A 110,123-nucleotide genomic window follows, 5' to 3' on the forward strand; every position below is an offset into this window, starting at 1 on the left:
GGCTGGTTCCCCGAATTGGTAGCATAGCTATCGCCCATGTTCACCCACAGTGTTCCATTCGGATGCAGCACCCGCCGGACTTCACGGAATACAGCGACAAGCGCCTGCAGGTATTCCTCCACGCTGCCCTCGTTTCCGATCTGCCCCTCCACTCCGTAATCTCGCAAATTATAGTAGGGTGGGGAGGTCACGCAGGTATGTACGCTTTCTGGCGGCAGCGTCCGCAGCAGCTCCAGCGCGTCGCCTTGCAGAATAGTGCAGTTCATCACTCTGCCTCCTCGTTGAACAGCTCATGTGTTCCGTCCTGGAGCGCCTTTTCATCGTCGGACATCTCGTAGCCCAGCTTGACGAGCAGAGCATAGATGCGATCCAGCTTCTCATTCTCCTCGTGCTTCATGGTGTAGCTGTTCCAGTAGCTGCGGAAATAGCCCTCGGACTTTCCGTCGCCCAGGCGCGCATAGATCATTCGCAAGAGCGCCTTTTCAGGCGTCTTGCCGATCGCGTCGGTCACGGCCTGGAGCGTAAATGCGGCATCGTCCTCGCCGTCCTCGTCATCTTCGGCAAATGGTCCAACGCCAGTAGCCTGCATAATTTCCTCTTCGGTTAGCCAGCTGGTATCATCTCGGTATTCAGCGTAAGCCCACAGCGCCACGACATCCGCAAGGCGCTTTTTGATGGCGGCTGCGGAAACGGTAGCCACGAAGTCGGCGCGAAGCTCATAGGCGCGGGCGGTTGCTTCGGACAGCGCCTTTGCTGCGGCGTCCTTTCGCTCCTGTTTCATCTGCTCCTCGCGCCTCTTCGCCTCCTCTTCTGGCGTGGCAGCAGTAGGCTCGTCCTTGACCATCAGCGCGATATAGCCCCACTTTTCAATGCAGAAGAAGTATTCAACGGTATCAGCGTCATCGGGGCGTTCCATCTCAATCTTGCTGCTGACATAGTCACTTTTGACCGTCCTATATCCCGTGCGGCTCTCCACCTGCGTAGCAAAAGCACTCAACAGCTCCACCCATTTCGCCTTGCGCTCGGCTGTGGCCTCGGCATCGATAGCCTGTTTCAGCTTGTACTTGAAGTTCTCGGTGCCGATGTAATCAAGCATTTCATTCTTGCGCTCCGGGCTCTTCAGCTTGTCCAGCTCCATGTACTCGAAAAGGGTGACGCCGCGCTCCTCGGACTTCTTGAATTTGTCCTTATCCAGCTCCAGGAGCTTCACACGGCGCCGGACGGTGGTAGCGGAAAAGCCGGACTTTTCCGCGATGTCCTCGACGGTATCGCCCATGTCAAGCATCATCTGGAAGCCCTGCGCCTGCTCGTAAACGGTCAGATCCGACCGCTGCATATTTTCGGTGAGCATGGTACTCAGCTGCTCGCGCTCGGACATATTCACCACAACACAAGGAAGGGTTTCAAGCCCGGCCAACTTTGCCGCAGCAAGTCGGCGGTGTCCGATGATGACCTTATACCCACGCTGCCAGGTATCGCCGGTGATCTCACCGGTGACCATGTTCGGGACAACGGTCAGATTTTGGAGGACGCCGTTGACCTTGATGCTTTCGGCCAGCTCGGTCACATCGCCAACATCCTTTCGAGGATTGTCGGGATGAGGATGCAGCTCCTTGACGGAGATGTAAGTAATTACGCCTTTTGCGGGTTGAGCCGTAGGTTCGTCATCGTCCTCGACGCCAGCGAGGTCGGCTTCGTACTGCTCCTCATAGGCTTTCCGCTCGGCTTCGTCGCGCCTTTCCTCCTGGTCTGGGATGGTACGATCCTCGCCGACGCCGTTGTTGGCGTAATAGTCACACTCCAACTCGCGGAATTTGTATTCGCATTTGCGCTCGCATTCGTCCTGCAGCGGGCAGCGGTCATTCAAATTTTTCTTTGCCATGAATTGCTCCTTTCATGCGCCGAGCTTTTCCCCTCGGCTGGGACAGTTTATTATTTTCGGCTCATGCCGTTCACGCGGCACCAGTGCCGCTGGGCCTGCTTCTTCCTCGCGGTGCGGCAGGCCGCGCAGAAGCGGTTTTCCTTGCGCTCGTAGAAGGTGCCGCCGCACCGTGCGCAATACTGAGGCTGAATACGCCGGAATGCTGTGCAGCTGTCGCAATCCGTACACCCTGCGGAGCATCCGCCAATGTCGTCCCAATTCATGCACATAAACCGCTGCCAGTAAGGATCATAGCCGAGATCGTTCATGCGCTTACGAAGGACCGTTGCCAGCGCGGATAGGTCGCGCCTGACCTGATGGCGGGTGCGGGAGATATAGAAGCCATGACGGACGTCCATTTCCGGCGCACCGTGCCCCCACGCGCCATCACCAAGCATTTCCCGCACCTTGTCGGCGTTCTCGGTCAGATAATCGTTGTAGACCTTGGATCGGACGCACTTTTCGGAACGGCCGACCGCCTTGCCTATGGCAGCGTAGCTGTCGCCGTGGCGGATGCCGTCTGCCAGCATTTCAAAATCCTCGCTGGTCCATGTGCCACGCTTGCCGGTCAGCTCCATCGAAACGGGGCGCTCCTTGATGCCGAGGTCACGGCAACGGCGCGCGATCGCACCGTGAGAACGATGCATCATCTCGGAAATTTCCGCCCATGAGTACCTGTGCTTACTGAGCAGCATCTTCAGCCGAGAGTCCTCGTCCTCTCCCCACGGGTCTTTCCTCTGAATGGCGTATGCCTCAAAGTCTTTCTTGCGCTGCTCGGCTACCCAGCCCGGCTCCTCACCGAGCGCCAACGGCTCCATCTTGGAAAAGTCGATGAAGCTGCGGTATCGCTCGGCCCACTCCCAGAACTCCTCAATGTAGACCACACGAAAGCTGCAGCGGTTGACCTTTTTTGTGTGGACGGGCAATCCGCGATTTTCGACCCAGCTTTTCATCTTGTAGCCGTAGGAGCTGCTTCCTCCGTTCACCGCCAGCAGGAGTTGATTTAGAGTGACATACTCGCCAGCCATCAATACCGCGCCTAAACCCAGGCGCTGAGCTTTGACCTTGACGGCATTTGTTGTGCGGTTGAGCTTCTTTGCGATGGCCGGAACAGAAATCTGCCCCCACTTTTCCATCAAATAATCTTCTTCCTCGGGCTTCCATGTCCGGCTCCCGAGAGGCGGCGGCTGCCGCATTCCGTTCCCTCCCATCAAAATAGAGTGAGCTGGCCGGTTTTCGTTTCCGCCAGCGGTTGAGATTGTTCCGGCGGCGCGGCAGGCGCCGGCGGCTCTGCCGGTACCTGCTCTGCCGCGTTCCGAAACAGGATATCCATTTGCGCCCCGATACGGCGGTAGTGCCAGACATCGCGGAAGTACATCGGCGTGTACCAGACCTGCGGGCCGTCCTTTGGCAGCAGTCCGCGGGCGTCGTAGCTGGTGGACGGCCGCAGGAGCGAGTCGTCAATGACAACATAGCCGGGGCAGCCGAGCAAGCTCAGTTGGATGTAACACATACAACCGGCGAGGAAATCTATGTCCTGCGCCACGAACAACACTGAGGTCTGATAGTTGATATGCTGTCTCCGGCACTCATTGGCAAATGCAACCAGCAGCGCACCGGCTCCGCAGGCGGGGTCGTTCACAGATATCCAGCCCTGCTTTTCTATCCGCGCCGTCATATCAGGCGCATAGGTCATCGCGGACATCGCCCTGCAGACACTGTACGGAGTGAAGAACTGTCCTTTCCATTCGTTTCCGAGGCCGAGTGCCATAAAAAGCTCACCGAGGAAGTCCTGCTCGGGATCGCGCTCCAATTCGGCTACGACCTCAAGCAACATATCTGCAAAGACTTCCAGCTCCTTAGCGGAATACTTCTCTGCGCGGCTGCGGTACATTTCTTCCCTGGCCTTGGCCTGCGGGCCTCCCATCGTGTTGGCGATTGCGATGGCCGACATGATGATGAAGTCCTGCCAGATGTCCCAGCGGGAATACTTCCCACTCAGCCCTTCTATGAAGCGGACGATATTCTTCTGACTTTCCCCTCTGACGTGCCGCAGGGCGTTTCCCATGACTTAGCCCTCCTTGTTCGCTGCTTTCAGTTCTGCGGCTTCGCGCAGCTGCGGAGCGACTGACTTAACGGCGGCTTGATACCCGGCGTCATACCCGCGTTTCCACACGCGGCTGAGGTAGGCCGCAAGCGTCGCCTTGTCCATGTGCTTGATTGTCTTGTAATCCTCGCGGCGCATCTGACCGGCAAGCTGCAGATCGTGCGCGGTATGCTTATTGGCATTTACGGTCGGCATCAATCTTCACCGCCTTCCGTGTCGTCAGGCTCGTCGGTAGGGAGGACCTCGCGGCCATCGGAGCCGTTATACGGACCGACGACACCCAGCTCCTCCAGTGCGTCAATCAGGCGCGCAGCCTTTGCGTAGCCAACGCTCATACGGCGTTGCAACAGCCCCACAGTCGCTTTATTCTCTGCCCGAACAATGGAAATGGCCTGCTGAATGTCGGGGTCGTCCAGGTCAACCTCGGGGCCATCCTCGCCCTGCATATCCCCCTCGTCCTCCGGCTCCTCGTCGGTATCGCCAGCCTCGTCCTCGTCAATGACCGGCATGAGGCCGCTGCGCAATGCTTTCTTTTCCAGCACATCGCGGAAAAAATACTGCTGCCAGTAGGTAATCATCTTCACCAGAATGGACTCGATCTTGGTGCGGAGCGTCTTGCTGATGGTAAAGGTGCCGCCCGTTACCTTCGTGTCCAGACCGCCGTCCTCGAAGATCCAGGACATGGAGGCGTCGGGGCTGCGGTAGCCGACCTCCTCGACATTCTCCAGCATGGAAATCTGTGCGTCCATGCCCTGTACGGGCTTGATGGTAAAGATGATGGGGTATCTGTCTTTTTCAAAGCGATAGACGAGATCGTGCTCATCGCACAGGCCCTGCATCTTCTTCTTTTGGGCTTCATACATGGAAATTTCGCTCATGGTGGTAACTCCTTTCAATTCAGTTGAGCAGGAGCAGCGTGCCATTCCACGCCGTCTGCACTTGATATTTCTCCAAGTCGGCCTCCGTCACATACTTGCGGCCGAAGTGGTCTTTCATGGTCTTCCAGATGTCCCAGGGGACGCAATAGACCATGCCGGAGCTGAAACCGGCGATGACAAAGCAGCGAGCGCCGAGCGCCTGATGCCTGTCCATATAGTCCTGCTGGCTCTGGAGGACGCGGCTCTGCTCCATTCGGTCGGCGGCGGTGAATTTCGCCTCGAACATGACCGTCCTGCCGCCCTTGATGGTGCCTTTATAGTCCGGCTGTGCCTGCTTTTCGTAGTAGGCGATGAACTTGCCGTTGCCGAGATTTTTCGTGGGATGCATCGGCTCCGGCGTCTTTTCGATGATCGCAAAGCCTTTCTGTGCGTAGTAGGCAAAGGAATCGTCGATGCGGCTCTCAAACTGCTTACCGCGGGCTTTTGCGATCTTGCCGAGCAGCTGGCGCTTCGGGTCTTTCTTCACAGTCATGAGAGATACCCTCCCAGCCATAGCCCGCTGGCAAACATTCCCAGTCCGATGCAGCCTTGCCGGAGTATCTGGCTCATGGGGATAAGGTCGCAATCGCTGGCACCGGCAGTTCCGAGGACCAGAAGGAAGCCGAGCGCAGCGATGATGCCGCAGGCTTGCCGAAATCTCTTTCGCGTCATGCTCGTTACCTCCAGATGTATTCGCGGCAGAAGATGTGATCTCCGATCTGCCCCCATACGCGGTCGTTCTCTCCATTGCGGGAGAAGAAAACCACGTCGGCGTCAAGGATCGTATCTCCATACAGAGCGCCGTTGATGGCGTCATACTGCGCTTGCGTCGGCGTCGCGGTGCTGACCGCGTAGATGGTGGAGAACTGCGGAACATCGCCTCCCTCTCCTTGGTGCAGCACATCGTGTACTGTGCCCGGGAAAGCGGAGTGCAGCACGCGGTTGAAAACGACTTCGACAACGGCCTGCTGCCCCTCGGCGCTCTGATTGCCGGCTTCGAGGAATACGACCGCAGCCAGTTCTGCCAACTCCTCGTCAGTCATTTCGATGTTGACATACCGAGCTGCACGGGCGGGACGATCTTCGGCCCTGGTAACTTGCTCAGCCTCGGTCATTTCTGCTTCTAAAAGCCGGACAGGTGCTGTCGTTGCTGGGTTTTCTAACTTGCCGGTCATTTGTGCTGACGCTGCGGTTTCCTCGCTGACACTGATGCGGAGAGCCACGATGCAGGCTAAAACTGCGAGCAGGCAGATAAGCGGCGCCGGCGAAGCCCTCCTTTTTCTTCTTCGTTTCATGTTTTCCCTCCTATCTGCTTCATGCCCGGCCCGACCGCTTTGCGCGGCCCGCTGTTGAGCGCGCTTGTCTGCCGGATGATCGTTTCATATGCGGACTTGAAACCGTCGTAGTTGTAATACTCGTATGTCTTTACGGTGCCGTCGCCAAAGGTGCGCTCTCCTGTTGCAATCAACCGAGAGGGGCCACCCATAGCCTCAATGACGCGCCTGATATCCGTTCCCTCCGACAATCTTGCCACAGCCTCCTCTGGTGTTTTCCCAAAGTCCATATCGAGCTTGAGGTAATTCCACGCCTGGTCAATCCGCGCCCTCACTTCGGCCTGCACCTTTTCGGCTTTTTCCTTGAATTCTGCGATAGTCGGCGGGAATTTACACTCGCGCACCAACTTTACAACAGCCTGCTGCCCCGTCCAGAAGTCGATCTCCGGCAAGCAGGTCACCCACAGATTGATGGTAGGGCCGAGCTTTGCGATGCCGCCCTTGAAAACCTCTGCATTCGGATAGGCAAGGAGCATCACGGCGAATATCTCGCTCATTTCCTTGTGCGTCATAGGCTTTCCTCGCTGGCGTACATCTGGTGGAGCTGCTGCAGGTCGTCCATAGCGCTCCCGCTGGTGCTCGGTCGGTTGCCGTTGCCGGCACGGATGCCCCAGCGTTCACGGCTGCACTTCCGAATGACAAGATTCCAGTCGCGCCACTTGTTCTTGTTGCCGTGCATTTGAGCGGACTCGTCTATGTAGTCGATGCAGCGCGTCAACTCTTCTTCGCCGAGGTCGTCGATCAGCCGGGCGTATTCCTCTTCGGTGAGCCGCACCCATCCATGCGCGCCGTGCTTATGGCGGGGGACCTCGGGGCGGTCATCTTCTGCAGCGTTATACTGCGCCGTTACGGTAGAGCGTTCGTTGTAGCGCGCTGCCAGGTACTCGCGGAAACGATCGTTCTTGACCTTGCGAATCTCGCTCAGTAGCGGCTTATTGAGCTTTTCGGACGCCGACCAGTTGTATCGACACCAGTTGAGGATCAGCAGCTCCTTGGTCTGCGCGCTATACCGAATGACATTGTGCGCGCTATCCAGGCGTTTCAGCAGGCGCTCCACGGAATCGTTGTTGTACCCTGTCTCGTTGGCAATTTGCTTGATGCTGACCTCGTAACAGCCGCAGAGATTGGTGTGCGGATTGGTCATGCAGTAGAGATAGATGTACCGATCCTCGGGCGTAAAGTCATCGACGACCTTGCTGTCCGTCCAAAAGTCCATGCTGATATTCCGATAGCTCGCCATAGTGTTCACCTCCTTCGGTGGGCTGTCGCCCGGTTCCCCGGGCGACCGTTTCAGAATGGCAGCTCTCCATCATCCTCGCCGACTTCGCTAAAGTCACCGTAGTCAGAGGCGGGATATCCACCGGGAGCAGCGCCGCCATAAGAGCCGCCCGGCGCACCGTAGCCCTGACTCTGCTGAGGATATCCGCCCTGCGGCGCGTAACCGCCCTGCTGATAGCCGCCTCCGTCACCGTCGCGTTTGGAATCCCCAAAGTAAACATTGTCGGCTACAATCTCGGCGGATCGGCGCTTGTTGCCGTTGTTGTCCTGCCAGTCGCGGATCTGCAGTCGCCCCTCGACGATCGCCATGCGTCCCTTGCTGAAATATTTGCAGACGAATTCAGCAGTCTGGCGCCAGGCAACGATGTCGATGAAATCCGTTTCCTTTTCCCCGGACTGGCTTTTGAAATCGCGGTCGCAGGCGACGGAGAAGCTGGTCACAGAAAGGCCGGACTGCGTACGCCGCAATTCTGGGTCGCGGGTCAATCGACCCATGACGATGATCTTATTCAGCATCGGCCGTATCCTCTGGCTCGTCAGCGTTTCGCAGCACCAACATCTTCATGCGGTACAGCGCACTGCGCGCCTGCTGAATGGCATCGAGAACTCTTTCGACATTGTAGCTGTTCTCACCCTTGATGGTCGCTTCCAGCACATCGCGCTCAGTTTCAGCGCGGATCAGCTCCTCGTAGCGATCCTGCGGAACGAGGACAAAGCCGGGGTCAAGCATCAGGTCAGCGACCAGCTCAGCGGGGGTCTTTTTGGTATCTTCCATAACGGTCTCCTTTCGTTTCTTTCTCAATGATTTCGATGGCCTTGCGGCACTGTCCGACATCGAACATACCGATGTGGGTCTTTTCCACAGGCAGGCCCATCTTCTGAGCCAGCCACGCATAGGCCGCGTTGCGGTGGCCGCGAAAGCGGCCGTACTTCCACAGAGGGTCAAATACGGCGTGTGCAGCCTTTTTCCAATTCCGCAGTTCCGCATTGGCAAGGCGGCCAAGGGGCTTGTCCGTCCCCTTATGCACACCGACGTATGCCATGCAGTTCCGGCAGAGATAGATTTTGCCGTAGCTCTTGCCGTAGATGACCTTGCTGTCGACATACTCAGTCTCTCGACCGCAGTAGTCGCAATAAACTTTCCTCACGGATGCCATGCCTCCTTGTATCTGGCGATCTGCTCTGGGGTGTCGGTTTCGATGCCGACCTCCTGGCACTCGGAAATGATGCCGTCCAAAAAAACACTCATTTCCTTGGTGGAATACTCGCTGGTGCCTTTGATCGCCCGGTAATGAATGAACTTCTTCCCCTCGACATAACCGACGCCGGTTTCTGCGTAGTGCCGCGCCACCAGTGCAGGCGGTACGCCCTCCCGTAGGGAAAACAGTACCTTGCACTCGTTCCCGGCCTCGTCGGTGTATGTCTCGCCGGTGCCGTAGCGCCGGAGCATTTCCTCGTAAACAGAGTCCTTGTCCGACTTCACCGCGACGGCCAATTTCTCAATCAGCGACCACGCGTAGTTGTTCGCGTTGAGGCTTCGAGGGATGACGCGCCTTTTGATGGAGAATGTGATCTCCTGATCTCCGAGCGCGTCCCACAGCTTCTTGCAGCTCTCGCGGGTTGTGATAGTCAGGACGCTTTCGCCGGTGCGGGAGAACGACCAGTCTTTCAGCTTGCCGTTCATAATGCAGCCCACTTCTCCTGATAGACCTGCATCAGATCCACTGCCCGGAGCCAGTCGAAGAAGTCGGAAATGACAGGGAAGATGCTGGGAGCGTCCTCACGGAAGTATGTTTCCGGCCATACATCGCGCCCGTTGCTGGCGATGTAGGTAAACTGCCGCGCTTCGGGGATTAACTCGAAGTAGGTGGGGTGCTGGGTACTGCCGAAATATTTTCCAGCGTCATAGCTCTTGGTGAACTTGACGTCGATGATTTCCCCGGCTTTCAAGCAGTCCAGACGGCCGTACAGCAGCAGGCTCACGCCGCCGACTTCGACAACCTTCTTGGCCTTGTACTGGAGGATGCCCCCGGCGCACCGTCGAGCGACCTTTTCGGCAGCGGCATACCACTGATTGTTCGGATCGCCGCGGCCGTTGATAATGCTCGTCACCAAATCTTCAAAGTCGATGCCGTTCTGCATGGCCTCGGTGGTAGGCGTCGGCTCCCGGCGCAGCGTCAGCATAAACTCCGCCATCGGGTCGCGCTCCGTTGTCATATCCTCATAGGGGTTGCCTTTCATGGTGTAGAGCCAGGACGACAGCAGCGAATGGGTCATCAGGTAGCGTCCCATTTACTCAGCTCCCTTCTCCTCTCCGGGCGCTGCCGGCGCGGGCGTGTACTTTTTCAGCACCTTATCGTAGAACAGGCCGCACTCCTTAACCTTCTTGTTCCAGAGGACGCCCAGCTCCTTGTTGGAGGTCAGCGCGTGCTTAATGGCCTGATATTTCGGCATGGCGGCGTTGGCGGTGTCGGCATCGACAATGCCGGCGATGATGGCCGTGCCCTCAACCATCGCGGCCTCGTATGCCGCCTGATCAACAGCGTTCTGCTCGACCTCGGCAGTGGCCTTGGCGTTGTACTCGGCGAACAGCTTCGTCAGGAAGTCGTTAGGGCTGGTCGGGCCGAGTGCGGGGATCTTGCGAATGCCGGAGATGCCGCGCGTCCCCTTGGCGAAATACCTCTCGCAGTTGGAGAAGCCGATGGTGCGGTCATTGCCGTAAATCTCCACGAAGCCGCCCAAGTCCATAGGCTCCCAGACATTGTTTTTTGTCTGCCCCTCGACCTTGATGCGGAGGCGGGTGTTGTCGCCGTCCTTTTCCTCGGTGGCGTGGAACACAATGACGATGTTCTTCTGCAGCTCATAGAAGCAGTAGTCCATCAGCCGGACGAACTCCTTACCGACGAAGCCATAGCCCTTGAGAGAGAGGCTGCCGTCGCGCTGGCCATACTTCGGGTCTTTCTTGATGGCCCACAGGGACATCAGCGAGATCAGCTTGCCGCCGGTATCGAAAACCAGCGTGTCGAAGTCCTGAAGATTGATGGGGGTGAGATCGCCGAGGATCTCGTCGTAGCTCTGGGGCTGGATGTACGGCTTGCGGTAGCGCGGCTCGATGCGGTCGATACCGAAGTCAACGTCGATGTGCAGGGGATTGGGGGCGGACAGCGCCAGAGTGGATTTTCCGATGCCGGGATAACCGGCGATCAGCATGCGGATTTTCTTTGCGCCCTCCTGGATGTCGTTCGGGTTTCTAATCATGGTGATAGCTCCTTTCAGTTGGTAGCGGCTTCGCGCCGCAGAGTGATGATTTCGTGGCACCGGAAACCGAAATTGCTTTCCCGGTACATTCCGGTCAGCTTGAACTTCTCCTCGTCATAGATGCTGGAGCAATTCACTAAGCCCTCGGTCTTATCGGGGTGATAGGCGCGGAACGCGGCACAGGCCGCGTGAGCGTCCGGTGCTTCGACCTCAGTCCAGCCACCGAAAAACGGCTGGCCGTCCGTGCCGTAGGTAAAATAGAACTTTGCCATTATCGCGCCTCGCTTTCCCACTTGATGCCGCCGCCGCTCAGACTGACGGCCATTGCGCCGAGGAATTTGACGTCGTCCTCGTCCAGCCCGATAAAGTCTCTCTCGCCAGGCGTGGTGAAGCCTTCTTTGAGAATCACGATGTCTCCGACAATGGGATTTCCGTGGCGCACGGTATCGTAGAGAATACAGCCAAACAGGTTGAGCGGCAGACCATGCAGCAACCCCTCTTCGTTGACGACCATGCAGAACGGACCGGGCAGGCCCTTCGGGTGTACGACCTCGATCCATCCGCCGACAGCCTTTCCGATGGTCTCATAAGCAGGCTCGTCGAACTCCCTGACCTGCATCTTGTTTTCGGTGGTGATAACCAGTCCTTTCATCAATACTCCTTTCCGGGGAAGCACTCCGGCTCCTCCCATGCGTCGGACTGCTTGATACAGATATCGCAGCCGACAATATTCAAATCGTTGTCTCTGAAAATTTCCTCGCACTCTTCGCCGCAGACGGGGCAAATCGGGAAGGTCGGCTCCTTGCCGTCCGGGTAGCCGGTGCGCTCCATGTTTTGGATAACGGGGTGGTCTGGCAGATCGTAGTTCATTCGGTTTCACCTGCCTCTGCGATGTAGCGGCGGACGGTGGCGGTCAGCCAGTCCTGTGTGGTGGCGTAGCCCTCAGCCTCTATCAGCCGTTGCAACGCCTCGTAGTCGGCGGTTTCGAGCCTTGCCGAGATACGACAGGTCAGCCGGTGCGCGTCCTTTTTGACCGCTTTGCGGCCCTCTGCCAGCTCCGGTGCGAAGTGCGCGTAGAGCGCCGCCATCGCGTCTGGCCGCAGGCTCACGCCGTAGGCGTCTCCGTTCTCGCACTTGCTTTGAACGGTCTTGTCGTACTTGGGGTAGATGGCTTGTACCACCGCGACCATATCCTTGGCCGGTATCTGCTTGGAAAGCCGGAGCTCTCTCAGCTCTTCAGCCACGGTCGCACCTCCTTTGTTCTTGACGCGGCTCGACCCGGCTGGTAAACTGTGTACGGGTATCCATTTGCCTGAGTCCGTTCCCGTTGCGCCGGGGCGGACTCTTTTTTCGTTTCTGCGCGGCAATCACAGGCTTCACCCGGGTCATTATTGCTCCCGCAAAGCGGGCAAGTCCGGTAATATGCCATTCTTTCAACTCCCTTCATTTTGCGGATCTGCCTGCGCGTCTGGCTGCGGTTTTTGCGTCCAGCGCTTCGCGTCCACCTGGATGCCGAAGTATTCCGTGGATCAGATCCAGCGTCGCTGCGGCGAGGTTGTCCCGTACAAAATCAGGAATCTCCGCCGTGTTGATATGTACTTCGTTCACCAGCTCGCTTTCCTCGGTTGGCGTAAGCCTTGCGACCTGCATCGGAACCTCCTCTCTCCCATTAGTTCAAAGCTATTGAACTTCAATGGTAAAAAAATAAGCAGGAATGTCGGAATCGCCAATCTCCAGCAGAGAACAGGCCTTGGAAATCTCCGGCTGCTTAAACGGTACTTTGCTGTTGAGCTTCAGAGAAAGGCTGCGCTCAGACATTCCCATCGCGCCGGAAAAGCGAGCCTGCGTTCCAAACTTTTCGGTGATGCGACCCAAGAGCTTGCTGTAATCGTACGCCATTTTTATCCTCCTTTCAGCTTGTTCAAAAGTTCAATTTCCTTGAACCTGTCGTTAGAATACCATACGCCTTGATGATTTGCAACACATTTTTTCAAAAAAGTTGAACTTTTTTTCTTTTCGCTATTGAACTTTTGTTCAAAGCCCTTTATAATGATGTCATCTGCAAGGGGAGGATAGACCGATGAAAGAGTACAGCACTTCTCAGCGTTTGAAGCAAATCATGGACATCAAGAAGATGCGCCAGGTCGATATTCTTCACGCTGCAGAGCCTTATTGCAAACGGTTTGACGTAAAGCTCAACAAGAACGATTTGAGCCAGTATGTCTCAGGGAAGACCCTTCCCGGGCAGGACAAGCTTACAATCCTCGGCCTCGCACTCGGCGTTTCCGAAGCCTGGCTTATGGGGTATGATGTCAGCATGGAAAGAAGCGTAACGCCCACCGCTGAAACGAGCGATGGGCGCACAAAAGAGTATATTGAGCTATTCGAGCTGCTGACCCCGGAAAAGCAAGATATCATCATCAACGTGATAAAAGGGCTTTTAGCTGGCTGATTATCATATCCTGCTGGCTTTCGGAAAGCTTTGAAAACAGCTCGGCCGCGAGCAGCGTTTTCAATATACTCCTCGCTGCTGCTTCCGATTGATGATCGTGTCCCATGCCCGGACTCCTTTCTTTGCAAAATTGCCATCTACGGCATCGTTATTCTATCAAAATTTATGCAGTTTCGCTTTGAAAAGATATATTATCACTTTCGACTGACTTCGCATCGTGATATGGTGTAGGAGCGGGAGTTTGAGAAAAGGAGGCACACGCATGAATATCCCCGAAGTAACACTGCGATGTTCAAACGGTTTTACTCTGCATACCAGAGGACCAAATCTTGTTGTTGAGGCTAAAAGAACGGAAGAGTTTTTCCCTATTGCGAAAATTCAGTCTTTCGCTTTGAAAGAGCCTCGTGGCCTCGGCATGGGGAAAATTACTTTTCATACTGCTCAAGCCGCAAGTGCAGGTGTGGGGCTTGGCCTTGGGGTTAGTGCAGCAATCGGCGCTGAGAAAGTTTTCTTTTTCTCAAAAGCGGATTTGGCTATAGCTATCCAGATCCGGGACTATATTTCAAGCTACGATGTTGAGAAGGCTGCACCCGAAGGAAAAGTTGTTTCTGTCGTCGAGGAAATCCGCGGATTGAAAGAACTGCTTGACGATGGCATTTTGACTTCAGAAGAGTTTGACGCAAAGAAGCGCCAACTCCTCGGCCTCTGATACCCTATGGATATGGTATCTATACCGTATCTATAGGGTAGCGATACATCGCGTGCGCGCGTGCGTGTGCGCGCGATCGTGCGCGCACTGTCTCTGTACCTGTATCTGTATCTGAGACTGTATCTGTAATCTGTTTCTGATTCTGAATATCTACTACTGCAAATCTATCGTTAGAAGGGGGTGGCGCTGTTGCCGAGAAAACCCGCAAAGCACCCGGCGAAACCGAAGCGGGGCAAGAAGCTGGAAATCGAAGAGCCGGGCGTTCTCTATGGCCGGTACAGCAGCCACAACCAGAAGGACATTTCCGTAGAGCAGCAGTTTGAAAAGGGCTACGAGCTGGCGGCGGAGTATGGCATCAGGATCATTGACACCTATGCCGACCGCGCCGTTTCTGGCCGCACCGACAAGCGCCGTGACTTCCAGCGCATGATGACTGACGCTGCAAAAGGGAAGTTCCGCTATGTAATCGCGTGGAAGTCTAACCGCATGGGGCGCAATATGCTGGAGGCTCTGATCAACGAAGCTCGGCTTCAGGATCTTGGCGTTCGTGTTCTCTATGTGGAGGAGGATTTCGACGATACTGCGGCTGGACGCTTCGCCGCCCGCTCGATGATGAATGTCAACCAGTTCTATTCCGAGAACATGGCCGAGGACATCAAGCGCGGCCTATATGACAACGCCGCGAATTGCATGGTGGCGAACGGCCATCTGCCCTACGGCTATAAAGCGGACGAAACGCTACACTATGCCATCGACGAGCCGAAGGCTGCGGTTATCCGGGAGATATTCACTCGCGTTTCCTGCGGTGAGGCTTTCGTTGATATCATGGCCAGCCTGAATGCCCGTGGAATCAAGACCTCGTACGGTCGCCCGTGGGGGCGGTCGAGCTTTCAGAAGATCCTTTCCAACGAACGGTATCGCGGCATCTATATCTACGGCGATGTCCGCAAAGAGGGCGGCATCCCGAGGATTATCAGCGACGAGCTTTACTTCAAGGTCCAGGAGGTGATCACCACGAAGAAGAATCCGCAAGGGCGTCACCGCGTCAATGGTGACTATCTGCTTACCGGCAAGCTGTTCTGCGGGCATTGTAAAAGCCCCATGACTGGCGTCTCCGGCACCGGACGCTCCGGCAACCTGCATTACTACTACGTCTGCCAGAAGCGTCGAACGGAAAAGACCTGCGATAAAAAGAATGTGCGCCGAGATGAAATTGAGCTGCAGGTCGCCCAGGCCATCAAGGACTATGCTCTGAAGGACGATGTTATCGAGTGGATCGCCGACAGCACGGTCGCCTACAATGAGCGCAAGGAAGCCGAGAGCAAGGTCGGCATTTTGGAAGACCAACTCGCCGGCACGGAGCATGGCATAAAAAACATCATGTCCGCCATCGAGCAGGGCATCATCACCGAAACCACGAAAAGCAGGCTGGTCGAGCTGGAGTCTGAGCGCGCTACCATCAAAGCTAATATCGCAGCGGCTCGGGCAGACATCGTGGCTGTCAGCCGCGATGACATTATATCCGGCTTGGAGATGTTCCGAGATGGCGATGTTCACGATAAGAAGTACCAAGCGCGCCTATTTGACACATTCCTGGTCGCGGTGTATGCTTATGACGATGATCTGCGGCTGGTGTTCAGCTTCTCCGGCAATAAAAATACAATCCAGATCCCAATAGAATCCGCAGTTAACGCAGTAGAGAATAACGAGGCTGAGTGTTCGTTTAAGCTCTGCTCTGCTCCACCAAAAATCCCGGTGCCCTGCAATGCAGGGCACCGGGATTTTCTCTTGCTCTCGCAGCGGGTACCCGTTCCGTGTATCATATGTCACATTTCACATATAGGCTGTCACACTCCATAAACAGAGAAGGAAACTGCACACTATTTTACACAGGAAGAGAGGACTGCATGCCAGCAGTCCTCTCTTCCTATTCTTATCTTTCGTATCATTTATGGTATATCGAAAAAACGAATCTTCCAATTTGATTCTATACCATAAAACATGCCACAAAATGATTGGGCTCAATTTCTTTGAGCTTCGGCTCCTCTGCGTGGCACTGTTCGGTGGCATGGGGGCAACGATTTGCAAAGCGGCACGCTTTGGGGGGATCGATCGGAGAGGTAATTTCTCCTTGCAGGAGAATCCGCTCCCGGCTTCCCCCGATCTTGGGGATGGGAATGGCACTCAGCAGCGCTTTTGTATATGGATGTGTGGGGTGTGCAAACAGCGTCTCGGAAGGCGCTTTCTCCACCAACTGTCCCAAATACATCACGACAATATCATCGGAAAAATGATTCACCACCGACAGGTCATGGGTAATGAACATGTATGTGAGTCCAATTTTTTCCTGCAAATCCTTCATCAAATTGAGGATCTGGGCCTGAATGGAGACGTCAAGCGCGGAAACCGGCTCATCACACACAATAAACCGCGGATTTACCGCCAGCGCCCGGGCAATCCCGATTCGCTGCCGCCGGCCACCGTCCAGTTCATGGGGATAGGCATTGGCAAGCCGCTCTGCCAGGCCAACCGTCTTCATTAACTCCATCACGCGGTCCATGCACGCATCTTTTTCCTTGACCAGCTTATGCAGGCGCAGCGGCTCCATAATGGTCTGGCTGACGGACTTTCGCGGATCCAGAGAAGAGAACGGGTCCTGGAAAATCATCTGCATATTTGTCCGCATGGCTCGCATTTCCTGCTTTTTCAGCTTGCTGATGTCCTGTCCATCAAAGAGAACCTCGCCGGATGTGGGCTCCAGCAGGCGCAGGATGGTACGTCCCATTGTAGATTTGCCGCATCCGGACTCTCCCACCACTCCGAGCGTCTTTCCTTCCTCCAGGGTAAAGGTGACATCATCTACTGCATGGAGCACTCCTTTGGGCGTTTTAAAATACTTGCTCAGGTGATTGACCTGCAGCAAAGGGGCTGCTTTGCTCATGCTTCATTCACCAGCCTTTGCTCTTGAATGTTCTGCTCATTATAAAGATGACATTCCACATAGTGGTCCGCGGTTCGATAGGTTCGGCAGGGTTTTTCCTTCTGACACTGTTCCGTGGCATAGGCACAGCGCGGGGCAAATGGGCACCCCTCCGGCAAATGGGCGGGGTCTGGCATCAGCCCCGGGATGGGCTTGAGCCGCGCCTTTCGGTCTTCCAGATTCGGAAGTGAATCAAAAAGTCCCTTGGTATAGGGATGGCGGGTATGCAGGAAGATGTCTTCCAGCGTTCCGCGCTCCACTACCTGTCCGGCATAGATGATCGCAACTTCATCGCAGGTCTCCGCCACAATGCCAAGGTCATGCGTGATCATCAGCATGGACATATTATACTGCTTTTTGAGTCCGCGCATCATCTCCAGGACCTGGGCCTGGATGGTTACGTCCAATGCTGTGGTGGGCTCGTCCGCGATCAGCAGCTGCGGACTGCATGCCAGCGCCATGGCAATGACCACGCGCTGCTTCATCCCGCCGGAAAACTGGTGGGGATATTCCTCACCGCGTTCTCCCGGAATGCCCACGGTCTCCAGCATCTTACGCGCTTCTGCCAGGGAAGCCTTTTTATCCAGCTTTTTATGGTGCTGGATGACCTCCGCGATCTGCTCCTCAACGGTTCTGACCGGGTTGAGCGAAGTCATGGGGTCCTGAAAAATCATGGACACCTGCTGTCCTCGAATTTTTCCCATTTCCTGCTCGGTCTTGTTTAAAATATCCTCTCCATCCAGGAGGATGCTTCCGGATATAATCCGTCCGGCCGGTTTGGCCAGCAGGCGCAGCACCGAGAGCGCCGTTGTAGTCTTGCCTGCTCCGGTTTCACCCACCAGTCCCAACGTCTGACCTTTTTTGATGGATAGATCCAGTCCATTGACCGCATGCACCACATCATCCATGGTGTGAAATTCAACCGTCAAATTTTGAATATCCAATGCAAGGGATGTCTGTTCACTCATGCGTACCACTCCTTACTTCAGTCTGGGATCCAGAGCGTCCCGCAAACCGTCTCCCAGCAGGTTGAATGCCAGGATGGTCACCATAATGGCCAGACCGGGGAAGAGCGCCATATAGCTGTAATCCCGGATATAGGTCCGGCTGCTGGAGAGCATGGCGCCCCACTCAGGTCTGGGCTGTTCCACGCCCAGGCCCAGAAAACTCAGGCCGGAGATGGTCAAAATTGCAAAGGAGATGTTGAGTGTCATCTCTACCAGGATGGGAGCCATACAATTGGGAATCACATGGCTTAAAATAATGGTACGGTCCGTCGCGCCGATTGCCCGCGCCGCTTCGATGTACTCCACATCTTTGACGGTCAGTACGGCTCCACGTGTAATACGCGCAAATTTTGGAATGCTGGATATCACCATTGCCATAATGAGATTGGTGACCGATGTGCCAAGCACCGCCACAATGGCAATTGCCAGGAGTGTGCCGGGGATGGCCAGGAGCATGTCCATAATACGGGAAATAATCATATCGACCCGTTTGCCAAAATAGCCCGAAACTGCGCCAATGGTTCCGCCGATCAGCGATGCCAGCAATGTGGAGGTAAAGCCAATGGAGAGCGAGACCCTGGTGCCATGCACGACGCGGGCCAGAATATCTCGTCCCAGTTCATCCGTACCAAAGGGATGGGCCAGAGAGGGGGGCTGACGCATTTCCGCAATATTTTGTTTAATGACCACTTCATCATAGTCAAAGAGAACATCTGCAAAAAGAGCCAGCAAAATCAGCGAGATGATAATAATAAGTCCTAAGATTGCCGTCTTATTTTTCATCAGACGCCGCATAGCCAACGACATCTGGCTCCGATTCTTTTTCCTCAAATCCGGCTGCAAGGTCACCGGTTGGGCAGGATTCTTTTTTGCCATGTGTATCCCTCCTTATGCGTACTGCGACTTCATGCGTGGATCAACCAGTCCATAAAGCAGGTCCACAATCAAATTGACGATCGAGAAACAAATGGCAAAAATAATGATACATCCTACCACGGTAGGAATATCGCGCTGCTGAATCGAGGTGATCATCAGACGGCCAATGCCCGGCCAAGAAAATACGGTCTCGACCAAGACAGATCCCGAGAGCAGGATTCCGGTCTGAAGTCCAATGCTCGTCATCGTCGGAATCATGGCATTTCGCAGTGCGTGGCGCCGGATGACCGTTCCCTCTGACAGACCCTTGCTGCGCGCGGTGCGGATGTAATCCTGACGGATCACTTCCAGCATGGATGAGCGCATCGTTCTTGCCACAGATGCCATGGAGGCCACTGCAAGCGCAAAGGATGGCAGGATGATGCACTTCCACTGATCCGCGCCAAACGACGGCAGCCATTCCAGCCGCAGCGAAAACAGCAGGATCAGCAGCAGTCCGAGCCAGAAGGATGGCATGGAAACACCGATGAGTGACACAACCATACAGATCCCATCAAAAATGGAGTTCTGTTTGATTGCCGCGATAATGCCCAGTGGAATGGCCAAAACAATACTGACTACACTGGCCACCAGTGCAAGGCGGATCGTGTTGGGCAGCCGGGCGGCAATTTCCGTGACCACAGGCGCCCCCGTGCGGTAAGACACTCCCATGTCACCATGCAAGAGGTTCAGCATATACCGTCCATATTGCACCAAAACAGGGTCGTTCAATCCCATCTCTTCCCGCAGCTCAGCCACCCGTTCCGGTGTGGCGTCCTCTCCTAAAATAATGCGGGCCGGGTCGCCATCTGCCATACTCAGGATGACATAGACAATCAGTGTGGCACCAATAATGACCGGAATCAGTGATATAATCCGCTTTATCGTGTATTTAAGCATCCCAATATTCCCTCCTGTCCATGGAGTGACACGGGCCCTGCGGAGTTGCTCCCGCAGGGCCCGCTTATCATCGTGATTGCATCAGAGCATTACTTCCAACTCAGGAAATGATAATAGGCTGCTCCGGTTGCATTACAATTGGCACCTTCCAGGCCGCTGTCATATGCTTTTACATAGGTCTGGGCAAACAGAGGAACAACAGGGCACAGATCATTCAGGTGCGCCACACATTCACGCAGGATTTCGTTGTTCTCTTCTTCATCCAGCGTGATTGCGGCGAGATCCAGATATTCGTCTACCTTCGGATCATTTACCCGGGCGCCGTTTGTAGCGTTAATAAATTTGGAATGATAAATCGTCGTGAGCCACTGCTGCATGGTACGCTGTGCGAGCTGGGTCAGACCGGCGGTATAATCACCGCTGTTGTAGCTGGAAATCCAAGTGGCACCATCCATAGAAACCAGCTCCACATTGATACCCAGTTCTGCCAGGTTGGCCTGAATAATCGCACCGGTTCTCAGGTCCTCATCGGATGCACAGACCAGCGGCATCTCCACGGTGGAGGGATCTACTCCGGATTCCTCCAGATATTGCTTCGCCTTCTCCAGATCATAGCCTACGGCATTCTCATCCGTCGAGGACAGATAGCCCTGAGGCGCACAGGAGATGACGCTCTTTGCAAAGCCGTTCATGGTAACCTGGATAATGCTCTCTCGGTCGATAGCTGCGGAGATGGCCTTTCGGAACAGCTCATTGTTGAAGGGCTCCTTCTCGTTGTTCAGCAACAAATATTTCAGAGCCACGCTGTCCTGCTCCAGAACACTAACATTGGGGTTTGCCTTCAGCTTTTCCACATCGACCGTATCCAGGTCATAGAGGTAGTCCACTTCGCCCGCTTCAAAGGCAATGGTACGCGCGGAGCCTTCCGGAATGAAGCGCCAGACCATGTGCTCGATCGTGGCCTTTTCCTCCGCGTTGAAGTAGTTCTCGTTGGCCTTATATTCGAGCTTATCACCAGAGACATATTCCACAAATTCATATGGGCCGGTTCCGTTGATATGAGTATTAAAATCAACGCCCGCATCAATGTCATCCTTGCTCAGGATGGCAACCTGCTGGTTGGTCAGATCCATGAGCAGGCTGGAGCAGGGACCATCCGTGGTGATCTTCACCGTATAATCGTCCACGGCCTCCACATTTGTAATCTTTTCAACATACTGCTGGGCCTGGGGAACGGTTGCCGCCAGCTGCAAGGTGGCAACCACATCATCGGCGGTCATGTCGCTCCCATCATGGAACTTGACGCCCTCATTCAGGTGGAAGATCCACTCCGTGTCGCTGACCGTCTCCCAGCTTTTTGCCAGGTCCGGTTCGGGTGTCAGATCGTCGCTGACTCTGACCAGACAGTTGTGGGTGAGAAGTGTGGAAACACAGGTCATCATATAGTTCTGATTCATTGTATCAAGGGTCGGGGGCTCTGCTCTGCAAGCGAAAACAATGGTACTCTTATCCTGTTCCCCGCCGCCGGCTGCCGGCTGATTCTCAGAAGAAGGGTTACCGCCACAAGCACTTAACGAACCAAGCATTGAAAGGGCAATGAACGCGGAAGCGATGCGCCGAGTGTTTCTTTTCATTATTTAACACCTCAATCTCTTTCATATCTTCGGTTGCCTACGCTACGATGTATACCCCGAGAGAACTGCTACCTGCTCTTATCTCCCTCCCCGATATTGTATATTTATAGAATGCGTTTGCTGGATGTCACTCCGCAAGCTGCATGGAACCAATAGTAAAAAATATTTTATTGACTTTTATTATAAATAAAAATATTTTTACTGTCAATATATTTTTGTAAAAAATATCACTTACTCCTTTTTCTCATCCCTTCTTTTTGTCTGTATGCAACAATATTTTTTTAAATTTTTGCGGCCACTTATTGACAGGCGTTCGCATTGCACTTATAATACCGTTGTGATGTAAATATTTTTTTACCTGTGTCAAAAAAAATGACCTACAGTTTTATGAATTGTTCGGAGTATATTTATGACTATTTCAAGTCTTTTAAAAGAAAAATATCCAGAACTGAGTCCCGGAAAGCGCTTGGTGGCCGATTATATCAATGAGAACATGGATATCGTCGCCTACTGCACCGCCTCCAGCATTGCAGAGCAGCTGGGTGTAAGCAATGCACAGATCGTAAAATTCATTAAATCGCTTGGTTTTTCCTCCTACAAAGACATGCAAAATGCGATTCGGAAAGAGGTCGAAGAGCGGGTCAGCTTGTCCGGAAGTCTCCAGAAGTGGCGGCAGGATGAATTGGGCGATATGAAAGAAAACGCCTGGAAAATCATAAAGCAGGACATGGAAAACATCCAGGCCACCTTCCAAAATACTTCTTTCTCCGCTTTGGAAGAAGTTGCCGACCACATCGTCAAAGCCAAACACGTCGGCTTTGTTGCATCCAGAACCGGAATCGGCTGCAATATGATCCCCTCTATTTTCTTTAACGAAATGCGCGACAACGTCGTTCTTCTTACTCCCGGTGTAAATAATTCGCATGATATTTTGAAGTGGTGGGGCAGTGATGACATTTTACTTGGCGTAAGCGCATTCAGCTACGGCAAGGGTTTTGCGGTAGAAATGCTGGAGTACGCACGCAAGCGCGGATGCAAAACAGTCTGGTTCACCGATTCCGAATCTTTTATGCAAACTCCGCTAAAAGAGTTTGATTACGTATTTCAATATCAGACGAGAAGTGCCATGTTATCCCTCACTTCTCTGATCGCCCTATACAATGTACTGAATTACCTGGTGGCCAATCGGCTGACCCATTCGCTGGAGGATATTACGAAATCCGAAGAAATGCTCTTTCACCCCTGGCTGAATCATCCGATTGGTTCTGATCGAGAGCCGTAAAAGATATTTTCCTCGCTCCAGGATGTTGCTATATGCTGCATGGAACACAGTATATCCACATCTTTTCAGCAAGGAGCGATACTATGCAGAAAATCGATTTGATGGTCCGTTCTGCCAAGATTCTGGAACCGGGCCATTCCGATCTCCCTGAGCGGCCAAAAGGCATTGCCATCGACCGCGGGGTCATATTGGCAGTGGGTGAGGAACAGGACCTGCTTGCGCAATATGATCCGGCACGTATCCTGGATGCCTCCGGTATGTACGTGTGTCCCGGCTTCGTCAACACGCATGACCATCTGTTCCAAGTTCTGACCAAAGGGCTCGGAAAAGAACGGCTGCTCTGGGACTGGCTGGAGAATACCATTCGGCAGATGACTCCGTATATCGATGAGGAGGCCATCTACTATGCTGCCCTGGCAGGCTGTATGGAGAGCATCCACAGCGGAATTACCACTACGTTAGACTTCCAATACTGCCATTCCCACATCGGTCAGTTTGATGCGGTCTGTCAGGCATTCCGGGATTGTGGGATCCGGGGCTATGTCGGCCGCATCCAGTACAAGGGAGATTATCTGGGTCTGTCCAAGGTCCCGCCGGAAACGCCAAAGGAGTATTTCCGGAACGTCTCCAACATTCACAGTCAAATGGAAGATCCCGCGCTGTTGGATGTGGCGTTGATTGCGCCCGGTATTCCCGGCATTCTGGATGAACCGGATTACCAGAATGGTTATTTGCGCGAGATCCGCGAGTGCGCCGAGACTCTGAACGTCCCATATACCCAGCATCTGGTGGAAACCGTGGATGACGATGAATACCTGGTGGCAAAATGCGGCGAAAGAAGCGTTCCCTATCTGGAAAAGCAGTCGTTCTTCGGACCTCGCTGTGTTCTGGCACACTGCGTAAAAATGCATCCAGAGGACTTTGCTATCTTCCAGCGCTATGACGTGAAGGTATCCCACAACCCGGTGTCCAACATGATTTTGGCCTCCGGCATTTCTCCGGTGCGCACATTCCTGGACCACGGAATCTGCGTCAGCCTTGGCGTAGACGGCGCCGGCAGCAACGACTCCCAGGATATGCTGGAAACCATCAAAATTGCAAGCCTGCTCCAGAAAGTAAACGCGCTGGACGCCCGCGTTCTGACTGCATCCGAGACGCTGGAAATTGCATGCAAGGGCGGTGCCCGTGCCCTCTGCCGGGATGATATCGGTGAGCTTGTCCCCGGGAAACGCGCCGACTTCTTCTTCTACAATCCTCGCACACTGAAGTCTGCCCCTGTGGCAGATCCCATCTCCAGCCTGGTCTACGCCAGTGGAGAAGAGAACATCCACACCGTGGTGATCAATGGCAAAATCGTTCTTGAGAACGGTCGTTTTACCACAGCTAACGAGGGACATGTGATCGAAATGCTGGAGCGCTGCGCGTATCACATTCGCAAGTGTTCCAACCTTCCGGATCGGGTGTAGGGCCTATGCGTACCGTTCGTATTTTGGGCGTGAGCGCCAGCCCCAGAAAGGGCGCCACACTTCAAGCACTTCAGCACTGTCTGGATGCTGCCAAAAGCATCCCCGGTGTTGAGACCGAACTCATCGATCTATCCGGGAAAAAAATTCATTGCTGTATCAACTGCAATGCCTGTCGGAAGCAAAAGCTCTCCTACTGTCCGGTGTTCCAGGATGATTTCCAGCCCTCCTATTTGGAGCGCTATCGCAATTGCGACGGCATCATTCTGGCCTCTCCGCTCTATATGATGAATCCAACCGGTCTTCTCTCCAACTTTATTGCCCGAATGCGGCCGGGCGGAGGCGGTCCGGAAGAAAAAGCCGCCGCCGGGCTGCGGATCGGCGGTACCATTGCCGTCGGCGGCCGCCGAAACGGCGGACAGGACACAGCGCTTGCCGCTATGAACGCCTTGCTGCAAAGCGGGGGAACGAATGTGGTCGGCGGAGGTGTGCTCTTTTACAACGGAGCCTCCGTATGGTCTAAAAACCAAAAGGTCCTGGACGATCCAACCGGACAGATTGAGTTGGAGGTACTGGGACGCAAAGTAGCCGCACTGGCATCCATTGTTGTCCGCGGAATGGAACACTGTCCGGAGGATTGGAATCCCTTTTATGGGGCAGGCTGCCTTTCCAAGGAACAGATGCTTCAGGCGTATGCCGCAATTGGTCTGTAATATATGTTTTTCATGATAAAAAAGGAGGATATTTACTATGGATAACCACAGCTATCAGAAGCCGAAGAAGGTCCGCATCGTCGTAGATCAGTGCCGCCCCCATCCCGAGAGCGGTAAAACCTGCCGCTGCCATAAGGTAGGAGATACCTTTGAATTTGACTTCGAGCGCTGCCCTCAGAATTTCTGTGCTGCTGCGTTCCATAGCCTCTGGCCCGCCCTGCGCGTTCTGGAGCTGGGCGGCCGGCACCCCTGGGATGCCAAAGAGGGAACCACCCTGGTCGCCTGTCCCGATCCGGTTGTCACCGTGAATTTCAGAATCGAGGCCATTGAAGAAGGCGAGTCCTTTGAGGAGAAATAAAAAATTCCATATTCTCGGGAAGGACGGTGCCATATGCAAAAGCAGCAGATGAAAGAGGCCGCAGTCCAATATATTGACGCCCATAAGGAGGAGTATATTGCGCTGGGCCGGACCTTTTATCACCATCCAGAGCTGGCATTTCAGGAGGATTTTACGGCACAGCACCTGTTTGACTCGCTCCATGCCCTGCATCCCACCCAGCTCAATCGCGTAGCCCACACCGGTGTGGCCGCAACCTTTCAGCTCGGGCAAACCGGCCCCCATGTTGGTGTCATCGCCGAGATTGACGCCACCTATATCCCCAACCACCCGGACGCAAATCCCTCTACCGGGGCAGCTCACACCTGCGGCCACCACATCCAGACGACCGCATTGGTGGGCGTGGCCCGTGCACTGACCGGCTCCGGCATTGCAGAACATCTCCAAGGAAGCGTCAGCTTCTTTGGCTGCCCCGCCGAAGAGGGCGGTGTTTCCGATGCGCTGTTTGAAAAGCTCCACGATACCGAGGGGCTGGAATCCCGCAGCGGCAAACAGGAGATGATCCGTTTGGGATGCTTTGACGGCCTGACCGCCCTGTTGAGTACGCATGCGCTCATCAACGATGAGAAAGTAACGGAGCCCGCTCTCCTGTCCGCAGGGTGCAATGGATTCAACCGCTGGATCTTCCACCTGTACGGGAAGAACGCCCATGCAGCGATGGATCCCAGCAAGGGTATCAATGCATTTAACGGCGCCATGCTCGCCATGTACGCTCTGAAGTGTGTGCGCGAATCGCTTCCTCTGGATGATTATTCCTACATTTCAGACTCCCTGGATCCCGTGGAGCACACGAGCGGAATCCCCGATCATGTTGTTCTGCGGGTGACGACGAAGAGCAAGACTCCGGAAATTTTGGAAGAAATCGACCGAAAAGTCGTCTGCGCAGTGGAAGGCGCGGCCATGAGCCTGGGCTGTAAACTGGAGTACGAGAAAATACCGGGTTATCAGTCTTTCATTGCCGATATGCCCCTCAGCCAGATCTACATGAAAAACTGTGAGGAATTGACTCATCGTCCGGTCCCGATTCGTCCTCACGGCTATTACAGCAACGATTTGGGAAACGTGTCCAAACTGGTACCCACCTCTCAAATTGTGGTAGGCGGATGTTCCGGTGCTCTGCATTCAGACCGCTTCCGCATTGACAATGAAGAGATGCTCTATCTCCTCCCCAGCAAAATGATGATTTGCACCATCATCGATCTGTTAAGTTAAGCGAATCCCCCCTTCTTTTCCATTGAGGAAAGGTCTCCATTGGCGATCTATTGGTCGGATCGCGTGGAGACCTTTCCTCGTTCTTGCAATATTACAAATTTGTTCTCTCATTGAAAGGTACGGATCATCCGCGCGGTCGCTCTGCTCAGCATGCGTATGTCTTCACGGCAGGTTTTCTGAACCCCGGAAAAATCCGTACAAGTGGATACCGCGCTAAAGATCGCGCTCACTCCGATTTGGTAAAGCTCTTCCGCCCCTTCACCCACACTTCCGCACAGCGCGATACATGGCACCCCGTATTTCTGGCACCGCTTCGCCACACCAGACGGGACTTTTCCATACAGACTCTGCCGATCGATTTTTCCCTCTCCTGTGATGACGCAATCTGCCCCTTGCACAATACGGTCAAAGTCCGCCATATCCAGAAGCAGCTCGATTCCCGGCTTTAGATTGCCGTTGAGAAAGGCCAACACACCCGCTCCCATGCCTCCTGCGGCTCCGCTGCCTTCTATGGTCCCGATCTCCCGGTGCAGCATTTGCTCCAGTATGGCGGAAAGATGACGCAGGCCTCCATCCAGAATCGGCACCTGTTCCGGTGTTACGCCCTTCTGGGGTCCATAGACCGCGGTCGCACCCATGGGCCCACACAGCGGATTTTTGACATCACACGCGGCCGTCACCGGCACCGGAAGGGGGTGCTCCGGCGGAAGGATATGGTGGATCCGGTTCAGATAGCATGCTTTCGCGGGAACTTCTTCCCTCTTTTCATCAAAAAACTTCCATCCAAGTGCCTGTGCCATGCCAATTCCGGCATCATTGGTCGCGCTTCCACCGAGCCCTAAGAGAATCTGGCGCACCCCCGGCTGTCCGCAGGCATGCAGCAGCAGTTCTCCTACGCCATATGTCGTCGCCGTCAGGGGGTCCCGATGGTCCCCCACCAGCGGCAATCCGGCTGCGGCGGCCATCTCAATGACCGCCGTCCCGTCTTCTAAAATGGCATACCCGCTCTCCACCGGCACCCAGTTTGGTCCCGTCACCGTACAGGTAATTCGCTGTCCCGGGCGGAGAGATAGGCAGGCCTCTACCAAGCCCTCCCCGCCATCCGCCATAGGCAGCATGACCATTTCACACTGGGGGAACTGCATCTGGAATTCTTCCTTCTGAATGGAGCAGACCTCCTGTGCAGACAGGGTCCCTTTAAAGGAATCTGACGCAAATAGGATTCGTTTCACGGCAGTATCCTCCCCCCTCTTCATTCCGCGCAAAATATGGTACTGACGCCATCCGGGATCACCGTGATCTCTCCCGTGGTCCCAACCTTTCTATCTGCCATTTCGATGGCACTCTCCAGATCCGGTGCATACTCCATATGCATCTCACATACCATTTTCTCAAGTTCCGGTCGGGTTACCATAATTACAGAGTGCTGTTTCAATATGCGTGCCAGAATTTGATATTGCCACTGATCCGCCGTCGTCTGCTCCGGCGGAGTCTTTTGAATCTTGTCCAGCAGTTCCGGAATGGATGCCGCCTCCTTAAGCGCCTGGTAAAAATGGGCCCCTCCATGTCCATCTTCACAGGCTGCGCACAGGATAATGACCCCACCCGGCGTACACGCTTCGGCCGCCGTCGCCATTCCTTTTACACACTGGTATAGATTTTGATCCAGAGGATATCCCCCGTTTGTGGTAATGACAATGGGGGTCCGTTTTCCTTTCACCTGCGTCATCTGTCGGGATATCTCACATCCCGCTCGATGGGTCTGCTGCGGAGAACCCGCCACAGCCGCCACCAGCCGTTTCTCCTTGTCCAGGATCACATTGCAGACAAACGCCAGACCAGCCATGTCGGCAGCCGCTTCCATATCTGCGTGGATCGGATTGTGCTCCAGCACTCCGGCGCGCGCACAGGGATTTGCAATCATACCGGCACTGTGATTCCAAAAAATACTCTCGCGGGCCGAAATCCCTGGCAGCACACTTTTTCTGCCGCCGGAAAATCCGGCGAAGAAGTGTGGTTCAATAAATCCCTCTGCCAGCAGCAGATCCGCCTTGGCCGCGACCTGGTTGATTTTCAGCGTCCCTCCGGAGGGAAGTGTCCCAATCTCGACAAAATCCTCTTCCCTCCGGCAGTCATGCTGGACAATCGAAACGCTTTTCAGAACTTCCGCTCCGAATTTTGTCTCCAGCTCATGGGGAGTCATCTCCCGGTGACATCCACAGGCAATCAGGATAGTGACCGCAATCTGTGGATTTCCCTGCCGCAGCTCTTGTAAGAGCTGCGGCAGGATCCATCTGCTTGGAACCGGTCTGGTATGGTCGCTCGCAATGATCACTGCACTTTTTTTGCCACTCGCCAATGTGGAGAGCCGTTCTCCAAACGGATGCGTCATGGCTTCCCTTATGATCTCTTCTGGCGGTCTCTCCGCAAAATGCTCCTGGTTCTGCAACAGCCGAACCGGATGGGCCGGTCCGATCTCAGCAGTCAGATGCCCTCTGCCGTAGGGCAATGTAATATCCATAGCGCCTACCTCACTCAGTCCTCCTCATAGGTCTCGATGCGGAAAATCGTAGGTTTTCCCGGATCCGGACAGGCCACACGGGTGACCCCCTCCTGGCTGTCCCACGGATGGCGGCCGCCCAGCTCCAGGACGCGCAGCTGCGGCCAGAGGCTGTGGAAGGCCGCAGCACAGAAGTCCTGCGGGCATCGCTCAAAATCAAAGGTAAAAACCTGCCCGACCTCATGGCAGTGACATGCCCGCCCTGCCTCGTTTTTCGGACACTTTTCGACAACAATCCGTACTTTCTTCGGCTTCTGAAACGTTCCGTATTCACGATCCATAACATTTATGCTCCTTTTTCCGTTTTATTCAATCGATGGGCAGCCTTACAGTCCCCGTATGCGGGACCCCTGCGCCAATTCTGCTTGGTCTCTGTACCCCAAAAAGTTTGCGCTGTTTAGGGATCCCTCCAGATGATAACAACCTTCTTTTACCACTTTGCACATATACGCAAGTTTTCTCCCCAGCGCCTGTGCCTCCAGCATACCGATCTGATCCCGTGGCGCGATCTCATTTTGGGACCATACCGCAGCTCCATTATAGAACTGAACGCCTCCGCCGACAATGTTGGTGCCGGTGGCCTGCAGCATATTGTTCAGCACGGAGAGGCAGAAGTCCTGTCCGCCATTTCTCATCCCGCCGACTACAATTCCTCCTCCCATGCGGGTCCCAAACACACCGCTGCGCGCATAGGCACTTAAGGGTTTCATCCGGCTCATAAAATTTTGGATCAGTCCGGTGGCCGTCATGTAGTAAATCGGAGTTGCCAGGATGATTCCGTCACAGCGCAAATAGAGATCGTAAAATCTCTCTTCCATGTCGTCTTCAATGACCGGGCAATAATGCGTCTCTTTTTTTACACAGACATTGCAATTCTTACAGCATCGGATGTCCTTCCCATAGAGCGCGATTTTTTCAGTATAGACTCCCTCAATGTTTTCCGCTGCATCCAACGCCAAATCCAGTGCACGGTCCGTTGCTCCCCGTCTTGGACTTCCGCAAATTCCTAAAATCAACACATCTTTCTCATTCATACTCTGTCCCCTTGCACTTTATTGCTGCGCCAACCGTATCGGGTTATCCTAACTGCGCCCCTTTTTTGAAAAAGACTCCATGTCCTTCCGGCTTATTTCCGCTGCCTGTGAGGAACATCACGATCAGGGTAAAGATGTAGGGGAGCATCAGCATAAACTGATACGGAATATTGATGCCAAAGGCCTGCAAATTAAGCTGAAGCGCATCTGCAAAACCATAGAGAAGGCATCCCAAAAATGCGCCTATCGGGTGGTATTTTCCCAATATGATAATCGCGAAGGCCGCGTATCCTTTTTCTGCGGAGATTCCCTCCACAAAGCTGCTTGCTGTGGCAATGGACAGATAGGCCCCTGCGATTCCCGCAATCGCACCTGTGATCAAAACATTGGTGAAGCGATAGCAGCGCACCCGCAAGCCGAGCGTATCGGCTGCATAGGGATTTTCTCCCATCGCTCTGCACTGCAGGCCCAGCGCAGTGCGGCTGTAAAAGAACCAGCTTCCGATCACCAGCAAATAGGACAAATAGACCAGAATGTTTTGCTCAAAGAAAATCGTTCCAATGACCGGGATTTTATGGAGCACTGGAAGTGCAATATCCTGGAACGGGTCCACCGACGGGAATTCCACGGATACACCAAAAATACTTCTGTAAAAAAGCTGGTCACACCTGTGGCAAGCAGTACAATTGCCGTACCTACCAGGGCGGGCTTGCTTCCCAGGTACACAACCATATACCCATAAATCGCCGCGAGCAGCACTCCGGAGATCATTGCAGCCGCCAACCCAATCCAGAGCTGATTGGTCATATAGGCAGCTGTAAATCCAGAAAACGCGCCCATCAAAAGAATACCTTCCAGCTCAATACTGCTTACACCGGCCTTATCCGAGTATAAGCCTCCCATTGCCGCCAGCGTATAGGGCGTTGCCATTCGCACCGTGGACTGCAATAGCACAAGTCACACGGAACCGCTCAAGAAGCCATTCATTTTACGGTCTCCTTTCTCTTGAAGATAAACTGCTTCTGCTCCAGGATGGAGAATCCGACCACAAAGAGCAGGACCAGCGCCTGCAAAATGGATGCGAGTGTACTCGGGATTCCGATGCTGCGTGCCATCTGATTGGAACCGGTATTCAGCATTCCAAACAGCAGCGCACTAAAAATAATTCCAATTGGATGGAGCCGTCCCAACAGGGCCACCGCGATGGCATTGTATCCATACCCGGGAGACAGGCCTGCATACAGTTTCCAGGATGTACCCAGCACTTCGATTCCTCCGGCCAGACCGGCGATGGCTCCACTGAAAGCCATCGTGGAGAGCGTAACCATACCGACCCGGATTCCTGCATACTCTGCCGCATTGCTATTTAGGCCAGTTGCCTTGATTTTATAGCCCAGCGTAGTCTTTTCCAGCAAGAAATAGACCAGTCCCGCAATCAACAGCGCAAGGAAAAATCCCAGGTGCAGTCTGGTTCCGGGAATCACATACGGAAGCTTTGCCGCATCCATGATCTCCTGGGTCTCCGGATAAATCCCCCGCGGTTCCGCGATCGGACCTCCCTGGCCCACCAAAAACTTCACCAGAAGCACCATAATGGAGGAGAGCATCACGGATGTAACGACCTCAGAGGATCCCCGTACCGCTTTCAAATACCCCGGGATGCCTTCCCACAGCGCCCCAAAGAGGAATGCCCCCAGGAGGCAGAAGGGAATGACGACGATTCCCGGAAGACCGCTATTATGTACCAGCATCTCGCACAGGACGCATCCAAGTGCTCCGGCATAAAACTGTCCTTCACCGCCAATGTTGAACGCAGAGCCTTTGAAGGCCACCGCCACAGCAATTCCGATCAACAGAAGAGGGGTCGCCTTGCACAGTGTCTGTGTCAGTGCGGTCTTACTTCCAAATGCGCCTCGGACAATGTTTATATACGCCTCAAGGGGCTGATATCCGGCCGCAAGCAAAAAGAACGACCCTACTACCAGGGAACAGAGCAGCGCCAGCAGAATGAGGCAAATAGACCGCAGCATTCTCTGAAAAGATTCCGTCATTTTCACATTATCTCTCCTTCTCTCGGTACCTCAGCCCAATCCTCTGTTTTTTGTCCAGCCATCATCAAACCCAGTTTTTCTGCATCGACCTCATCCGGGTAGACAATTCCAGTAATCTCTCCGCCGTGCATGACCATAATGCGGTCACTCAATGTCATGAGCTCTTCCAGCTCGGACGAGATCAGCAATACCGCCTTCCCGCGATTGCGGTGCGCGAGCAGACAGGAATGGATGTACTCTACCGCACCAACGTCTAGGCCGCGAGTGGGCTTTACTGTGATCAGCAATTCGGGGTCTGTGGCCAGCTCCCGTGCAATGATCACTTTCTGCTGATTTCCGCCGGACAAGCTTGCGGCCGTGTCCCGCTCGGACTGGGATTTGATGCGATAGTCCTGAATGTTCTTCTTTGTAAATGCCACGGCCTCTTTTTGATCCAGAAGGATACCATGGGAAAATGGCGGGCTATCATGTTTGACCAGGATGCTGTTTTCTACCAGAGTAAACGGAAGAATCAGGCCGCGTTTTCTTCGATCCTCGGGTACATGCGCCACTCCGCTGTTGCGGATTTCCCGCACGCTTTTCCCGGGCAGCTCTACTCCATTGACCTGAATGCTGCCCGACTCCATGTGGCACAGTCCCGTAATGGCCTCTGCCAGCTCCTTCTGTCCATTTCCATCCACGCCTGCAACACCCAGTATTTCGTTGGAAAATACATCAAACGAAATGCCTTTGACGCAATATTTCTTATCCGACTTCACTGTGCAGTTTTTTACCTGCAAAATCCGCCGGCGCTTCAAGTCTTGAGGCAGCGGCTCTTTTTTCAGTACCGCCAATTCACGCCCAATCATCATGCGTGCCATCTGCCCCGGGTCTGCATCCTTTGTCTCCACAATACCCGTCACTTTTCCAAGGCGGAGTACCATGATCCTCTGACTGATTTCCTTTACCTCGTCCAACTTATGGCTGATGAAGAGGACGGATTTTCCCTCTGCCTGTAACTGGCGGATGATATGAAAGAGCTCCTGAATTTCCTGGGGCGTAAGAACGGCTGTCGGCTCATCCAGCACCAATATATCGGCACCCCGGAAGAGAACTTTCATAATCTCCACTCGCTGCTGGAGTCCAACCGGCAAATCCTTCACCAATGCGTCCGCCGGAACATCAAAATGATACTGAGAAAAAAATTCGTTGATTTTCTGATTGATTTTTTTGCGGTCCAAAATCGGACCGGTTACCTCGCTCAACCCAAGAATCAGGTTTTCCGCCACCGTAAATTGGTTCATTAACATGAAGTGCTGATGAACCATGCCAATGCCAAGCCGGATTGCATCTTTGGGCGAAAGAATCTGTTCCTGCTTGCCATTGATCCATATCTCTCCCTGGTCCGGTACATCCATTCCGTAAATCCCGCGCATCAATGTGGTCTTTCCGGCTCCGTTCTCTCCCAGAATGGCCATCACTTCTCCACTGTCCAGGGAAAAAGAAATGTCATCATTTGCCACAAGATTTCCAAATCGCTTTGTAAATCCCTTTACCTCTAATTTGTGCATAGATGCCTCCCTTTTGTTATGGGGCCCCTTCTCAAAACAACTTTGAGAGGGGCCCCAACAGCAAGCGACTCATTCACCTATTTTTAATATTCGCCAATATCGATCTCGATTTCGCCATTCCGGAATTGTTCGACCGCCGCATTATAGGCATCCATTGCCTCATCCTCTACCGGAAGCTCATCATTAAAGTAAATCACCGCGCCTCCGTTGAAAATGTCTGCAAAATACTGCTCACCCGGCTTAAAGGTGCCGTCTTTGATCTCGCCGGCCATCTTCACAAACACGGGCTCATATTCGGACACCATGTCTGCGATGAAGCAGTCCGGATACGTCTCTGTAATGCGGGCATAGCTTCCGAAGCCCAGCACGCCTTTATCCTTGTTTTCATCGACGGCCTGGAATACGCCCTGTGCCGCAGCATTTGCATTTCCAAAAATGATGTCACATCCGCTGTTGATCAGCGCTACGGTCGCTTCTCTCGCCTTTCCGACATCGGTGGCGCTTCCCAAATAAGTGGTGGTCACCTCTACACTGCTGTCCGTATCCATGACGCCCTGTTCAAAGCCCACCATGGTCTTTGTGATAGAGGGAAGCTCTTCGCTTCCAATCAGACCAACTTTTCCGGTTTTCGTGATCTTGGCCGCCAAAACGCCCAGCAGATAGGACGCCTGCTCCGACTGTACATAGATGGGGGTTATATTCTCCGTCATAACCGTGCCGCCCGAAGTAATGAACTGCGTATCCGAATAGTCTGGCGCAACTCTGGCACAGGAATCCTGATAGTCATAGCTGTGGCAAAACACAATATCAAATCCTCGCTCGCCATAATCGGTGAGCGCCTCAATGGCATCTTGCGGAGATTTCGTCTCTGTATAGCTAAACTCAGCGCCAATGGATTCTGCGGCTTTTTTCGCTCCCTCATAGCCAGTCGTTCCCCAACCGCCATCGTTAATGGACCCTGGAATCAAAATCGCCACTTGATATGTGTGCTCTTCTCCTCCGGGATCACTTCCAGTTGTGGATTCTGTCTCTGTGCTACACGAAGTGGTTCCAATCAACATCGCTGTGGTAAGGACACACGCAAACCATCTTTTTGCTTTCATGAATACTCAACCTCCGATGCAGTAGCCTGTCGGCTTTGATGGCTCCATTATATTATTTGATTATTTTTATTTCAATGATAAAATCATATATGAAATATTTTTTTCATATATGAGCAAAAACACCGTCTTGTTTTTGTATGATATGACATAAAATTATTTTATTATTAATTATTTTTTGTGTTTTTTGTTTCCTGTCTTCACTTTTATTTCCGGCACAAAAAATATTATAGCTTCCTTTTTTTATAAAATATGTTATACTTATAATGATATTTGCACCGCATTTAAAACAATTTTTTGAAAATACCAGCATTTTCCCCCGCACTCTTTATTTTGACTACAAAAGGGGATGCGTTATATGATTTTAAATAAAATCCAAAAAAGCTACGCCGCGATGTCTGAACGTCAAAAAAAGCTTGCAGATTTTATTACAGCGCATACAGACGAAGCGGTCTATATGAATGTGAAACAGATGGCGCAGCAAGCAGGCGTGAGTGAAGCAAGTGTCGTCCGTTTCGCTACCTTTCTTGGGTATGGCGGCTTTCGAGAGATGCAGCGCGACATCCGTGGTGAAGTGGAGTCCGGCAAGTCGATTGTAGAACGCTTTATGAAAGCGCTGGCCTCAGACAATCAGGATCTGACCGATACCGACCAAATCTACAATCAAACACTCTACAATTTGAATGAAACCATTCGCCAAATTCCGGATTCCCTCTATGATGAAGCGATTTCTCTCATTTCCTCCTCCAGGCGAATTGGAATCGCCGCCACCCGTGTGGCGATTGGCCCCGCAATTACCCTGCAAATTTTGTTAAATCAGTTAATCCCAAACTGTCAATTGCTGATCCCCGGGCTGGATACGTCCTTTGACATAATCAGTACCTGGGCCAAAGAGGATCTTATCATCGCCTTTTCTTTCATGAAGAAAAAAAATTTCACCTATGATCTGCTCTCATACGGAAAAGAAAAAGGCTGCCGTATCATCTCCATCTGTGACGGGTACCGCAATTGTGTTGCCAGCCTCAGTGATCTCATCTTCCCCGTGCAGAGCGAAGCGGCCTTTCTCTCCTTTGTCCCAACCATGCACATTATTGATACGCTGCTATATAAGCTTTCAAAGCAAGAGGGCCTATATAATACCGACAAGATCCGAGAAATTGATGAAATTATTGAGCGTTTTTCAAACCATTCTTAGTGTTGTATACGACAGCAGGGCGGCTTTGACATTCTTGTCAAAGCCGCCCTGCCCTGTTATGCGGTACTCCATATGACTGAAAAAGTTACTTCTCTCTGCTCAAAGGTGAGACCCCCGGAAGATTTCTTCCGGGGGTCTCATATCATAGGCCTTGAAGAGCATCCGGAAGGCCTCCAGCCCTTCCTCCCCGGCCGAACCGATGAGGTCCAGGCACTCGGCAAAAATGGTCGTGGTCCCGTTGGGCACCATGGCCTCGCCCAGGGCGGTTGGATGGGCCAGCTGGGACTCAAAGCGGTAGATCAGGAGGGATCCGCCATATACCGTCTCCCCGTGGACCACATCAAAGATGTCGTGGACCTGCTGAAGCTGCGGTACTCCGTTTCCATACATAAAATCTACCTCTTCTCTTTTATTCGCATTTAATTATACGTTTAACCTTTATAACAAAAGACGAACTTTAGTCCGTCTTTTGTGCTGCTACGTTGATTTGCGCTGTACGATAGAAGGTTCCAGCATGGTGACCGGCTCGATGGGAAGCCCCTGGATCTGCCGGAGGATTAGCCGGGCGCCATGGACGCCCAATTCATAGTTTTGCAGGTCCACACAGGAGAGCTCCGGCGCTGTAATCTCTCCAACAAGAGAATTACCAAATCCCAGGACTGCAATGTCCTCCGGAATCCGTATCCCCTGCTGGGTGAGACATTTGATGAGGCCGGCCGCCATCAGCTCGTTGAGGACAAAGACCCCGTCGATCTCTCCCCCGGTCAGGCGGGCCAGACACTCCGGCGAGGTGACCAGGCCGGGGGCCGTCTCCAAAATGGCAGGAGGCTCCAGGCCATGGGCCTGCACAGCTTTCCGGAAGGTCTCGGCATGGTGTACCACCAGGTCCTCCCCCGAGGGCTTTTGCAAAAGGGCCAGGCGGCGCTTACCCCGCTCGATCAGGTGGTTGGCGGCCAGCTCCCCCACCCGCATGAAATCGGGATAGAGCAGCGGGTACCCCTGGTACGGGATCAGGCGGTTTACATACACCACAGGGATTCCCCACTCCACCAAATACACTAGGGAATCCCGGAACATCATGTCATCGGACATCCCAATGGAGATGACCCCTGCCACCATGTTCTCCCGCATCATCTGGAGGACTTCCAGCTCCGGCTTGTGCAGGTTCTCCATCTCATAGATGAAGAGATGGTAGCCGTGCTTGGCAAGCTCCCAGCTGATACCGCTGGTCATGTCGGAATAGTAGGAGGTATTGATCCGCGGTAAAATCACCGCAATATTGTCGGTACTGCTCCGTTTGAGGGACTGCGCCACCACATTGGGCACATAGCCAAGTTCCTGAATGGCCCGCTCCAGCCGCTCCTGGGTCTCCGGCCGGACATTGATCTTGTTGTTCAGATAGCGGGATACGGTACAGACGCTTACCCCCGCATGGAGCGCAATATCTTTGATGGTTGCTATTTGGCTCCCCTCCCGCCTTCATAACGGTATCGTTTCGGTGGTCTTGTTTAGTTATACGTTTCACTTGATGAACACAGTATATCTCTTTTTGTCAAATTGCGCAAGTACTCTTTTTTTAATTTCAACTTTAGTTGTAATTGCACAAAAACAATGTCTAATTTTTGTAATATAGAGTTTCCGTTTTCTTTCTCCTCCATTTCACCATTTTCGCGCTCTTCTTCTGCCGATTTGTCCCCAATCTTTCCGTCTCTACACACACCGCTCCCTCTGCGGCCCTTCTTTCCATTTGAAAAAAGTATGTCTTTTTTTACAACAATAATTGACACAGCGCTTTTTTCTCTATATAATCTGATTGATAAAACGCTTTATCAGTTAAATTTCACAACTCTAAATTGTGATTTCTCTGATTTTCTCCCCTATCTGTACAGCCGACAAGGAGGATGAACATGCTCGAGCAGGACCTGTGGCTGCGTGCCGCAGATGATATCGCCTGGGAGCTGCGCCAGGCTCAGCAGGAAGGACGGACCATTCCGCAGGAACTGCAACAGCAGATCCAGAACCTTCCCTCCGGGGGCAGCCGGGAACAAGCTGCCTGGAAACTGTATGATGCAATTGCTCAGCTGCCGGTCGATCCCGCCCAGGCCGCCCGGGAGCCGGATGATCTGGATGCCATCCGGGCGCTGCGTCCCCAGAGCCCCCCTCTGACCCTCTCCGGGGATGTGGAGGACCGGGTGCTGGGCGGATGGCTGGGCCGCTGTGCCGGCTGTCTGCTGGGCCAGCCGGTGGAGAGCTGGACCCGCGCCCGGATCCAGGGTCTGCTGAAGGAGACAAACAATTATCCCATTGCCCGCTATCTCTCCTCCGATCTGCCGGAGGAGGTGCGCAAGCGCTGGGATGTGACCGACGGCCCCGGTCCCTATGACGCCCTCCACAAAAACTGGATCAATCTGATCGACTGTATGCGGGAGGACGATGACACCAACTACACCGTCTTTTCCCTGAAAATCCTGGAGCGGGTAGGCCGGGACTTCACCTCAGAGGATGTGGCGGTGGGCTGGCTGACCAGCCTTCCCTTCCTGCTTACCTGCTCTGCCGAGCGGGTGGCCTACCGCAATCTGGCCAATCTGGTCCCCCCGCCCGCCTCTGCTTCCCTCCGCAACCCCTACCGGGAGTGGATTGGCGCACAGATCCGCACCGATCTGTATGGCTGGGTCAATCCCTGTGATCCCGAGACCGCCGCAGATATGGCCTGGCGGGATGCTCGTATTTCCCACACCAAAAACGGTATCTATGGCGCCATGTTTGCCGCCGCCATGTCGGCCGCTGCCTTTGGAGGCGGCACCCCCGCCGCTATCCTCCGGCAGGGCCTGGGCCAGATCCCCGCGCACTCCCGCCTGACCGCCGCCGTGGAGGAGGTTCTCCAGTGGCACGCCGACGGCCTGTCCGCCGAAGAGGCTGTGGAGCGGGTCCATCAGGCCTGGGATGAGACCGATTCCTTTGACTGGTGCCACGTGATCCCCAACGCCATGCTGGTCGCCATGGCCCTGCTCTGGGGCGAGTGTGACTTCACCCGCACCATTGGCCTGGCGGTGGAGTGCGGTTTTGACACCGACTGCAACGCCGCTACGGCCGGTTCCGTCCTGGGCGTTCTGCTGGGCGCCAAGGCGCTCCCCGCCCAGTGGATCGAGCCGCTGGCGGACCGGCTCCAGACCGGTGTGCATGGGTATCCTGAGGCGTCCATCTCGGACCTGGCCCGGCGTACTGTCGCGCTGATGAAGCGCTGAGCTTCTCTCATATGCCGCAGCGGCTTACCGCCGCTGTTCATAAAAACAAAGGAAGAATCTGGAGGTACATCATGAAAGTATGGAAGTCTCTCATCGCCCTCACTCTGGCTGTCACCATGGGTCTGGGCCTGGCTGCGTGCAGCACCCGCGATCCCGCTCAGACCGGCGGCACCAGCTCCGCTACCCCCGCTCCCACCGCTCAGACCGGCTCCTACACCCCCAAGAACGGTGAGTCTCTGAACCTCGTTCTGCTGGTCCCCGGCCTGCTAGGCGACAAGTCCTTCTTTGACGCCACCAACTCCGCCATGGACCTGATCCAGAGCGAGCTGGGCGCCCAGGTCAAGACCGTGGAGATGGGCACCGACCAGACCAAGTGGTACCCCACCTTCGTGGACTACTGTGAAGATGGCTCCTACGACCTGATCCTCACCGTGTCCGACTCTGTCAACGACACTCTGATCCAGGTGGCCGAGGAGTTCCCCGAGCAGCTCTTCATCAACGTGGACGCCACGATGACCGATGTGCCCGACAACGTGTATGCCATGCTGGCCAAGATGGGCGAGATGAGCTTCCTCTCCGGCATGGTCGCCGCCAAGAAGGCCGAGGAGCTGGGCGTCAACCAGATCGGCTTTGTGGGCGGTCTGGACATCCCCGGCATCAACGAGTTCCTCATCGGCTACATCGATGGTGCCCAGCACGTCAACCCCGACATCAAGGTGGCCTATTCCTACGTCGGCAGCTTTACTGATCCCAGCAAGGCCAAGGAAAATGCCCTGATCATGTACCAGGATACCCAGATCATCTACACCGCCGCCGGCGCCTCCGGCCTGGGCGTGTTTGACGCCGCCAAGGAGTTCACTGCCAAGGGCGAGCCCCGCTTTGCCATCGGCGTGGATACCGACCAGGCTATGAGCCTCAAGGACAGCGATCCCGAGGCCGCCAGCCTCATCATCACCTCCTCCATCAAGAACATCCCCCAGTACACCTGCGACGCGGTGGAGCGTTTCCTGAATGGTGAGATTCCCTGGGGCACCAACGAGATGCTGGGCCTGAAGGAGAACGGCGTGACCATCGCCAAGAACGAATTCTATGAGAAGCTCCTCTCCCAGGAGAGCCGCGACTATGTGGACGCCGAGTGGCAGAAGGTCATCTCCGGCGAGGTGACCCCGCTGGATACCGTGGGCATGTCCACCGAGGAAGTGGAGCAGATCCGTCAGGCTGCCAAGCCCTGATCCTCCCCATTCCAGACCGGATCCTTTTCCCGCCGCCTGTTCCCGCCGGAGCAGGCGGCGGCCTTACCAAACAGGAGGTGTTCCCGTGCAGGAAGAGTATGTATTGAACATGGAGCATATATCCAAGATCTACGGCAACGGCATTGTCGCCAACGAGGATGTAAACTTTAACCTCAAGCGCGGTGAGATCCATGCGCTGGTGGGCGAAAACGGCGCTGGTAAAACCACGCTGATGAAGATCCTCTTCGGGATGGAGAAGCCCTCCTCCGGCACCATCACCCTGGAGGGAGCCCCTCTGGAGATGAACTCCTCGGAGGATGCCATTTCTCATGGCATCGGCATGGTCCATCAGCATTTCATGCTGGTCAACTCCTTCACCGTGGCCCAGAACATCGCTCTCGGCATCGAGCCCAAAAAGGGGCTCTTTGTGGACTCGGCTAAGGTCAACGACTTTGCCCGGGAGCTGGGTGAAAAATATCACTTTGATATCGACCCCACCGCCGTGGTGGGCACTCTCCCGGTGGGCATCAAGCAGAAGGTGGAGATCCTCAAGGCGCTGGCCCGCGGCGCCCGTATCCTGATTCTGGACGAGCCCACCGCCGTGCTTACCCCCCAGGAGACCGACCAGCTCTTTGCCGAGCTCAACGTGCTCAAGGACCTGGGACACACCATCATCTTCATCTCCCACAAGCTGCGGGAGGTCAAGGCCATCTCCAACCGGGTCACAGTCATGCGCAACGGCCGCAGCGTGGGCGTCTATGACACCGATGAGCTGACCGAGGAAGAGCTCTCCGCCAAGATCGTGGGCTGGGAGGGCGGCGGGGAGCTGGAAAAGGCCCCTTGTACTCCCGGCGAGGTCCTGATCCGGGCCGAGCACCTCTCCTACTACGGCGGCGCCCAGGTCCCCGTTCTGGACGACGTCAGCTTTGCCGTCCATGCGGGCACGGTGCTGGGTGTGGCCGGCGTCCAGGGCAACGGCCAGGTGGAGCTGGTGGAGCTGCTCACCCGCGCCCGGGAGCTGGAGCAGGGCCGTGTGGAGATCAACGGCATGGACATCTCCCGCCAGAAGGTGCGTGCCCTGCGGGAGGGCGGCCTCGGCTACATTCCCGAGGACCGGCTGCGCCAGGGTGCGGCGGCCGGAGCCTCCATCCGGGAGAATCTGATCTCCTGTTCCTATTACCGCGCCCCGGTCTCCGGCCCTGCGGGCCTGCTCTCCAATGAGCAGATCGACGCCTTTACCCGTCAGAGCATTGCCGACTACGAGATCAAGTGCGGCAGCGGTGCCTCCAAGATCTCCATGCTCTCCGGGGGCAATATGCAGAAGGTGGTCGTGGCCCGGGAGTGCAGCGGTCAGCCCAGCGTGCTCATCGCCGAACAGCCCACCCGCGGCGTGGACATCGGCGCGGCCCGTATCATCCACCAGAAGATCCTCTCCCTCCGGGACAGCGGAAGCGCCGTCCTGCTCATCTCGGCGGACCTGGCCGAAGTCATGAAGCTCTCTGACGCGGTGGTGGTCCTGTATGACGGACGGATCGTGGCCTATTTCCCCGATGTCTCCGCCGTGACCGAAGAAGAATTGGGCCTGTGCATGCTGGGGCTCCAGCGGCACGCCCCGGAACGCATCCAGGAGGTGACAAAATGAACCGGGAACGAAGCTTCCAACTGCTCCGCACCGCCGTCTCCCTGCTCATCGCGCTGGCGGCGGCCTATGTGATCATTTTCCTCATCAGCGATACCCCTCTGGAGGCTATCCGGATCTTCACCGTGGGACCCTTTGACTCCAAGCGTCACCTGGGCAACATCGTAGAGGCCGCCATCCCCCTCATCTTCTCGGGCCTTGCCATGGCGGTGGTGTTCCAGGCCAGCCTCTTCAACCTGGGCGCCGAGGGCATCTACTACATCTCGGGCGCCGTGGTCTCCCTGGTGGCCATTTTCTACTCCATGCCCGCCGGGATCCATCCTCTGGTCATCGTGATTCTGGGCGGCGTGATCGGCGCGGCCGTAATGGCCATTCCCGGCGTACTCCGGGCCAAATTCAATGCCAGCGAGCTGGTGACCTCCCTCATGCTCAACAACATTCTGTTGGGCGTCGGACTGTGGATCCTCACCAACTTCATGCGGGACCCGGAGACCGGCAACCAGATCTCCTATAAGTTTGCCGAGACCGCCCTTCTTCCCAAGATCGTCCCCGGCACCCGGATCCATTTTGGCCTGATCATCGCCCTGGCCTGCGTGCTCCTCACCTATCTCTTCCTCTACCGCACCAAGTGGGGCTATGAGATCCGTATGACCGGTATCAACCGGGACTTTGCCCGCTATTCGGGCATCAACACCGCCAAAGTGATCATCATGGCCCACCTGGTCTCGGGCGTGCTGGCCGGCATGGGCGGCGCAGTGGAGACCATCGGCCTGCACCAGCGCTTTGAGTGGACCGCTCTGCCCGGCTACGGATTTGACGGAGCCATGATCGCCATGATGGGCGGAAACCACCCCCTGGGCGTGGTGCTCTCGGCCCTGTTCGTGGCCTATCTCCGGGTGGGCGCCGACATGGTGGCCCGACTCTCCGACGTGCCCACTGAGATGGTCTCCATCCTTCAGGCGCTGATCATTCTCCTGGTCTCCGCCGAGCGGTTCCTCCATACCTATCGTCAGAAGTGGATTGAAAAGGGGGTCAAGCATGGACGCGCTGCTTAATGTGATTCTCACACCCAGTTTCTTCTATTCCATCCTGCGTGTGACCACGCCCATCGTCTTTGCGGCCATGGGCATGGTGGTGGCCAACACCGCAGGCATTCCCAACATTGCCCTGGAAGGCATTATGCTCATCGCCGCCTTTGTGGGTATGATGACCTCCGCGCTCTCCTCCAGCGCGTGGATTGGCCTGCTGTGTGCCATTCTCTCCGGTCTGCTGTGCGCCGGTATTCTGGCCTTTTTCACCCTGTACTACCGCACCAATGTGATTCTGGGCGGCATTGCCATCAACTCCCTTGCCTCCGGCGGCACCGTGTTCGCCCTGTATCTCTTCTGCCATGACAAGGGCACCTCCGCCTCGGTACCCAGCGGCGTTCTGCCCCAGGTAAAGATCCCGCTCCTGGACCAGATCCCGGTGGTGGGTGAGATCCTCTCCGGACACAATATCCTGACCTATCTGGCCTTTCTCTCGGTCATCGCCGTGTACATCCTGCTCAAGCGCACCCCTCTGGGCTTCCACCTCCGCGCGGTGGGTGAGGATGCCCATGCCGCCGAGTCGGTGGGTATCCATGTCATGCGGGTGCAGGCCGTTGCCCTGCTCATCTCCGGTTTCCTGGCCAGCCTGGGCGGCGCCTTCATGTCCATGGGCTATGTCTCCTGGTTCTCCCGGGACATGGTGGCCGGCCGTGGATGGATTGCCATCGCCGCCGAGGCCATGGGCTGCTCCCACCCCATCGGTACCGCCCTTACCTCGCTCCTCTTCGGCGCGGCCGATGCCTTCTCCAACGCCGCCGGCGTGCTGGGCTGGCCGGCCGATTTGGTACGCACCATCCCCTACTGTGTCACCCTGGTGGGCCTGATCCTCTTCTCGGTACGGCAGTACCGCAGAAGCAATCATAAACGTCGGAAAGCACAGAACCAGCCTGCGGCCAAGCCGGTCGGATGACCACAGAAAAAACGGGCATCCGTCCCTGAGACGGATGCCCGTTTATGTTTCCTGACAGACGGCTCCGGCCGCCGGCGGCGCAGTGCTCTCCCGGATTTGGAGCTGCGGCTCCAGCAGAGTACACTTCCCCGCCTCTTCCGGACACTCCAGTTCCCGGAAGGCCTGCCGGGCGGCCTCCACACCCAGCTGACGGGCAGGCTGCCACACCGTGCTGAGGGGTTTCTCCAGATAGTCGGAGAAAAGCACTCCGTCGAAGCCCATGACAGACAGATCGTGAGGGATGGAGATTCCCCGCTCCCGACACCGCTTGTAAAATCCATAGGCCATCATATCGTTGAAACAGAATACCGCCGTGTAGTCCCCCTCCAAAATGGCGTCGGCCACGGCATACCCGCTCTCCATCGTATAGGCCCCCGGGTAGAGATCTCGCTCCCGCAGAGCGATCCCCCGCTGGGCGCAGGCCTCCTGCACCCCGCTCAGCCGGGGCGCACAGGTATTGGTGGGGCCCAATACGCAGGCCACCCGGCGGTGTCCCAGATCCAGCAGGTGCTCCATGGCCAGTTTGGCCCCCCGCCTCTGGTGGATGGCGGTCAGACTCACGCCAAGATCCGGGATGATCCGGTCCACCTGGACCACAGGGCGGCCATAATCCCGGATGGCCTGACGGTACTCCATGGCCAGCGTCTCATCCGCATCGCTGGCCGGGACCAGAAGAATCGCCCCTACATCCCGGGCCGCCAGCGTCCGGAAATTGGCCAGGGCCAGCGCACTTTTGTCGCTGGACGAGGTGATGACAATATTCCACCCCGCCTCCAGCGCCACTGCTTCCACGCCGCTGACCAGCTCGGCAAAAAAGAGGTTCCGGATGTCCGGAATCACCACGCCCATTGCCTGGCTCTGCCCGGTCACCAGAGTCACTGCATTCTGGTTGGGGACATAGCGCAGCTGTGCCGCGGCCTGCCGGATCTGCTCGCAGGTCTCGGGAGAGATCCGGTGGGGTTTTCCGTTGAGCACCTGAGACACCGCCCCGGGGGAAACCCCCGCAAGCCGCGCCACATCCCGCAGCGTCACCGCCATTTCTCTCACTTCCTCCCGCATCTTTGTTTAGTAGTACATATTTTACCACAGCCCTGTTGAAAGGACAAGACAACTCCCTTGATCCGCAACGCATGGAGGTTCATCTGCATGAAGGTACTTAATTTCGGTTCTCTCAACATCGACCGCTCCTACATCGTGCCCCATTTTGTCCGTGCGGGCGAGACGCTGGCGTCCCTGGAGATGAAGACCGCCGGAGGCGGAAAGGGACTCAACCAGAGCATTGCCCTGGCCCGGGCCGGTCTGCCCGTGTGGCACGCGGGAAAGATCGGCAGCGACGGCGCCTTTCTCCTGCGGGAGCTCTCTGAGAGCGGGGTAGATGTCTCTCTCGTCCACCAGGACTCCATCCTGCCCACCGGGCACGCCATCATACAGGTGGACCCGCTGGGACAGAACTGCATCCTGCTCTACGGCGGCGCCAACCAGTCCATCTCCCGGGAGGAAGTGGACGCAGTTCTGGCGCATTTTGCCCCCGGAGACTGGCTCTTTCTGCAAAATGAGATCTCCTGCCTCCCCTATCTGATCGCCCAGGGCCGGGAGCGGGGTATGCAGGTGGTCCTCAATCCCTCCCCGCTGGATGATGCCCTCTTGCATACCGATCTCAGCGGTGTCTCCTGGCTCATTCTCAATGAGATCGAGGGCGCCGGACTCACCGGTGAGCAGGAGCCGCAGGACATTTGCCAGGTTCTGCGCCGCCGCTGGCCGGGTATGCAGGTCGTTCTTACCCTGGGTGACAATGGCTCTCTCTGTGCCAGTGAGCAGGGTCTCCTCCGTCAGGCCGTCTTCCCCGTGGAAGCCGTGGACAGCACGGCGGCCGGCGATACCTTCACCGGCTATTTCTTTGCGTCGGTCTGCATGGGACTCAGTCATGCTCAGGCCCTGACCCGGGCCAGCATGGCAGCCGCTCTGGCCGTCGCCCGGCCGGGCGCCGCCCCCTCCATCCCCCATGCACAGCAGGTAGACGACGCACTCACGGCACTGGTTCCGTCGAAATCCTCCGCCATCTGAAAAGGAGCATATGGTATGTATCAGCCGCTGACACAAGAAGAAATCCGATCCAGACTGACCATTCCCACTGGGAAGCTGCGTCTGGTCATTGACACTGACGCCAAAAATGAGGTAGATGACCAGTTCGCCATTGCCTGGGCGCTGCGCTCCAAGGAGCGCTTTTCGGTGGAGGCAGTCTATGCCGCGCCCTTCTCCCACGGTCCCTCTCCCCTGGGCGAAAGTGAGGAGAGCAAGCTGGCCAGCGCCCTGCACGGCGCCGCAGACGGACCGGCTCACGGTATGGAGCAGAGCTATCAGGAGATTCTCAAGCTCTTTTCGCTGCTGAAGGAAGACTCCTCCGGGCGGGTCTTCCGGGGCTCCCCCGGCTATCTCCCTGCGGAGGGCGCCATCGAGAGCGACGCCGCCCGGGATTTGATCCGCCGTGCTACGGAAAGCGAGGAGCCGCTCTATGTGGCCGCCATTGCCGCCCTGACCAACGTGGCCTCCGCCCTCCTGATGGCCCCCGAGATCGCCCGCAAGCTGGTGGTGGTCTGGCTGGGAGGACAGCCGCTCTCCTTTGGACACGGCTTTGAGTATAACCTCTATCAGGATGTCCGGGCCGTTCAGGTGGTCCTGGACAGCGGCGTTCCCCTGGTCCACATTCCCTGCATGGGCGTGGCCTCTCTCCTCACCACCACAGAGGACGAGCTGCGCTGCCGCCTCTGGGAGCGCAGCGAGATCGGCCGCTATCTGGCTCAGAACTGTCTGGACGCCTTCCAGAAGCCGGAGGCCTCCATTGCGCTCATGGATCTCAACCGTCAGGGCTATCTCAAGGGACAGTCCGATCAGAGCGACGCATATCTCTCCCAGTTCCCCACCCAGTATGTGGCCTGGAGCCGGGTCATCTGGGATATCTCCACCATCGCCTTCCTGAAAAATCCCAACTGGGTCCTCACGCTGGAGACCGAGGCCCCCACGCTGAACAACGACCTGACCTGGGACCATACGCCCCGGGGACGCCATCGGATGCGCACCGCCACTTACTGTCACCGGGACATGATCTTCGGGGATCTCTTCCACGCATTGGGATAAAAAATTGCCCCCGTATCACAGAGGCTCTCCTCTGCGGTACGGAGGTTTATACAAAGCGCCCTTTTACAGCCACTGTTTCAAACCGTTTCTCTTTCGAACGCATTGAACTATTTTGTATCGTATTGTTTCATTGCGTTTCGGTTTCATTCCAAACAAAGAGCCGCAAAACATCGGTATGAATCGATACCGATGTTTTGCGGCTTGAATCTATCGGATGGCCTTCTGCTCATCCTGTCTATGCCTTCTGTTCTCCACCGAGACGGTACTGGAGCTGATCCAGCTTCCGGTTCTTTCGGTTGTTTTGTGCGATGAGATCGGCAATCTGTCCCTCCGCCTGTTCGATCTCCATGCGGAACATCCGGGCTGAGACACGCAGGGCTCCGTGTCCCAGGATGATGAGCTGTTCCACACCGTCGGAGGTGGCCACCCGGACCCGGTATTTCCGCCCCAGCTCATAGGTGACCTTTTCGATATAGTTGTCCGCCGTCTCCGCCTCTTTCGTGTACACCACATGAATGTTGTGATACTTGGACACACTGCCGGGATTCCCCTTGACCTTGTAGGCGTCAAAGACCACGATGACCTCACACTTTCGGAAGCCCTGGTAGTTGCTCAGAATATCCATCAGCGCTTTCCGGGCGGCAGACAGGTCCGCCCGGGCCAGCTCCTTGAGCTCGTCCCAGGCGTGGATGATGTTGTACCCGTCCACCAGCAGATACTCCGGTCCCCGGTTCTGAGTGCGGACATTATACCGGCTCTCATCCAGGCTGGTGCGGGCAGGGGCCTTGGGCTGGGGCCGGAAGGCATCCCGCTCCACCTTTCCGTAGGTCCGCTCATAGATGGCCTGGAGCTCCGCATCCTCCGCAAGAGAGCCGGTATACCGCGCCTCCCGCCGGGGCTGGCTCTCGGATATCTCCGGCTCCTCCTCTCTCCGCATGAGTCCGCTCTCCACATGCATCTGGGCCTTTACTTGATCCCATTTTACCACATATCCCGCACCATGCGTACAGAAAACAGAGTCCGGGGTGTGTTCCACATCCCGCTCCGGGTCATAGCCCATCTCCTCCACTACCTGCTGGGCGTTGTGGCAGGGCTCATAGCCGCTCAGGGTGCAGAAGAGACGGCCCTGGCCCCTGGTATAGGCGGCCACCTCGGCGGCATAGTCCCGCATTCCGGCCACCGGCGCCCGCCCGGTCAGGACGGCATACTCTCCCACGGTCTCCGGGGGCTCCATGGTTCCCCCTCTCCGCTGGAGGTCTGACATGGCCCGTCCCACCTGGGCCGCCGGCACTTCCAGGCGCACGTCGTACCAGGGCTCCAGCAGAATGCTCTCGGCCTCCATGAGACCCTGGCGCACCGCCCGGTAGGTGGCCTGGCGGAAGTCGCCTCCCTCGGTGTGCTTGGCATGGGACCGGCCCGCCACCAGGGTGATCTTCATATCGGTGATCGGAGAGCCGGTCAAAACCCCCAGATGGACCCGCTCGGCCAGATGGGTGAGCACCAGACGCTGCCAGTTGCGGTCCAGCATGTCCTCGCTGCACGCAGTGGCAAAGCACATGCCGCTCCCCCGGGGGCCGGGCTCCAGCAGCAGATGGACTTCGGCGTAATGGCGCAGGGGCTCAAAGTGCCCCACTCCCTCCACCGGGGCGGCAATGGTCTCTTTGTAGAGGATGCTCCCCGTGTCAAAGGTCACCGAGAGCCCAAACCGCTCCTCGATGATGGCGCGCAGGATCTCCAGCTGGACCTCTCCCATGAGCTGAAGGTGGATCTCCCGCAGGGATTCGTTCCAGAGGATGTGGAGCTGGGGGTCCTCCTCCTCCAGCTCCCGCAGCCGCCGCAGGGCGGTGTGGGGATCGGCACCCTCGGGCAGGTTGAGCCGGTAGGTGAGTACCGGCTCCAGCATGGGAAGCTGCATGGGCCGGGCGCTCCCCAGACTCTCCCCCGCCCGGGTATGGGTGAGCCCGGTGACGGCGCACACCGTCCCCGCCTCGGCCCGGTCGGTCGTCTGAAAGCGCTCTCCAGAGTAGATGCGGATCTGGTCCGCCTTCTCCTCCCACGGGGCCTCTCCTCCGGCGTCGCCCGTTCCGCCCGAGAGCAGATCCTTGACCTTCAGGCTGCCTCCCGTGACCTTCAGATAGGTGAGACGCCCCCCCTGGGCATCCCGGCCGATCTTATAGACCTGGGCTCCAAAGTCCGCCGGATAGTCGGGGATGGGCGCATAGCGCTCCAGGCCCTCCAGGAAGGCCTCCACCCCTTCCAGCCGGAGGGCCGAGCCAAACCAGCAGGGAAAGAGCCTGCGCTCCCGGATCAGGTGACGGATGTCCCCGTCCTCCACGGTTCCGGTCTCCAGATAGCGCTCCAGGGTGGCCTCCTCGCACATGGCGACCTGCTCCTGGAGGGTCTCCCCCTCCCGCTCCTGGGTAAAGTCCACACAGCCGTCGTGCAGCCGCTCCCGGAGCTGGGCCAGGCAGCCCGCCCGGTCGGCTCCGTCCAGGTCCATCTTGTTGACAAAGAGCAGGGTGGGGATATGGTAGCGCTCCAGCAGCTTCCACAGGGTCTGGGTATGGCCCTGTACCCCGTCGGTTCCGCTGATGACCAGAATGGCACAGTCCAGCACCTGGAGGGTGCGCTCCATCTCGCTGGAAAAATCCACATGGCCCGGGGTGTCCAGCAGGGTCACCTCCACGGTAGGCAGGGTGAAGACCGCCTGCTTGGAGAAGATGGTAATGCCCCGCTGCCGCTCCAGGGCGTCGGTATCCAGAAAAGCGTTCTGATGGTCTACCCGGCCCAGTTTGCGTACCGCTCCACTGACGTAGAGCATCCCCTCCGAGAGGGTGGTCTTGCCCGCGTCCACGTGGGCCAATATGCCAACCACAAGTTTCTTCATATCTGTCATCCTCTGCGCTCGCCTGTATATGAATACAAAACATAAAAATCATAGACAAAAATACCGGCCGGACTTGAACGACAAGGCTCAAGTCCGGCCGGCACGCTCTGTACCTCATAGTCTATCACAAAATAGGCCCCACGCAAAGGGTCCTCAGGGATCGGGACAGTATTCCCGTTTCAGTACGGCCAATACCTCCCGCAGGCGGGGGTCGGCCAGGGAATAGGTCACAAACTGTCCCCGCTTCTCATCCCGCAGCAGTCCCGCCCCCCGCAGGGCGTGAAGGTGCTGGGAGAGGGCCGGCCGGGTGATCCCCGGCACCACCGCAGCCAGCTCCCCCACCCCCTTGGGTCCCTCCAGCAGGGCACAGACCAGGAGAAGACGGTTTTCATTGGCCAGCAGCCGCAGCAGATCGGCTACCTGGCGGGCGTGTTCCTCCAGTCCCATCATTCTCCCTCCTGTTCCGTTCCACGGGAGAGAGTGCAGGCCGTGCAGGAGGCACAGCTTCCGCCGCAGCCAGCCTCTGCCAGACGACCCGCCCGCAGGCGGGAGATGAGCTGGGTCATGGTCCCCATAGGACAGAAGACGCACCACCCTCTGGGCTTATAGAGGGCCATCACCACCAGGCCGATCAGCGTGGAGGTGAGCATGAGGCTGTAAAATCCGAAGGCAAATTGGGCCACCCAGGGGGTCACCTCCACCGGATAGGCCCAGGCCCAGGGCACCCGGAAGGTCCACAGCAGCTTGATGCTGGTTCCCAGCGCCCGGTTTCCCGCCCATACCAGCCAGGTCACATAGAGCATGTTGGCGAACATCGCCAGGAAAAACACCAAAAATCCATAGCGGAAGGCCGGATGCTTCATCCACCGGGGCAGAGGCCGGTTGCGGGAGAGCTTGAGCCGGCTGCCCAGCAGGCTGAGGAACTGCCCCCGGTCACAGAAGCGGTTGCAGTAGAGCTTTCCCCCGCCAAAGATGGAGATGAGCAGGGGCAGGCTGAAAGAGATCATGCCCAGCCAGGCAAAGAGGATGTTGAACATGCCCAGCCCCAGATAGATGGGGGTCACGATCCAGAGGTAGTCGTACCAGTGCCGCTTCTGTCTCATGCCAGTTCCTCCCGCGCCTTCACGTCGATGACCACCGCGGGACACTCCCCGGCACAGCGGGCACAGCCCACGCAGCGGTTTCCGTCCACCCGGGCCTCCACACCCTTCCATACCTGGATAGCCCCCACTGGGCAGACCTTCACACAGCTTCCGCAGGCCACACAGCCACGGCCCACCCGGGCCACTCGCTTCGACGGCATTTCCCCATCTCCTTTTATTAAGTATTTTCTTAATTACTTAATAAAGTTACCACACCCGTCCCTTCCCTGTCAAGTGGGATTTTCTGTGGGCACACTACTCCGTCCGCCGCTCCAGACGCAGGAGGATGGCGGTGCGGTCATCTCCGCTCCCCACCCGCCGCTGTCCCTCCTCGATCAGGATGCGGGCCAGCTCCTTGGGGCTCTCCCCCTGGAAGGAGCGCAGCCGCTCCCGGAGCCACACATCCCCCTCCCCGCCGGCCACGCCGTCAGAGACCATCAGCACGCAGTCCCCTGGCTCCAGGGAGAAGCGGCTCACATCGGGGGCCGCTCCCTGGACCGGGGAGAGCCCGGCGGGCAGCGTACTGCCTGTAATGCGCTGCACGGTATTTCCCTTTTTCACATAGGTGGGGGCCGCACCGTATTTGTAGACTGCCGCCGCACCGGTAAAGAGGTCTACCCGCATCAGGTCAATGGTGGTAAAGCCCCCCGTCTCCTCTCCCTGGAGGGCCAGTGCCCCCGATAGGGTGCGCAGGGCCTCCTCCGGCGGCACCCCAGCCCGCAGGAACTGCTCCAGCAGGCGCACGGCCTCACTGCTCTCCCGGTGGGCGGAGGGTCCCGAGCCCATGCCATCGCACAGGAGCACAAAGAGGCTCCCGTCCTCCTGCTTGAACCAGGCGCCCGTGTCTCCCGACACGGTCTCCCCGTCTTTTTTTCGGGCCGCCACGCCCGCCATGGCCATAAAGGGCTCCCGCTCGGCCAGCACCACCCGGTCATGGCGGGGCGGGCACTCCTCCACCAGACGCAGGGGCTTATCCATCAGCTGAGCCAGGCGCTTGACGGCCTCCCCCCGCCGGAGGGATTGAAGCCCTACCCCCTCGATCTCGATCCGGAGCCGTCCGGACTCGTCATAGTAGACCGCAGGCTCGGCCTCCAGTCCCATTGCCGTAAAATGCTGGCGCAGCCGTCTCTCCCGGAGGGGATCGGGGGAGAGCTCCGCCGAGAGCTCGCTGGCCGCCGCGCCCAGGGCGGCCGAGAGCTCGGCATACTGGCGGCACACCTCCCCCCGGCTCTCCCGCAGGCGGTTTTGGTACTGCCGGCGGTAAAAGAGAGCGGAAAGCTCCTCATTGGCCGCGGAGAGAAACTGTGCAAACCGCTGGCACCGGCTGGAAAAGTGCAGGGGAAAGTCGCTTCCCTCCCCCCTTCCCCGCTCCAGCATGGCGGGCAGGGCGTCGTTGAGGGCGTTATAGGTGTCCACATAGGACCGCTGCCAGCACATGATCTGCTGGGGACAGGTCTTGCACACCCGGTTAGCGGCCCGGTCAAAGATAATGGCCGTATCTCCGTCGTTTCCGCCGGAGTGGTCAAAGCGGCTGCGCAGAGAATCGTGGAGCTCCCGAAAGGCCCGGGCTGTCCCCTCCAGGCGCTTTCTGGCATACTCCCGGGCCTTGTCCACCGTATCCCGGCGGGGCTCCCGGACCAGCAGAGCCCGGACCTGGCGCAGGCTCCGCTCCGGCAGGAGGAAAAAGAGCACCGACGCGGCAAAGACCTCGTAGAGTACCGACAGGCGCGCTCCATTCCCCCAGGTCCAGAGCACGGCCACGGCGTTGGAGAGGACATAGGCCAGGGCGGTACACAGCCGCCCCTGGCGGTGAAAGACCCCTGCCATGACCCCGGAGAGCGCATAGGCCATGGAGTAAAAGGGCGACCCTCCTGCCGCCAAATCCATCCCGATCCCGGTACTGACCCCCACGGTGGCCCCGGCGCCGATGCCGCCCTCATAGGCGCACACCATCACAGCCAGAGCGGCCGCCAGCCGTCCAATGGAGAGATCTCCCCCCAGTGTGATCTTGGACAGGGTGAGCAGCACCGTTCCCGCCAGAATGAGCAGGCTCACCGTCTGCCGGATGGTGAGGGCGTCCTCCTCCCGGTTCTCCGTCCAGGGGGAGAAGGCGATGCGGTAGAAGTAGGCTGACGCGCCCGCCAGCAGTACCTCGGTCCCAAAAAAGATAAAGTGCTCGGCCGTCCAGCCCCGGTCTGAGAGGTAGATAAACCCGGTGATCCCATTCATCAGCGCGGCGGCGGCCGGCATAAACCACACCTTGCGGTACGCACCGATGTCATAGAAGGCAAAGGCCACCGAGAAGATCAGTATGGCCGCCGCCGCATAGCGCAGCCCCTCCACAAAGCCCTGGAAGAGCAGATACCCCATGCAGGCGCCCAGCAAGGCGCAGAATCCATCCAGTCCCGAGCCCGACGCGGCCACCATGCCCAGCCCAAAGGGCGCATAGTTTCCAAAGATCCCCGCCCCCGCCAAAATGCTTCCCAGGAGGAAGCGCATGGCGCACTCTGCGCCCCGCACCAGAATGGGCGCACGGAGCACCAGGCGTCCGGTCTCCCGCATCTCCTCACTGACCCGGGCTGCCCGGGTTCGGATCGTCTCCTTTGCTGCCATTTCGGTTTCCTCCCTGTCCACAGCGGTCCTGCCGCCATCTTTCGTGTGTCCGTCATTATATCCCAGCTTTTGGAAAAACGCCGTCGGAATGGGGAAGAGAAGTTTGCCCGCTCCACTTTTCCTGTGCTATTTCAGGTCATTTCCCAGTCTCTTTTTCGCTTATCGGTAAAAATCCGCACAAAAAGGACGGCATTCCTCCTGATCGGAACGCCGTCCAAAGGGCTGAATCTCTTATGTCTCCATCGGTGCGAACAATTCTTTCCCCTGGTGGCACCGGGGGCAGGCCCACTCCTCCGGCAAATCGCGAAACCCGGTCCCCGGGGGTACACCCCGGGCGGCGTCTCCCGCCATGGCCTGGTAGACATATCCGCATACCGAGCAGAGATAGGGCCGCATATCGCTGTCCATCCGCATCACCTCCTGGGAGGAGTATGCCCCCCGCGCCCGGGATTCATCCCTTGCCCCCCTTTTCTCCTTATGTTATGATAGTAAGGATTGAGTCGGCCGCCCCTGTGACGCGGCTGACACCAAAGACCTATCGTTTTGATTGAGAGAGGGATCCTTTTGAACATTGGCAGCGTCACCATACCTTCCAAACTGGTCCTGGCCCCCATGGCCGGCGTCACCGATCTGGGCTTCCGCACGGTTTGCCGGGAGCTGAGCGGCTGCTACACCGTCACCGAGATGGTCAGCTCCAAGGCGCTCTGCTACCAGGACAAAAAATCCATCCCCCTGCTCAAGCTGGGGGAGATCGAGCATCCCGCCGCCGCCCAGATCTTCGGCAGCGACCCGGCCTGCATGGAACAGGCCGCCGGACTGGCCGCCGAGATCTCGGGCGCCCAGATCATCGACATCAACATGGGCTGTCCGGTCCCCAAGGTGGCCCAGAGCGGGGACGGCTCAGGGCTCATGCGCACCCCGGAGCTGGCCGCCCGGGTGCTGGAGGCTGTGGTCCGCGGCGCGGGCGGACGGCCCGTCACCGTCAAATTCCGTCTGGGCTGGGACAAGGGCTCCATCAACTGTGTGGAGTTTGCCCGCATGATGGAACAGGCCGGCGCGGCGGCGGTGGCCGTCCACGGGCGCACCCGCAAGCAGATGTACGCCGGGGAGGCCAACTGGGACTATATCCGGGCGGTCAAGGAGGCGGTCAGCGTCCCTGTCATCGCCAACGGAGACGTCTTTACGCCGGAGGCCGCCGTGCGCATCCTGCGCTACACCGGCGCGGACATGGCCATGGTGGGCCGGGGTGTGTTTGGTAACCCCTGGCTCCTCCAGCAGTGCGCCGCCGCGCTCGCCGGGGAGGAGATCCCCCCGCTCCCCCCGCTGGCCCAGCGGTGCGATACCGCGGTCCGTCAGTTTGAGATCAATGCCGCCCACAAGGGGGAGAAGGTGGCCTGTCTGGAGGCCCGGCGGCACTATGCCTGGTATCTCAAGGGCGTGCCCTATGCGGGCTATTATAAGGAACAGATCTCCAAAATCTCCACCATGGAGGATATCTACAAGGTCACGGAAGGCATCAAGCGGGACCTGCGCTGACGCGTGTTCCTTCCGTCCGGGAAAGGAGGGGAGCGTGTGTCCATGCAATCGGAAGCGGAACTGGTCAGACTGGCCCGGCAGGGCGACGAGTCTGCCTTCGCCCTTCTGGTGGAACAGAATCAGAGCCGCATCTATAACCTGGCCCTGCGCATGACCCGCAACCCGGACGACGCGGCCGAGCTCACCCAGGAGGCCTTCCTCAACGCCTGGCGGGGCCTCAGTAAATTCCAGGGTGAGAGCTCCTTTTCCACCTGGCTCTACCGTCTGACCTCCAATCTGTGCATCGACTTTCTCCGCCGGGAGAAGCGGCGCAGCGGCCTCTCCATGACAGTCTCTCTGGATGACGAAGAGGAGGGCCGCCAGGCCGATGTGCCCGACGAGCGCTTCTCTCCGGAGCAGAGCGCCGAGCGCCGGGAGGTCCAGGAGCTCATCCGCGCGGGGCTGCGTTCCCTCTCCGAGGAGCACCGCCGGGTGTTGGTCCTGCGGGAGCTGGACGGGCTCTCCTATGCTGAGATCGCCCAGCTTCTTGGGTTGGAGGAGGGGACCGTCAAATCCCGCATCGCCCGGGCCCGTCTGGCCCTGCGAAAATATCTCATTGCCACCGGGAACTTTTCCTCCGCTTCTTCGTCTACTCCTTAAGAACACAATCCCCATCACCCTGTACTCTATTCCGAAAGGAGGGACCCCTATGCTCACCTGTGACGAGGCTCTGGAGCTCATCAGCGCCTCTCTGGACGGCCCCCTTGCGCCCGATGAGGCGGTGCGTCTGGAGGAGCACCTGAAGATCTGCGCCCCCTGTCGGGCCCTCCGTGCGGATCTGGAGTCCCTCCACGATCAGCTCCCGCTGCTGAATGCCCCGGTACCCGAGGGACTCTCCCAGCGCATCCTGGATCAAATCCACGCCGAGCCCAAGGTGGTCCCGCTGCCCCGGCGGCACGGTCTGCCCCGGCACTGGCGGCAGTGGGCCGCCTCGGCGGCGGTCTTTGCTCTGGTACTCCTGGGGGCCGGCGGAATTGGCCTGGCCCAGATCACCGCGCTGCCCGGAGAGAGCACCCTCTCCTCCCCTTCGCCCACGCCCCAGACGGAGCGTTCCACAATCGGCACCTCTTTGCCCGATGGGTCCGGCTTCCCCTCTGTTTCTGCCCCTGTTTCCACCCCTCCGGCAACGGAGGATACGTCGGAAGATCTGCCCTCGGTATACGCGGCGATCCCGGACGGAAGCGCTTCTTCCGCTCCCCCTTCGGCAGAGCCCTCCCCCACATCCGTTCCCGCCTCTACTCCTGCCCCCGCGCCTGCCCTTTACGGGAGCGAAGAACTTGATTCTTTGCCGGCTGCTCCCAAGTCACAGCCTCAGGCAGATGGGCCGGTCCAGGACGCTCCCGCCCCCTATGGAGCCCAGACCAACTCGGGTACCTCGGACGGGCTGCAGGAGACCATTCAGGAGGCCCTTGTGCTCCTCTATGAAGAGGAATTGGGGGGGCAGGCCGCCTTTACCCGAAGTGTCCTGCCTGAGGCGGAAACAACCGCCCTTCTGCTCCAGCCCATTCCTGTGACCGAGGAACCCGCTCCGCGGTGCGCCGTACTGATCTACGTAGGTATGACCGCAGAGAAGGAGCTGAAATTTCATCTCCACAGCTATGAGAGCGCAGAACCCCTTCTCTCCGCCCGGGATACTTCCTATCTGTGCTACTATGTCCTCCCGGCAACCGAGACCGTGCGCGTTGAGACGATATCGGAGGCCCAGGCCCAGCAGGAAGATTCTGCGGTCCACACCCTCTGTGACAAAATCGACAATTGAATTTCTCTCAAAAGCAGGTCTGTGCACGTATCGCACAGACCTGCTTTTGCTTGTCTCCCATGGCTTTGCGGCGTTTTGCATTATTTTGATAAAATTCCAGTTGCCAGTATGCTGTTTTTGAGTTATAATGACTAATGTCAGTTGTGACGCTCCATCGGACGCACGGCTGCTCCGATTTTGAACGCAAGGAGAGGAAACCATATGAGCTATTCCGCGCAAAACATCCGCAACATCTGCCTGCTGGGCCATGGCGCCAGCGGCAAGACCACCCTCGCCGAGAACATGCTGTTTTTGACCGGTGGCACCATCCGGATGGGCTCCCCCGCCGATGGCAACACCGTTTGTGATTTTGATCCCGAAGAGATCCGCCGTCAGGTTTCCATCTCCACGGCGGTGGCCCCCGTCGACTATAAGGGCTGTAAGATCAACGTACTGGACACCCCCGGTTATTTTGATTTCTCCGGCGAGGTCATGGAGGCCCTGAGCGTCTCCGGCGCCGCCGTGATCGTCACTCCCTCCAAGGCCGGCCCCCTGAGCGTGGGTACTGAGAAGGCCTGGAACTACTGCGAGGAGCGCCATATGCCCCGCATCCTCTACATCTCCAAGACCGACGAGGAAAACGCGGACTACAACGCCGCCTTCGCTACCCTGCGGGAGCGGTTCGGCAAGAACGTGGCCCCCGTCGTCGCCCCCATCTGGGACGAGAACAAGAAGGTCATCGGCATCATCGACGTCCTCCACAAGCGCGCCTATGAGATGCAGGGCGACAAGCGCGTGGAGATCGAGGTCCCCGAGGATAAGCTCCCCGTGCTGGATGAGCTCTATGACGCTCTGAAGGAGTCGGTGGCTGAGACCAGCGAGGAGTTCATGGACAAGTATTTCTCCGGCGAGGACTTCACCTATGCCGAGATGCTCCAGGGCCTGCGCCAGGGCGTGCGGGACCTGTCCCTCTTCCCGGTGGTCTGCGGCTCTGCCGTGCAGGGCCTGGGCACGCTGATGCTGCTGGATACCGTGGTGGATCTGATCCCCAATCCCCTGGAGGGCTCCGCTGAGCTGGTGGAGAACGCCGACGGCGAGCTGGAGGAGTATGTCCTCTCCGACCGCGCTTATCCCTGCGCCTTTGTCTTCAAGACCACCTCTGACCAGTACGGCAAGTACTCCTATGTCAAGGTGATGTCCGGCAACCTGACCCCCGATATGACTCTGGTGAACGCCCGTACCGGCGAAAACGTCAAGCTGGGCCGCCTGTATATCATGAAGGGCAAGAAGGCCGAAGAGGTCAAGGAGCTGGTCTGCGGCGACATCGGCGCCATCTCCAAGATGGAGGCACTCAAGACCGGCGATACCATCTGTGATGCCCGCAAGGTGGTCAAATTCCCCGCCCTGCCCTTCCCCGAGCCCTGCTACTCGGTGGCCATCGCCCCCAAGACCCGCGGCCAGGAGGACAAGATCGCCGCCGGCCTCACCCGTCTGAACGATGAGGACCTGACCTTCAACTGGTCCAACAACGCCGAGACCCGCCAGATGGTGGTCTCCGGCACCGGCGATATGCAGATGGACGTACTCCTCTCCAAGCTGAAGAACCGCTTCAGCGTCGAGGCTGAGCTCTCCATTCCCCGTGTGGCCTACCGGGAGAAGATCCGCAAGAAGGTGGAGGTCCAGGGCCGCCACAAGAAGCAGTCCGGCGGTCACGGCCAGTTCGGCGACGTCAAGATCCGCTTCGAGCCCGGCGAGCAGGAAGAGCTGGAGTTCTGCGAGGAGGTCTTCGGCGGCGCGGTGCCCAAGAACTACTTCCCCGCCGTGGAGAAGGGCCTGCGCGAGGCCGTCCAGCACGGTGTTCTGGCTGGCTATCCCGTAGTCAACCTGAAGGCCACCCTGTACGATGGATCCTACCACCCGGTGGACTCCTCCGAAATGGCCTTTAAGACGGCGGCCCAGCTGGCCTACAAGGCCGGTCTCCCCGATGCCAATCCCACCATTCTGGAGCCCATCGGCGAGCTGAAGGTTACCATTCCCGACAGCTACATGGGCGACATCATTGGCGACCTGAACAAGCGCCGCGGACGTGTTATGGGCATGAATCCCGACGGCAAGGGCAATCAGGTGGTGGAGGCCGAGGTCCCCATGGCCGAGATGATGACTTATGCCATCGATCTGCGCTCTCTCACCCAGAGCCGCGGCTCCTTCACCTTCCACTTTGTCCGCTACGAGGAGGCGCCCCCTGTGGCCCAGCAGAAGGCCATTGAGGCGGCTAAGGCTATCCAGGAGCTGGACAGCTGATCCATAAAAGCACTGACCCCCCGGCGAAAGCCGGGGGGTCTTTCTTTGGATAAAACTTCTGACTTTCTCCCCTTCTTCTACTTGTATCTTTGTCGGAAAGGTGCTATAATAGTACCACTAGATTGTTAAAATTCTAACAATATAAATTTTACAATACGAGGTGTCAGACGATGAATTATCGGGAGCAGTATCAGAGCAAGCTGACCACGCCGGAAGAGGCGGTCAAGGTCGTGCAGTCGGGCGACTGGATCGATTACGGCTGGTGTGCCATTACCCCCGAGGCTCTGGATCAGGCGCTGGCAGCCCGCTATCAGGAGCTCTATGATGTCAAGGTGCGCGGCGGCGTCCTGTTCCACAAGCCCGCTATCATGTCGGTTCCCGACGTGGCGGAGCATTTTACCTGGAATTCCTGGCATATGTCCGGTGTGGAACGCAAGATGATCGCCGAGGGCGCCACCTTCTATGCTCCCATGCGCTATTCCGAGCTGCCCCGCTTCTACCGGGAAAATGTGGCTCCCATCCATGTGGCCATGTTCCAGGTCTCTCCCATGGACAGCCAGGGCTACTTTACCTTCGGCCCCAGCACCTCCCATCTCCAGGCCGTCTGTGAGCGCTCGGAGATCATCATTGTGGAGGTCAACCCCAACATCCCCCGCTGCCTGGGCGGTATGGAGAACAGCATCCACGTAGACCAGGTCTCCATGATCGTGGAGCATGAATCCCCCATTGGCCAGCTGCCCGCCGGCGGCCCGGCCACCCCGGTGGATGAGGCGGTCGCCCGTCTCATCGTGGAGGAGATCCCCAATGGCGCCTGCCTCCAGCTGGGCATCGGCGGCATGCCCAATGCGGTGGGCTCCCTCATCGCTCAGTCCGATCTGAAGGATCTGGGCGTCCACACTGAGATGTACGTGGACGGCTTTGTAGACATGGCCATGGCCGGCAAGCTGACCGGTGCCAAAAAGCCCATTGACCGCTTCCGTCAGGCCTATGCCTTTGCCGCCGGCAGCCAGAAGCTGTATGACTACCTCAACGACAACCCCGTCTGCATGGCCGCTCCGGTCAGCTACACCAACGACGTGCGGGTGGTAGCCCAGCTGGACAACTTCATGTCCATCAACAACGCGGTGGATGTGGACCTCTTCGGCCAGGTCAATGCCGAGAGCGCCGGGACCAAGCACATCAGCGGCGCCGGCGGTCAGCTGGACTTTGTGATGGGCGCCTACCTCTCCAAGGGCGGTAAGAGCTTCATCTGCTGCTCCTCCACTTTCATGAACAAAAAGACCGGTCAGCTGGAGAGCCGCATCAAGCCCACGCTGGATAACGGCTCCATCGTCACCGATACCCGTGCCAACACCCACTTCCTGGTCACCGAGTACGGCAAGGTGAATCTGAAGGGCACCTCCACCTGGGAGCGCGCCGAGAAGATCATCTCCATCGCTCACCCGGATTTCCGGGATCAGCTCATCTCCGATGCCGCCAAGATGGGCATTTGGAGACGCTCCAACAAGCGCTGATTCAACCCTTGGAACAGACGCCGCAGCCAGCAGGCTGCGGCGTCTGTTTTTACGTTCCCCTTGACAAACGGCATATCTGCATCCTATACTTTAATATTAGAATTCTAACTATTATAATTCTAATATTAGAGGAGGAGATTTTTCCTTGCAGCCTTCCTTTCACTATCTTCTCATGGCCAACCAGGCTATCTTTCACAAAAAACTGCTGGCAGGCCTGCGGGACACCGGGCTCACCCTGGGTCAGCCCAAGGTGTTGGACTACCTGGGGGACCATGACGGTGCCAGTCAAAAAGAGATCGCCACTGCCTGCCACATTGAACCCGCCTCTCTGACCTCGATTCTGAATCGCATGGAAGAGCGTGGAATGGTGGAACGGAGAATGCTCCACGGAAACCGGAGGAGCTTCTATATTTTTCTCACCGAACGGGGGCGCGCGCTCCAGGGCAGTGTACAGGAGATGTTTGACTCCCTGGAAGAGGACACCTTTCACGGCATTTCGCCGGAGGACCGCAGTGCGTTTCTCCGCGTTTTTTACGCCATTTATCAAAATCTGAGCGAAGAGAAGGAATGACTCACATGGAAAAACTAAAGCGCTATCTGATTTTTCTTCTGGGGCTGTTTCTCAGCTCCCTGGGCGTGAGCCTGATTACCAGAGCTGATCTGGGTACCTCTCCTATCTCCTCCATTCCCTATGTCCTCAGCCTGTCTCTCCCCTGGACACTGGGCACCTTTACGGTGGTATTCAGCCTCCTGCTTATTCTGCTCCAGCTGCTCATCCTGCGCCGGAACTTCCAGCTGGAACACCTGCTCCAAATCCCCATTTCCATGGCATTCGGCGCCTTTATTGACCTGACCATGGCCCTGCTGGACCTCTCCCTTCCGGCCTGGTATCCCATTCACGCGGCTCTTCTCCTGGTCGGGTGCGTGGTGCTCGGCTTCGGCGTCTATCTGGAGGTCCTGGCCAACGTGGCCATGTTGCCCGGTGAGTCCTTTGTCCGGGCGGTGAGCACCACCTGGAACACCAATTTTGGCAATACAAAGGTAGCCTTTGATGTCTCTATGACTGTTATTGCGGCGCTTCTCTCCCTGCTACTCAGCCGTCGGCTGGACGGCGTGCGGGAGGGCACCATTCTGGCCGCTCTTCTGGTCGGCCTGATCGCCCGCTTCTTTGGACGCCTTCTCTCCTTTTTGCCCGAACGGCTCTTCCCCTGCACCGCTCCGGAGCAGGCTTCCGTCTGAGTCCCGGAAATAAAAAATGACCGGCCGGCCCTGAAATAGGGCCGGCCGGTCTCTGTCTCTACGTCTATGTGAGGTGAACTGGGTCAGGAGCCCTCCCGCTCCTCGCTCAGCTCCCCGTGCTTGGGCGCAGGCAGCTGCGGTTCATCGTGCTCAAAGGTATCGAAGTAGTCCTCCTCCTGAATGACCGCCTTGCGGTGGCGGGCAATGGCAATGATGGTGGGGTAGAGGACAATGGCAATCAGCCCGGCGGAGAACCCATTGTTATAGAGGTTCATACCAGCCACCGGACTGCCCGTGCTCAGTACCACCACCGAGTGGAGGAATCCGGCCAGGACGCCGTACTGCCAGCCGAAATACCCGGCAATGGGGGCCATAGCCGTGCAGAAGAGCACCGCCAGTTGGAGAGACCCGCTCTCCATCCCGCCCTGGAAGAAAAATCCCCCGGCCGTCACACCGGCCATAACCGGAATAATATTGCCCGCATGCTTACCAAAGGCAGAGAAGCCCATGATGGTAAAGAGGCCGCCCAGCGTGGGCCCATTGAGATCGCCGCCCAGCAGGAGCAGAAAGGCCAGTCCAATAAGTCCATTGATGCCCATGTTGATGAGGACAGGGCCCATGCCGAACATGCGCAGGTAGTCACTGGGCGCTCGCCCGCTGGTCTTGAGCAGCCGGCGGTATCCGGCCCAGGCCGCCCAGAGGGGACGGTGGCACAGGAAGAGTCCGGCCAGAACAAAGCCCACACATGCCGCTCCCAGCAGGCCGCCGAAGAGAACATTATATCCCTCGGCCCAGTGGTAGTTCAGGGTGGGATCGGCGCCCAGCGCCGTCATCACCGGCACAAAGAGCATGGCCAGCAGGCCACAGGCGAACCCCACGTTGTAGAGGTTCATCCCGTTCTGGATCCGGAAAGTATAGGCGCACAGGGGCGGCATAATGAACCCGATCACGATTCCCACCACGATCCCGCTGAAGAGATTGCCAAAACCGTTATCCAGTGCAATATAGCTGACCATGGGGGCCAGAGCGGTGGCCAGCAGTGAGACCGAGATATATTTCGCAAAGGGCTCCTTCCGGCTCCTGGCATAGAGCCAGGTCCCCAGAAGGATGGGCCAGATGTTCAGAAAGTTCTTTCCAAAGAGGGAAAAGCCCGCCATCAGGCCCAGTCCCACCAGGGAAGAGCCATTGAGGGGGTCCCCCGACAGCCGGTAGAGCGCCGCGGTGATGAGTATCACAATCGCTGCGTTGGCAAAGGCCGCACCCGGTCCGGCCAGCTGGATATAGTCTGTGATGAGGGCGTTTTCCGTCGTCACGATCTTTCCAAGTCCGGTCCAGATGGCCAGCGGACCGTCCATGACCAGGCCGATCAGCAGCAGTACCGCCGCCAGGCCCAGCGCTCCGTAGTAGATCTTTCCATAGCGCATTTACGATCCCCCGCTCCCGCGTTCCAGACTTGCAAAATAGGCACGGGTCTCCTCCGCGTTGCGCATGACTTCCTCCCGCAGCGCCTCCAGAGAGGGGAATTTCCGCTCCCCCCGCAGGCGCTTATAAAACTCCATGCGAATGGTCTTTCCGTACAGGTCTCCGCTGAAATCCAGCAGGAATCCCTCCACGTTGACCCGGTCCCCGTCATCTACCGTTGGCCGGGTCCCCACATTGGTCACCGCCAGACGGCTGCTCCCGTCGGAAAAGCAGGCCCGGCAGGCATATACCCCGTGGGCGGGAATCAGCACCCCTTTGGGTATGGACAGGTTCACGGTGGGAAAGCCCAGCGTGCTTCCCAGCCGCTTTCCGTGGGCTACCGTATTGCTCAGGGTGTGGGGATGGCCCAAAAATTCATTGGCCCGTTCCATCTCGCCCTGGGCCACCAGGGTACGGATGTAGGTGGAGGAGATCGTAATGCCGTCCTGCTCCACTTTGGGGATAATGTCGCAGCCGATCCCCAACTCCTCACAGGTCTCCCGCAGGCGCTGAGGATTTCCCTCCCCTTTATAACCGAAGTGGAAGTCATGGCCCGCCACCAGATGGACGGCTCCGTGCTCCTTTACCAGGTAGTCGGTAATGAATTCCCGCCAGGGCATATGCATCATCCGCTCATCAAAGCGGGCAATGATAACGTCCCGTATTCCATAGTACCGCTGCATCAGGTCGGCCCGGTCATGGGGGGAGCTGAGCAGGGGCAGGGGACTGCGGAGGATCAGGTTCTCCGGATGGGTGTCAAAGGTGACAGCCGCCGGCACTGCGTCCAGCTCAGCCGCCTTCTCCCCTACCCGGCGCAGCAGTGCGCCATGCCCACGGTGGACCCCGTCAAAAAAGCCCAGTGCGATCACACGTCTTGTCTCTTCCATTCCTCTCACACCTCAAAAAAGCTCTTGATCGTGGTCATACAGCCATCCTGCAGCCGGCCCAGCAGCAGAAAGTCTCCCTCCGGCCCATAGACCCGGTAGGTTCCGTCCGCTCCCTGCTGCGGAAAGGCCGCGCCGTTCCGGGCGGCCTTTTCCCGCCGCGCATCCACCGTGAGGGCCGGATAGGTGGAAAAGTAGGAGTCCACCGGGCGCAGAAGGGACTCGGCCTCTCCCCGCTCGGCAGCCTGGGCCAGCTCCTCCAGCGAGACCGCACTCTCCAGGCCAAACCCGGCAGCCCAGGTGCGGCGCAGGGAGCACATGGCCCCGCCGCAGCCCAGCTTCTGTCCCAGGTCATGGCAGAGGGTGCGGACATAGGTGCCCTTGGAGCAGGCTACCCGCAGAAGATAGGTGTCCGCTCCGGTCTGCTCCAGCACCTCCAGGGCATGGATGGTGACCGGACGGGGCTTGCGCTCCACCTCCACTCCCTTCCGGGCCAGCTCATAGAGCTTCTGCCCCTTCACTTTCAGGGCGGAGTACATGGGAGGGATCTGGAGGATCTCGCCCCGGAACGCCTCCAGGGCCTCCTCCAGCTGCTCCCGGCCAGTCTGGACGGGCCGCTGCTCCAGCACAGTCCCGGTGGTATCCTGGGCATCGGTGATAATACCCAGTTTTAATCCGGCGATATATTCCTTTCCGGATTCAGAGGCAAACTCCACCGCCCGGGTGGCACGCCCCACAAAGACAGGGAGCACGCCGGTGGCCATGGGGTCCAGAGTGCCCGCGTGGCCCACCCGCCGCTCGTGGAAGAGGCGGCGGCACCGCCCCACCACATCGTGGCTGGTCCAGTCCTGGGGCTTATCGATGACAATGATCCCGTTAGCCATGGCTTGCCACCTGCCCGATGGCATCCAGGATGGCCTTCTCTGCTTCCTCCAGCGTACCGGAGACGGTGCAGCCCGCGGCGGCGGCGTGTCCGCCGCCCCCCAGGAGCGCGCACACCTTGGTGGCGTTCAGCCCGCCGCTGGTGCGCACGGAGAGCTTGCAGGTACCGCCCTCCTGCTCCCGGATGGTGACTGAGGTCTCCACACCCTCGATCTGGCCCAGGAAGGCGGCGATGTCTTCCAGGTCCTCCTCGGTGGCCCCCGCCTCGTCCAGCAGGGAGCGGGAGATGAGCGCCACGGCGATGCGCCCCTCCTTGTACCGGTGCATCCGCTCCACGATGAGCCGCTCCACCTGGAGCCGAGCCCAGCTCTTGGTGCGGAAATGGCGCTTGTTGAGGGCAAAGACGTCAATCCCAGTCTCCATCAGGGCGGCCGCCACCCGGTGGGTGTCAGCGGTGGTGTTGCCGTACTGGAAGCAGCCGGTGTCGGTGGAAACCGCCACATAGAGGGGGACCGCCATCTCCGGCGTGATCTCGCCCAGTTCCCGCAGGATGTCGTAGATGAGCTCGCCGCAGGCGGCCCGCCCGGCGTCCAGGCAGGTCTCCCGGGCGAAGTACTCCTGGGAGGGGTGGTGGTCGATGGCCAGGTCGATCCCCCGCTCCAGCCACCGCTCCCCTTCCCTGGTGAAGAGGCTGCGGGCGGCAATGTCGGTGGAGACCACGGTCTCCGGCTCATAGCCCTCCGGGGCCAGGTATCCCTCCAGATAGGGGGTGAAGAGGTGCGTCTCCCCGGTACCGGGGCAGATGTGTGCGGTCTTTCCCAGACGGCGCAGCCCCGCGCACAGGGCGGCGGCACAGCCGATGGTATCCCCGTCCGGCCGCTTGTGGGTGAGGATGAGATAGCGGTCATGCTGCCGCAGCCAGGCAGCCGCTTCCTGATAGGTCATGGCGCTCACTCCTCATCCTCGGCATCCAGGTCAATGTGGGCATTGGCCGGATTGGCCGGCTTGACCACCTCCGGATTGCGCAGCATGCTCAGGATATGGGCGCCCTGGCCGATGGAGTCGTCCTCCACGAACTGGAGCTCCGGGGTATAGCGCAGCTTGAGGGCGGAGCCCAGCTCCCGCCGCAGGTACCCGGCCGCCGACTTGAGGCCCTTGACGACCTCCTTCACGTCGCTCTTGTCCAGCACGCTCACGTAGATCTTGGAAAAGCGCAGGTCGGGGGTGGTCTCCACCGCAGTGATGGACACCAGCCCGTGGACCCGGGGGTCCTTGACCGTGCGGATGAGGGTCGCCAGCTCCCGCTGGATCTCCTCGTTGATGCGTCCGATGCGATTACTTGCCATATGATTCTCCTATCACGTAATACAGACCCGCCCCTCCTCAAATGACTTGGGGATGGAACGGGTCTGTTTGATTTGGTTCCGAATGGGACAGCGCCTTAGCTCTATCTGGATCTTATACCTCGATCTGCTCCATCAGGAAGCACTCGATGATGTCGCCCTGCTTGATGTCCTGGTACTTCTCGATGGTAATACCACACTCGTAGCCCTGGGCCACTTCCTTGGCGTCGTCCTTGAAGCGCTTGAGGGAGGCAATGGCGCCCTCGTGGACCACGATGCCGTCGCGGACCAGACGGATCTGGGCCTTGCGCTCCACCTTGCCCTCGGTGACATAGCAGCCGGCCACGATGCCCGCGCCGGTGATCTTGTAGACCTCGCGGACCTCGGCCTGGCCCAGCGCCACTTCCTTGAACTTGGGCGCCAGCATGCCCTTCATGGCGGCCTCGATCTCGTCGATGGCGTCGTAGATCACGCGGTACATCCGCATATCCACGCCGTTGCGGCCGGCGGTATCCTTGGCGTTGGCATCGGGGCGGACGTTGAAGCCCACGATGATGGCCCCGGAAGTGGTGGCCAGCATGACGTCGCTCTCGTTGATGGCGCCCACCGCGCAGTGGATGACCCGGACGCGGACCTCGTCGTTGGAGATCTTCTCCAGGCTGGCCTTGACGGCCTCGGCAGAGCCCTGCACGTCGGCCTTGACGATGATGGGCAGCTCCTTCATCTCGCCCTGCTTGATCTGGCTGAACAGATCCTCCAGGGAGACCTTGTGGCCCACCGGGCCAGAGGCGGCCATCTTCTGCTCATGCTTGCGCTGCTCCACCAGCTCGCGGGCCATGCGCTCGTCGGCCACGGCGTGGAAGTCGTCGCCGGCGCCGGGCACTTCGCCCATACCGATGATCTCCACAGGCACGGAGGGGCCGGCCTCGGTCAGCTTCTGGCCGCGGGCGTTGGTCATGGCGCGGACACGGCCCACCGCGGTGCCGGCGATGATGACGTCACCCTGCTTCAGGGTACCGTTCTGGACCAGCAGCGTGGCCACAGGGCCGCGGCCCTTGTCCAGACGGGCCTCGATGACGGCGCCGTGGGCGGAACGGTTGGGGTTGGCCTTGAGCTCCTGCATCTCGGCGGTCAGGTTGACCATCTCCAGCAGGTTGTCGATGCCCTCGCCGGTCTTGGCGGAGATGGGGCAGATGATGGTGTCGCCGCCCCACTCCTCGGGCACCAGCTCATACTCGGTGAGCTGCTGCTTGATGCGGTCGGGGTTGGCCTCGGGCTTATCCATCTTGTTGATGGCCACGATGATGGGAATCTTGGCGGCCTTGGCGTGGTTGATGGACTCCACGGTCTGAGGCATGATACCGTCGTCGGCGGCCACCACCAGGATGGCGATGTCCGTGACCATGGCGCCGCGGGCACGCATGGCGGTAAAGGCCTCGTGGCCAGGGGTATCCAGGAAGGTGATGGTCTGGCCGTTCACCTGGACCTGGTAAGCGCCGATGTGCTGGGTGATGCCGCCGGCCTCGCCGGAGGCCACATTGGCGTTGCGGATATAGTCCAGCAGGGAGGTCTTGCCGTGGTCGACGTGACCCATGACCACCACCACGGGAGCGCGGGGGAGCAGATCCTCTTCCTTGTCCTCAGCGGTGTCGATGAGGCGCTCCTCGATGGTGACGATGACCTCCTTCTCCACCTTGCAGCCCATCTCCTCGGCGATGATGGCGGCGGTATCGAAGTCGATGACGTCGCTCAGGGAGGCCATGACGCCGTTCTTCATCAGGGTCTTGACCACCTCGGCGCCGGTCTTCTTCATGCGGGAAGCCAACTCGCCCACGCCGATCTCATCGGGGATTTTGACGGTGAGGGGGGTCTTCTTGGCGATCTCCAGCTGGAGCCGGCGCATCTTCTCCTGCTCCTCCTGGCGGCGCTTGTTGCCGCCCTGGAAGCCGCCCTTGCGCTGGTTGCGGCCCTGGAACTTCTGCTTGCCGGCCTGCATCTGCTTGGTCTTACCGGCGGCCAGGTCCTCCAGACGCTCGTCGTACTTATCCAGGTTCACATCGCCGCCCTTGCGGGTGTCCACTATCTTCTTCTCGGGGACGCGGCTGGCGGGACGGGCGGCGGGCTGCTGGGTCTGGCCGCTCTTCTGGGCAGGCTGCTGCTGGGCAGGACGGGCCTGCTGCTGGCTGCCGGCATTCTGGGGCTTCTGGTTGTTCTGGGGCCGGGGAGCGCTCTGCGCGCTCTTCTGACCACCCTGGGGAGCCGCCTGGGCCGGCTTGGCGGCCGCCTTGGGCTCATGGTAGACGTCGGCGTAGATGGACTCCACGCTCTCCACCTGGTTGTGCTGGGTCAGATAGTCGAAAATAACGGACAGCTCACCGTCCTCCAGAACCTGCATATGGTTCTTGGGGGCGGTGGCGTAATCGGTGAGGATATCAGCGATCTCTTTGGAATTCTTGCCAAAATCCTTGGCCACCTCATGGACACGATACTTGTTGTTCAGCAAATAAAGCCACCTCCACTGTGGGACTTGTACCAACGAGAAAACACAGCGCACACCGCTATGCTTTCTGATTGGAACAAGTCCGGTTGTTGTTTGATACGTTCTCATGCCGCGCTTATGTCTCATGGCGGCGCGGGGCCCCCTTGGGGCCGGATCTCTTGCGGGACTTCTTCCCGGCGGCCGATCCTTCTTTCTTTCTGGGCGGCGCGGCCCAGGGCTTGCTGCGGGCCGCCTGGCGTTCCTTTTCCCGGGTACGCCGCTCCTTCTGCCGCTCCAGCGCCCGGCGGGCCCGGGTACGCAGCAGCTCGGCCGCGGCGCCATATTGCTCCGGGTCCTCTGCGGCCAGTTTCTCCGCCGCGGCACAGGCCAGCCCCACATCCGTGAAGGCCAGCAGCGCGCAGCTGGAGCGCCCCACGGTATGCCCCAGCTCCGCCTTGGTGAAGGGGACGGTGAGGCAGGGCGCGGTGCCGCTCTCGGCCATGTGTCCGGCCCGGCGTATGGTATTCTCCGCCGCGTCGCAGGCCACCAGCAGGAGCTTGCCCTCCCGGCTCTTGACCGCCTCGCCCACCGGGTCCTCCCCCACGGCCAGGCGGCCCGCCTTCCGGGCCAGTCCGATCAGGTGCAGTACGCTATTCATCCTTTGCCCCTTCCTGCATCTGCTCCTCCAGGCCGGCATAGACCTCATCCGGGATCTGGGTGGAAAAGGCCCGCTCCAGCGCCCTGGACTTGCGGGCCCGGGCCAGACAGGCGCTGTCCGGACAGAGATAGGCCCCCCGTCCGGGTTTCTTCCCCTTAAAATCCAGGGAGATCTCATTCTCCGGGGATTTGACCACCCGGATCAGCTCCCGCTTGGGTTTCATCTCCCGGCAGCCCAGACACTGGCGCATGGGGATCTTCTTCGGCATAGGGATTGCCCCCTTTCTCTGGGCGTGGGCGGGGAGAGCTCTCCCCGCCCGCCGCGCTTATTCCTCGCTGTCGCTCTCGGCGCTCTCGTTCTCCAGCACTTCCTCGTCGGCCAGGAAGTCCTCCTCATCCTGAGGCAGTTCCTCCTCCACGGGGGCGCTCTGGGGCTTGATGTCGATCTTATAGCCGGTCAGCTTGGCAGCCAGACGGGCGTTCTGACCCTCCTTGCCGATGGCCAGGGAGAGCTGATCGTCAGGCACAACCACCCGGCAGCTCTTCCCCTCCTCCAGCGTGGTGACGCTGATGACGTCGGCGGGGGAGAGGGCCGCGGCGATGTACTCGGCGGGATCCTCGCTGTACTTGATGATGTCCACCTTTTCGCCGCCCAGCTCTTCCACGATGTTGTTTACGCGCTGACCGCGGGGACCCACGCAGGCGCCGATGGCGTCCACGTTGGGGTCGGCGGACCAGACCGCCAGCTTCGTGCGGGAGCCAGCCTCACGGGCGATGGACTTGACCTCCACCGTGCCGTCATAGATCTCGGGCACTTCCATCTCAAAGAGGCGCTTGACCAGACCGGGATGGGTGCGGGAGAGGAGGACCTGGGGTCCCTTGGTGGAGCGGCGCACTTCCACCACATAGACGCGCAGGCGCATGCCCTCGGTGAGGGGCTCGCCCTTGACCTGCTCACTGACCGCCAGATAGGCCTCGGTGCTCTCGTTGCCGGAGCCGATGCGCAGGCTGGCCGCGCCGGAGCGGGGATCGATGCGGGTGACGAGACCGGTGAGGATCTCATGCTCCTTGGAGTTGAACTCGTCATAGATCATGCCGCGCTCGGCCTCACGCATGCCCTGGATGATGACCTGACGGGCGGTCTGGGCGGCGATCCGGCCAAAGTTGCGGGGCTTGATCTCAATGCGCAGCACGTCGCCCAGCTGCGCCCGGGGCAGCGCGGCCCGGGCCTCCTCCAGGCTCATCTCGGTGCAGGGGTTATCCACCTCTTCCACCACGTCCTTCTTGACGAACATGCGCACGGTGCCCAGCTCTTCGTTGGCGTCCACGGTCACATTATCGCCCACGCCCTCGTGGTCCCGCTTATAGGCCGAGACCAGAGCCTGGGTGATCTTCTCGATCATATAGGCCTTGGGGATGCCCTTCTCCTCTTCGATCATACGGATCGCGGCGAAAAATTCCGTCGCGTCCAGCTCGTTGCTCTTCTGTGCTTTTGCGTTCTTTCTCGTCGCCATTGTTCTTTACTCCTTTAAAAACGCACATACAGGCGGACCTGTGCGATGTCTTTCTTTTCAAATGTGACGGTGCCGTCGCCCTCCTCCAGGGTGACATTGCCGTCGGCATACCCCCGGAGCAGGCCCACATATTCCTTTTTCCCCTCCCAGGCCCGGTAGAGCTTGACCTCTACCTCGCTGCCCAGATAGGCCGCAAAGTGCTCGCTCTTGCGCAGCACCCGGTCGATGCCGGCCGAGCCCACCTCCAGGGTATAGCTCCCCTCGATGGGGTCGGCCTCGTCCAGCGCGTCGGAGAGGGGCCGGGACACGGCCTCACAGTCGTCAATGGAGACGCCGCCTTCCTTATCAATATACACCCGGAGGTACCAGGAACCGGCCTCCTTCACATATTCCACATCCCACAGGGTACACCCCTGCGCCCGGGCGATGGGGGCGGCCAGTTCGGCCACCAGATCCGTTACCTTTGCCATGCGCGCACCTCCAGTTCAATGCCCTCAACAGTAGGTTCCAGAATTTTACATGCCGAATTTTTCTCAAAAAGAAGAGCGGGGCGGACCCCACTCTAACCATAACCTACTCTTACTATCATAGCGATTATACCACAGCGGGGGCGGCGGTGCAAGTGCTTTGCCTCATCTTTTGCCGCTTCTTTTGGCGCAGAACCGCCGTTTTTAGGCTCTGGCGGGGTGGAAAACAAACTTTTTTCGCCTTCGGACATCCTCTTGCCTCTTTGTAACCTTTTTTTGTTGACATAATGAGGATGTTTGATAGAATGGGGTAGAATGGGAAGTTTATCCCCTTGGGATTTGATCTGAATTTTTGATTGGAGGAGGCGCACCTATGACCGAACGCAAGCTGGCCGCGGACGTGATCCTGGAGGTCCGCAAGGCCGTGGTTGGAAAGGACGCGGTGCTTTCCAAAGCCCTGCTGGCCATCCTGGCCCGGGGCCATATTCTGCTGGAGGACATCCCCGGTGTGGGCAAGACCACCATGGCCCTGGCGTTTTCCCGGGCTCTTTCCCTCCGGTATCACCGGGTCCAGTTTACCCCGGACGTCATGCCCTCGGACCTGACGGGCTTTACCATGTTCAACAAGGCCACCGGGCAGATGGAGTACCAGCCGGGGGCGGTGCTGTGCAATCTCTTTCTGGCCGACGAGCTCAACCGGGCCACCAGCCGCACCCAGTCGGCCCTGCTGGAGGCCATGGAGGAGGGGCAGGTCACCGTGGATGGCGTGACCCATCCGGTCCCCCAGCCCTTTCTGGTCATCGCCACCCAGAACCCGGCGGGGGCCTCCGGGACCCAGCTGCTCCCCGACTCCCAGCTGGACCGCTTCATGGTCAAGCTCTCCCTGGGTTATCCCTCTGCGGCCGATGAGACCGAGCTCCTGCGGCGCAAGCAGAACGGAAATCCCCTCTCCCAAGTGGGGCGGGTGGCCACTCTGGAAGAGCTGGAGGCCATGCGCGCCGCTGTAGACCGGGTCTATCTGAGCGACGCGGTGTGCGAGTACATCGTCCGTCTCATCGGCGCGACCCGGGAGCACCCGCTCATCGTTCAGGGGGCCAGCCCCCGGGCCACTCTGGCGGTGGCCGCCATGAGCCGGGCCGCCGCCTTCGTCCGGGGCCGGGACTATGTGACGCCCGACGACGTGCGCCTGGTCTTTGCCGACACCATTTCTCACCGGCTTCTCCTCTCCCCCCGGGGCGAGTCCGGCGAGGTCGGCAGCCCCGTGGAGGCCATCCTCAAAGGGGTCCAGCCCCCTGCCATCCAGTGAGGCCGCCCCCATGCTGCACCGACGAATCGCCTATGGGGCCGCCCTGCTTCTGGCACTGCTGTTCCTGCTGTGCTCCACCGGGTATGCCGCTCTCTTCTTCCTGCTGTTTCTCCTCATCCTCCCGCTCCTCTCCCTGGCGCTGAGTCTGCCCGCCGCTCTGGGCGGTACCCTGGTTCTGACCTGCGCGTCCCCTTCGCTCACCCGCGGCGAGTCGGCCGGATGGATCCTCTCCTGTTCCAGCCACTCCCCCTTCCCGCTCACCCGCTTTCGGGCCCGGGTGGTGCTGGAGGACCCCTTTTCCGCCCAGCGCCTCATCCGGCAGGTGGACATCCGGGAGGGCGCCGGAACCTGGGAACAGGATATCCCCGCCGAACACTGCGGTGCCTGGACCTGCACGGTGTACCGGCCCCGCCTGTGTGACTTTTTGGGGCTCTTCTCCCTGCCCCTCTCCGTGCCCAAGCCGGATACCCGGTATGTGCTCCCCGCACCCATGGAGGCAGGCCCTGTCCCCCAGCTCATCGGGGAGGGCGGACACTCCGTCCAATGGAAGGTCCGCCCCGGTGGCGGGAATACCGAGGACTATGATCTGCGGGAGTACCGCCCCGGGGACCCCATGCGCCTGGTCCACTGGAAGCTCTCCTCCAAGCGGGAGGAGTTGGTGGTCAAGGAGATGCTGGAGCCCTGCCGCCCCACGCTGCTGCTCACCTTTGACCACTTCGGCACACCAGAGGATCTGGACGCCGTTCTGGATCGCCTGCTGGCCATCTCCCGCCTGCTGCTGGAGCAAAATACCCCGCACGTCATCCAGTGGGCCCATCCGGTGAGCGGCGCGGTGGAGAGCTGCCCGGTCACCGATGCCGCCGCCCTCATGGACGCCGTCCAGCGCATCCTGATTCAGCCCGCCCCCCTCCAGGGGCACTCCATTCTGGACGCGGCGGCCCCGCCGCCCGCCGGAGATGGGCCGCCCCGCCGGCTCCATGTGACCCCGACGCTCTGGCAGGAAGGGGGATGGCTGTGAATCGTTCTTCTGCCCCTCGCCCCTCTGCTCTGCGCCTGCTGGCCGATGGGCTGCTGCTGGGTCTGCTTTTGTGGGCGCCGGTGGGCTGGTTCTGCACCGCCTTTTCCTTGCCGGTGGACCCGCTCCTCCTGTACGGGGGCCTGACCCTGCTGACCTTACTCTCTCTCACTATATTCTCCCTCCCCCTGCGCTTTGGGATGCCCCTTTTGTTTCTCTCCTCCCTGCTCTGGGGACAGCTGGTCTGGCGGATCTGGGAGGACCTCTTCGCCGGACAGGCGGCCATCCAGTGCGCCGTGGTCAATACCTATTCCGAGCACTTCCCCGGTCTCTCCCGCCTGGTCCCGGTGATGGAGCGCACCCCCGAGCAGTGGAGCTGGGCGGTGACCCTCACCGTACTCGCCGCTGCCGCGGTCTATGCCGTCTTGCTGGGCCTTCTGGTGGTGCGTCTGCGCTCCTGTTGGGTCAGCGGACTGGCGGTTCTGGTCCCGGTGATCCCCGCCCTTCCGCTGGGCACCCCGCCCATCTTGTGGCTGGTGCTCCTGCTGACCGGCTGGGGCGGACTGCTCCTCAGCGCACGCAGCGCCCGGGAGGACCCCCGAAGGGCGGCGCGCCTCACACTGGCCGCGCTGCCTCTGGTGGGTATCACCCTGAGTCTTCTGACCCTGCTTGTTCCTGCGGCGGACTATCAGCCCCCGGCCTGGGTGGAGGACGGTCGGGACACTCTTTTTCAGACCGTGGGGGACCTGAGCCTCTCCCTCAACTGGACCGGCCCCTTTGGCCGCTCTCTGTTCTCTTCCGCCGGTTCCACCGCCACGGTGGACCTCTCCGCCGCCGGAACCCAGAGCTACGACGGCCATACTGTCCTGCGCATCCGCACCGACTATACCGGAAAGCTCTACCTGCGGGGATACAGTGCGGCCCTCTATCAGGACAACCGCTGGACCCCCCTGGAGGAGGATGCCTATGCCTCCCTCCTCTCGGATGGGGCTGTGGTGGACTCCACCGGGACCTCCTCTGGACTCAATCCTCTCAATTTCCCCGCCCGGGCGGAGGCCGATCTTCCCTATTATGCCTTTGAAGTGGAGCAGGTATCCGCCCCCGGCGGCTGTGTCTACTTCCCCTATCAGATCCTCTCCCGGCCGGAGGAACTGCGGGGGGCCTCCTTTCAGGATGATTCCGGCATAATACGAAGCCCTCTGGTGGGGAAGCACACGGTCTATTTCCGGCCCGGCGCGCTGGAACCGGACGCCGCACCCCCGCTGGAGTGGCAGGATGCCCTGGCCGAACAGGAATACCAGGCATTTGTGCAGCAGCACTACCTCCAGGTCCCCGACGACCTCTTCTATGCCCTCTCCCCCCACGTCTATGCGCTCTCGGACCGGCTCTTCCAGGCTCAGATGTCCTCCTCCCGCTACGCCTTTTACTCTGCTTATGACCCGACCCGCGCCCCTCAGCTGGCGGCTGAACTGGTGGCGGAATACCTGGCTGAACTGGCCGAATACGACCTGGAGACCCCGCCCGTCCCGGACGGCGAGGATTTTACCCTCTATTTTCTCAACGAGAGCCATCGGGGATATTGTATGCACTTCGCCTCTGCCGGCACCCTTCTGCTGCGCTCCCTGGGAATCCCGGCCCGGTATGTAAGCGGCTATGTGACCAACGTCAAAACCCCCGGCTCCCACTCCGTACCCGACCGCGCCGCCCACGCCTGGGTGGAGATCTATCTCTCCGGCTACGGCTGGTATCCGGTGGAGATGACCCCCGGCTATCAGGGCGACGCCCTCCCCTGGAGTCAGGGCGAGAGCGAGGAGCCGGTCTCTACCCCCAGCGCCACGCCCAAGCCCACACCCACACCCAAGCCAAGCGCCGCGCCGGTGCAGACTCCCCGGCCCACCGCTTCCACCCCGCCCGCACAGACACAGGACGACGGTGGGACAGGATCTCTTCCCGGCTGGCTGCTCCCGGTTGGAATCCTTCTGGCGGTGTGTTTCCTCCCCATCCTGATCCGCTATATTACAGGGACCCTCCGGCGGCGCAGACTCCGGCAGGAGGACCCCCACCGGGCCATGGTATCCATTTACCGCTATGCCCGCAGACTCTCCCGCCACGGCGGAACGCTGCCTCCTCTGGTGGAGGAACTGGCCCAAAAGGCGGCCTTCAGCCGGGACGGGGTGACGTTGGAGGAGTGCCGCCTGGCCCGGAAGGCGGCAAGCGCCGAAGCGGAGCGGCTCTACCGCTCCCGCCCCTGGTGGAAACGGCTTCTGCTGCGCTGGTTCTGGTTCCTCTGCTGACGGGATCTTTTCCACCCTTTCACCCCTTTGTGTGCAAAATCGCCGGGCGATCCCAATGGATCGCCCGGCGGCTCCGTTTTCCGCTGCTTCCGTACAGCAGATATTTCTTCTTTTATTCCACATCCTCCGGCAGATAGGCCTCACAGGGCAGGACATCGGACAGCTCCACCAGCACCTGGGAAAAGCCGCCGGTAGGATCGTAGCCCATTCGGGGCGTGTGCAGCCCCGTGGCCTCTGTGTCGTTGGCCACCGGCAGAGAGATGACTGCCCGCAGTCCACGGCGCTCCCCCTGCTCAAAGACCAGAGTCCCTTGATGGCACTCCACCACTTCCCGGGCCAGCTCCACCCCCATCCGGGTCTGGACACCGGAATCTTTCTTCCAGCTGCTCTCCGACTCTATAGATTCGGATCCGGGCAGCGGAGTTTCTCCCCCGCTGTTCCACACGGTCAGACGCACGCTTCGCCCCTCGGTACAAAGCCGCAGCCCGGCCTGGCCGCCGCTGCTGGCGGCATGCAGGGCGTTAGCAATCAGATTCAGAAGCATCCGGCGCAGCAGCAGCGGATCCCCCAGTACGGCGGCCTCCCGGCCGTCCCACTCCCATTGAAAGTCCACGCGGAGCGGGGCAGCAGCCCCCGTTACCTTCTGGCACAGCTCTCGGCAGAGGGGCTCCAGCTCCAGCAGGACCGGATGAAACTCCAGCTTGTCGCCCCGCCGCTCCCGCTGGGCCAGGTCTACATGCTCGGCCAGGCGCAGCAGTCGATAAAGGCTCTGATTCAAAATGGCCATATATTGGTCATAGTGCCGATTTTCCTGCTCCCGGATCACCGGGGCCAGGAGTTGGGAGGCTGCCATCAGGTTCCCCACCTGTTCCCGGAGCTGTTCTGCCAGGAAGCGCTCCAGCTCATCCGCATCCTTACTCAATTTAAAACCTCCCTCGGCCAACGCCTGAAAGTGCTTTCGAACACGCTACTAGGATTACAGGGCAGCATAAGCCTCATACACACGGCCAGTATAGCAAATACTGGCTTCTACAACAAGCTTAAAAGTCGACTTGTGTCGAATTTCGCCCACTTTTGGTCAAACCGCCACGGCTTTTTATGGACAATGACCAGTTTTTTACGTTTGGCCCTTTTCATTTCCCCCCGTGTGGGATATAATAAGGATGCGCGAAGGTACAACAACTACACTTTGTGAAGGAGAGATTCCCATGAGCATCAAAGTTGGCATTAATGGTTTCGGCCGCATCGGCCGTCTCGTGTTCCGCGCCGGCCTCGAGCGTTCTGACATCGAATTCGTTGGCATCAACGATCCTTTTATGAGCCCTGACTACATGGCTTATATGCTGCGTTACGACACCATGCACGGCAAGTTTGAGGGCACCATCGAGTATGATGAGACCTCCATCACCGTCAACGGCAAGAAGGTCAACTTCTACGCCTGCATGGATCCCAAGGACATTCCCTGGGGTGAGATCGGCGCGGAGTACGTGGTGGAGTCCACCGGCCTGTTCCTGACCAAGGAGAAGGCCCAGGCTCACATCGACGCCGGCGCCAAGCACGTCGTTATGTCCGCCCCCTCCAAGGACGACACCCCCATGTTCGTCATGGGCGTCAACCAGGACAAGTACGACTCCAGCATGACCTTTGTCTCCAATGCCTCCTGCACCACCAACTGCCTGGCTCCCATCGCCAAGGTGCTGCATGACAACTGGGGCATCACCGATGGCCTGATGACCACCGTTCACTCCGTGACCGCCACTCAGAAGACCGTGGACGGCCCCTCCAAGAAGGATTGGCGCGGCGGCCGTGCTGCTTCCGGCAACATCATCCCCTCCTCCACCGGCGCTGCCAAGGCCGTGGGCAAGGTTATCCCCGAGCTCAACGGCAAGCTGACCGGTATGTCCATGCGTGTTCCCACTCTGGACGTGTCCGTGGTCGACCTGACCGTCAACCTGGCTAAGCCCGCCAAGTACGAGGAGATCTGCGCCGCCATGAAGAAGGCTTCCGAGGGCGAGCTGAAGGGTGTTCTGGGTTACACCGAGGACGCCGTCGTTTCCTCCGACTTCCTGGGCGACACCCACACCTCCATCTTCGACGCCACCGCCGGCATCGCCCTGACCGATACCTTCGTGAAGGTCGTGTCCTGGTACGACAACGAGATCGGCTACTCCAACAAGGTTCTGGATCTGATCGCTCATATGTACAGCGTGGACCACAAGTAAGCAATTCCTTACGTGTCCTGAAGTCATATGTAAAAATGCCTCCGCTCAGTATGAGCGGAGGCATTTTTTTGCCCTCTTGCGTAAACTCAGCGGACATCCACCCGGTCTACCGCCGTGCAGCGCCCGGTGGCGGTGTCCACGGAAAAGCGGACCGCGTCAATCTTACAGGGCCCTTCCGCCGACTCAAACCGCTGGGGCAGCCCGCCCAAAAAGCGGTTGATGGCCTGATTGGGCCGGATCCCCAGCACGCTGTGGATGGGCCCCGCCATACCCAGGTCGGTGACAAAGCCCGTTCCCTTGGGCAGGATCTGTGTGTCGGCGGTGGGTACGTGGGTGTGAGTCCCCCAGACTGCCTGGACCTGTCCGTCCAGATACCATGCCATGGCCCCCTTCTCACTGGTGGCCTCCGCATGGAAGTCCACCAGAATGATGTCGGCCTCGCCCCGCTTCACCCACCGTTCCGCCACGGTAAAGGGATTGTCAAAGTTGCAGTCCATCTCACACCGCCCGATGAGGTTGAGCACCCCGATCCGCAGGCCTCTGGGGCCCTCATACACGCCCCACCCCCGGCCGGGCACCCGGTTGGTGTAGTTGGCCGGGCGGAGGATGTAGGGATTCTCCTCCAGATAGTCGGCGATCTGGAGCCGGTTCCAGGTGTGGTTGCCCAGGGTGATCACATCGGCTCCCGCGTCAAAGATAGCCTGGGCCTGCCGGGGCAGGATCCCCACGCCCGAGGCATTTTCTCCGTTGACCACCGTGAAGTGGATCTCATGGTCTTTTTTCATGCCGCGCAGACGGCGGGACAGGTATTCCACCCCCGCTTCCCCCACCACGTCGCCAACAGCCAAGATATTCAGGATCATTTCGGTTCCTCCCCATGTGAGATGACCAGCTCGTCATAACCGGTCTCGGGGTCATAGTCCGCCCCAAAGGCCACGCCGGACAGTTCCAGCAGCACCACCTCTGCGGTGGTATTGACGATGCACCCGTCCTTCAGGTGCCCGCCCACGGTGGAGAGGTCCTCCCGGGACAGGGCAATATGCAGATGGGTCCGCTCCTCCGAGAGGGTCCCCATCAGGGAGACGATCTCCAGATGCTCCTCCAGGGTGTGCACGGTTACGCCGGAGGCATCCCGGATCACCGCCCGGCTCACACATCCCACGGCGGAGAGCACCACCGCCGCCCGGATATGCTGTTCTCTGACATAGCGCTCCAACGACTGCCGCAGGTCATCCCCCCGGCGCATCCGAAAGCAGTGGGTTCGCATATGACTCATCCCTTTCCCCCGTTATTTTCCCCATTATACGGGATTTTTGCCCAAGATGCAAAGGCTTTTCCCGGACGCAAAGAGGCGGACGCAGCTGCGTCCGCCTCGGTCTTTTGTTACTGGAACCGGGCCGCCAGGGCAACCCAGCCCTTTTTCTCCCACCGGTCCACGATGGTCAGGCCATTGCGCTCCAGCGCCTCCACTACCTCGTGGGCACGGACGTCGATGATGCCGGAGCACAGGAAGGTCCCGCCCTCCGCCAGAAAACGGTCCACCTTGGCAGAGAGGGGAATGATGACGTCGGCCACGATGTTGGCCAGCACCACCTGATACTTCTTCTCCGCCAGCTCGTTCACCAGTCCCTCGTCGGTGAGCACATCTCCCGCCAGCACATGGTAGCGGTCCTTTCCAATGTCGTTCATGGCCGCATTCTCATAGGCCACGTCCACCGCCTTGGGGTCGATGTCCACCGCCACCGCGTGCTCCGCACCCAGGCGAAGGGCCGCGATGGACAGGATGCCGCTTCCGCAGCCCAGGTCCAGCACCTTGCACCCATCGGTCACATACCGCTCCACGCCCCCCAGGCAGAGCTGGGTGGAGGCGTGAGAGCCGGTGCCGAAGGTGAGGCCGGGGTTCAGATAGAGGGCGGTCTTCCCCGCCGGGACGGGCTCCTCCCGCTCCCACTCGGGGACGATGTAGAGCCGCTCCCCCACCTCCATGGGCTTATAGTACTTCTGCCAGCTGTGGGCCCAGTCATTCTCTCCCAGCGCCGCGGTGGTATAGGGCTTATCGATGCCCTCCATCCACTTCTGGAGCTGCTTGCGCCCATCGGCATCATCCGAGACATAGAACTTGATGCGGCACACGCCCCGCATCTTCTCCTGGAGCTCCTCGTCCACATAGTCCCAGTACTGGCGATTATTCTCCAAAAACTGCTGGAAATCGGCCTCGTCCTCGATGACCAGCCCGGTCACGCCGTTCATGGTCAGCCGGGCGGAGAGATCCTCCAGCTCCTGTGTGGTTGTGTCAATGGCCACTTCCAGCCACTTGATGTCTTCCATATTACCGCTCCGTTCCCATAAAGAAGAGTGCCACCGTACCCGGTCCGGTGTGGGCGCCGATGACGGGGCCGATGTGATTGTAGACCACGTCCTTCACGCCAAAGCGGCGCTTGGCCTCCTCGCCCACCACTTTGGCGTCCTCCAGACAGTCGCTGTGGCTGATAAAGATGACCTGCTCCTGGGGATCGGTGATCCGCTTTCCCATCTCATCCACCAGGTACTTGAGAGAAGCGCTGCGGCCGCGTACCTTCCCCACGTTGATGAGGTGGCCCTCGTTGTCCACATGGATGATGGGCTTGATGTTCAGCATTCCGCCCACAAAGGCTGTGGTGGCGGAAATCCGGCCACCCCGCTTCAGGTGGGCCAGATCGTCCACCGCCACCCAGTGGCAGAGCTTGAGCTTGTTGGCCTCGGCCCAGTCCCGGACCTCCTCCAGGCTCTTGCCCGCCTTCTGAAGGGCAACGGCCTGCCACACCAGAAGTCCCTGTCCCAGGGAGGCACACAGGGTGTCCACGGTGAAGATCTTCCGCTCGGGGTACTTCTCCCGCAGCTCGGCCACCGCAATGGCGGAGGAGTTATAGGTGGTGGAAAGCCCCGAGGAGAAGGCCAGCACCAGCACATCCTCCCCAGCCTGCAGCATGGGTTCCAGCACATCGATGTACTGGGCGACGTTCACGGCAGAGGTGGTGGCCATCTTTCCCTCCCGCAGGCGGCGGTAGAACTCCTCAATGGGCATGGCCCGGCGGTCCGGATGATCCTCATAGGTTTTTTCTTCCATGGTAAAACACAGGGGCAGAACGGTAACACCCAGTTCCTCCACCATGGCCGCGCTCATATCGGCGGCAGAGTCGGTGACAATGCGATAGTTGCTCATGGGAAAACCCTCCTTATCATGGGCCATATATGGCCCTCTTCGCCGGGCAGGCTCACTTCCCGGCGCGTTCCTTCTTCCGGCTGCTCCGCTCCGGCTCCGGCGTATGCTGGGCCAGGATGTCCAGCACCCGCTGACAGGCCAGACGATCCGCATAGCTGCGCAGGGCCAGATCCAGGGCCAGGCGGGGCAGGTCTTCCTCCTCCCCCTCTTCGGGCAGGCTCTGGGCGGTCTCACTCAGCGCAGCGTCCAGCTGCCGGCAGAAGTAGGCATAGAGCTCCTCTGTGGTGCGTTTGCGCTCGGTACCCGCGGCGATGAGACGGTTGGTCTCCTTCACGGAGAGCACCTGCTTGAGCACACAGATAGCAGTCAGATACCCCAGATGGGTGCGGGAATAGCGCTTTCCCTCCGCCCTTGGAAGCAGGCCGTCCTTGATGTAGTTGTTTACCATGGCGGAGGTCAGCAGTTCCCCATCCCCGTAGTGGATGAGCTGCCGTGGCAGATAGGAGACCACCTGATCCATATACAGTCCGATGTCGGGAAAGCTCTCCCAGTCCACCGGCCGCTGCTCCTGCATCCGCGCTTTGAGTTCCTTGAGTTCCTCCATCGAGTATCCTCCTTGCCCGCTTTCTTCCGGAGTATTGTCTTTTATTTTATCACATTTTCCACAGGAAAGCAAAGGGCGCTTTCCCCGCATATTATGCCGCTTTCCGTCACATAACACGACTCACTTTACCTGGAGAAAAAGCCCGGCCCATCTCTCCGGAAGGGCCGGGCGCTGTGTCCTTATCCGTTGGAGCTTACGCTCTCCAGATACTCGTCATAGGTCATCTTCCGGTCGATGAGCTTGCCCTCGGCCGTGAAGTCAAAGATCCGGTTGGCCACGGTCTGCACCAACTGGTGGTCGTGGGAGGAGAAGAGCACATTGCACTTCACCGCCTCCAGACCGTTGTTGACCGCGGTGATGGACTCCAGGTCCAGGTGGTTGGTGGGCTGGTCCAGCAGCAGCACATTGGCCCCAGAGAGCATCATCTTGGAGAGCATGCACCGCACCTTCTCGCCGCCCGAGAGGACCTTCACGCTCTTATACACGTCGTCGCCCGAGAAGAGCATCCGGCCCAGGAAGCCGCGCAGATAGCTCTCGTGGGGGTCGGGGGAGAACTCCCGCAGCCACTCCACCAGGTTCTCGTCGTGCCCCTCGAAGAAGGCGGTGTTGTCCTTGGGGAAGTAGGAGAAGGTGGCGGTCTGGCCCCACTTCACGGTGCCCTCGTCGGGCTCCATCTCGCCAGTGAGGATCTTGAAGAGGGCGGTGTGGGCGTTCTCATTGTCGCCCACGAATGCGATCTTGTCATCGTGCCCCACGATGAAGGAGACCTTGTCCAGCACCTTCACTCCGTCGATGGTCTTGCTCACATCGGTGACAAAGAGGATGTCCTTGCCCACCTCCCGCTCGGGAGAGAAGGCCACCCAGGGATAGCGGCGGGAAGAGGCAGGCATCTCCTCCACGGTGAGCTTGTCCAGGAGCTTGCGCCGGGCCGTGGCCTGCTTGGACTTGGACTTGTTGGCGGAGAAGCGGGCGATAAAGTCCTGCAGTTCCTTGATCTTCTCCTCGTTGCGCTTGTTCTGGTTCTTGATGAGGGCCTGCACCAGCTGGGAGGACTCATACCAGAAGTCGTAGTTGCCCACGTAGAGCTTGATCTTGTTGTAATCGATGTCCACGATGTGGGTACAGATGGTATTGAGGAAGTGGCGGTCATGGGAGACCACGATGACGGTCCCCTCGAAGTCCAGCAGGAAGTCCTCCAGCCAGTTGACCGCGTTGATGTCCAGGTTGTTGGTGGGCTCGTCCAGCAGCAGGATGTCGGGGTTGCCGAAGAGCGCCTGGGCCAGCAGGACCTTCACCTTGAGGCGGGCGTCCAGGGTGGCCATGTCGTTGTAGTGGAGCTCGGTGCCGATGCCCAGTCCCTGGAGGATGCGGGAGGCGTCGCTCTCGGCCTCCCAGCCGCCCAGCTCGGCATACTCCTCCTCCAGCTCACAGGCGCGGATGCCGTCCTCCTCGGTCATCTCCTCCTTGGCATAGAGGGCTTCCTTCTCCTTGCCGATGTCATAGAGGCGCTGGTTGCCCATGATGACGGTGTCCATAACATTGTAGGCGTCATAGGCGTTCTGGTTCTGCTTGAGGACCGACATGCGGGTCTTGGGCAGGATGGAGACCTCACCCTTGGTGGGCTCCAGCTCGCCGGAGAGGATCTTCAGGAAGGTGGACTTGCCCGCGCCGTTGGCGCCGATGATGCCATAGCAGTTCCCCTTGGTGAACTGAAGATCCACATGGCTGAACAGGGGCTGACCGCTGTACTGAAGGGTCAAATCAGAAACGGTGATCATTGTTTCGCTCCTTATCTGTCACAAAAAGTAATCATAATCTTGTCTATGATACCATATCCCATGCCAAAATGGTAGAGAAAAAAGGACGAAAGAGACGGTTCTTTCCCTGTCCTTTTCCACATCCGCGCAAAAACAGGCCCGGAGGCAAAACCTCCGGGCCAATGCAGCAGTTTTTACTTTTCCACGGTGGACAGAGCAAAGGTAATGTGACCGGTGGGCTTGTTAATCATCGTACCACCGCGGGTGAACTCAAAGGTATAAGTGCCGTCTCCGTTATCCGTGAATTCGTTGGAACCGTCAGAGCAGTTCAGAACCAGGGTCTTGCCGTCCGCCACCTGAACCGTAAAGGTGATCGTCTTTTCCCCCCAGAGATAATCACTATAGGACATCCGGATGGTCTCGTTCACGTCGACATTTACGCCCTCGCGCTTGTCCTCGATTCCATAAGTGACAGAGAGCACCCCGTCGTCCTTGCTCTCATAGGTAAAATAGGCATGGTCTTCTTCAAAAACCGCTTCCTTTTTGACCAGGTCAATCGCAGCGCCATCCACGCCGACGGTTACGTCATGGTCGCCGCCGATCATCTTGTAGCCGCTCAGACGGTTATTCTCCGCCAGCCACGCCTCGTTGATGGTCGTGCCATAGGGGACCATTACATTGTCAGTTTTGCTCTCCAGCGTGCCGCCATTGACTCCATTGTTGTTGTTCACATAGTAGTTAATGGTAACAGGATATTCATTCACCGTAAACTCGGGGGTCACCGTGATATTCTTGTTCTCATCGGCATACTTCAGCATATCAGCAGTGAATGTATCGGGCATCGCAGTTGTTTCATCCAGCATCCAGCGGCTGAAGGTATACCCCTCTTTTTCGGGAACAATGCTGGTGAACAGCGGCTCGTCCAGCGCGGCGGTGATGAAGCCCAGCTCGTTTCCATCCTCATTCGCGAAGGTGATCGTATACATGGTCTTGTCAGTCACCAGATCGAAGGAGACATCCTTCCCATAGCACCAGGCCTCAGCGCCCTTATCGGTGAAGGAGAAGGTATAGGTGTTGCCACCGTCATACCGGAAATCGTCCTCCACCACATTGGTGCCGCTCAGGCCCACCAGCTCATAGCCGGGCTCGGTGGTGACGGTGAAGGTGGTCACATTGGTGTAGCTGTCCCGCCACACGATGGTACCGGTCTGGGTGGTAATGGTCTGACCAGCCTCTACCGTACCGCTGAAGGTACCGTTGGTGTCGGACGCCTCCACTTTAGCGATACCGCCGTTGTCCCCTCCATAGGTGAAATTATAGTTGGCGGGGGCTCCATCCTTCCAGCTCAGGGCAGATGCGGCAGGCGCCATGACCGCCACAGCCAGAGTCAGGGCCGCAGCCCGCTTGATTGTCTGTTTCTTCATTGCGTTTCTCTCCTTTTGTCAATTGATCCCCGGCCGCCTCCCAGGTATGGCTGGCCGGGCGTTTGAAGTATGGCACACAGCGGTTACAAGTCGGTTACATTATTGAAGTTTTATGTGAATTTATATTATTTTCCGTTTCTGACATTTTTTCTCCCGCAGACTCTTCTATATTTGTCTAATTTCCCATCTAGCATCGCGCTTCCGGATAGGATCTGCTTATCCGAAAAACGTCTTTCTTTTTACACTGCAGCTCATATTCTGCTATAATAAATAAAAACTCCCTGTTATCCATTCTGTTCTCTGATAAGGAGGCCCCTCTATGAGCCTGTTCCGCTGCCCCATCTGCTCCGCTCCGCTCACCCGTGGGGAGCGTACCTATACCTGTCCCAACGGCCACAGCTACGACATTTCCAAGGAGGGCTATGTCCATCTCCTGCCCCCCAACCAAATGCACTCCAAGGCCCCCGGAGATGACAAGGCCATGGTGGCCGCCCGCAACCGCTTTCTCTCGGCGGGATACTACCAGCCGCTGCGTACCGCCCTGGAGGAGCTGGCCCTCCGCTACGCCCCGTCCCCCTGCGCCGTGGTGGACTCGGGCTGTGGGGAGGGGTACTACACTGCCGGAATCGCCCAGGCCCTGCGGGAGGCGGGCCGTTCCCCCGCAGTGGCCGGGATCGACATCTCCAAATTTGCCCTCCGGTGGGCCGCCAAACGGGACCGTGAGACCGAATTCGCCGTAGGCTCCGCCTACCGCCTGCCGGTGCCGGACGGCTGCGCCCATCTGCTGGTCAACTGCTTTTCCCCTCTGGCCGCGGAGGAGTTCCACCGGGTCCTGAAGCCCGGCGGCGTGTTCCTCTATGTGGTGCCCGCGCCAGAGCACCTGTGGGAGCTCAAGGAGGTCCTCTACGACACGCCCTACCCCAACCCGGATGAGACCATCCCCTACGAGGGCTTTCAGATCCTGGAGGTGGTCCCGGTGGAGACCATGCTCCATATCGAAAATCCGGAGGATCTCCAGGCCCTTTTCCAGATGACTCCCTACTGCTGGAAGACCCCAAAGGCCGGGGTGGAGCGGCTCCGCGCGCTGTCCCAGCTGGAGGTCCGCGCCGGCTTCCGCATCCACGTGTTCCGCCGGGATATGGCATAAAAAAGATTGGCGCGGCCCATGGGCCGCGCCGCAGTCTGTCAATAAAGTGTATTTCTGTGATTTATGCTGCAAGAGCCTCGCAGAGTTCCGCCGTCCGCAGACGGCGGAAGAGGGTCCAATCGTGTTTTCCGGCGGCGTGTACGTCGGGAAACACTCCTCTCAGGCCGCAAGTGTGCGAGCGCAAGCGAGTGCGCGCCGCGGCCTGCATCCCCCTCTCAAAAATGCTTGCATTTTTGAGAAATTTATAGCAGGATAACCCCCGCGTCCTGGCACGCCGCGATGGTCTCTCCGTCCCACACGCTCGCCTGCACCTCGCCGATATGGGCCTTGCCCAGGAGCAGCATGCACAGACGGGACTGGCCAATGCCGCCGCCGATGGTCAGAGGAAGCTTGCCCTCCAGCAGGAGCTTGTGGAAAGTGAGGGAGCGCCGCTCATCGCAGCCGGCGGTGGTGAGCTGCTGGTCCAGCACCTCGGGGCTCACCCGGATGCCCATGGAGGAGACCTCAAAGGCCTTCTGCAGCACCGGGTTCCACAGCAGAATGTCGCCGTTGAGGTTCCAGTCGTCATAGTCGGGAGCACGGCCGTCGTGGGGCTTACCCGACTTGAGCGCGCCGCCGATCTGCATGAGGAAGGTGGTGGGATGATCCTTCACCCAGGCGTTCTCCCGCTCCTTGGGGGAGAGGTTGGGCCAGCGGTCCTCCAGCTCCTGGGTTGTGACAAAGCTCACCTCCGGGCACAGGGCAGGCAGCGCAGTGAGCCGGGGGTAGACCGAGCGCAGGGTGGTCTGGGTCTCACACATGGCCTTGACGATGGTGCGTACGGTCTGCTTCAGATACTCCACGTTCCGGTCCCGGGGAGCGATGACCTTCTCCCAGTCCCACTGATCCACATAGACCGAGTGCAGGTTATCCAGCTCTTCGTCCCGCCGGATGGCGTTCATGTCGGTGTAGAGTCCCTCTCCCACCGAGAACTGATACCGGTAGAGGGCCATACGCTTCCACTTGGCCAGAGAGTGGACCACCTGGGCGTCCCGGCCCGCGGAGGGGATGTCAAAGGTGACGGCCCGCTCCACACCGTTCAGGTCGTCGTTCAGGCCGGTGGCCGCCTCGACAAACAGTGGGGCGGAGACCCGCATCAGATTGAGCGCGCCTCCCAGTGCGTCCTCAAAAAAGCGCTTGAGAAGGCCGATGGCCTTCTGGGTATCATACAGGTTGAGGCAGGGAGCATAGCCCGCCGGGATGACGGTCTTTTCCATACGAACATCTCCTTTTATCCATCGGGACACGGGATACCATCCTACGTTTCTCGATTTAATATACTAACGCATTATAACCCACAGCACCCCACCTTGCAAGAGTGGACACAGGAAATTGCAGCAAACTTTTTCCCCACTCCCCGCGTCTAATCGATAGTTACACAAAACCAGAAGGGAAGTAGAAAATGCCGCGCAGAGGTCACACATATCGCTCGTACGCACCCAGATGCCTGGGGGCGTTGGCTTTGTGCGCCTTTTTTCTGACCCTTGCCGGGAGTTTTGCGGTGGTTTCCCGCACGCTGGCCGCTGCGGCCTCCCACCCTTCTCCCCCGTATGACAGCCGGCCAACTCCTGCGGCGGCCCCCTCGCCCTCTCTTTCCGCCCCGCCGACTGCTTCGGCCCCGCCTGCCACACTCCCGCCGGTCCCTTCCCCCACGGCCACCCCTGCGCCCCCCGCCTATGACTATGCCGTGCCGGTACCGGCCTCCCAGGCTGTTTCTCTGGACTGGTTTTCCGATGCCGCCTTTCTGGGAGATTCCCGGACCGAGGGCCTGCTTCTCTATACCAAGGTGCGGCCGGCCGGCCGCCTGGCCTATCGGGGCATGAACCTCCAGACGGCCCGGAGCAAAGCCTTCCTTCCCAGCCATGGGAAGCGCCTGAGCGCGTTGGAGGCCCTTCAGGAGCAGCGCTTTTCCAAGCTCTATCTGGGCCTTGGTCTCAACGATCTGGGCTGGCGCAGTCCGGAGGGGTTTTACCTCCAGTATGCCCAGCTGATCGATCAGATCCGGCAGCTCCAGCCACAGGCCCAGATCTATCTTCAGACCCTGCTCCCGGTGACCAGCCGGAAATCAAACGAAGGCATTTTCACCAACGCAAAAATCACCGCTTATAACCAGAAGCTTCAGCTTCTGGCCCAGCAGAAGGAGCTCTTTCTGCTGGATATCTGGTCCCAGTTTGCCGATGCATCCGGTACGCTGCCCGCCCAGGAGAGCAGCGACGGGATCCATCTCTTCCCCAACGCCTATGAGAAATGGCTCTCCTACCTCCAGACCCACACCGTAGCCTTCGATAGCGGGAAGGAGGGAGCGCCATGAGTTCCGCTTTGGATCGCCGCGCCGTTCTCACCGAGTATATCCTGGCCCATCAGGCCGACTTCTACCGTCTGGCCTACAGCTATGTCAAGGATCGGGATGCCGCATTGGATGTGGTGCAGGAGAGTATCGTCAAAGCCCTCAGCAAGGCCGACTCCCTGCGGGAGCCCGCCTATGTCAAAACCTGGTTCTACCGCATTCTGGTCAATGAGAGCATCACCTGGTTCCGCCAGGGGAAGCGGTTGGTCCCGCTGGAGGATCAGTTGGAACAGGAAGCCGCACCCGAATGCGATCCCGGTGCCCGGCTGGATCTTTACGACGCCATAGAAAAGCTCAGCGAAAAGGAGCGGACGGTCATCCGCCTGCGCTTTTTTGAAGATCTGAAGCTGGAGGAGATCGCCCGGGTCACCGGTGCAAATCTCAACACGGTCAAGTCCCGGCTCTACAAGGGACTCAAACATCTGAAAGAATGGACCGAGGAGGATGATATGGATGCATGAGCATTGGAAGGAAGCCAAGGAGCGCTACGAGGCCATTGAGATCCCGGAAGACCTCTCCTTTGCGACGGAGTCTGCGGTACGCCGGGGCAATCGCCGGTATCTGCGCCGCCGGACCCTTCGGAGGGGATGGGGCGCCGGTCTGGCCACCTGCGCCTGCTTCTGCCTGCTGGTCAACGGCAGCCCTGCCTTTGCCAGCGCCGTGTCCTCTCTCCCTGTTCTGGGAGACCTGGCCCGGATCGTCACGGTGGAGCAGTATCAGATCAACGACCGGGAACATCTCATTGATGTCCGTCTCCCCGCACTGACTGACACCGGCAATACCGATCTGGAACAGCGCATCAATACCGAGATCCGCACCCGCATTGACCAGGTCCTGGCGGAGGCGGAGGAGCGTGCCCGGGAGGCCCGGGACGCCTTTGTGGACACCGGCGGCCGGGCCGAGGATTTTACCCCCATTATCATCGATGTGGACTATGAGGTAAAATGCTCCAACCAGCAGTATCTGTCCTTCGTGATCTACAAGACGGAAACCCTGGCCAGTGCCTATACGGAGATCTATACCTACAACCTGGATCTGACTACCGGGACCGAGCTCACCCTTCCCGGTCTTCTGGGCCCTGACTGGAAGGAACGGTGTGACCAAGTGATCCGCGACGAGATGGCCCGCCGCACCGCGGAGGAGGATGCGGTCTATTTCACCCAGGATCAGGGCGGCTTCTCCGGCGTGACCGACGACCAGGCCTTCTATCTGGATGCCGACGGAAATCCGGTCCTCTTCTTTGAGAAATATGAGATTGCCCCCGGTTATATGGGGATCCAGTCCTTCTCCGTTCCCCTCCCCTAAACGGATCTGCTCCGGGCCGGCACAGGCCGGTCCGGAGCAGGCAAAAAAAATCCAAAGTTTTTTGAAAAAACCAGTTGACAAATGGAAGGTTTTCGTCTATACTAAGTCCTGCCCTGTTTCGAGGGGCTGCTGAAAAGGCGGTATAGCTCAGTTGGCTAGAGCATGCGGTTCATACCCGCAGTGTCCCCGGTTCGAATCCAGGTACCGCTACCACAGGTCTGTTTCAGACCTTCGCTTGGCGCGTTGGTCAAGCGGTTAAGACACCGCCCTTTCACGGCGGTAACACGGGTTCGATTCCCGTACGCGTCACCACGACGGGAGAGGAATCGCTCCCGCCAATTGGAGGCTTAGCTCAGCTGGTTAGAGCGCCTGCTTCACACGCAGGAGGTCACTGGTTCGAGTCCAGTAGTCTCCACCATGAATGTCCCAGGACCACACGGTTCTGGGACATTTTCTTTTATCCGCCGAGGAAAGGGGCCTGACTGACATGAAGTGGAACACAGAGGCATTGGACCGTTTTCTGGAAGAAAAAATCGCCGAGCGCAAGCTCCCCGGTGTGGCGGTCTGTATCCGCGGGCCGGAGGGCGTACTCTTCTCCAAGGGTTACGGCCACCGGGACGGAGCGGGTCTCCTCCCCGTGGACGGCGACACCATCTTCGGCGTGGCCTCCATGAGCAAATCCATGACCGCTCTGGCCCTGGCCATGCTGGAGGAGGAGGGGAAGCTCTCTCTGGAGGACCCGGTGGTCCGCTATTTCCCCACCTTCCAGGTGCCCGGCAACGCCCGGGATGAGGTGACCCTCCGGCACCTGGCCATGCACACCTCCGGCATCCCCCCCATGGAGCCGCTGGAGTGGTCCATTGCCATGAATACCCCCGGCCGCGACAGCAAGTGGGCCCGCGCCCTCCAGGCCTCGGCCCCCAATGCCATGTCCACCATCCAGGAGGTCATCGACTACATCGCCCAGGGCCGCTACCCCACCCTGGGCGCGCCGGGTGAGATCATGAGCTACTCCAACGAGGGCTATGCCATCCTCTCCTATGTGGTGGACCAGGCCGCCGGTATCCCGCTGGAGCAGTTTTTGCAGGAGCGGGTCTTCCGCCCCCTGGGCATGGAGCGCTCGGTGATGGACATCGCGGGCGAGGAGGCCAAGGTCCTGGCCAAGGGAAACATCTCCGCCCTCTTTGACCTGGATGACGATGGCCAGCTCTACTGGGATGAGGTGTGGTCCGCCCTGCCTCCCTTCCGGGGGAGCGCCTGTGTCCGCTCCACTGCCCACGACATGGCCCGGTATTATCAGTGCCTCTCCAACGGCGGCGTGTTGGACGGGGTGCAGTGCCTCCCCGCCGGGGCGGTGGAGAAGCTGGCCGGACCGGCCTTCCCCACCCAGGAGAAGGCCTTCTACTGCCTGGGCCTCAACAAGCGCCTTCTGGACGGGCATGTGTACTGCGAGCACTCAGGCGGCCTCCATGGGGTCTCCTCCGAGGGCGGCTACCTGCAAGGGGAGAACTACGGCTTTGCGGTGCTGTGCAACCAGGGTGAGGTGGATGTGACCGACTTCCTGTGGGCCCTCTACAACGCGGTGACCGGCCGGCCGCTGGAGGCCGACCACCGCTGGCTCCACCCCGCCGGCGGGACCTTCTCCCAGCCAGAGCTCCTCACCGGGCACTATGTCTGCCATGAGGGAGTGCCGGTCCACTGGACGATCTCCTGCCAGGACGGAGCACTCTCGGTGGACCAGGACGGAGCCAAGCGCCGGCTGCTCTGGTGCGGCGGCACCTGGTTCCAGCAGCTGGATGAAGAGGGTCAGGTAGTGGGCCGCTGCCGCTTCCACATTCGCAACGGACAGGCCTGGGGCGTCCAGGTCTACACCCGCGTCTACCAGCGGGAAGATTATGAAAAGGAGACTCAGCCGTGAGAGAACCAAAACAATCCGCGCCCCTGACCTGGACCGTGGAGGAGGACGGTGTCCTGCTCCCCTTCCTGCTCTCCCATGTGAAGGGCAAGTCCCGCAACAACATCAAATCCATGCTCTCCTCCGGACAGTTCCGGGTGAACGGAAAGGTATTCACCCGCTTTGACCACCCTCTGGCTCCCGGCGACCGGGTGAGTCTCGCCCCCAAGCAGGCCCGGGAGGAGGTTCCCGCCCTCCCCTTCCCGGTGCTCTATGAGGACAAGGACATCATCGTCATTGACAAGCCCGCCGGACTCCTCACCATCGCCAACGAGAAGGAAAAGATCCGCACCGCCTACCACATCCTCACCGACTACATGCGGGAAAAGGAGAAGAACGGCCGGGTCTTTATCGTCCACCGCCTGGACCGGGACACCTCCGGCGTGGTGCTCTTTGCCAAAAACGAGGAGACCAAGCTGGCCTTCCAGGAGGACTGGGAGGGCCGGGTCCGCCGCCGTGGCTACCGTGCCCTGGTGGAGGGGGTGCCCGACGAGTCCGAGGGACGCATCCGCTCCTATCTGCGGGAGACCCGCACCCATCTGGTCTACTCCGGCGCGCCGGGGCGGGACGCCAAGGAGGCTATTACCCGCTACCGGGTCCTCTGCTCCGGGGGCGGCTATGCCCTTTTGGAGGTGGACCTGGAGACCGGGCGCAAGAACCAGATCCGCGTCCACATGTCCGACCTGGGCCATCCCATCGCCGGAGACCGGCAGTATGGGGCCCAGAGCCGCCCGCTGGGCCGTCTGTGCCTCCACGCCCATGAACTCACCCTGGTGGACCCCCGCACCGGCGAGGAGCGCACCTTCTCCGCCAAAGAGCCGGCCGCTTTCCGCCGTCTATGCCGGGGTGGAAGCGGGGAGGGCCGGAGATGAGTCCTGCCATCCGCCTGGAGCCCCTCACCCCGGCCGACGGGCCCTACTTCTATGAGCTGGGCTCCGATCCCCAGGTGGCTCGGTACATGCGCTTCTCTCCCCTCACCGATCCCGCCCAGGGGGACGAGCTGGCCCAGTCCTACACCACGGGGGGCAACCTGGCCTGGCGCATTGTGGATGCTGTGAGCGGCCGCTCCGCGGGGGTGGCCGCCCTCAAACTGGGGGACCATGAGGACACCCGCCGCTCGGTCTCCCTCTTCCTGGCCCGGGACGCCTGGGGACAGGGATACGGCGCGGCCGCCGTGCGCGCCCTCCAGGCGCAGGCGGTGGAGCTTGGCTTTTCCACACTGGCGGGATTCATTGTGGAAGAAAACACCGCCTCCCGCCTTCTGGCTGAGAAATGCAGCTTCACCCTGGAGGAAATACTCCACTTTCCCCACATCAAGCCGGGGCTGTGTCTCTACGGCTGGAGGGCTTGACAGCCGCCCCGTTCGGGAGTATACTGACACACCGAGGGAATGAAGTTCTCCCTGGCCCGTCCGTCGGGTAAAACCGCCATTACGGCTGATGACTTCTGCCAAGCGCAGGAGGCATCAGCCTTTTTTTGCGCTCCAAATTCTGGAAAGGACGGTATTCTCATGCTGACAAGTCTCGCGCTCATCCTGCTTCTGGGGTTCTTCGGCTCGGCCGTGGCCCAGAAGCTCCACCTGCCCGGTCTGCTGGGCATGCTCCTGGTGGGCATCCTGCTGGGGCCCTCCCAGCTGAACCTGCTCTCCCCCTCTATGCTCTCCATTTCTGCCGATCTGCGGCAGCTGGCCCTCATCATCATTCTCACCCGGGCGGGCCTCTCCCTGGATCTGGCCGATCTGAAACGGGTGGGCCGTCCCGCCCTTCTCATGTGCTTTGTCCCTGCCTGCTTTGAGATCTTCGGCATGGTGCTGCTGGCTCCCCGGCTGCTGGGTATCTCCACGCTGGACGCGGCCATCATGGGCGCGGTGGTAGCCGCCGTATCCCCGGCGGTCATCGTTCCCCGGATGATCCGCCTGATGGACGAGGGCTGGGGCGCGGAAAAGAGCATCCCCCAGCTGATTCTGGCCGGCGCTTCGGTGGATGATGTCTTCGTCATCGTGCTCTTCACCGCCTTTACCGGTATGGCACAGGGCGGCAGCTTCTCCCCCGTCGCGCTCCTCTCCGTGCCGGTCTCCATCGTGCTGGGGCTGGCCGCCGGGCTAGGACTGGGCACCGGGCTGGCCCGCTGGCTGGACCGCCCCGCCCTGCGCCTGCCGGTGCAGGTGCTGCTCCTGCTGTCCCTGGCCTTCCTGCTGGTAGAGGGCGAAAATCGACTGGAAGGGCTCATCCCCTTCTCCGGCCTTCTGGCCGTCATGGGGACCGGTATCGGCCTCCAGCGCCGTTCCAAGGCGTGCGCCAAGGCCCTCTCGGGCGCTTTTTCCACCCTCTGGGTGGGGGCCGAGGTCATCCTGTTCGTCCTGGTGGGCGCCGAGGTGGACGTCCGCTATGCCGCCGCGGCCGGCGCTATGGCGGTGATCACCGTTCTGGGCGCCCTGTGCTTCCGGGCGGTGGGGGTCTGTGTGTGCCTGCTGGGGTCCGGCTTCTCGCTCCGTGAGAAGCTCTTCTGTATTCTCTCCTACCTGCCCAAGGCCACGGTCCAGGCCGCCATTGGAGGCGTACCGCTGGCCATGGGTCTGGGCTGCGGGGAAATCGTGCTCACCGTGGCGGTCATCGCCATCCTGGTCACCGCCCCTCTGGGCGCGCTGGGAATCGAGCTGAGCTACCGCACCCTGCTCTCCCGGGAGGTCACTTCCACCGCACCGGAGGAGCTCCCGCCCGAGCCTACTCTGTGAGATAGACTCCACAGGAATAAAAAAGTCCGGCGCCGCATATGCGGCGCCGGACTTTTTCGTATCGTCAGGAATTGCGCTCGTAGAGCTTCAAAAGACCGATCAGGAGCAGGTTCTCGTCATAGTGGATCTCATGCTTGCAGAAGGGGAGCACCACGCCCATGAGGCCGCCGGTGGCCACCACGGTCACCTTCTCGCCCAGCTCTTCCTCCACCCGGTCCACCAGTCCGTCCAGCATGGCGGCGTTGGAGTAAATGGCGCCTGCCTTCATGCAGTCCACGGTGTTTTTGCCGATGAGGTGCTCGGGCGGCTCCTCCAGATTGATGAAGGGGAGCTGTGCGGCCCGCCCGGAGAGTGCGTCCATCGAGAGGCGCAGCCCCGGGATGATCACACCGCCGATGTAGCTGCCCTCCCGGTCCAGCACCGACATGGTGGTGGCCGTTCCCATGTCAAAGATGACCAGCGGGGGCTGATAGAGGGAGAGGGCGGCCGCCGCATCCACCAGCAGATCGGCGCCCACCTGCCCGGGAATGTCCATCTTGATCTGGATGCCGCCCAGGTCCAGACGGTTGCTCACCACCAGGAAGGTCTTGCCGGTCAGGCGTTCCATGGCCTTGCCCAGCACATAGCGGAGCTCCGGCACCACGCTGGAGATGATTCCGCCCTCCACGCCGGAGAGATCCACCTCTTTCTCCGCCAGCAGTCCCCGGAGCAGGAGGACGTATTCGTCCACCGTCTTGTTTCGGTCGCTCTGCATCCGCAGACTAAAGCGGAGGGTGCTTCCTTCAAAGCCGCCGACCACCGTATTGGTATTGCCCACATCCAGTGCCAAGATCATGTATCCCGTTCTCCTTCTCTCTTACATCGTATCCCGCTTCAGGGTCTTCTGCAGGGGCAGCGCCACGGCGGGCACCAGTACGGCGGCAGCCACCGCCTCAGGCACACCGTTGACGGCCACCACGCCCATGATGACGCCGATCACTTCATTGACCGGCAGATTATAGGCCGTGGCATAGGCCTGACGGAACACCAGACCGATGGTACCCATGACCAGGATGGTATTGGTAAAGGCGCCCGCTACCGCGGCCACCGCCGCCTCCACGGTGCGCGCCCCCGCCTTGCGGCCCAGCAGCTTATGCAGCAGGGTATAGACGCCCCAGGCCACCGGCCCGATGAGCATCCGGGGCACCATGGAGATAAAAAGGGCCCACACGCTTCCGTGCTGGGTACCGGGCACCGGAATGAGGGGCGAAAACGCAAAGGACAGCACGCCGGGCACCATGGTATTCTTCACCAGGCTGGTCAGGCCAAACACGGCGCCCAGGAAGGCGCCCTGCCGGGGCCCCAGTACAATGGCCCCGATGATGACCGGGACATGGAGAATGGTGGCCTTGATGAGAGGCAGGTCGATGAGCCCGATGGGGGTTGCGGCCATGAGCAGGACGATGGCGGTAAACAGGGCGAGTACCACCATGTCCCTCACCGCTGCACTGCGGGCCGTGCGGTTGGGAGCTGCTTGCATACGTACATTCAATTGTAAAACCTCCTGCTGCCGTTCTCCTCCTGGGGAGATACAGCGCAAATTTTGTTGTGCCCGGGGCTCCTCTGTTCTCTCCTGCCGTCCCATGTCGGGTACAGCGGATCGTTTTGGCCCAAGGCGGTTCCCATTATAGCCAATCCAGAGGCAAAATGCAAGGAATCTGCCCAAATTTATACCAGACCGTTTACACTTTGCCCGGCATTTGCTATACTATCCGGGAAGAATGGCCCTCCCGGGCAGAATCGAGGAATTCCCATGCTGAAAGGAAAAACCGTGCTGCTGGGCGTCACGGGCGGCATCGCCTGCTATAAGGCCGCGGCCCTGGCCTCCGCCCTGGTCAAGCAGCACTGCAACGTACATGTCATCATGACGAAGAACGCCACGGAGTTCATTGGCCCGCTGACCTTTGAGCATCTGACGGGCAACCGCACCGTCACCGACACCTTTGACCGCAACCACACCTATCAGGTGGAGCATGTGGCTCTGGCTGACCAGGCCGACCTGGTCCTCATCGCTCCCGCCACCGCCAATGTGCTGGCCAAGCTGGCCCACGGCATTGCCGACGACATGCTCACCACCACCGTGCTGGCCTGCGACTGTCCCAAGATTGCCGCTCCGGCCATGAACACCCGGATGTATGAAAATCCCGTGACCCAGGACAATCTGGAGACTCTGCGCCGCTACGGCTGGGAGGTCCTCACCCCCGCCGCCGGACGTCTGGCCTGCGGCGCGGTGGGCCTTGGGAAGATGCCCGAGCCCGAGGACCTGCTGGAGAGCGTCCTCCACGCGCTGGTCCACCCCAGAGATATGAAGGGCCTGCGTCTGCTGGTCACCGCCGGCCCCACCCAGGAGAGTCTGGACCCGGTGCGCTACCTCACCAACCACTCCACCGGCACCATGGGCTATGCCATTGCCCGGGCCGCCGCCGCCCGGGGCGCCCAGGTCACACTGGTCTCCGGCCCCACCGCGCTGAAGCCCCCGGCCTATGTGGAGACGGTGGACATCACCTCTGCCCAGGAGATGTTTGAGGCGGTCACCCTCCGCGCCGGCACTCAGGACATCATCATCAAGGCCGCCGCCGTGGCCGACTACCGCCCTGCGGTCGTGTCCGGGGACAAGATCAAAAAGTCGGCGGACGGCAGCGATCTCAACCTGGCGCTGGAGCGCACCCAGGACATCCTGGGCTGGCTGGGAGAGCACAAGGCCCCCGGTCAGTTCCTCTGCGGCTTTTCCATGGAGACCCGGGACATGGTGGAAAACTCCCGCAAAAAGCTGGTCAAGAAGCACCTGGATCTGATCGTGGCCAACAACCTCAAAGAGGAGGGGGCCGGATTCGGCGGCTCCACCAACCGGGTCACCCTGCTCTCGCAGGAGGGAGAGAAGGCCCTGCCCCTGCTCTCCAAGGACCAGGTGGCCCACGCCCTGCTGGACGAGATCCTGACCATGCGCGGCAGATAACCTTCCGCACGGTTTGCAGCGATACAAAACCCCCGCCCCGGGATTTCCGGGGCGGGGGTTTTCTTGTGATATAGTCGTCTCGCTCAGCACAGCTTGGCGCCGGCGGGGATCTTGTCGTCCAGCATAATGAGGTTCAGGCGCTCCTCACCGCGCTCGGTGTGGACAGCGGAGAGCAGCATACCCTGGCTCTCCTGACCCATCATCTTGCGGGGCGGCAAATTCACGATGGCGGCCAGGGTCTTCCCGATAAGCTCCTCGGGCTTGTACCACATGGCGATGCCGGAAAGGATCTGCCGGTCGGTGCCGGTGCCGTCGTCCAGCGTGAACTTGAGGAGTTTGTTGCTCTTCTTCACCGCCTGGCAGTCCTTTACCTTGACCACCCGCAAGTCGTTCTTGCAGAAGCTGTCAAAGTCCACCGTCTCCTCCAGCAGGGGCTCGGTCTCCAGCGGGGGCAGCGCGGCACGCTTGGCCTCCTCCGCGGCCTTCTCCAGCTCGGCCAGCTCCTTCTGGATGTCGATGCGGGGGAAGAGGTTCTCACCCCGCTCCACCCGCACATTTGCGGGGAGGGAGCCCCACTTGCCGGCACTCTCCCAGGTGGTGCATGCAGCGCAGGCGCCGATCTGCCCAAAGAGCTTGGTGCAGGAGTCGGGCATGAAGGGGCTGAGGAGCACGCCGGAAATGCGCAGGCACTCCAGCAGGTTATACATGACCCGGGCCAGGCGGGGCCGGTTGGCCTCGTCCTTGGCCAGCACCCAGGGCGCGGTCTCGTCAATATACTTGTTGGCCCGGGCGATGAGCTTGAAGACCTCGGCCAAAGCATCCTGGAAGGCATAACGCTCCATGGCCTGCTCGTACCGGTCCCGCAGCGTGGAGGCCATGGAGACGATCTCGTCGTCCAGGGCGTCGCCGGTCTGCTCCTCGGGGAGCTGACCGTTCTCAAAGTACTTGCCCACCATGGACACGGTGCGGCTGAGGAGGTTGCCCAGGTCGTTGGCCAGGTCCACATTGATGGTGTTGATGAGGGACTCGTTGGAGAAGTTGCCGTCGGTGCCGAAGGGGAAGGTCCGCAGCAGGAAGAAGCGCAGGGCGTCCACTCCGTAGCGCTCGGCCAGCAGGTAGGGGTCCACCACATTGCCCTTGGACTTGCTCATCTTGCCGCCGTCCAGCAGGAGCCAGCCGTGGCCGTAGACCTTCTTGGGCAGGGGCTCACCCAGCGCCATGAGGATGGCGGGCCAGATGATGGAGTGGAAGCGGACGATCTCCTTGCCCACAAAGTGGACATCGGCGGGCCAGTACTTCTCATAGTCCTGGTGGGCGTCGTTGTCAAAGCCCAGGGCGGTGATGTAGTTGGAGAGGGCGTCGATCCACACATAGACCACATGGCCCGGATCAAAGTCCACCGGCACGCCCCAGGAGAAGGAGGTGCGGGAGACGCACAGGTCCTCCAGACCGGGCTTGATAAAGTTGTTCACCATCTCATTGACACGGCTGCGGGGCTCCAGGAAGTCCGTGTTCTCCAGCAGGTCCAGAATGCGGTCGGCATACTTGGACAGGCGGAAGAAATAGGCCTCCTCCTGGGCGTCCACCACCTCGCGGCCACAGTCGGGGCACTTGCCGTCCACCAGCTGGGTCTCGGTCCAGAAGGACTCGCAGGGCTTGCAGTACTTGCCCTCATACTTGCCCTTATAGATGTCCCCCTGCTCATAGAGCTTTTTGAAGATCTTCTGCACGGCCTGCTCGTGATAGCCGTCGGTGGTGCGGATGAAGCGGTCGTTGGAGATGTTCATCAGCTTCCACAGGTCCAGTACGCCGCGGGGCCCCTCCACGATGTTGTCCACGAATTCCTTGGGGGAGACACCGGCCTCCTTGGCCTTGTCCTCGATCTTCTGGCCGTGCTCATCGGTTCCGGTGAGGAACATCACATCGTAGCCCTGGAGGCGCTTATAGCGGGCCATGGCGTCGGTGGCCACGGTGCAGTAGGTGTGGCCGATGTGAAGCTTGTCCGACGGATAGTAGATCGGGGTCGTGATATAAAATGTGTTCTTATCCTTCATTGGGGGTCTCCTCCGTTTCTTCTGTATCACCCGCGCCCTTCTTCTCCCGGGGCTTTCCCGTCTTGGAGAGGAGGACGGCAGACATGGTCAAGGGGTAGAGAATGCCGAATCCATACAGCGCCATCGTGGCCCAGTCATGGGCGTCGGCCAGCGTGGTCATGGAAAAATAGACTGCCAGCAGGGAAAAGCACAGGGCCCGGCCAGCCTTGGAAGTCTCAAAGGCAAAACTGGAGAGATAATATACCGACAGCAGGACGCAGATGATGGCCAGCAGCTCATAGATATAGTCCTGGATCACCGGGTCGGCAGCCCGGTTCTGATAGGCCGCGATGAGCCACACACAGCACAGATAGGCAGGCATGAGCACCAGGGAGCTGTATTTCCCCGTGGGCTCCCCCCGGTAAGCGTTGCGGCCGGTCACCAGGACACAGATCCCCGCCGCCGCGCTCAGCGCCGCCATCAGAATGGGCAGCAGCATGGTCAGCGCCGGATTTCCTCCGCTGCCCTGGGCGGCCAGAGCGGCTGCCTCACGGTAGGCCGTGGGGATTCCCGTCAGTTTCAGTGCCGCCGCCCCCAGCAGGAAGAAAGCCGAGAGGACCACCGCCCCCATAAAGAGCGAACAGTCCTTGGCGGCAAAGGCCGTGTCATAATCCCCATAATCGACGTTACGCCGGCTCCATCCCAGCAGTGCACACAGGATCCCTACTATGGCCGAAAGGGCGATCAGGGCCAGTGTGGACGGCATACCGGGCGTCACAAGCCCTGTCTCCTCAAAGGCGGTGGCCAGCTCCCAGCGGCGCAGCGCAAAGCCCACGCCGCCCAGAAGGACCGCCAGCGCAGGATATACGATTTTTTTCTGCATGTCAGGCTCCTTTCCGAAGCATTCCAGCCTATGTCTATGGAAATATCCTCGAGTTTATAAGTATATCATATTCTCCCACAAAAAGCACGGGGTAGCGCAGTTTTTTGTGGAAGGACTCCGGGTGGGCTCTCCCTTGCCAGTTTCCCCTCCCCGTTTTATAATAAAGGCTGTTACTCAGGCGCATGTTGAAATAGGAGGTCTCCCATGTCAGAACAGCGCTATACCCGTCTGAAACTTCGTATGCTGCTGGTGGTGGTGGCGGGCGCCGCTGTGGCCAGCGCCGTAGGGCTCTTTCTGGAGGACGTGCTGATCGACGGCTTTCTCCAGGACCCCTTTGCCCAGCTCTTTGTCTGGATCGCCACCCACCTGTTTGGGCAGAGCACCGCCGCATCTCTGGACGCCTATCAGCTGTACATCCGCAATTATAAGCGGGAGTGGGTCATGCTCTTCCTGTTTTTATTGATGCTTGTGGCTTTTTATCTGGCCATGGGACGCTTTACCCGCTGGCTGGACCAAATCCGCTCCGCCACGGCCCGGATCGCCGATCTCTCCGACCAGGAGGTCTCCCTTCCCAAGGAGCTCGCTCCCCTGGAGAAGGACCTCAACGCCATCCGGCAGCAGCTTCAGGCCCGGGAGGCCTGTGCCAAAGCGGTGGAACAGCGCCGGCAGGATCTGATCTCCTTTCTGGCCCACGATCTCAAGACCCCCCTTACCTCCGTGGTGGGCTACCTCACCCTGCTCCACGACGATCCCCATCTGACCCCGGAGCAGCGGAGCAAATTCACCGGTATCGCCCTGGAAAAGGCCCAGCGGCTGGAGGAGCTGCTGGGGGAATTCTTTGACATCACCCGCATGGATCTGGGGGCCGACCCCGACTCCATGGTCCCCATTCAGCTCACCATGCTGCTGGAGCAGATCGCCGATGAATTTTACCCCATTTTCGCGGAGAAAGAACTCCGGTGCACAACGGAGATCGAGCACCACCTTGTGGTGCTCGGTGATCCGGACAAGCTTGTCCGGGTTTTTGACAACGTCCTGCGCAACGCGGTCAATTACAGCACCCCCGGCGGGGAGGTCCGCATCTCTGCCCTGCGGGACGGCCAACAGGTGGAGATCCACATCTCCAACGAGGGGCTGGAGATCCCGGAGGGGGAGCTGGCAAACATTTTCCAGAAATTTTACCGGTTGGACGCCGCCCGTTCCACCCGGACAGGGGGCGCGGGGCTGGGTTTGGCCATCGCCAAAGAGATCGTGGAGCGCCACGGCGGGACTATCCGGGCCGAGTCCAACGGCCGTTTTACCAGCTTTGTAATCACACTCCCCCTCTACGATGCCTCTTCCACCCAGGCATAACGGCAGAAAAGCGGCGGGCCGAATGGCCCGCCGCAGTGTATCCGAAGTGTTTTGCAGCCCAAATTACCGCTGGTCCAGCGGGACAAAGGGGCGCAGAGGAGCCACCGCCTTGTAGGCGGGACGGATGATCCGGTTGGCGCTGCCGCCCACCTCTTCCAGCCGGTGGGCACACCAGCCTACCACACGTGCCATCGCAAAGAGGGGCGTGTAGAGCTCTTCCGGGATGCCCATCATCTTATAGACAAAGCCGGAGTAGAGGTCGATGTTGGCGCATACCACTTTTTTGTCTCCCTTCACATCGGCCAGCACCGACGGGGTCAGGCGCTCCACCGCCTCGAAGAGCTGGAACTCATCCAGCATACCCTTGGTCTCGGCCAGCTCCCGGGCAAATTTCTTGAGGAGCACGGCGCGGGGATCGGACAGGGTGTAGATGGCGTGTCCCATCCCGTAAATGAGGCCGGAGCGGTCTCCCGTCTCTTTGCGCAGGATCTTTCCCAGGTAATCCTTGACCTCCTCGTCGTCCTTCCAGTCTTTTACATCGGACTCGATATACCGGAACATCTCCATGACCTTCTTGTTGGCACCGCCGTGGCGGGGGCCCTTCAGGGAGCCTACCGCCGCCGCCACCGCCGAGTACATGTCGGTTCCGGAGGAGGAGAGTACCCGGCAGGCAAAGGCCGAGTTGTTGCCGCCGCCATGCTCGGCGTGGAGGACCATGCACAGGTCCAGCAGGCGGGCCTCCTGCTCGGTAAAGCGGTTGTCATGGCGCACCGAGTAGAGGAAGTTCTCCGCCACACTCAGCCCGGGCTGGGGCCGGTGGAGATAGAGGCTCTCGTCATTGTAGTAGTGCCGCTTCACAGCAAAGGCGTGGGCCACGATGACCGGTACCCGGGCGATGAGCTGGATGGCCTGCCGCAGCTGATTGGCCAGGGAGAGATCGTCGGGATTGTCGTCGTAGGAATAGAGGGCCAGCACCGAGCGGGCCAGCTTATTCATCACATCGGGGCTGGGCGCCTTGAGGATCATGTCCTCGGTAAACATTTTGGGCAGGGTATGATTGTCGCTCAGAGCCTGCTTGAACTCCTCCAGCCGCGTCCGGTCAGGCAGCGCCCCGAACAGGAGAAGATAGGCCGTCTCCTCAAACCCGAAGCGGCCCTCCCGCATAAAGCCGTCGATGAGCTCCTCCACATTGATGCCCCGGTAGATGAGCTTACCGTCCATGGGATAGCGCTCACCATCCTGCACATAGTAGCCCAGAACATTGCCGATCTGGGTCACGCCCGCCAGAACGCCGGTGCCGTCGGCATTGCGCAGGCCCCGCTTGACCCCCCAGCGCTCATAGTAGGACGGGTCAATGTAGTTATGGGCCCGGTATTCCTCGCATAGACTGGTAACAAAGTCCATGCCATTGTCCTTTTTTCCCTCCATGGTTCTATGCTCCTTTGCGCAAGTATGTTTGTTTATTTTATCACACTAAAGTAAGACAGTCAACGCATTTCCACACTACCTAACTGCGACGGAGGTCTACCTATGAAACAAGTGGCGGCCACAGCCCTCATATTGCTCCTGCTCTTTTTCCTGCTTCCCCTTCTGCTGCTCCGGGGGGACCCGCTCCAGTCTCAGGAAGAGGACGGCTCTCTTCCCCTGGACCACACGGTGGTATCTCCCGTCCCCTCCGGGGAACTGGACACCGGGACGCAGATCCAGGTCCAGCTCTCCGACGGGACGGTGAGCACCATGTCCATGGGAGATTATCTCTGGAATGTGGTGGCCGCTGAGATGCCCGCCTCCTTTGAGCTGGAGGCCCTCAAGGCCCAGGCTGTTGCGGCCCGTACTTACGCCATGCGGAAGATGGAACACCCCTCCCAGGCCCATCCGGATGCCGACGTGTGTACCGATCATACCTGCTGTCAGGCCTATATCGAGCCCGAACAGGCCGCCTCCAACTGGGGCGAAAACGCCGACGTCTACACCGCCAAGATCCGCGCCGCCGTGGCCGGAACGGACGGTGTGGTGGCCAAGTACAATGGACAGCTCATTGACGCGGTCTTCTTCTCTTCGGCCGCCGGAAAAACCGTGGACGCCGTGGAGGTCTGGGGCAATTCCGTCCCCTATCTCACCAGTGTGGAGTCCCCCGAGGGGGAGGAGGTGCCCAATTACCACTCCACCGTGGAGGTCAGTGCCGCCGACTTCAAAACGAACTTTCTCGCCGCTCATCCGGACGCCGTGCTGGAGGGGGACCCGTCCTCCTGGTTCGGTGCGCCCCAGCTCAACTCCGCCGGAGGGGTGGAATCCATCTCCGTGGGCGGAGTCTCCACCTCGGGAAATGAGATGCGCACCCTCTTCGCACTGCGTTCCACCAGCTTTACCATCTCCACAACGGCGGATACCATCACCTTCTCGGTCACCGGCTACGGCCACGGCGTGGGCATGAGCCAGTACGGGGCCAATGCCATGGCCAAGGAGGGGAAGACCTACGAGGAGATCCTGACCTGGTATTACACCGGTATTGAGCTCACCACCGAGGCCACAGCATAGTTCATACAGGCCTCTGGTTTCCTCTTGTCATTTCTCTCATTTTTTGTTATAATAGCAAATTGGAAGAGTATGTACAGCTCTCCGGAAATTTGAGAAAAGGGAACGAACGCACATGAACACAAGATACGATGTAGCCATCATCGGCTGCGGCGAGGCCGGAATCTTCGCCGGGTACGAGCTGATGCGCCGCCACCCCGCGCTCAAGGTGGTCACCCTGGATCAGGGCGCCGATATCTACACCCGCAGCTGCCCCATCGTGGCGGGCAAAGTGAAGGAGTGCATTCACTGCAAGATCTGCGATACCATGTGCGGTTTTGGCGGTGCGGGCGCCTTCTCCGACGGCAAGTATAACTTTACCACCGCTTTCGGCGGCTGGCTCACCGACTTTATGGACGGGAAAGAGGTCATGGACCTCATCGACTATGTGGATACCATCAACGTCCAGCACGGCGCCACCACCGAGGTCTTTTCCACCACCACTCCCGAGGCCCGTGCGCTGGAGAAGCGCGCCCTGGAGCATGACCTCCATCTCCTCCAGGCCCGCTGCAAGCACCTGGGCACCGAGAACAACCTAAAAATCCTCCAGAGTATCTATGAGACCGTGAAGGAGCACGTGGAGTACCGCTTCCACACCGCCGTCACCACCATCGAGAACCGCGGGGAAGAGGGCTACCGCCTCATTACCGACAAGGGAGACGAGGTGGACTGCACCTGGCTCATCGCCGCCCCCGGCCGTTCCGGCGCGGAGTGGTTTGCCAACCAGTGCAAGGGCCTGGGGATCGAGCTCATCAATAACCAGGTGGACATCGGCGTACGGGTGGAGCTCCCCGCCAAGGTCTTCGAGCACATCACCGATGTGGTGTATGAGTCCAAGCTGGTCTACCGCACCAAGCAGTACGGCGATCAGGTGCGCACTTTCTGCATGAACCCCTACGGCCATGTGGTGGCCGAGAACGTGGAGGGCATCAACACGGTCAACGGCCACTCCTACTCCGACCCCAAGCTGCGCAGCGAGAACACCAACTTCGCCCTGCTGGTCTCCAACCGCTTCACCCAGCCCTTTAACGAGCCCTACCGCTACGGCAAGCACATCGCCTCCCTGTCCAACATGCTGGCCGGCGGCGTGCTGGTGCAGCGCTTTGGCGACCTGGTGGCGGGCATCCGTACCAACGAGCACCGCCTGAGCAAGTCCTTTGTCCGGCCCACCCTTACCGCCGCCGTTCCCGGCGACCTGAGCCTGGCCCTGCCCAAGCGGCAGCTGGACGACATCATTGAGATGATCTACCAGCTGGACAAGATCGCCCCCGGTACCGCCAACTACGATACTCTCCTCTACGGCGCGGAGGTCAAGTTCTACTCCTCCCGCCTGGCCCTCTCCGGCGAGCTGGAGACCGCGCTGCCCCGTTTCTTCGCCATCGGCGATGGCGCAGGTGTCACCCGCGGCCTGGCCCAGGCCGGCGCCTCCGGCGTCAAGGTGGCCCGTGTCATCGCGGAGCGTCTGGGAAAATAAGATATGGATAGACAGAAGAGCCGCCCGGCAGTGCCGGGCGGCTCTTCTGTCTATGCTTTATTCTTCCTGCGCCGGACGGAGGGCGCAGCGGGTCTCTCCCAACGTGATGACCGCCTCCGGGGCCAACTCCACGTCGGAGAAGAGGAGATACACGTCCTTTCCCCAAATGGTCGTATGGGGGACAGTCAAATAGTCTTCGACCTGTCGGTCATCCACCGTCAGAATCGGATGTTCCTCTGCACCAAAGGGCCAGTAGACATTGCCGTCCCGGCCGGGGAGCCGGAGGCGCACCTCATAGGTCCGTGTCTCATGGTCATAAAAGGCGGAAATGATCTCTCTTCCGGTCAGCTCTCCTGTCTCCCAGGTAAGGGGAATGACCTGCTCATAGGAGGAGTCGAAGAAAATCGCCTTCCCACGGTCCTGTTCCCAGCGCACCAGCCCGAACAGCAGCGTGCCCGCCAAAAGAAGCCCGACGGCCAGAAGAACCCATCCACGCCGGGTACTCCACATGGCCCCTTTCATATCGGTTCACCCCCGTACCTGGATGCGTCCATTAGCCGCGCCGCAAAAACAGCGCTTTCACTTTTCCCCAGAACGTATTGGGCGGATAGCCTTTCGACCGCCGAAAGGCCTCCTCCGCCTGTTTCGCCTGACGCAGGGCCTTCTTTTCCGCCGCGCCGAACGGCGGGACCCCGCATTCTTTTTCGTTCAGCTCCACATTCAGTTTCACTCTGGAAAACATATCGCAGAACATGAAACGCCCTCCCTTATCCCGGATATTTTAGAAAAGGTCCCGGTCCCCACATCTTCTCAAAGGTCATCTGCTTCTGGTCCAGCAGGGAAACAAACTGGTCCACCTGGTCCTCCATCTTTAAGAGGAAGTCCGCCTAGTATTTACTAAGTGGACTTCTCTTTTCCCTTTATTTCATTTCCTGCAATTGTTGGTAGGTGTATTCCTTCGAACGCTGGATATCCTGCTCGTCCACTTCCATGGCGCCGCAGGTACACTGGGTTCCAAGCAGAATGGTCTCCACCCCATCCACCAGCGCGGTGATTTTCGGGCGCACCATATAGAGCGGGGCGTTGACGTCCTCCATCTCGATCTTCCCTGTGTCCATGCTGTTCTTTAAAAACTGGACCGACTGATCTTCTCCATAGTAGAGTTCCTTCAGCTGGGTATCCGGCGGCAGGGAGGAGGTAGAAAAAGAGTATATATTCGGCGAGGTGGTCGCAACAATATCATTGTAAATGTATATCTCATCCTGTCCCCCATCTATAACCTCAAAGGTCCAGGCTCCAATGGGGAGCCGAATAGTCTCACCCTCTCCTAGGGAAAAGGTCAAATTGTCAATATAATATATCCCCTCTTGGTCAAAGGTGACAGAAAGACACACACTGTAACAATCATACCTATCACTGTAATCTGTTGTGAATTCCTCAACTCCGTCCAATAAAATGGTCAGATTGGGATGGTCCTTAGACCAGACCTCCGCAATCTGCTCGGAACAAATCCCCCCTTTATACCCTTTTTCACAATAATAAGTAAGAAGCAGCTGATATGGTTGGTTTGTGCGCTGCGCAATGTACCCGTCCATCCAAACAAAAAATGATTCAGCATCTTGCTGGGTTTTGGCATGGCATCCTGATAGGGTAAAGAGCAGCGCCAACATAATAGGAAGTCCTTTTATTCTCATTTTATCACCTATTATCTGCTTCTATCATAATTTTAAAACGCTTTTATGCTTTGTAATATACTTTCAGATACATATCTGTCGGATACATCGCACTTCCCTCAGATTCGTCTATTAAATTCCCGTTCAAGTATGTCTTTTTTAAGAAAAATTGATGATAAAAATCACTTGCTAATCCCAATTTAGAATACCGTGTTTCATCTGCCGGGATTGTTACAGATACAGAAAAGCTTTGGGATATCGACTTAGAAAATCCAAGAGCGGCTGTTATTTCTTCAAGAATATCCACAGAAATATCCGTATGCAACTAAACATTTTTTGCTTGTTCATCTTCCTAATAGTCAATGCTTAGGTGAAATTTTAAAAAGGTCCCGGTCCCCAGATCGGGCGGCCGGGACCTTTCGCAAGGCGCAGTTGAACTTTTTATCCGTTCTGTTGATAGGACTTATCCTCAGAGTATCCGTTCTCATAGGGGCAGTACATAATGCCCTCGTTCACATCAAGTACCTGCGTATGCTTACAGGAACTGCACTCTAACGTACATTGCCCGGCCGCCACGGTGGCCACATCATTGAAGTTCGGATAGCCGCCATGTCCGCAGGGACGTTTGTACTCAAAATCCGGGGCCTCATAGTCTAAGGACCGGACCTCCATCGTGGCTTCTCCACACGCGGGACAGGTGGGGCTGATGTCCAATAACTCCACAATGAGCTCCTCCGGGATCTCTCCGGCGGATGGGAGCGGCGGCTCAGAGGATTCCGGGGCGATATCGAGCTCCTCCACACCAAGGGAAGGTTCCGGCGCCGGAGGCACCGATATGCTGGGATCCGGGGCGGGCGCTTGACATCCGCTCAAAAGGAGCAGTCCGAGGATGGTCCATAATGCTGTCTTCATCCCAATCATCCCTTCTCCGCAAATTCAGGCTTTTTGTGCATCCATTGTATCTAATTTGCACAAAATAGTCAATGTTTTAGGCGAAATTTTAAAAAAGTCCCGGCCCCCAAAATCGGGAGCCCGGGACCCGGACACAAAACCGTATACAGGACAACCGCTTATAATGCCTCCCATCCACTGCGGACAAAGGCGATCTCCTCGTTCAGATTGGTGGCCCGCTCAGGCAGGACGACGGTCACATTCTCCCACATTGCTTCAAAGGTCATCTGCTTCTGGTCCAGCAGGGAGATAAACTGGTCCACCTGGTCCTCCATCTGGCTGGCCGAATTCTTTACATAGCCGCAGCGCCGAAACCTGCTGCCGCCCGCTTCCATCCTGTTTTCATCGTTAAAATCTCCTTTTAAAAGGGAGCCGCCGCCCAGCAGTGCCAGGCGGCTTGTTTCATTTGTCTTTCTCCCGTTTCTCCACTTTAATCTATGGCATTGACATAGTCATTGAAAAATTCGCACCATACACGGGCTTCTGTGTAGGTTTTATCATAACCCTGTTTACAATTAACGCACTGATAGGTCTCAATTCTTTTTCTTTCTTCTCTATGATCCAAATCTCCGTGCTCCTCACCGCCGTGTATGCAAGGGTTTGTACGGACACGAATCCAACCCGTATACACTGTCTTTGTCTTATATACTTTCCCATCTGTACATTCTGTACACTCTTCCCATCTCGGCTGAATCTCTTCAGTTCCTATCTTATCTTCCGTTTCTCGCGGCGTTTCCTTTGTGGGTTGAGCAACGGCACATGAAGGTACTAAGATGGAACACATAATGGCAGCCCCACAAAGAATGCCCAGATACTTTTTTGCCTTTTTCATAATAAATACTCCTTCTCCATTCCATTCTGATGTTTATAGGCTTGATTCTTTC

The 110,123-nt window shown here is 58.8% G+C and carries 117 protein-coding genes, 3 tRNA genes, 1 pseudogene and 1 riboswitch (2 of these 122 running past the window's edge); of the genes and pseudogenes, 42 read left to right on the forward strand and 79 right to left on the reverse strand.

Going from position 1 to position 110,123, the window contains the following annotated elements:
• The 22 genes from H8S34_RS03235 to H8S34_RS03340 all read right to left on the reverse strand — a co-directional run.
• Nucleotides 1-266, reverse strand: partial view of a DNA-methyltransferase gene (locus tag H8S34_RS03235; protein ID WP_186963024.1) — the 5' end (the start) only. It extends 655 nt beyond the left edge of the window; only the first 266 of its 921 coding nucleotides appear in the window; the start codon lies at nucleotides 264-266; its stop codon lies beyond the left edge, outside the window.
• Nucleotides 266-1,882 (reverse strand): ParB/RepB/Spo0J family partition protein, encoded by a 1,617-nt coding sequence (locus tag H8S34_RS03240; RefSeq protein ID WP_186963025.1) that lies wholly within the window; start codon nucleotides 1,880-1,882, stop codon nucleotides 266-268. The genes H8S34_RS03235 and H8S34_RS03240 overlap by 1 nt, the downstream gene beginning before the upstream one ends.
• A 50-nt stretch (nucleotides 1,883-1,932) precedes the next feature.
• Nucleotides 1,933-3,117 carry a hypothetical protein gene (locus H8S34_RS03245; protein ID WP_186963026.1) on the reverse strand — a complete coding sequence of 395 codons (1,185 nt, stop codon included), beginning with the start codon at nucleotides 3,115-3,117 and terminating at the stop codon, nucleotides 1,933-1,935.
• 14 nt (nucleotides 3,118-3,131) lie between these two features.
• Nucleotides 3,132-3,989 carry an N-6 DNA methylase gene (locus tag H8S34_RS03250; protein ID WP_118358628.1) on the reverse strand — a complete coding sequence of 286 codons (858 nt, stop codon included), beginning with the start codon at nucleotides 3,987-3,989 and terminating at the stop codon, nucleotides 3,132-3,134.
• A gap of 3 nt (nucleotides 3,990-3,992) precedes the next feature.
• Complete coding sequence (locus tag H8S34_RS03255; protein ID WP_118358630.1) at nucleotides 3,993-4,223, reverse strand: hypothetical protein; 231 nt, start codon at nucleotides 4,221-4,223, stop codon at nucleotides 3,993-3,995.
• Nucleotides 4,223-4,906 (reverse strand): DNA translocase FtsK, encoded by a 684-nt coding sequence (locus tag H8S34_RS15310; RefSeq protein ID WP_279287831.1) that lies wholly within the window; start codon nucleotides 4,904-4,906, stop codon nucleotides 4,223-4,225. Before H8S34_RS15310 ends, H8S34_RS03255 begins: the two co-directional genes overlap by 1 nt.
• 19 nt (nucleotides 4,907-4,925) lie before the next feature.
• Complete coding sequence (locus H8S34_RS03265) at nucleotides 4,926-5,438, reverse strand: Holliday junction resolvase RecU (protein ID WP_118729345.1); 513 nt, start codon at nucleotides 5,436-5,438, stop codon at nucleotides 4,926-4,928.
• Between the two features lie 184 nt (nucleotides 5,439-5,622).
• Complete coding sequence (locus H8S34_RS03270) at nucleotides 5,623-6,240, reverse strand: cell wall hydrolase (protein WP_186963028.1); 618 nt, start codon at nucleotides 6,238-6,240, stop codon at nucleotides 5,623-5,625.
• The gene (locus H8S34_RS03275) at nucleotides 6,237-6,791 is read right to left on the reverse strand and encodes a replicative helicase loader/inhibitor (RefSeq protein WP_118729342.1); all 555 of its coding nucleotides are present in this window, start codon (nucleotides 6,789-6,791) and stop codon (nucleotides 6,237-6,239) included. The genes H8S34_RS03270 and H8S34_RS03275 overlap by 4 nt, the downstream gene beginning before the upstream one ends.
• Nucleotides 6,788-7,519 carry a hypothetical protein gene (locus tag H8S34_RS03280; protein ID WP_118358642.1) on the reverse strand — a complete coding sequence of 244 codons (732 nt, stop codon included), beginning with the start codon at nucleotides 7,517-7,519 and terminating at the stop codon, nucleotides 6,788-6,790. The genes H8S34_RS03275 and H8S34_RS03280 overlap by 4 nt, the downstream gene beginning before the upstream one ends.
• Before the next feature lie 50 nt (nucleotides 7,520-7,569).
• The gene (locus H8S34_RS03285) at nucleotides 7,570-8,073 is read right to left on the reverse strand and encodes a single-stranded DNA-binding protein (protein WP_118358644.1); all 504 of its coding nucleotides are present in this window, start codon (nucleotides 8,071-8,073) and stop codon (nucleotides 7,570-7,572) included.
• Complete coding sequence (locus H8S34_RS03290) at nucleotides 8,063-8,332, reverse strand: hypothetical protein (protein ID WP_186963029.1); 270 nt, start codon at nucleotides 8,330-8,332, stop codon at nucleotides 8,063-8,065. The genes H8S34_RS03285 and H8S34_RS03290 overlap by 11 nt, the downstream gene beginning before the upstream one ends.
• Nucleotides 8,304-8,705, reverse strand: coding sequence for a DUF3268 family zinc-finger domain-containing protein (locus H8S34_RS03295; RefSeq protein WP_147574083.1), 402 nt, complete (start codon nucleotides 8,703-8,705; stop codon nucleotides 8,304-8,306). The genes H8S34_RS03290 and H8S34_RS03295 overlap by 29 nt, the downstream gene beginning before the upstream one ends.
• Nucleotides 8,702-9,241 carry a hypothetical protein gene (locus H8S34_RS03300; protein ID WP_186963031.1) on the reverse strand — a complete coding sequence of 180 codons (540 nt, stop codon included), beginning with the start codon at nucleotides 9,239-9,241 and terminating at the stop codon, nucleotides 8,702-8,704. The genes H8S34_RS03295 and H8S34_RS03300 overlap by 4 nt, the downstream gene beginning before the upstream one ends.
• On the reverse strand, nucleotides 9,238-9,849 hold the full coding sequence (locus H8S34_RS03305; protein WP_118358650.1) for a hypothetical protein: 612 nt from the start codon (nucleotides 9,847-9,849) through the stop codon (nucleotides 9,238-9,240). The genes H8S34_RS03300 and H8S34_RS03305 overlap by 4 nt, the downstream gene beginning before the upstream one ends.
• A complete protein-coding gene (locus H8S34_RS03310) occupies nucleotides 9,850-10,815 on the reverse strand; it encodes an ATP-binding protein (RefSeq protein WP_118358652.1) in 966 nt (321 codons plus the stop codon).
• Nucleotides 10,816-10,829: 14 nt separating this feature from the next.
• A complete protein-coding gene (locus tag H8S34_RS03315) occupies nucleotides 10,830-11,087 on the reverse strand; it encodes a hypothetical protein (protein WP_118358654.1) in 258 nt (85 codons plus the stop codon).
• Nucleotides 11,087-11,467, reverse strand: coding sequence for a DUF3846 domain-containing protein (locus tag H8S34_RS03320; RefSeq protein ID WP_186963032.1), 381 nt, complete (start codon nucleotides 11,465-11,467; stop codon nucleotides 11,087-11,089). Before H8S34_RS03320 ends, H8S34_RS03315 begins: the two co-directional genes overlap by 1 nt.
• On the reverse strand, nucleotides 11,467-11,685 hold the full coding sequence (locus H8S34_RS03325) for a hypothetical protein (RefSeq protein WP_186963033.1): 219 nt from the start codon (nucleotides 11,683-11,685) through the stop codon (nucleotides 11,467-11,469). Before H8S34_RS03325 ends, H8S34_RS03320 begins: the two co-directional genes overlap by 1 nt.
• Nucleotides 11,682-12,059, reverse strand: a complete 378-nt coding sequence (locus H8S34_RS03330; RefSeq protein WP_147358078.1) for a hypothetical protein — start codon at nucleotides 12,057-12,059, stop codon at nucleotides 11,682-11,684. The genes H8S34_RS03325 and H8S34_RS03330 overlap by 4 nt, the downstream gene beginning before the upstream one ends.
• Nucleotides 12,060-12,258: 199 nt before the next feature.
• Complete coding sequence (locus H8S34_RS03335; RefSeq protein ID WP_186963034.1) at nucleotides 12,259-12,465, reverse strand: hypothetical protein; 207 nt, start codon at nucleotides 12,463-12,465, stop codon at nucleotides 12,259-12,261.
• Nucleotides 12,466-12,495: 30 nt separating this feature from the next.
• The gene (locus H8S34_RS03340) at nucleotides 12,496-12,714 is read right to left on the reverse strand and encodes a DUF739 family protein (RefSeq protein WP_147574074.1); all 219 of its coding nucleotides are present in this window, start codon (nucleotides 12,712-12,714) and stop codon (nucleotides 12,496-12,498) included.
• A 181-nt stretch (nucleotides 12,715-12,895) separates the two neighbouring features.
• Between H8S34_RS03340 and H8S34_RS03345 the strand changes: the two genes are divergently transcribed.
• The 3 genes from H8S34_RS03345 to H8S34_RS03355 all read left to right on the forward strand — a co-directional run bounded on the left by H8S34_RS03345 (nucleotide 12,896) and on the right by H8S34_RS03355 (nucleotide 15,836).
• Nucleotides 12,896-13,267, forward strand: coding sequence for a transcriptional regulator (locus tag H8S34_RS03345; RefSeq protein ID WP_147574073.1), 372 nt, complete (start codon nucleotides 12,896-12,898; stop codon nucleotides 13,265-13,267).
• 262 nt (nucleotides 13,268-13,529) lie between these two features.
• Nucleotides 13,530-13,976 (forward strand): SHOCT domain-containing protein, encoded by a 447-nt coding sequence (locus tag H8S34_RS03350; protein WP_186963035.1) that lies wholly within the window; start codon nucleotides 13,530-13,532, stop codon nucleotides 13,974-13,976.
• Between the two features lie 189 nt (nucleotides 13,977-14,165).
• Nucleotides 14,166-15,836, forward strand: a complete 1,671-nt coding sequence (locus tag H8S34_RS03355) for a recombinase family protein (RefSeq protein ID WP_243207897.1) — start codon at nucleotides 14,166-14,168, stop codon at nucleotides 15,834-15,836.
• Between the two features lie 127 nt (nucleotides 15,837-15,963).
• Here the strand turns inward: H8S34_RS03355 and H8S34_RS03360 are convergent, their stop codons facing one another.
• From H8S34_RS03360 to H8S34_RS03380, 5 genes are all read right to left on the reverse strand, one after another.
• On the reverse strand, nucleotides 15,964-16,917 hold the full coding sequence (locus H8S34_RS03360; protein WP_186963036.1) for an ABC transporter ATP-binding protein: 954 nt from the start codon (nucleotides 16,915-16,917) through the stop codon (nucleotides 15,964-15,966).
• Entirely contained in the window at nucleotides 16,914-17,924 is a 1,011-nt protein-coding gene (locus tag H8S34_RS03365; protein WP_186963240.1) for an ABC transporter ATP-binding protein, read from the reverse strand. Before H8S34_RS03365 ends, H8S34_RS03360 begins: the two co-directional genes overlap by 4 nt.
• A gap of 12 nt (nucleotides 17,925-17,936) precedes the next feature.
• Complete coding sequence (locus tag H8S34_RS03370; RefSeq protein WP_186963037.1) at nucleotides 17,937-18,839, reverse strand: ABC transporter permease; 903 nt, start codon at nucleotides 18,837-18,839, stop codon at nucleotides 17,937-17,939.
• 12 nt (nucleotides 18,840-18,851) lie between these two features.
• Nucleotides 18,852-19,778 carry an ABC transporter permease gene (locus H8S34_RS03375; RefSeq protein ID WP_186963038.1) on the reverse strand — a complete coding sequence of 309 codons (927 nt, stop codon included), beginning with the start codon at nucleotides 19,776-19,778 and terminating at the stop codon, nucleotides 18,852-18,854.
• An 89-nt stretch (nucleotides 19,779-19,867) separates the two neighbouring features.
• Nucleotides 19,868-21,412 carry an ABC transporter substrate-binding protein gene (locus H8S34_RS03380; protein ID WP_186963039.1) on the reverse strand — a complete coding sequence of 515 codons (1,545 nt, stop codon included), beginning with the start codon at nucleotides 21,410-21,412 and terminating at the stop codon, nucleotides 19,868-19,870.
• Between the two features lie 409 nt (nucleotides 21,413-21,821).
• Here H8S34_RS03380 and H8S34_RS03385 point away from each other — a divergent pair, with 409 nt between their 5' ends.
• The 5 genes from H8S34_RS03385 to H8S34_RS03405 all read left to right on the forward strand — a co-directional run bounded on the left by H8S34_RS03385 (nucleotide 21,822) and on the right by H8S34_RS03405 (nucleotide 26,479).
• Entirely contained in the window at nucleotides 21,822-22,694 is an 873-nt protein-coding gene (locus H8S34_RS03385) for a MurR/RpiR family transcriptional regulator (RefSeq protein WP_186963040.1), read from the forward strand.
• A gap of 83 nt (nucleotides 22,695-22,777) precedes the next feature.
• Nucleotides 22,778-24,160, forward strand: coding sequence for an amidohydrolase family protein (locus H8S34_RS03390; protein WP_186963041.1), 1,383 nt, complete (start codon nucleotides 22,778-22,780; stop codon nucleotides 24,158-24,160).
• Nucleotides 24,161-24,165: 5 nt separating this feature from the next.
• Nucleotides 24,166-24,870 (forward strand): flavodoxin family protein, encoded by a 705-nt coding sequence (locus tag H8S34_RS03395; protein WP_186963042.1) that lies wholly within the window; start codon nucleotides 24,166-24,168, stop codon nucleotides 24,868-24,870.
• A 37-nt stretch (nucleotides 24,871-24,907) separates the two neighbouring features.
• Nucleotides 24,908-25,228 (forward strand): TIGR04076 family protein, encoded by a 321-nt coding sequence (locus tag H8S34_RS03400; protein WP_186963043.1) that lies wholly within the window; start codon nucleotides 24,908-24,910, stop codon nucleotides 25,226-25,228.
• A gap of 33 nt (nucleotides 25,229-25,261) precedes the next feature.
• Nucleotides 25,262-26,479, forward strand: coding sequence for a M20/M25/M40 family metallo-hydrolase (locus tag H8S34_RS03405; protein WP_186963044.1), 1,218 nt, complete (start codon nucleotides 25,262-25,264; stop codon nucleotides 26,477-26,479).
• Between the two features lie 107 nt (nucleotides 26,480-26,586).
• Here H8S34_RS03405 and H8S34_RS03410 read toward each other — a convergent pair whose 3' ends face one another.
• The 9 genes from H8S34_RS03410 to H8S34_RS03450 all read right to left on the reverse strand — a co-directional run bounded on the left by H8S34_RS03410 (nucleotide 26,587) and on the right by H8S34_RS03450 (nucleotide 34,777).
• The gene (locus tag H8S34_RS03410; RefSeq protein ID WP_186963045.1) at nucleotides 26,587-27,711 is read right to left on the reverse strand and encodes a glycerate kinase family protein; all 1,125 of its coding nucleotides are present in this window, start codon (nucleotides 27,709-27,711) and stop codon (nucleotides 26,587-26,589) included.
• 20 nt (nucleotides 27,712-27,731) lie between these two features.
• Nucleotides 27,732-29,000, reverse strand: coding sequence for a nickel-dependent lactate racemase (larA, locus tag H8S34_RS03415; RefSeq protein ID WP_186963046.1), 1,269 nt, complete (start codon nucleotides 28,998-29,000; stop codon nucleotides 27,732-27,734).
• A 14-nt stretch (nucleotides 29,001-29,014) separates the two neighbouring features.
• Complete coding sequence (locus H8S34_RS03420; protein WP_186963047.1) at nucleotides 29,015-29,320, reverse strand: TIGR04076 family protein; 306 nt, start codon at nucleotides 29,318-29,320, stop codon at nucleotides 29,015-29,017.
• A gap of 45 nt (nucleotides 29,321-29,365) precedes the next feature.
• Nucleotides 29,366-30,073 carry a flavodoxin family protein gene (locus H8S34_RS03425; RefSeq protein ID WP_186963048.1) on the reverse strand — a complete coding sequence of 236 codons (708 nt, stop codon included), beginning with the start codon at nucleotides 30,071-30,073 and terminating at the stop codon, nucleotides 29,366-29,368.
• Nucleotides 30,074-30,116: 43 nt separating this feature from the next.
• Nucleotides 30,117-30,581, reverse strand: coding sequence for an ABC transporter permease (locus H8S34_RS15315; RefSeq protein ID WP_366485672.1), 465 nt, complete (start codon nucleotides 30,579-30,581; stop codon nucleotides 30,117-30,119).
• Nucleotides 30,578-31,003: an ABC transporter permease subunit gene (locus H8S34_RS15320; RefSeq protein WP_186963050.1), complete on the reverse strand. Its 426-nt coding sequence runs from the start codon at nucleotides 31,001-31,003 to the stop codon at nucleotides 30,578-30,580. Before H8S34_RS15320 ends, H8S34_RS15315 begins: the two co-directional genes overlap by 4 nt.
• Nucleotides 31,004-31,056: 53 nt before the next feature.
• The gene (locus H8S34_RS03440; protein ID WP_243207918.1) at nucleotides 31,057-32,124 is read right to left on the reverse strand and encodes an ABC transporter permease; all 1,068 of its coding nucleotides are present in this window, start codon (nucleotides 32,122-32,124) and stop codon (nucleotides 31,057-31,059) included.
• 2 nt (nucleotides 32,125-32,126) lie between these two features.
• Nucleotides 32,127-33,674, reverse strand: coding sequence for an ABC transporter ATP-binding protein (locus tag H8S34_RS03445; protein WP_186963052.1), 1,548 nt, complete (start codon nucleotides 33,672-33,674; stop codon nucleotides 32,127-32,129).
• 83 nt (nucleotides 33,675-33,757) lie between these two features.
• Nucleotides 33,758-34,777 carry a BMP family protein gene (locus H8S34_RS03450; RefSeq protein ID WP_186963053.1) on the reverse strand — a complete coding sequence of 340 codons (1,020 nt, stop codon included), beginning with the start codon at nucleotides 34,775-34,777 and terminating at the stop codon, nucleotides 33,758-33,760.
• A 355-nt stretch (nucleotides 34,778-35,132) separates the two neighbouring features.
• Between H8S34_RS03450 and H8S34_RS03455 the strand changes: the two genes are divergently transcribed.
• A complete protein-coding gene (locus H8S34_RS03455) occupies nucleotides 35,133-35,969 on the forward strand; it encodes a MurR/RpiR family transcriptional regulator (RefSeq protein WP_186963054.1) in 837 nt (278 codons plus the stop codon).
• Nucleotides 35,970-36,068: 99 nt separating this feature from the next.
• Here the strand turns inward: H8S34_RS03455 and H8S34_RS03460 are convergent, their stop codons facing one another.
• From H8S34_RS03460 to H8S34_RS03475, 4 genes and pseudogenes are all read right to left on the reverse strand, one after another.
• Entirely contained in the window at nucleotides 36,069-36,359 is a 291-nt protein-coding gene (locus H8S34_RS03460) for a hypothetical protein (protein ID WP_186963055.1), read from the reverse strand.
• An 87-nt stretch (nucleotides 36,360-36,446) separates the two neighbouring features.
• Complete coding sequence (locus H8S34_RS03465) at nucleotides 36,447-37,295, reverse strand: LacI family DNA-binding transcriptional regulator (protein ID WP_186963056.1); 849 nt, start codon at nucleotides 37,293-37,295, stop codon at nucleotides 36,447-36,449.
• A 3-nt stretch (nucleotides 37,296-37,298) separates the two neighbouring features.
• Nucleotides 37,299-37,430: pseudogene (locus H8S34_RS15420) on the reverse strand (LacI family DNA-binding transcriptional regulator); the annotation flags it as partial.
• A gap of 47 nt (nucleotides 37,431-37,477) precedes the next feature.
• Nucleotides 37,478-37,756 carry a hypothetical protein gene (locus H8S34_RS03475; RefSeq protein ID WP_145996842.1) on the reverse strand — a complete coding sequence of 93 codons (279 nt, stop codon included), beginning with the start codon at nucleotides 37,754-37,756 and terminating at the stop codon, nucleotides 37,478-37,480.
• A 120-nt stretch (nucleotides 37,757-37,876) separates the two neighbouring features.
• Here H8S34_RS03475 and H8S34_RS03480 point away from each other — a divergent pair, with 120 nt between their 5' ends.
• The 5 genes from H8S34_RS03480 (at nucleotide 37,877) to H8S34_RS03500 (ending at nucleotide 44,083) form a co-directional block, all read left to right on the forward strand.
• Nucleotides 37,877-39,214, forward strand: a complete 1,338-nt coding sequence (locus tag H8S34_RS03480) for an ADP-ribosylglycohydrolase family protein (protein ID WP_186963057.1) — start codon at nucleotides 37,877-37,879, stop codon at nucleotides 39,212-39,214.
• A gap of 71 nt (nucleotides 39,215-39,285) precedes the next feature.
• Entirely contained in the window at nucleotides 39,286-40,446 is a 1,161-nt protein-coding gene (locus tag H8S34_RS03485; protein ID WP_186963058.1) for a BMP family ABC transporter substrate-binding protein, read from the forward strand.
• Nucleotides 40,447-40,531: 85 nt separating this feature from the next.
• Nucleotides 40,532-42,088 carry an ABC transporter ATP-binding protein gene (locus tag H8S34_RS03490; RefSeq protein ID WP_346727979.1) on the forward strand — a complete coding sequence of 519 codons (1,557 nt, stop codon included), beginning with the start codon at nucleotides 40,532-40,534 and terminating at the stop codon, nucleotides 42,086-42,088.
• Nucleotides 42,085-43,140: an ABC transporter permease gene (locus tag H8S34_RS03495; protein WP_101692248.1), complete on the forward strand. Its 1,056-nt coding sequence runs from the start codon at nucleotides 42,085-42,087 to the stop codon at nucleotides 43,138-43,140. Before H8S34_RS03490 ends, H8S34_RS03495 begins: the two co-directional genes overlap by 4 nt.
• Nucleotides 43,124-44,083, forward strand: a complete 960-nt coding sequence (locus H8S34_RS03500; RefSeq protein ID WP_101692249.1) for an ABC transporter permease — start codon at nucleotides 43,124-43,126, stop codon at nucleotides 44,081-44,083. The genes H8S34_RS03495 and H8S34_RS03500 overlap by 17 nt, the downstream gene beginning before the upstream one ends.
• A gap of 42 nt (nucleotides 44,084-44,125) precedes the next feature.
• Here H8S34_RS03500 and H8S34_RS03505 read toward each other — a convergent pair whose 3' ends face one another.
• Nucleotides 44,126-45,160: a LacI family DNA-binding transcriptional regulator gene (locus tag H8S34_RS03505; protein WP_180956801.1), complete on the reverse strand. Its 1,035-nt coding sequence runs from the start codon at nucleotides 45,158-45,160 to the stop codon at nucleotides 44,126-44,128.
• Nucleotides 45,161-45,268: 108 nt separating this feature from the next.
• On the opposite strand from H8S34_RS03505, the gene H8S34_RS03510 reads away from it, so the two are divergent.
• Together H8S34_RS03510 and H8S34_RS03515 are read left to right on the forward strand one after the other, a co-directional pair.
• Entirely contained in the window at nucleotides 45,269-46,186 is a 918-nt protein-coding gene (locus H8S34_RS03510; protein ID WP_186963059.1) for a ribokinase, read from the forward strand.
• A 15-nt stretch (nucleotides 46,187-46,201) separates the two neighbouring features.
• Complete coding sequence (locus H8S34_RS03515) at nucleotides 46,202-47,257, forward strand: nucleoside hydrolase (protein WP_186963060.1); 1,056 nt, start codon at nucleotides 46,202-46,204, stop codon at nucleotides 47,255-47,257.
• A 235-nt stretch (nucleotides 47,258-47,492) separates the two neighbouring features.
• Here H8S34_RS03515 and H8S34_RS03520 read toward each other — a convergent pair whose 3' ends face one another.
• The 6 genes from H8S34_RS03520 to H8S34_RS03545 form a co-directional block, all read right to left on the reverse strand.
• Nucleotides 47,493-50,144, reverse strand: coding sequence for a translation factor GTPase family protein (locus tag H8S34_RS03520; protein ID WP_101692253.1), 2,652 nt, complete (start codon nucleotides 50,142-50,144; stop codon nucleotides 47,493-47,495).
• A 153-nt stretch (nucleotides 50,145-50,297) separates the two neighbouring features.
• Nucleotides 50,298-50,591, reverse strand: a complete 294-nt coding sequence (locus tag H8S34_RS03525) for an ArsR/SmtB family transcription factor (RefSeq protein ID WP_235964128.1) — start codon at nucleotides 50,589-50,591, stop codon at nucleotides 50,298-50,300.
• Complete coding sequence (locus tag H8S34_RS03530) at nucleotides 50,591-51,247, reverse strand: 4Fe-4S binding protein (protein WP_186963061.1); 657 nt, start codon at nucleotides 51,245-51,247, stop codon at nucleotides 50,591-50,593. The genes H8S34_RS03525 and H8S34_RS03530 overlap by 1 nt, the downstream gene beginning before the upstream one ends.
• The gene (locus tag H8S34_RS03535) at nucleotides 51,244-51,447 is read right to left on the reverse strand and encodes a 4Fe-4S dicluster domain-containing protein (RefSeq protein ID WP_101692255.1); all 204 of its coding nucleotides are present in this window, start codon (nucleotides 51,445-51,447) and stop codon (nucleotides 51,244-51,246) included. Before H8S34_RS03535 ends, H8S34_RS03530 begins: the two co-directional genes overlap by 4 nt.
• Nucleotides 51,448-51,541: 94 nt before the next feature.
• Nucleotides 51,542-53,899 carry a SpoIIE family protein phosphatase gene (locus H8S34_RS03540; protein ID WP_186963062.1) on the reverse strand — a complete coding sequence of 786 codons (2,358 nt, stop codon included), beginning with the start codon at nucleotides 53,897-53,899 and terminating at the stop codon, nucleotides 51,542-51,544.
• A 231-nt stretch (nucleotides 53,900-54,130) separates the two neighbouring features.
• Nucleotides 54,131-54,307, reverse strand: coding sequence for a rubredoxin (locus H8S34_RS03545; RefSeq protein WP_408004138.1), 177 nt, complete (start codon nucleotides 54,305-54,307; stop codon nucleotides 54,131-54,133).
• A gap of 156 nt (nucleotides 54,308-54,463) precedes the next feature.
• On the opposite strand from H8S34_RS03545, the gene dusB reads away from it, so the two are divergent.
• The 7 genes from dusB to H8S34_RS03580 all read left to right on the forward strand — a co-directional run bounded on the left by dusB (nucleotide 54,464) and on the right by H8S34_RS03580 (nucleotide 62,266).
• Nucleotides 54,464-55,435 (forward strand): tRNA dihydrouridine synthase DusB, encoded by a 972-nt coding sequence (gene dusB, locus H8S34_RS03550; protein ID WP_101692257.1) that lies wholly within the window; start codon nucleotides 54,464-54,466, stop codon nucleotides 55,433-55,435.
• Nucleotides 55,436-55,477: 42 nt separating this feature from the next.
• A complete protein-coding gene (locus tag H8S34_RS03555) occupies nucleotides 55,478-56,074 on the forward strand; it encodes an RNA polymerase sigma factor (RefSeq protein ID WP_101692656.1) in 597 nt (198 codons plus the stop codon).
• 49 nt (nucleotides 56,075-56,123) lie between these two features.
• Nucleotides 56,124-57,233, forward strand: a complete 1,110-nt coding sequence (locus H8S34_RS03560; RefSeq protein WP_186963063.1) for a zf-HC2 domain-containing protein — start codon at nucleotides 56,124-56,126, stop codon at nucleotides 57,231-57,233.
• A gap of 201 nt (nucleotides 57,234-57,434) precedes the next feature.
• The gene (locus H8S34_RS03565; protein WP_101692259.1) at nucleotides 57,435-59,513 is read left to right on the forward strand and encodes an elongation factor G; all 2,079 of its coding nucleotides are present in this window, start codon (nucleotides 57,435-57,437) and stop codon (nucleotides 59,511-59,513) included.
• A gap of 170 nt (nucleotides 59,514-59,683) precedes the next feature.
• Nucleotides 59,684-61,027 carry a butyryl-CoA:acetate CoA-transferase gene (locus H8S34_RS03570; protein WP_101692260.1) on the forward strand — a complete coding sequence of 448 codons (1,344 nt, stop codon included), beginning with the start codon at nucleotides 59,684-59,686 and terminating at the stop codon, nucleotides 61,025-61,027.
• A gap of 145 nt (nucleotides 61,028-61,172) precedes the next feature.
• A complete protein-coding gene (locus H8S34_RS03575) occupies nucleotides 61,173-61,598 on the forward strand; it encodes a MarR family winged helix-turn-helix transcriptional regulator (protein ID WP_243207898.1) in 426 nt (141 codons plus the stop codon).
• Nucleotides 61,599-61,603: 5 nt separating this feature from the next.
• Nucleotides 61,604-62,266 carry a YczE/YyaS/YitT family protein gene (locus H8S34_RS03580; RefSeq protein ID WP_101692261.1) on the forward strand — a complete coding sequence of 221 codons (663 nt, stop codon included), beginning with the start codon at nucleotides 61,604-61,606 and terminating at the stop codon, nucleotides 62,264-62,266.
• 83 nt (nucleotides 62,267-62,349) lie between these two features.
• On the opposite strand, the gene H8S34_RS03585 is transcribed toward H8S34_RS03580, so the two are convergent.
• From H8S34_RS03585 to rimP, 10 genes are all read right to left on the reverse strand, one after another.
• Nucleotides 62,350-63,690: a DUF1576 domain-containing protein gene (locus H8S34_RS03585; protein WP_186963064.1), complete on the reverse strand. Its 1,341-nt coding sequence runs from the start codon at nucleotides 63,688-63,690 to the stop codon at nucleotides 62,350-62,352.
• Nucleotides 63,691-64,614, reverse strand: coding sequence for a riboflavin biosynthesis protein RibF (ribF, locus tag H8S34_RS03590; protein WP_186963065.1), 924 nt, complete (start codon nucleotides 64,612-64,614; stop codon nucleotides 63,691-63,693). It lies immediately after the preceding gene.
• A 5-nt stretch (nucleotides 64,615-64,619) separates the two neighbouring features.
• Nucleotides 64,620-65,495 carry a tRNA pseudouridine(55) synthase TruB gene (gene truB / locus H8S34_RS03595; protein WP_186963066.1) on the reverse strand — a complete coding sequence of 292 codons (876 nt, stop codon included), beginning with the start codon at nucleotides 65,493-65,495 and terminating at the stop codon, nucleotides 64,620-64,622.
• A complete protein-coding gene (locus H8S34_RS03600; protein WP_186963067.1) occupies nucleotides 65,488-66,438 on the reverse strand; it encodes a DHH family phosphoesterase in 951 nt (316 codons plus the stop codon). Before H8S34_RS03600 ends, truB begins: the two co-directional genes overlap by 8 nt.
• 5 nt (nucleotides 66,439-66,443) lie before the next feature.
• On the reverse strand, nucleotides 66,444-66,839 hold the full coding sequence (gene rbfA, locus H8S34_RS03605) for a 30S ribosome-binding factor RbfA (protein WP_101692266.1): 396 nt from the start codon (nucleotides 66,837-66,839) through the stop codon (nucleotides 66,444-66,446).
• A gap of 112 nt (nucleotides 66,840-66,951) precedes the next feature.
• Nucleotides 66,952-69,336: a translation initiation factor IF-2 gene (gene infB, locus H8S34_RS03610; RefSeq protein ID WP_366485674.1), complete on the reverse strand. Its 2,385-nt coding sequence runs from the start codon at nucleotides 69,334-69,336 to the stop codon at nucleotides 66,952-66,954.
• A gap of 115 nt (nucleotides 69,337-69,451) precedes the next feature.
• Nucleotides 69,452-69,973 (reverse strand): L7Ae/L30e/S12e/Gadd45 family ribosomal protein, encoded by a 522-nt coding sequence (locus H8S34_RS03615; protein ID WP_101692268.1) that lies wholly within the window; start codon nucleotides 69,971-69,973, stop codon nucleotides 69,452-69,454.
• Nucleotides 69,966-70,241: an RNase P modulator RnpM gene (rnpM, locus tag H8S34_RS03620; protein ID WP_101692269.1), complete on the reverse strand. Its 276-nt coding sequence runs from the start codon at nucleotides 70,239-70,241 to the stop codon at nucleotides 69,966-69,968. Before rnpM ends, H8S34_RS03615 begins: the two co-directional genes overlap by 8 nt.
• Nucleotides 70,242-70,298: 57 nt before the next feature.
• A complete protein-coding gene (nusA, locus tag H8S34_RS03625; protein ID WP_186963068.1) occupies nucleotides 70,299-71,486 on the reverse strand; it encodes a transcription termination factor NusA in 1,188 nt (395 codons plus the stop codon).
• Nucleotides 71,487-71,500: 14 nt separating this feature from the next.
• Nucleotides 71,501-71,956: a ribosome maturation factor RimP gene (gene rimP / locus H8S34_RS03630; protein ID WP_186963069.1), complete on the reverse strand. Its 456-nt coding sequence runs from the start codon at nucleotides 71,954-71,956 to the stop codon at nucleotides 71,501-71,503.
• 370 nt (nucleotides 71,957-72,326) lie between these two features.
• Here rimP and H8S34_RS03635 point away from each other — a divergent pair, with 370 nt between their 5' ends.
• Genes H8S34_RS03635 through H8S34_RS03645 form a run of 3 tightly spaced genes read left to right on the forward strand, consistent with a single transcriptional unit; the run spans nucleotide 72,327 to nucleotide 76,568 of the window.
• Complete coding sequence (locus H8S34_RS03635) at nucleotides 72,327-73,259, forward strand: AAA family ATPase (protein WP_186963070.1); 933 nt, start codon at nucleotides 72,327-72,329, stop codon at nucleotides 73,257-73,259.
• A 10-nt stretch (nucleotides 73,260-73,269) separates the two neighbouring features.
• A complete protein-coding gene (locus H8S34_RS03640; protein ID WP_101692273.1) occupies nucleotides 73,270-74,277 on the forward strand; it encodes a DUF58 domain-containing protein in 1,008 nt (335 codons plus the stop codon).
• Nucleotides 74,274-76,568 (forward strand): transglutaminase-like domain-containing protein, encoded by a 2,295-nt coding sequence (locus tag H8S34_RS03645; protein WP_186963071.1) that lies wholly within the window; start codon nucleotides 74,274-74,276, stop codon nucleotides 76,566-76,568. The genes H8S34_RS03640 and H8S34_RS03645 overlap by 4 nt, the downstream gene beginning before the upstream one ends.
• Nucleotides 76,569-76,680: 112 nt before the next feature.
• Here the strand turns inward: H8S34_RS03645 and H8S34_RS03650 are convergent, their stop codons facing one another.
• The gene (locus tag H8S34_RS03650; protein WP_186963072.1) at nucleotides 76,681-77,490 is read right to left on the reverse strand and encodes a sensor histidine kinase; all 810 of its coding nucleotides are present in this window, start codon (nucleotides 77,488-77,490) and stop codon (nucleotides 76,681-76,683) included.
• A gap of 286 nt (nucleotides 77,491-77,776) precedes the next feature.
• Between H8S34_RS03650 and gap the strand changes: the two genes are divergently transcribed.
• A complete protein-coding gene (gene gap / locus H8S34_RS03655) occupies nucleotides 77,777-78,790 on the forward strand; it encodes a type I glyceraldehyde-3-phosphate dehydrogenase (RefSeq protein WP_101692276.1) in 1,014 nt (337 codons plus the stop codon).
• Nucleotides 78,791-78,876: 86 nt separating this feature from the next.
• On the opposite strand, the gene H8S34_RS03660 is transcribed toward gap, so the two are convergent.
• The 7 genes from H8S34_RS03660 to H8S34_RS03690 all read right to left on the reverse strand — a co-directional run bounded on the left by H8S34_RS03660 (nucleotide 78,877) and on the right by H8S34_RS03690 (nucleotide 85,777).
• Entirely contained in the window at nucleotides 78,877-79,653 is a 777-nt protein-coding gene (locus H8S34_RS03660) for a TIGR00282 family metallophosphoesterase (RefSeq protein ID WP_101692277.1), read from the reverse strand.
• Nucleotides 79,650-80,066: a PPC domain-containing DNA-binding protein gene (locus H8S34_RS03665; protein WP_243207900.1), complete on the reverse strand. Its 417-nt coding sequence runs from the start codon at nucleotides 80,064-80,066 to the stop codon at nucleotides 79,650-79,652. The genes H8S34_RS03660 and H8S34_RS03665 overlap by 4 nt, the downstream gene beginning before the upstream one ends.
• A 107-nt stretch (nucleotides 80,067-80,173) precedes the next feature.
• On the reverse strand, nucleotides 80,174-81,118 hold the full coding sequence (prmA, locus tag H8S34_RS03670; protein WP_186963073.1) for a 50S ribosomal protein L11 methyltransferase: 945 nt from the start codon (nucleotides 81,116-81,118) through the stop codon (nucleotides 80,174-80,176).
• A gap of 1 nt (nucleotide 81,119) precedes the next feature.
• Nucleotides 81,120-81,992, reverse strand: coding sequence for a DegV family protein (locus tag H8S34_RS03675; protein ID WP_186963074.1), 873 nt, complete (start codon nucleotides 81,990-81,992; stop codon nucleotides 81,120-81,122).
• A gap of 52 nt (nucleotides 81,993-82,044) precedes the next feature.
• Nucleotides 82,045-82,596 (reverse strand): DUF1836 domain-containing protein, encoded by a 552-nt coding sequence (locus tag H8S34_RS03680; protein WP_186963075.1) that lies wholly within the window; start codon nucleotides 82,594-82,596, stop codon nucleotides 82,045-82,047.
• A 179-nt stretch (nucleotides 82,597-82,775) separates the two neighbouring features.
• Nucleotides 82,776-84,374, reverse strand: a complete 1,599-nt coding sequence (locus H8S34_RS03685) for an ABC-F family ATP-binding cassette domain-containing protein (protein ID WP_101692283.1) — start codon at nucleotides 84,372-84,374, stop codon at nucleotides 82,776-82,778.
• Between the two features lie 173 nt (nucleotides 84,375-84,547).
• Nucleotides 84,548-85,777, reverse strand: a complete 1,230-nt coding sequence (locus H8S34_RS03690) for a hypothetical protein (RefSeq protein ID WP_186963076.1) — start codon at nucleotides 85,775-85,777, stop codon at nucleotides 84,548-84,550.
• Between the two features lie 319 nt (nucleotides 85,778-86,096).
• On the opposite strand from H8S34_RS03690, the gene H8S34_RS03695 reads away from it, so the two are divergent.
• On the forward strand, nucleotides 86,097-86,924 hold the full coding sequence (locus H8S34_RS03695; RefSeq protein WP_186963077.1) for a putative RNA methyltransferase: 828 nt from the start codon (nucleotides 86,097-86,099) through the stop codon (nucleotides 86,922-86,924).
• 242 nt (nucleotides 86,925-87,166) lie between these two features.
• On the opposite strand, the gene asnA is transcribed toward H8S34_RS03695, so the two are convergent.
• Nucleotides 87,167-88,180 carry an aspartate--ammonia ligase gene (gene asnA, locus H8S34_RS03700; protein ID WP_101692286.1) on the reverse strand — a complete coding sequence of 338 codons (1,014 nt, stop codon included), beginning with the start codon at nucleotides 88,178-88,180 and terminating at the stop codon, nucleotides 87,167-87,169.
• A gap of 245 nt (nucleotides 88,181-88,425) precedes the next feature.
• On the opposite strand from asnA, the gene H8S34_RS03705 reads away from it, so the two are divergent.
• The 10 genes from H8S34_RS03705 to H8S34_RS03750 all read left to right on the forward strand — a co-directional run bounded on the left by H8S34_RS03705 (nucleotide 88,426) and on the right by H8S34_RS03750 (nucleotide 95,303).
• A complete protein-coding gene (locus H8S34_RS03705; protein ID WP_186963078.1) occupies nucleotides 88,426-89,274 on the forward strand; it encodes a GDSL-type esterase/lipase family protein in 849 nt (282 codons plus the stop codon).
• Entirely contained in the window at nucleotides 89,271-89,771 is a 501-nt protein-coding gene (gene sigV, locus H8S34_RS03710) for an RNA polymerase sigma factor SigV (protein ID WP_101692288.1), read from the forward strand. Before H8S34_RS03705 ends, sigV begins: the two co-directional genes overlap by 4 nt.
• The gene (locus H8S34_RS03715) at nucleotides 89,764-90,615 is read left to right on the forward strand and encodes a DUF3298 and DUF4163 domain-containing protein (RefSeq protein WP_186963079.1); all 852 of its coding nucleotides are present in this window, start codon (nucleotides 89,764-89,766) and stop codon (nucleotides 90,613-90,615) included. The genes sigV and H8S34_RS03715 overlap by 8 nt, the downstream gene beginning before the upstream one ends.
• Before the next feature lie 136 nt (nucleotides 90,616-90,751).
• Nucleotides 90,752-90,828: transfer RNA gene (locus H8S34_RS03720), tRNA-Met, on the forward strand.
• A gap of 24 nt (nucleotides 90,829-90,852) precedes the next feature.
• Nucleotides 90,853-90,927: transfer RNA gene (locus H8S34_RS03725), tRNA-Glu, on the forward strand.
• A 29-nt stretch (nucleotides 90,928-90,956) separates the two neighbouring features.
• Nucleotides 90,957-91,033: transfer RNA gene (locus H8S34_RS03730), tRNA-Val, on the forward strand.
• Between the two features lie 69 nt (nucleotides 91,034-91,102).
• A complete protein-coding gene (locus H8S34_RS03735; protein ID WP_186963080.1) occupies nucleotides 91,103-92,533 on the forward strand; it encodes a serine hydrolase domain-containing protein in 1,431 nt (476 codons plus the stop codon).
• Nucleotides 92,530-93,441, forward strand: coding sequence for an RluA family pseudouridine synthase (locus H8S34_RS03740; RefSeq protein ID WP_346727977.1), 912 nt, complete (start codon nucleotides 92,530-92,532; stop codon nucleotides 93,439-93,441). Before H8S34_RS03735 ends, H8S34_RS03740 begins: the two co-directional genes overlap by 4 nt.
• Nucleotides 93,438-93,920 carry a GNAT family N-acetyltransferase gene (locus H8S34_RS03745; protein ID WP_186963081.1) on the forward strand — a complete coding sequence of 161 codons (483 nt, stop codon included), beginning with the start codon at nucleotides 93,438-93,440 and terminating at the stop codon, nucleotides 93,918-93,920. The genes H8S34_RS03740 and H8S34_RS03745 overlap by 4 nt, the downstream gene beginning before the upstream one ends.
• A 26-nt stretch (nucleotides 93,921-93,946) precedes the next feature.
• Nucleotides 93,947-94,025, forward strand: a riboswitch (Fluoride riboswitch).
• Nucleotides 94,026-94,079: 54 nt separating this feature from the next.
• Nucleotides 94,080-95,303, forward strand: a complete 1,224-nt coding sequence (locus H8S34_RS03750) for a cation:proton antiporter domain-containing protein (RefSeq protein ID WP_186963082.1) — start codon at nucleotides 94,080-94,082, stop codon at nucleotides 95,301-95,303.
• Between the two features lie 64 nt (nucleotides 95,304-95,367).
• On the opposite strand, the gene H8S34_RS03755 is transcribed toward H8S34_RS03750, so the two are convergent.
• A complete protein-coding gene (locus tag H8S34_RS03755; protein WP_101692292.1) occupies nucleotides 95,368-96,138 on the reverse strand; it encodes a type III pantothenate kinase in 771 nt (256 codons plus the stop codon).
• A gap of 21 nt (nucleotides 96,139-96,159) precedes the next feature.
• On the reverse strand, nucleotides 96,160-96,834 hold the full coding sequence (locus H8S34_RS03760; protein WP_243207901.1) for an ECF transporter S component: 675 nt from the start codon (nucleotides 96,832-96,834) through the stop codon (nucleotides 96,160-96,162).
• Between the two features lie 261 nt (nucleotides 96,835-97,095).
• Between H8S34_RS03760 and coaBC the strand changes: the two genes are divergently transcribed.
• The gene (gene coaBC / locus H8S34_RS03765; RefSeq protein WP_186963083.1) at nucleotides 97,096-98,298 is read left to right on the forward strand and encodes a bifunctional phosphopantothenoylcysteine decarboxylase/phosphopantothenate--cysteine ligase CoaBC; all 1,203 of its coding nucleotides are present in this window, start codon (nucleotides 97,096-97,098) and stop codon (nucleotides 98,296-98,298) included.
• A gap of 83 nt (nucleotides 98,299-98,381) precedes the next feature.
• Here the strand turns inward: coaBC and metG are convergent, their stop codons facing one another.
• Complete coding sequence (gene metG / locus H8S34_RS03770; protein ID WP_186963084.1) at nucleotides 98,382-100,352, reverse strand: methionine--tRNA ligase; 1,971 nt, start codon at nucleotides 100,350-100,352, stop codon at nucleotides 98,382-98,384.
• Entirely contained in the window at nucleotides 100,342-101,214 is an 873-nt protein-coding gene (locus tag H8S34_RS03775; RefSeq protein WP_186963085.1) for a hypothetical protein, read from the reverse strand. Before H8S34_RS03775 ends, metG begins: the two co-directional genes overlap by 11 nt.
• Nucleotides 101,215-101,418: 204 nt before the next feature.
• On the opposite strand from H8S34_RS03775, the gene H8S34_RS03780 reads away from it, so the two are divergent.
• Nucleotides 101,419-102,567 (forward strand): sensor histidine kinase, encoded by a 1,149-nt coding sequence (locus H8S34_RS03780; protein WP_243207902.1) that lies wholly within the window; start codon nucleotides 101,419-101,421, stop codon nucleotides 102,565-102,567.
• 63 nt (nucleotides 102,568-102,630) lie between these two features.
• On the opposite strand, the gene H8S34_RS03785 is transcribed toward H8S34_RS03780, so the two are convergent.
• Nucleotides 102,631-103,995 carry a citrate/2-methylcitrate synthase gene (locus tag H8S34_RS03785; protein ID WP_186963086.1) on the reverse strand — a complete coding sequence of 455 codons (1,365 nt, stop codon included), beginning with the start codon at nucleotides 103,993-103,995 and terminating at the stop codon, nucleotides 102,631-102,633.
• 102 nt (nucleotides 103,996-104,097) lie between these two features.
• Here H8S34_RS03785 and spoIID point away from each other — a divergent pair, with 102 nt between their 5' ends.
• Both spoIID and H8S34_RS03795 read left to right on the forward strand, forming a co-directional pair.
• Complete coding sequence (gene spoIID, locus H8S34_RS03790; protein ID WP_101692298.1) at nucleotides 104,098-105,105, forward strand: stage II sporulation protein D; 1,008 nt, start codon at nucleotides 104,098-104,100, stop codon at nucleotides 105,103-105,105.
• A 112-nt stretch (nucleotides 105,106-105,217) separates the two neighbouring features.
• On the forward strand, nucleotides 105,218-106,615 hold the full coding sequence (locus H8S34_RS03795; RefSeq protein WP_101692299.1) for an NAD(P)/FAD-dependent oxidoreductase: 1,398 nt from the start codon (nucleotides 105,218-105,220) through the stop codon (nucleotides 106,613-106,615).
• 57 nt (nucleotides 106,616-106,672) lie between these two features.
• On the opposite strand, the gene H8S34_RS03800 is transcribed toward H8S34_RS03795, so the two are convergent.
• The 8 genes from H8S34_RS03800 to H8S34_RS03835 all read right to left on the reverse strand — a co-directional run.
• Nucleotides 106,673-107,137: a hypothetical protein gene (locus tag H8S34_RS03800; RefSeq protein WP_186963087.1), complete on the reverse strand. Its 465-nt coding sequence runs from the start codon at nucleotides 107,135-107,137 to the stop codon at nucleotides 106,673-106,675.
• A gap of 31 nt (nucleotides 107,138-107,168) precedes the next feature.
• A complete protein-coding gene (locus H8S34_RS03805) occupies nucleotides 107,169-107,369 on the reverse strand; it encodes a hypothetical protein (protein ID WP_186963088.1) in 201 nt (66 codons plus the stop codon).
• Between the two features lie 166 nt (nucleotides 107,370-107,535).
• Nucleotides 107,536-108,285, reverse strand: a complete 750-nt coding sequence (locus tag H8S34_RS03810; RefSeq protein ID WP_101692302.1) for a hypothetical protein — start codon at nucleotides 108,283-108,285, stop codon at nucleotides 107,536-107,538.
• A gap of 67 nt (nucleotides 108,286-108,352) precedes the next feature.
• Complete coding sequence (locus H8S34_RS03815) at nucleotides 108,353-108,595, reverse strand: hypothetical protein (protein WP_186963089.1); 243 nt, start codon at nucleotides 108,593-108,595, stop codon at nucleotides 108,353-108,355.
• Between the two features lie 134 nt (nucleotides 108,596-108,729).
• Nucleotides 108,730-109,089: a hypothetical protein gene (locus tag H8S34_RS03820; protein ID WP_186963090.1), complete on the reverse strand. Its 360-nt coding sequence runs from the start codon at nucleotides 109,087-109,089 to the stop codon at nucleotides 108,730-108,732.
• Between the two features lie 269 nt (nucleotides 109,090-109,358).
• Nucleotides 109,359-109,574: a hypothetical protein gene (locus tag H8S34_RS03825; RefSeq protein ID WP_186963091.1), complete on the reverse strand. Its 216-nt coding sequence runs from the start codon at nucleotides 109,572-109,574 to the stop codon at nucleotides 109,359-109,361.
• Nucleotides 109,575-109,669: 95 nt separating this feature from the next.
• Nucleotides 109,670-110,071, reverse strand: coding sequence for a hypothetical protein (locus H8S34_RS03830; RefSeq protein WP_186963092.1), 402 nt, complete (start codon nucleotides 110,069-110,071; stop codon nucleotides 109,670-109,672).
• A 33-nt stretch (nucleotides 110,072-110,104) separates the two neighbouring features.
• Nucleotides 110,105-110,123, reverse strand: the 3' portion of a protein-coding gene (locus H8S34_RS03835; RefSeq protein WP_186963093.1) for a hypothetical protein. It continues 380 nt past the right edge of the window; the window shows 19 of its 399 coding nt (coding positions 381-399); its start codon lies beyond the right edge, outside the window; it ends in the stop codon at nucleotides 110,105-110,107.

It is taken from the genome of Pseudoflavonifractor hominis (assembly GCF_014288125.1).
Taxonomy (GTDB): Bacteria; Bacillota; Clostridia; order Oscillospirales; family Oscillospiraceae; genus Pseudoflavonifractor_A; species Pseudoflavonifractor_A gallinarum.

Excerpts from the sequence above, each read along its gene's own strand:
- H8S34_RS03370 (WP_186963037.1), bottom strand. The coding sequence starts at position 18,839 with ATGGCAAAAAAGAATCCTGCCCAACCGGTGACCTTGCAGCCGGATTTG.
- H8S34_RS03795 (WP_101692299.1), top strand. The coding sequence starts at position 105,218 with ATGAACACAAGATACGATGTAGCCATCATCGGCTGCGGCGAGGCCGGA.
- H8S34_RS03785 (WP_186963086.1), bottom strand. The coding sequence starts at position 103,995 with ATGGAGGGAAAAAAGGACAATGGCATGGACTTTGTTACCAGTCTATGC.
- H8S34_RS03420 (WP_186963047.1), bottom strand. The coding sequence starts at position 29,320 with ATGGATCGTGAATACGGAACGTTTCAGAAGCCGAAGAAAGTACGGATT.
- H8S34_RS03510 (WP_186963059.1), top strand. The coding sequence starts at position 45,269 with ATGAAGGTACTTAATTTCGGTTCTCTCAACATCGACCGCTCCTACATC.
- H8S34_RS03345 (WP_147574073.1), top strand. The coding sequence starts at position 12,896 with ATGAAAGAGTACAGCACTTCTCAGCGTTTGAAGCAAATCATGGACATC.
- H8S34_RS03750 (WP_186963082.1), top strand. The coding sequence starts at position 94,080 with ATGCTGACAAGTCTCGCGCTCATCCTGCTTCTGGGGTTCTTCGGCTCG.
- H8S34_RS03545 (WP_408004138.1), bottom strand. The coding sequence starts at position 54,307 with ATGGACAGCGATATGCGGCCCTATCTCTGCTCGGTATGCGGATATGTC.
- H8S34_RS03395 (WP_186963042.1), top strand. The coding sequence starts at position 24,166 with ATGCGTACCGTTCGTATTTTGGGCGTGAGCGCCAGCCCCAGAAAGGGC.
- H8S34_RS03810 (WP_101692302.1), bottom strand. The coding sequence starts at position 108,285 with ATGTTGGCGCTGCTCTTTACCCTATCAGGATGCCATGCCAAAACCCAG.
- coaBC (WP_186963083.1), top strand. The coding sequence starts at position 97,096 with ATGCTGAAAGGAAAAACCGTGCTGCTGGGCGTCACGGGCGGCATCGCC.
- H8S34_RS03400 (WP_186963043.1), top strand. The coding sequence starts at position 24,908 with ATGGATAACCACAGCTATCAGAAGCCGAAGAAGGTCCGCATCGTCGTA.
- H8S34_RS03570 (WP_101692260.1), top strand. The coding sequence starts at position 59,684 with ATGAATTATCGGGAGCAGTATCAGAGCAAGCTGACCACGCCGGAAGAG.
- rbfA (WP_101692266.1), bottom strand. The coding sequence starts at position 66,839 with ATGGCAAGTAATCGCATCGGACGCATCAACGAGGAGATCCAGCGGGAG.
- H8S34_RS03525 (WP_235964128.1), bottom strand. The coding sequence starts at position 50,591 with ATGGGACTGGAGGAACACGCCCGCCAGGTAGCCGATCTGCTGCGGCTG.
- H8S34_RS03690 (WP_186963076.1), bottom strand. The coding sequence starts at position 85,777 with ATGAAGAAACAGACAATCAAGCGGGCTGCGGCCCTGACTCTGGCTGTG.
- H8S34_RS03265 (WP_118729345.1), bottom strand. The coding sequence starts at position 5,438 with ATGACTGTGAAGAAAGACCCGAAGCGCCAGCTGCTCGGCAAGATCGCA.
- H8S34_RS03665 (WP_243207900.1), bottom strand. The coding sequence starts at position 80,066 with ATGAGTCATATGCGAACCCACTGCTTTCGGATGCGCCGGGGGGATGAC.
- H8S34_RS03375 (WP_186963038.1), bottom strand. The coding sequence starts at position 19,778 with ATGCTTAAATACACGATAAAGCGGATTATATCACTGATTCCGGTCATT.
- H8S34_RS03615 (WP_101692268.1), bottom strand. The coding sequence starts at position 69,973 with ATGAATAGCGTACTGCACCTGATCGGACTGGCCCGGAAGGCGGGCCGC.
- H8S34_RS03640 (WP_101692273.1), top strand. The coding sequence starts at position 73,270 with ATGCTGCACCGACGAATCGCCTATGGGGCCGCCCTGCTTCTGGCACTG.
- H8S34_RS03680 (WP_186963075.1), bottom strand. The coding sequence starts at position 82,596 with ATGGAGGAACTCAAGGAACTCAAAGCGCGGATGCAGGAGCAGCGGCCG.
- H8S34_RS03440 (WP_243207918.1), bottom strand. The coding sequence starts at position 32,124 with ATGACGGAATCTTTTCAGAGAATGCTGCGGTCTATTTGCCTCATTCTG.
- H8S34_RS03775 (WP_186963085.1), bottom strand. The coding sequence starts at position 101,214 with ATGCAGAAAAAAATCGTATATCCTGCGCTGGCGGTCCTTCTGGGCGGC.
- nusA (WP_186963068.1), bottom strand. The coding sequence starts at position 71,486 with ATGGCGACGAGAAAGAACGCAAAAGCACAGAAGAGCAACGAGCTGGAC.
- H8S34_RS03540 (WP_186963062.1), bottom strand. The coding sequence starts at position 53,899 with ATGGCAGCAAAGGAGACGATCCGAACCCGGGCAGCCCGGGTCAGTGAG.
- metG (WP_186963084.1), bottom strand. The coding sequence starts at position 100,352 with ATGAAGGATAAGAACACATTTTATATCACGACCCCGATCTACTATCCG.
- H8S34_RS03675 (WP_186963074.1), bottom strand. The coding sequence starts at position 81,992 with ATGAGCAACTATCGCATTGTCACCGACTCTGCCGCCGATATGAGCGCG.
- H8S34_RS03275 (WP_118729342.1), bottom strand. The coding sequence starts at position 6,791 with ATGACGCACAAGGAAATGAGCGAGATATTCGCCGTGATGCTCCTTGCC.
- H8S34_RS03350 (WP_186963035.1), top strand. The coding sequence starts at position 13,530 with ATGAATATCCCCGAAGTAACACTGCGATGTTCAAACGGTTTTACTCTG.
- rnpM (WP_101692269.1), bottom strand. The coding sequence starts at position 70,241 with ATGCCGAAGAAGATCCCCATGCGCCAGTGTCTGGGCTGCCGGGAGATG.
- H8S34_RS03745 (WP_186963081.1), top strand. The coding sequence starts at position 93,438 with ATGAGTCCTGCCATCCGCCTGGAGCCCCTCACCCCGGCCGACGGGCCC.
- H8S34_RS03360 (WP_186963036.1), bottom strand. The coding sequence starts at position 16,917 with ATGAGCAAAGCAGCCCCTTTGCTGCAGGTCAATCACCTGAGCAAGTAT.
- H8S34_RS03310 (WP_118358652.1), bottom strand. The coding sequence starts at position 10,815 with ATGATTAGAAACCCGAACGACATCCAGGAGGGCGCAAAGAAAATCCGC.
- H8S34_RS03560 (WP_186963063.1), top strand. The coding sequence starts at position 56,124 with ATGCTCACCTGTGACGAGGCTCTGGAGCTCATCAGCGCCTCTCTGGAC.
- H8S34_RS03340 (WP_147574074.1), bottom strand. The coding sequence starts at position 12,714 with ATGGCGTACGATTACAGCAAGCTCTTGGGTCGCATCACCGAAAAGTTT.
- H8S34_RS03830 (WP_186963092.1), bottom strand. The coding sequence starts at position 110,071 with ATGAAAAAGGCAAAAAAGTATCTGGGCATTCTTTGTGGGGCTGCCATT.
- H8S34_RS03315 (WP_118358654.1), bottom strand. The coding sequence starts at position 11,087 with ATGGCAAAGTTCTATTTTACCTACGGCACGGACGGCCAGCCGTTTTTC.
- H8S34_RS03755 (WP_101692292.1), bottom strand. The coding sequence starts at position 96,138 with ATGATCTTGGCACTGGATGTGGGCAATACCAATACGGTGGTCGGCGGC.
- H8S34_RS03500 (WP_101692249.1), top strand. The coding sequence starts at position 43,124 with ATGGACGCGCTGCTTAATGTGATTCTCACACCCAGTTTCTTCTATTCC.
- larA (WP_186963046.1), bottom strand. The coding sequence starts at position 29,000 with ATGGATATTACATTGCCCTACGGCAGAGGGCATCTGACTGCTGAGATC.
- ribF (WP_186963065.1), bottom strand. The coding sequence starts at position 64,614 with ATGGAAGAGACAAGACGTGTGATCGCACTGGGCTTTTTTGACGGGGTC.
- H8S34_RS03520 (WP_101692253.1), bottom strand. The coding sequence starts at position 50,144 with ATGAAGAAACTTGTGGTTGGCATATTGGCCCACGTGGACGCGGGCAAG.
- rimP (WP_186963069.1), bottom strand. The coding sequence starts at position 71,956 with ATGGCAAAGGTAACGGATCTGGTGGCCGAACTGGCCGCCCCCATCGCC.
- H8S34_RS03565 (WP_101692259.1), top strand. The coding sequence starts at position 57,435 with ATGAGCTATTCCGCGCAAAACATCCGCAACATCTGCCTGCTGGGCCAT.
- H8S34_RS03660 (WP_101692277.1), bottom strand. The coding sequence starts at position 79,653 with ATGATCCTGAATATCTTGGCTGTTGGCGACGTGGTGGGGGAAGCGGGG.
- H8S34_RS03505 (WP_180956801.1), bottom strand. The coding sequence starts at position 45,160 with ATGGCGGTGACGCTGCGGGATGTGGCGCGGCTTGCGGGGGTTTCCCCC.
- H8S34_RS03255 (WP_118358630.1), bottom strand. The coding sequence starts at position 4,223 with ATGCCGACCGTAAATGCCAATAAGCATACCGCGCACGATCTGCAGCTT.
- H8S34_RS03530 (WP_186963061.1), bottom strand. The coding sequence starts at position 51,247 with ATGAGACAGAAGCGGCACTGGTACGACTACCTCTGGATCGTGACCCCC.
- truB (WP_186963066.1), bottom strand. The coding sequence starts at position 65,495 with ATGGCTAACGGGATCATTGTCATCGATAAGCCCCAGGACTGGACCAGC.
- H8S34_RS03240 (WP_186963025.1), bottom strand. The coding sequence starts at position 1,882 with ATGGCAAAGAAAAATTTGAATGACCGCTGCCCGCTGCAGGACGAATGC.
- sigV (WP_101692288.1), top strand. The coding sequence starts at position 89,271 with ATGAGTTCCGCTTTGGATCGCCGCGCCGTTCTCACCGAGTATATCCTG.
- H8S34_RS03780 (WP_243207902.1), top strand. The coding sequence starts at position 101,419 with ATGTCAGAACAGCGCTATACCCGTCTGAAACTTCGTATGCTGCTGGTG.
- H8S34_RS03735 (WP_186963080.1), top strand. The coding sequence starts at position 91,103 with ATGAAGTGGAACACAGAGGCATTGGACCGTTTTCTGGAAGAAAAAATC.
- H8S34_RS15320 (WP_186963050.1), bottom strand. The coding sequence starts at position 31,003 with ATGGCAACGCCCTATACGCTGGCGGCAATGGGAGGCTTATACTCGGAT.
- H8S34_RS03450 (WP_186963053.1), bottom strand. The coding sequence starts at position 34,777 with ATGAAAGCAAAAAGATGGTTTGCGTGTGTCCTTACCACAGCGATGTTG.
- gap (WP_101692276.1), top strand. The coding sequence starts at position 77,777 with ATGAGCATCAAAGTTGGCATTAATGGTTTCGGCCGCATCGGCCGTCTC.
- H8S34_RS03385 (WP_186963040.1), top strand. The coding sequence starts at position 21,822 with ATGACTATTTCAAGTCTTTTAAAAGAAAAATATCCAGAACTGAGTCCC.
- spoIID (WP_101692298.1), top strand. The coding sequence starts at position 104,098 with ATGAAACAAGTGGCGGCCACAGCCCTCATATTGCTCCTGCTCTTTTTC.
- H8S34_RS03485 (WP_186963058.1), top strand. The coding sequence starts at position 39,286 with ATGAAAGTATGGAAGTCTCTCATCGCCCTCACTCTGGCTGTCACCATG.
- H8S34_RS03635 (WP_186963070.1), top strand. The coding sequence starts at position 72,327 with ATGACCGAACGCAAGCTGGCCGCGGACGTGATCCTGGAGGTCCGCAAG.
- H8S34_RS03695 (WP_186963077.1), top strand. The coding sequence starts at position 86,097 with ATGAGCCTGTTCCGCTGCCCCATCTGCTCCGCTCCGCTCACCCGTGGG.
- H8S34_RS03555 (WP_101692656.1), top strand. The coding sequence starts at position 55,478 with ATGCAATCGGAAGCGGAACTGGTCAGACTGGCCCGGCAGGGCGACGAG.
- H8S34_RS03825 (WP_186963091.1), bottom strand. The coding sequence starts at position 109,574 with ATGGAAGCGGGCGGCAGCAGGTTTCGGCGCTGCGGCTATGTAAAGAAT.
- H8S34_RS03245 (WP_186963026.1), bottom strand. The coding sequence starts at position 3,117 with ATGCGGCAGCCGCCGCCTCTCGGGAGCCGGACATGGAAGCCCGAGGAA.
- H8S34_RS03305 (WP_118358650.1), bottom strand. The coding sequence starts at position 9,849 with ATGGGACGCTACCTGATGACCCATTCGCTGCTGTCGTCCTGGCTCTAC.
- H8S34_RS03685 (WP_101692283.1), bottom strand. The coding sequence starts at position 84,374 with ATGATCACCGTTTCTGATTTGACCCTTCAGTACAGCGGTCAGCCCCTG.
- H8S34_RS03290 (WP_186963029.1), bottom strand. The coding sequence starts at position 8,332 with ATGGAAGATACCAAAAAGACCCCCGCTGAGCTGGTCGCTGACCTGATG.
- H8S34_RS03580 (WP_101692261.1), top strand. The coding sequence starts at position 61,604 with ATGGAAAAACTAAAGCGCTATCTGATTTTTCTTCTGGGGCTGTTTCTC.
- H8S34_RS03460 (WP_186963055.1), bottom strand. The coding sequence starts at position 36,359 with ATGTATGGAAACGGAGTACCGCAGCTTCAGCAGGTCCACGACATCTTT.
- asnA (WP_101692286.1), bottom strand. The coding sequence starts at position 88,180 with ATGGAAAAGACCGTCATCCCGGCGGGCTATGCTCCCTGCCTCAACCTG.
- H8S34_RS03585 (WP_186963064.1), bottom strand. The coding sequence starts at position 63,690 with ATGCGCTATGGAAAGATCTACTACGGAGCGCTGGGCCTGGCGGCGGTA.
- H8S34_RS15310 (WP_279287831.1), bottom strand. The coding sequence starts at position 4,906 with ATGAGCGAAATTTCCATGTATGAAGCCCAAAAGAAGAAGATGCAGGGC.
- H8S34_RS03250 (WP_118358628.1), bottom strand. The coding sequence starts at position 3,989 with ATGGGAAACGCCCTGCGGCACGTCAGAGGGGAAAGTCAGAAGAATATC.
- H8S34_RS03445 (WP_186963052.1), bottom strand. The coding sequence starts at position 33,674 with ATGCACAAATTAGAGGTAAAGGGATTTACAAAGCGATTTGGAAATCTT.
- H8S34_RS03480 (WP_186963057.1), top strand. The coding sequence starts at position 37,877 with ATGCTCGAGCAGGACCTGTGGCTGCGTGCCGCAGATGATATCGCCTGG.
- H8S34_RS03600 (WP_186963067.1), bottom strand. The coding sequence starts at position 66,438 with ATGACCTATCAGGAAGCGGCTGCCTGGCTGCGGCAGCATGACCGCTAT.
- H8S34_RS03515 (WP_186963060.1), top strand. The coding sequence starts at position 46,202 with ATGTATCAGCCGCTGACACAAGAAGAAATCCGATCCAGACTGACCATT.
- H8S34_RS03270 (WP_186963028.1), bottom strand. The coding sequence starts at position 6,240 with ATGAAACGAAGAAGAAAAAGGAGGGCTTCGCCGGCGCCGCTTATCTGC.
- H8S34_RS03425 (WP_186963048.1), bottom strand. The coding sequence starts at position 30,073 with ATGAATGAGAAAGATGTGTTGATTTTAGGAATTTGCGGAAGTCCAAGA.
- H8S34_RS03285 (WP_118358644.1), bottom strand. The coding sequence starts at position 8,073 with ATGCTGAATAAGATCATCGTCATGGGTCGATTGACCCGCGACCCAGAA.
- prmA (WP_186963073.1), bottom strand. The coding sequence starts at position 81,118 with ATGGAAGACATCAAGTGGCTGGAAGTGGCCATTGACACAACCACACAG.
- H8S34_RS03800 (WP_186963087.1), bottom strand. The coding sequence starts at position 107,137 with ATGAAAGGGGCCATGTGGAGTACCCGGCGTGGATGGGTTCTTCTGGCC.
- H8S34_RS03300 (WP_186963031.1), bottom strand. The coding sequence starts at position 9,241 with ATGAACGGCAAGCTGAAAGACTGGTCGTTCTCCCGCACCGGCGAAAGC.
- H8S34_RS03805 (WP_186963088.1), bottom strand. The coding sequence starts at position 107,369 with ATGTTCTGCGATATGTTTTCCAGAGTGAAACTGAATGTGGAGCTGAAC.
- H8S34_RS03380 (WP_186963039.1), bottom strand. The coding sequence starts at position 21,412 with ATGAAAAGAAACACTCGGCGCATCGCTTCCGCGTTCATTGCCCTTTCA.
- H8S34_RS03455 (WP_186963054.1), top strand. The coding sequence starts at position 35,133 with ATGATTTTAAATAAAATCCAAAAAAGCTACGCCGCGATGTCTGAACGT.
- H8S34_RS03405 (WP_186963044.1), top strand. The coding sequence starts at position 25,262 with ATGCAAAAGCAGCAGATGAAAGAGGCCGCAGTCCAATATATTGACGCC.
- H8S34_RS03335 (WP_186963034.1), bottom strand. The coding sequence starts at position 12,465 with ATGCAGGTCGCAAGGCTTACGCCAACCGAGGAAAGCGAGCTGGTGAAC.
- H8S34_RS03320 (WP_186963032.1), bottom strand. The coding sequence starts at position 11,467 with ATGAAAGGACTGGTTATCACCACCGAAAACAAGATGCAGGTCAGGGAG.
- H8S34_RS03535 (WP_101692255.1), bottom strand. The coding sequence starts at position 51,447 with ATGCCGTCGAAGCGAGTGGCCCGGGTGGGCCGTGGCTGTGTGGCCTGC.
- H8S34_RS03495 (WP_101692248.1), top strand. The coding sequence starts at position 42,085 with ATGAACCGGGAACGAAGCTTCCAACTGCTCCGCACCGCCGTCTCCCTG.
- H8S34_RS03365 (WP_186963240.1), bottom strand. The coding sequence starts at position 17,924 with ATGAGTGAACAGACATCCCTTGCATTGGATATTCAAAATTTGACGGTT.
- H8S34_RS03280 (WP_118358642.1), bottom strand. The coding sequence starts at position 7,519 with ATGGCGAGCTATCGGAATATCAGCATGGACTTTTGGACGGACAGCAAG.
- H8S34_RS03715 (WP_186963079.1), top strand. The coding sequence starts at position 89,764 with ATGCATGAGCATTGGAAGGAAGCCAAGGAGCGCTACGAGGCCATTGAG.
- H8S34_RS03325 (WP_186963033.1), bottom strand. The coding sequence starts at position 11,685 with ATGAACTACGATCTGCCAGACCACCCCGTTATCCAAAACATGGAGCGC.
- H8S34_RS03390 (WP_186963041.1), top strand. The coding sequence starts at position 22,778 with ATGCAGAAAATCGATTTGATGGTCCGTTCTGCCAAGATTCTGGAACCG.